Consider the following 104171-nt stretch of genomic DNA (forward strand, 5'->3'; position numbering starts at 1 on the left):
GGGCGAGCCGCGGGAACATGAGGGCCATGGAAGTCTCCTGGTTGGCGGGGATGAAACACGGAAGTACGCCAAGGCGTGCCTCCGAGGGTGGGTCAAGCCGCTACCGCTTCCGGCGTCCAAATCTTGGCCGGATACGGATAGGCGGTGAGCGCGTCGCTGCGGATCAGGGAGCCGAGCGCCAGGGTCAGCGCCGGCACGTCGATGGCGAGCCGATGGCCTTCCAGCGGCCCGAGGGCGAACGGAAGGCGGGCCAGCATCTCGCGGGTTTGCAGCAGTTCCAGCACGGTCTCGCGCCAGTGATCGAGCAGCGGCAACGGGCAGGTGTCCCGCACCAGCATCCACAGGCGGTCAAGCCTGTGGGCGCTGTCGCGTGGCAGCAGTGCCAATGCGCTGGCGTTGGCCTTGTCGGGCTTGACGCAGCGCCGGTCGAACAGCCACACGTTGGACAGCGAGCCGAACAGCGTCCGCCGGTACGCGCGCGTGATGCGCTTTTCCAGGCGATCGACGTTGCCGATGAATACCGGGACGCTGCCGCCCTGGTCGGTGATGACGTGGAACTGGTCCAGTCCCTGCTCGTCGCGCCCGAGGGTCAGGCGAGCGAGGAACTGCTGGACGGCGGTGTCCCGCGCCCAGATGGACAGGAAGATCAGGTTGCCCTGGTCATCGCCGACGCAGGCGTCGGCCATCACGTCCGGGCATTCGTCGATGCGGTACAGCGTGGAAGAAGTGTTTGCGGGCATGGTGGTGTCCTCGGATGAACGGGAACAGCACCGCCCGCTGGGGCAAGTACTGCCCCAGGGGGTGGAAGAAAACCGCTCAGTCCGGCTCGAACTGCCGGGTGTGCGGGTTGAAGTGAAGCGGCTCGTCCGCCGAAGTGATCGGCGTGAAGCCTTCCAGGTAGATGTTGTTGAGGTACTGGTCGCGGTAGGTCAGTGCCTGCCGTGCCTGGTCCTCGGTGAGGCCGTTGTCGATGAAGTACGCCAGCATTTCCTCGTCGGAGGACACTTCGTCGTTGGACAAACTCCCTTCAACGAGTGCCAGCAACGAGGGCGGAAGCGTTGCCAGGATCGGGTCCATGTCGGTTCCTCCTGGCTCAGGCCATCGACGCCGCGGCGGATGCCGCGGATGCCGTGGGTGTGCGCCGCCGGGCGTGGTAGGCGCGAACGCCTGCACGCCAGTCGGCGGACTGCTCCGGTGCGAGGTCCAGATAGGACAGCGGGCACGTGTAGTAGTACGGGTGCATGGACTCGTCCAAGGACTTGTAGCCCCACTGGCCGCCGCTTCGTTCAAGCAGATCGCAGCGGATGTAGCGCAGGGACTGGCCCGGTGCGAGATCACGATGCACGCCTTCGACCTTGGCGGTCACTTCGGCGACGGACCACAGCACGTTGCCGCGCAGGGTGTGAGCGATGACCTTGACGCTGGCGCGCTCGGTCTCTTGCGGTGCGATCAGTTCCGCGATCAGTTCGGACCGCGATTGGTTTGAGAAATACCAGCCCATGAGAGGCCTCCTCGAAAAGTTGAGCTGAAGGCCTCCCCGTGGGGAAGAACCCCCAGCGGGTGATGGAATGCCGCATCTGCGGCGAAGGAACCTATGCGTCGCCCTCAATCCCAGTCGTCATCGTCTCGATCACAACCGGCCGGGCAGTAGCCGAACTCGATCCCGTGCGAGCAATAGCCATGCTCCGCATTCCAGTCCTGGGTTTCCTGCCGTTCGGCAGGTGTTGCGTAGTCCCATTCCTGGGCCGCGATTTCGAGAGCCTGAGCACGTTGCTCATCCGGCAAACGATTGGCCTGTGCGTCGATCGCCGAACTGAAGAGCGTCACGTAGTGGTCGTAGGACAAGCCGCAACCGCGCTGGGCGTGTGCGGCGGCCGCTTTGCAAAGGTCCCGCCACGCGGGTTCATCCAGCGTTGAACGCGGGGTATCGCAAGCGATGGTGGACATGATGGAGACCTCCAGAAAATGGCCAGGGCCTCCCCCGCATGGGAAAGGAACCCCGGCGGGTGGATGAAGAACACCGCGCATGCGGCGTCTGCGATCACGCAGGTTTTGGTTCGGCCTGGCGGCTCCACTCCTGCGTCTTGAAGTCCAGCGCGTAGCCCAGCTCGCCCAGGCGGGCGATCTGCGCGCGCAGGGTGCGGCGGTCGATGGTCGAATCCAGTTTCACGGACTCGCCCAGCGGCCACAGCAGGCCGAAGAGCGCGGCGTCACCGTCTTCGGTGCTGCCGGGGGCAGCGGCCGTAGCAGGCGGTGGCGCATCCACGCCGAAGGGCGTGGTATCGACCAGCGGGTCCGCGGACGCCTGCACGGGTGCGGGCTTGGCGGGCCTGGACGCTTTGGTGGGCTTGGCCGGCGTTGCCGCAGGCTGCGCCCCTTGCTCTTCATCGAGCGGATCGACGTCCTGGGTGGCGAAGCTGCGGGCTTCGTCGCGGCTGAGTTTGTCGATGCCGTTGAGCGTCATGCCGTCGAGGCTGGCACGGATCTCGAACCGCATGCCGCCGCCGACCGGATAGGACTTCGGGAAGATGTACCTGATGATGAATTCCCCGTCGTACTTGCCTTCGGGGTACTGCTCCAGCTCCGGGTCTTTGACCTCGAAAGTACCGAGGTGCGTCGCGAGGCGGCCAACCGTGAACGGGCCGTTCTTGCCGCGGATGGTACGCAGCGTGAGCTGGCCGGGGACGACGATGGGCGCAACAGATTTCTCGGAAGCCGATGGGGTTGCCATGATGGTTCTCCTGATGATGAATGACGGGCCGCCGACGGCACCCGGTGGATGAGAGGAAATGGCCTCGCCCGAGGTGGGCGAGGTCCGCGTGGCATCACGCCTTGAGCTGGCGCATGCCTTCGGCCAGCAGCCACAACGCCCGGTTCAGGCGCAGGTTCTGGTCGATGCCTTGCACCGGACGGGTGCGCTGATTGCGGCCGTTGGCCGTGCGTCCGTTCAGGCCCCCTTTGACTAGGTTCTCCTGGACGCGGTTGAAGACGGCCCACAGGTCGTTCTTGCGGTCGTCCCATCGCCGAGGGGCCAGCAGTTGGCTCTCGGTGACAGGCGTGGACTTGGCCGGATCGTCGTACTTGAGTGCGAGCGCAGAGTTCGCAAAGACCTCCGCTTCGCCCTCATCGAGGGTGATGGTGCGCATCGCATCGCGCGCGTTCTGCACGCGCTCGAAACCTTCGAGGACTCCGTAGGCACCTTCGATCACCTGGCTGGCCACGTCGCCCTTGTGGGGAACGCGGATGTCTGCGGTGGTGTCACCGCAAACCAGGCCGTTGTGGCAGACGAACCGGAACATGCCGGCGAGCATCTGATAGCTGCTCGTGCCGTCATGGCTGTTGAGCAGGATGATCTCGTTCGCCTCGTCGCCGTTGATCTGGCTTGCATGGCGAAGTCGGATGAGGTGCTTCGTGTACTCGCGCCGGTCTTCGTTGCGCACGCGCGTCTGACACACCATGAAGGGCTCGAAGCCCTCCTGGCGCAGCTTGGTCAGCACGGTCGAGGTCGGTATGTAGGCATACCGATCGGACCGGCTCCCATGTGGAGCGTCGGCGAAGATCGACGGAACGACGGCACGAATGCGGTCGTCCGAGAGTGGGCGATCAGAGCGCAGGATCGGGGATTGCGGAGCAAAGCGGGATACCAGAGACATGGCTGATCTCCTTTGAGAAATTCGACAACCGCGTGGCCGTGAGACCACGCGGAACTCGGGGGATGAAATGCGCAAGCACGCGTCCTGGGGACGCGGCGTACGTGGGGAGGAAAAGCGACAAGGCCCCGTGAGAGGCCGTGCCGGATCAGAACGAAGCAGCCAATGCCGGCTCCTGCTCCTGGACTTGCGCCTCGGGCTCGCGCTCGGCGGGCTCGGTGGCCGTGTCGATGGCATCGTCGGCTTCGGACGCGGATGCGTCTTCGGCCGGCGGCGCCTCGGCTTGCGCCTGGCTCGTCGGATAGACCTGGGTGCCGTCGATCTTGATGAGACCGATGTGGACCAGCGTCGATTCCAGGCTGGCGGCCGGTTCCCCGGCGTGCTCACCCTTGGTGCGGATGTACGGATCGATCTTCATGTCGTTCAGACGGAAGGCGATCAGCACCTTGCGGTCACCCTCGACGGCCTGAACGCACCGGCGAACCAGGTGCTCGGCTTCCGGGGTGGCGACGATGGTGTCGAAGTACCGATACTCCGGTTCATCGACAGGCCCGGCCAGTGCCGCGACGGTGCAAGAGAGGAACGAGTCGCCAGCTTTTGGGGTGACGTCCTTCACACGATTGAGATAGCCGATGCCGCGGGTGATCAACTCGTGCTGCTCGATCGAAGCCAGTTCGGCCCGGTCGATCAGTTCGGCCTTGAGCAGTCGCGCCTTGAGGGACGCGGCGGCCTGACCCTTCTGCTCACCCTTGTCGCGGATGTACACATCGCCCCACAGGTCACCGAGGCGAAAGCGCACCAGCGGGCGCTGCTTGGGATCGTCAACGCCGATGTAGCGCTGAACGAGCTTCTTGGCCTCGGCACCCGAGACCTTGACGTCGAAGTAGCGGTAGCTGGGGTCCCGGGCGGGGCCGACCAGCGCGGCGATGGTGCATGCCAGGAAAGGCTGCGCACGGCGGCCGCCCCGGACGGGCACTTCACGGACACGCTGGATGTAGCCGATGCCCGAGGTGTGGAGGTCGAAATACGATTTCTCGTTGGACGTGGTGTTCATGGTGAATCTCCATTGGGATGAAGCGGAGACACACCGGCCCACGCATGCGGGGAAGGTGCGTGACCCCGCGGTGGGTTGATAAGGCGAAAGCATCCGCCACCAGAGGCTGGTGGCCGCTCGCGGAAGGATGCGGTGCGAGCTGGCTCGGTCACGCAGTGGGAACTGCGCCGCAACCTCGAAGACCGATGGTTGCCTGGCATGTCGCTGACGACGTCAGCAGGCATGGGGCCAGCATGGCGGGGCCTCGCGCGCGCGGCAGCAATCAATCGGCACCCGGGCGCTTCCCTTTGTCCGCGCCACCCGGCGCCTGTCACAGGCACTTGGCGCCGCGCAGGTGCTCGGGGGTATCGGCGCGCGGACGGCCGGGACGGCTCCAGGCGCCGCCACCGCGCGCGCCGATCAGCCGCCAGCCGGCGGCGCGCAGGCTGGCGCCACCTTCGTCGGGCATGGTGTAGGTGAGCAGGCGTATGTAGCCCAGCGCCCTTGCCGCCTGCCAGGCCGCGCCGTAGAGCTTGCTGCAGGCGCTGGGTGTGCCGTCGGTGCACAGCCGCGTGACTTCCAGCGTCCAGGTGCCGCGCGACCGGGCGGCCGACAATGGCCACGCCGTGGATCAGGTCGCTGTCGCTCAGCGTGACGGCCAGGGCGAACTTCGCGCCCTGGACCGGGCGGTGGTGGCGATGGTGCGACAGAACGAATGCATTGGCCGTGCGCAGCGACACCGGTAGGAGGTGCAGCCTCGGCGAGGTCGATGGCGTGTTCATGCGGTTGTCTCCGGTGGCATGCCGGCGTTGTGGCCGGCGGGGCGTGCCTCGGCGGCTGGAGACAAACGCGCACGCGCGGCGATGGCGGCGGTGCGAACAAAAGAAGGCCCCCGATGCGGGGGCTGCGAGGCGGTTGCCGCGTCAGGCGGGAGGCACCACTGCTAAGGACAGGTGCGTGGCGGTGGCGGAAAGCACGAGATCGTCCGCCGAGTGCTGGAGGCGCGTGAACAGGCCGTCCTTCGGGTCGAAATACTCCGCGAAGTCATCGCCGCCCAGCTCGCGGCCGGCGAGGTGCCACCAGTCATCGAACGGGTCGGTGTCCGGGTTGCATCCGACGGCGTAGGCGAGCAGTGCCTGGCGCCCATCCGGGCGACGCTCCCCACGCTCGGCGAGGAAGTACACGCCCTGATCCTTGACCAGGACAATGCGGCACTGATTGGGGACGTCTCAGAAAACGGAAAAAATCGTACGCTAAGCCGGTTGCAGCGGTCGTAGCGGCCTGAACTTGCCCGCGCCGATCTTGGCGCTGCTGCGCCAGAGGTAATCGCCGGTCAGGTTGATGTGCTCCCAGCCCAGCGGCGACAGGTACTGCAACAGGGCGTCATCGACAGTCTGGCCGTGACCGCGTAAGGCGTTTGAGGCCCGTTCCAGATAGACCGTGTTCCACAACACTATGGCCGCCGTCACCAGGTTGAGGCCGCTGGCCCGGTAGCGCTGCTGCTCGAAACTGCGGTCGCGGATTTCGCCCAGCCGGTTGAAGAACACGGCGCGGGCTAGCGCGTTGCGGGCTTCGCCCTTGTTCAGTCCGGCATGCACGCGGCGGCGCAGCTCGACGCTTTGCAGCCAGTCCAGGATGAACAGCGTTCGCTCGATGCGGCCCAGCTCGCGCAGCGCCACGGCCAGGCCGTTCTGGCGCGGGTAGCTGCCGAGTTTCCTGAGCATCAGCGAGGCCGTCACCGTGCCCTGCTTGATCGAGGTGGCCAGCCGCACCTTGGCGTTGATCGCCTTGCCGGACGCCTGGAACTGCTGCTGATGCTTGTGCTTGGCAGCGTTGAACAGCTTGCCCAGGATGCGGTCGTGCAGGTCGATGATTTCGTCGGTGACGGTGGCCATGCCCTCGATGGCGAGCGCACCAGGGTCGCGTAGCGGCGCTGTGCCTCGAACTTGGCCAGATCGGCGGGCGTCATCTGGCCGCCTTCGCGGGCGATCTTGAGCAGGCGGTTCTGGTGCACCGACCGCTCGATGCCGGAAGGCAGGTCGAGCGCCTGCCAGGCTTTGAGGCGCTCGATGTGTTCGAGTATGTGGCGCGAGTTCGGCTTGACGGGCGACTGGCGCAGCCAGGCCAGCCAGGTCGTCTTGCCGTTGTCGTGGCGCTTGAGCAGATCGTCGAGGCGGTGCCGGTGGGTGGCCGACAGGGGATCGGACAAGGCCGCGTAGATGCGGCGGTTGGCGCGGCTGTAGGCGTTCATCGAACACCTCCCTTTTCCTCATCCGGCGCAACAGGACAGTTGCTTCACGTCCTTGTTGAAGGTCTGCGCCGCGAGCTTCAGTCCCTCGACCATGGTCAGGTAGGGGAACAACTGGTCGGCCAGCTCCTGCACGGTCATCCGGTGGCGGATCGCCAGCGCGGCCGTCTGGATCAGTTCGCCCGCTTCCGGCGCGACCGCCTGTACGCCGATCAGCCGCCCTGAGCCAGCTTCCGCCACCAGCTTGATGAAGCCGCGCGTGTCGAAGTTGGCGAGCGCCCTCGGCACGTTGTCGAGCGTCAGCAGCCGGCTGTCGGTCTCGATGCCGTCGTGGTGCGCTTCCGCCTCGCTGTAGCCCACGGTCGCCACCTGCGGATCGGTGAACACCACCGCCGGCATCGCCGTCAGGTCCAGCGCCGCGTCGCCGCCGGTCATGTTGATCGCGGCGCGCGTGCCGGCCGCCGCCGCCACATAGACGAACTGCGGCTGGTCGGTGCAGTCGCCGGCAGCAAAGATGTGCGGTGCGCTCGTGCGCATGGCGCGGTCGATGACGATGGCTCCCTGCGCATTGACTTCGACGCCTGCCGCTTCAAGGTTCAGGCTGCGCGTGTTCGGCGCGCGACCGGTGGCGACCAGCAGCTTGTCGGCGCGCACTTCCCCCTGCCCGGTGGTGAGCACGAATTCCCCGCCCGCATAGGCAACGTGGCTCGCCTGGGTGTGGTCCAGCACCTCGATGCCCTCGGCGCGGAAGGCGTCTGTTACGGCTTCCCCGATGGCTGGGTCTTCTCGGAAGAACAGCGTGCTGCGCGCCAGGATCGTGACCTGGCTGCCCAGCCGGGCGAAGGCTTGCGCCAACTCGACCGCCACCACGGAGGAACCAATCACGGCCAGCCGCTCGGGGAGCGAGCTGCTTTCCAGCGCCTCGGTGGAGGTCCAGTGGGGTGTGTCCGCAAGGCCCGGGATTGGCGGAAGCGCCGGGCTCGCGCCGGTGGCAATCAGGCAGCGGTCGAAGTTCACCTCGTGCGTGCCGCCGTCAGCGGTCGCCACGGTCAGCGTGCGCGTGTCCCTGAACCGGGCCTCGCCGCGCAGCACGGTGATGGCCGGAGTGCTTGCCAGGATGCCTTCGTACTTGGCATGGCGCAGCTCCTCGACGCGGCCTTGTTGCTGGGCCAGCAGCCGCTCGCGCAGTACAGCGGGCGCTGCGGCCGGCAGGCCAGCATCGAACGGGCTTTCGCGGCGCAGGTGGACGATGTGCGCGGCGCGGATCATGATCTTGGACGGCACGCAGCCGACATTGACGCAGGTGCCGCCGATGGTGCCGCGCTCGATCAGCGTGACGCGGGCGCCTTGCTCCACGGCCTTCAAGGCAGCCGCCATCGCCGCGCCGCCGCTGCCTATCACAGCCACGTGCAGCGCTTGTTCACCGCCAACATGCTTCGTTTCGCCACCGAGCCAGCCCAGCGCCTTGTCTAGCAGGCCGGCAGGCTTGTTCGGCGTGTCGGTAAGCCGTGCGCGATAGCCGAGCGTGGCCACTGCGGCAACCAGCGGGGCCACGCTCACGCCTGCATCCGCCTCGATTTCGGCCTGCCGCTGCGGATAGGACACCGAGGCCGCGCGCACGCCGGGCACGTTCGTCAAAGCCTGCTGGACGTGCTCGGCGCACGACGTGCAGGTCATGCCTTCGATGTGGAGGGTGATCGCCTCGGCCATGATTACGCCCTCACTGCTTGACGCTGGACGGGTAACCCGCGTTTGCGGTGGCCTTGGTCAAGGCGTCGGCATTGGTCTTGGCCTCGTCGAAGGTGACGACGGCCTCCCGCTTCTCGAAGCTGACTTCGGCCTTCTCGACGCCGGCGACCTTGGACAGAGCCGTCTTGACCGTGATCGGGCACGCGGCGCAGGTCATGCCGGGCACCGACAGGGTGACGGTCTTGGTGGCAGCCCAGGCGGGCGCGCTTAGAGCGGCGGCCAGGGCGATGAGGGTGGTGAGGGTGGTGAGTTTCTTCATGGTGATCTCCTTTCAGTAGAACAGCGGCAGGACGTAGGGAAACGCGAGGGCAACCAGAACCAGGGCGGCCACGATCCAGAAGATCACCTTGTAGGCAGTCCGCACTTGGGGCACGGCGCAAACGTCGCCGGGCTTGCAGGCATGGGCTGGTCGGAAGATGCTGCGCCAGGCGAAGAACAGCGCGATGAGCGCTGCGCCGATGAAGATCGGCCGATACGGCTCCAGCACGGTCAGGTTGCCGATCCACGCGCCAGAGAAGCCGAGCGCGACCAGGACAAGGGGGCCGAGGCAGCAGGCCGAGGCGAGGACGGCCGCGACGCCGCCGGTCGCCAGTGCGCCGCAGCCGTTCTTGGGTTCCGACATAAGGTTCTCCTTCCGGGACTTCGCTTGATGCTGTAACGTTACTTCCGTAGTCAACTACGGAGTCAAGCGCCATGGAGAACGCTCAAGAGAATCTGACCATCGGGGCCTTCGCCAAGGCAGCCCGGGTCAACGTGGAGACGATCCGCTTCTATCAGCTCAAGGGCTTGCTACCCCAGCCGGAGCGGCCCTACGGTCGCATCCGCCGCTACGGGCAGGCGGACGTGGCGCGGGTGAAGTTCGTGAAGTCAGCCCAGCGCCTGGGATTCAGCCTGGATGAAGTCGGCCAGCTCCTGAAACTGGAGGACGGCACCCATTGCAGCGAGGCGGCCGAACTGGCTGCTCACCGGCTGGCCGATGTGCGCGCACGCATGGCGGACCTCACGCGGATGGAAGAGGCCCTGTCGACGTTAGTGAGAGAGTGCAACGCGCACCATGGCAATGTTTCCTGCCCGTTGATCGCAGCTTTGCATTGCTGCTAAAGGGCCCACTTCGGCTCTTAGCGTACGATTTTTTTCCGTTTTCTGAGACGACCCCTGATTGGCGATGGCTTCGGTCAGCACGGGGCGCAGGTCAGCGCCTTTGAATCGCAGTGACATGGATGAAATCTCCTGTGTGGAAGAATGAGAAAGGCCTCCATCCGATGGGATGAAGGGCCTGTAGTGCACGCGGCCGGAACGGCTGGAACGCCGTGGCGGATGCCTCGGGTCAGCCGCAGGACCGCCCGGTTTCGCTGCGGGGCGTCATGCCGGGACGGCCTGGCGCTTGCGGGCCGCTTTCGCGTCGAGGATGCTCACGTCGATCTGGCGCCAGCGCCCGTCGTCGATGAGCCTCTCCAGCACTTCGCCGAGCATGTCGAAATACACCTCGTCGTGCCGATCGACCAGTTCGACCGATTCACCGTTCTGACGGTGCAGTTCCACCACGTAGGTGTCTCCGCCGCGGTCGTAGAGGATCGTCACCCGGCCCTCGAACTTCGCGGTCGAGACCGTGAAGCTGATCGCCGGCGGGGTCTCGATGATCTTGGAGGGCGTGGGATCGACCCAGGTGAAGTCGCGGGCACCGGCATCCACCAGCATGTGGGTGATGCGCCGGAAGCGATCGGGGGCCGGCATCTCCTCCAACTGCTCGATGAGCTGGCCCAACTCCATGCACTGCGGCGTGGGAATGGGCAGCTTGGCCGGCGCCGAGCCGAGGATGTGCCTCGTGATGGTGTACGGCGTGCCGTCCGAAGTCTCCTCGGTGATGACCTCCGGCGTGTCCGCGCGCAGTCCGTCGAAGCGACGACGGGCATAGGGTTGGACATGCACCTTGGCGCCTTCGGCAGGAACCGTGGTCACCAGGCTGGGATCGAGCACCGCGAACTCGGAAGGCTTGAGCTTGACGACGATGGCATCGTCGGTCGCGGCGACCACCTTGCCGTCGAAGGGTTGGGGGTCGATGGCGAAGCCCAGCGTTGAGGACAGCGGCTGATCATCGAACACGCGGTACTTGAACGACCGCACGTTGCGGGGCACATGGCCTGCGACCAGCGAAGGCATCATGGATTTGATGAGGGAACGATCCATGGGGAAACTCCTTGAGGAAAAACAAGGGATTCCCCGCCCGCAAGGGAGAGGTCCCTTGTGGGTGGCGTGGATGGACGCGGTAGGTCCGTAGGAAGAAACGACCAGCACGGTTTCCCGCGCTTGCAGCCTCGAAGGTCTCGACTGCCTGGGCATGTGCCGGCAACGCCGACGAACATGGGGCAAGCATGGCCCTGGGGCGGTCTGCCTGCCCGCAGGAAACGGCACCGCACCACAACCGTTTTCCTGTGCTGCGGGCAAGAAAAAGCCCCTCGAAAGGGGCTGGAGGAATCAGGCTTGGTACACGAAGTAGTGCTCGCGCTGACGCGGAAAGAACACGTGTTTCCACGTGTCGCCGCTTGTGTTGCCACCGTCGAAGACGACCATTTCGTAGTCGTCCACGTCGGTGTCCACCAGGTCGGCGCTGGCGATATGGCGCATGTGCAGCGTGCCGCTCATGCGCTCGAATACCAGGATCTGGCCGATGGCATCTTCCTGGCTCATGGCGTTGACGCAGGCTCCGAGTTGGTGCTCGAAGTCGGATGCGGGTGTGATGAGGTCGGGGAACATGGGATCGCTCCTGTGAAAGTGCGCCGGCCCGGCTCTCTGGCGGGAGACCGGGCCGGCATGCGGTGAGGACAAGGAAGGCCGGGGATGTGTGTGGCAGCTATTCGCCGGCCAGCGATAGGCCCGGCAACACGGGTGCGTCGGCATCGAGGATGAGGATGCGCACGTCGGCCTGGCCGGCCAGTTCAAGGATCTGTGCCAGCTCGTCCGGCATGCCCTTGCTGCGGTGCTCCTGCCGAAGCTGCTCGGCGGCGATCCCCTCGACGTCCTGCAGGTGCTGGTCCGTCCAGGGCGTGGAGATCAGCTTGACGCCGATCGCCGGGCTGTAGGGAATCCGGAACGCGATGAACAAAAAGGCCTCCGGCGTCGCGAGGTCAGCCAGGTTGGCCAGGTACTGGCCGGTTTCGCGGCTGATGTGCGCGCTGCTGATTTCCCAGCACCGGCTGTAGTAGCCGGTCTCGAAGCTCAACCGCTGCACGACTTCCCGTGCGGCCTCGGCCGAATAGGTGTCGCCAATGTGGACGGGGCGGCCGTCGAAGTCGTCGCCGTGGATCGCGTACACCACGGCACCCACCATGCCTTCGCCGCTGCCCCCTTCAGCCGCGTCGCATTCGGCGATCAGTGCGGCGCCGACAGGTTCGGTGCCAGTCCTGACCACCGCGAAGTCGCTGGTGATGATGCAAGGAGAAGAAACCAGCGCCGCGTCGCAGAGGTGCTGCTGGCTCGGGTGGATGTTTCGCCAAACATGCGGGCTTCCGTCCTCGTAGCTGATGGACAGCGTGCGGACGATTTTCAGATTCCAGTAGCCGCGTAGAAAGGGATTGGGATTCTGGGACATGGGATTTCTCCAACAGAATAATGATGGAGCAAATCCCCGCCACCGGGAATTGACCCCGGTGGGTGGAAAGAAAGGAAACAGCGTCAGGTGACGCTGATCGTTGGCGTTTGGGCCAATCGCTCGGCGACGCGCCGGCGCAAATTCATGCGGAATGGCTCGTCGCTGACGCCCGCCAGCAGATTGATGGTCTCCAGCGCGATCAGGGCCGAAGCCTCTTCGATGTCGGCGGCCACAATGGTCTTGCGCAATTGGTCGCCGAGCTGGAGGGCCTGGGAGGAGGAGCTGATGAAGCGGACCTCGCGGCTCAGGTAGCAGCCGTTGCCGCCGAACTCGAACAGCCGCGGCTTGCTGCAGTACCAGCAGCCCTCGAACTGGATGGCGGTCAGGTGGTGCCCGTCATCGAACCGGGTGGCGATCAGAAACAATGCGTCGAGATCGGCGGTGTCCTCGAACGAATGACGGTCGATCAAGTTCCCCAGCTCTTCGTCCTCATCGGCACGGAAGTGCACGGCGAGCAGTTCGAGCAGCGGCGGGATCGACAGCCCTTCGTCGTCCGGCATCGGAATACCGAGTTGCGTGGCCAGGTCTTCCAGGCCATCGAGCACGTCCGGCCATTGCGGATTGGTGGTCTCGGCGATCTGGGCGATGTAGGCCTGCCCGTTGCCGGGGTGGCTCTCGTCCAGCGCGAAGGCGCCGAACAGCGCCTGGATGACGGGCGTCACACGGTCGAGCACGAGAACGCCGGTGGCTTCGTAGTAGTTGTTGGCCATGAAGGCTCCTTTCGATGAATGAACGGAGCCAGCCCTTGCGGACGATGGCATCCGCAGGGGAAACCGCCTGATGCCGGATGGCGCTGGGCGGGGAGAAAACGCGAGGGACATGGCCTCGAACGAGGCGCATGTCCCTCATGGGGTCCCGTGAACGCAGTGATGAAGGTGTGCCAGGGACCGGCTCACCAACCGCTGTAGTTCAGCAGCAGGTCGGCGATCACCTGGCGACGTTGCAGATCGAGACCATCGAAGTCCGACAGTCCTTGGAAGTGGCAGCGCTTGAGCATGGCACCGCCCTCGCGCGCGTTGTAGAAGCTGAACATGGCGGACAGGAACATGCGTTCCCCGCTGCTCAGGACGCCGAGTGCGTCGTTGGCACGCAGCATGTCGGGACGCAGATCCCACTTGCTCTTTGCCTGGTTCAGGCCTTCGCGCGTGCCGTCGCCAAACCATTGCGGGCCTGCGATCTCGACGCCGCGCTTCCAGACCTCGAAGAAGGCTTGGGGCGCGGCGGCGAAATGCTGCTCTTCCCGCATGATCTGATCGACGACTTCCTGGGGCAAAAGCTGGTTCATGACGTGGTTCCTCCAGTTGGATCAGGGTGTGGCGAGCTGGGACCAGCCGCCTCTTTCGAGGGCACGTTGAGCCGCGGCATAGCTGCGGAAGTACTGGCAGGATTCCCGCGAAACGGGACCTTCTGTATCGCGCGTGCCGATGTAGTGGCCGGCGGCGCTATGCAGGATTTCGAGCGGCAGGAACTTGCCGCAATGGATCAAGGCCAACTGGCCGAAAGAGGCTTGCTGGGACATGGACGGGCTCCTTGGAAAAAGCGGGGCCTCGTCCCTCACGGGATGGCAGCTCCCGCACGCGGTTGAGAAAAAAGCATCGGCGTCACGGGTGACGCGCGTCCGCAGACTCGATGCGATGGCGGACTGGCGGGTAGCGCGGAAAGAATCCGCGGCAGCCTGGAAACTCTGGCTGCTGGCATGGTGCTGACGAATCAGCGACACATGCGGGCAGCTTCATGCGCGAGGCGAGCCGCGTCAGCCGGAAATCGGCATTTGCAACAGCCCCGATTGGCGAACGCGGAAAAAAGAAAGCCCCGCAATAAGTGCGGGGCTGTCAGGAGGATGAGGCGAAACTGGGTCAGCGAGGCCTGTCGCCCAGTACATGCTGCTTCCACAGGGCGAATGCCTCATCCGGTCCCAGCTCTGCGAGGATGACGATGGGCTGGCCCCGACGGGCACGCAGCGATGCGAAATACGCTGGCCGGTCGGCGATGGCGTTGAGCTTGATGCCCTTTAGGAACAGCAACTGGCGGGGGCGAACTTTGGTGGTAACGCAGGCATGATTGCGCTTGTTTGGGGCAAAAGGGCCAGCGAAGCGGGCGGACACGGCCAGAAAACCGCGACGAACTACTTGTACTTGCCAGGCGAGGCGAACGGGTGACATCAGCATATCGCTATGCGGTAAAGAAGACCGTCCTAAAGCTTGCAGGATCCCGGCATAGCTTCATCATCACCTCTCCGTGACGGCTCATTGGAACGAAAAAGGCCAGCATCGCCGTGATGGACTTTCATAATTGCCAGGTCAACTGGCTTGCGTGCTGTTTATTCACAGCAAGGCATTGCGACGTCGTTGCAGCAATCGCCGCCATCGCAACAGGGCGTTGCAGCAAAAGCGGCGGTGGGCGCTAGCATGAGGGCCAAGCCGCGGCCGCTCATGCTGGGGGCCGTTCTCTTCAGATTGGTGTCCTGCACCGTGTGCATTGCGAATTTCCGGATCGTCCCAATGTCACTGGGACTCCTTTGTGGCGGCCGGGTTCTCCACGCTCATGAACGACTGGGCCACCAGCGCGATCGCCCCGCCCACGATGGCCATGTCAGCGATGTTGAAGGCGGGCCAGTGCCAGCCGTGCAGGTGAAAGTCGATGTAGTCGATAACGTGCCCGCGCGTGGCGCGGTCGAACGCGTTGCCCAATGCGCCGCCCAGAATGAGGCTGTACGAAAGGCCTTCCGTTTTGCGCAGCGGCCGGGAGAGCAGCCATGCGAGCCATGCCGATATTGCGAACGCGATCGCCAGAAAAAACCACCGCTGCCAGCCGCCCGCGCCAGCAAGGAAGCTGAACGCCGCGCCGGGATTGAGAGCGTGAACTAGGTTGAAGAATGACGCCACCTCGTGCGACCAACCCAAGGGAGTTGTCGCGTCAATGTAGCTCTTAGCTGCCTGATCGCCGGCGAATATAACGATCGCGAGTGAGTACCACTGCGTCTTGCGAAGAGATGGTTCATCCATTGTTCATGCCGCCTTGAACTTCAGGAGGCGCAGCCCATTGACGACAACCAAAAGACTTGCCCCCATGTCAGCGAACACAGCCATCCACATGGTGGCATGCCCTGTGAACGTCAACGCAAGGAACACCGCCTTGATGCCAAGGGCCAGAACGATGTTCTGCGTGAGGATCGCCGCAGTGCTACGCGACAGCCGGATGAAGGCGGGGATCTTGCGCAGGTCGTCGTCCATCAGGGCGACGTCGGCTGTTTCGATCGCGGTGTCGGTGCCGGCCGCGCCCATGGCGAAGCCGATGTCGGCACGGGCGAGCGCGGGCGAATCGTTGATGCCGTCGCCCACCATGCCCACCTGGCCCTCGCCGCCGACCAGGCTTTCGATGGTCTTGAGCTTGTCTTCGGGCAGTTGGTCACCACGGGCTTCAGAGATTCCGACCTGGGCAGCGATGGCCGCGGCCGTGTGCTGGTTGTCCCCCGTCAGCATCAGCGTGCGCACACCCAGCGCCTGCAGGTCGGCCACCGCCTCACGGCTGGTTTCCTTCACGGTGTCGGCCACTGCAAAAATGCCGAGCACGGTCGCATCGTCCATCAGCAGGATCGCTGTCTTGCCTTGGCGCTCCAGGGTCTCCAGCCGAGCCTGGAGCGTCGCTTCGCTCAGGCCCAGCTCCTGGGCGAGCCTGTGGTTGCCCATGTGCAACATGCGCCCGGCGACGCGGCCGCGCACGCCGCGGCCAGGCAGCGCCGCGAAGTCGTCGACCTCGTGCAGCGCGATGCCGTCACGGTTCGCCTTGCGGGCGATGGCCTGAGACACAGGATGGTCCGAGCGTGCCGCGAGGCTTGCGGCCCAGGCGGCAACTTCCTGCGCCTCGCCGATCAGCGGCACGAAGTCGGTCTGCTCGGGCTTGCCATGTGTGAGTGTGCCGGTCTTGTCCAGGGCCAACGCCTTGAGCTTGCGCCCGCCCTCCAGGTAGACGCCACCCTTGATCAGGATGCCGCGTCGGGCGGCAGCGGCCAAGCCGCTGACGATGGTGACCGGCGTGGAGATGACCAGAGCGCAGGGGCAGGCGATCACCAGCAGTACCAGGGCCTTGTAGACCCAGTCAAACCATGCGCCGCCGAAGGCGAGCGGCGGCACGACGGCAACCAGCACGGACACCGCGAACACCGCCGGCGTGTAGACGCGGGCGAACTGGTCGACGAAGCGCTGCGTGGGCGCACGGCTGCCCTGCGCGGACTCCACGGCATGGATGATGCGCGCGAGCGTCGAGTCGCTGGCGCCTGCGGTCACCTTGTATTCGAAAGAGCCGGTCTCATTGATGGTTCCGGCGAAGACCTGGTCACCTTCGGCCTTCTCGACGGGCAGGCTCTCGCCGGTGATGGGCGCCTGGTTGATGGCCGATCGACCCGAGGTGATCAGGCCGTCCAGTGCGATGCGCTCGCCAGGACGCACGCGGACCACCGCGCCCTTTGCGACCTCCTTGGCCGGCAGCTCTGTCCATGAGCCATCGGCCTGCCGCACGGTCGCGGTCTCGGGCGCCAAGTCCATCAGCCCCCGAATGGCGTTGCGGGCGCGGTCCAGCGACTTCGCCTCGATCACTTCCGCCAACGCGAACAGGAACATGACCATGGCGGCCTCCGGCCAGTGGCCGATCGCCATGCCGCCGGTGACCGCGATGGCCATCAGGGCGTTCATGTTCAGGTTGAGGTTCTTCAGCGCGATCCAGCCCTTCTTGTAGGTGCTGAGGCCGCCGGTGAAGATCGAAACCAGTGCCAGCACGATCACGGCCCAATGATTGCCGTCGTTGACCCAGTACACGCCTTCGGCGGCCACCGCCGCAACGCCCGAAACCGCCATCGGCCACCAATTGGTCTTGTGCGCGGCCACCGGGGCATCGCGCGGCTCATCAGTCCTCTGGACCTCGGCTTCCATGCCCAGCGATTCGATGGCTTCGACTGCCGGCTTGATCGCGTCGGGTGTGTGCCGAACCGTGAGCGTGCGCTGCATCAGGTTGAAATCCATTCCCTGCACGCCCGGCATGCCTTGCAGCTTGCCGCGGATCAGACTTTCCTCGGTCGGACAGTCCATCTTCGCGATGCGAAGTACCGTGGTGGCTGTCTGCATGTCCTGCCGCGCAGCCTGCATTCCAATGGAAGCAAGCGCCTTCTCGATCGGCGCTGAGGTCGCCAGCGTGTGCTGGACTCCCAGCACACGCTGCATCAGATTGAAGTCGAGCGCGGTCACACCCGGCAGCTTGCCCAGCCGGTCGCGGATCAGCGCTTCTTCCGTCGGGCAATCCATGTTCTCGATCCGGTACGTCACCCGCTCGCCGATCGGCGGCGCGGAAACGGCAGCGGTTGGTTGCTGCTGCAGGGCCGAGGATGGGATCACAGCCGCGGCTTCGATCGGCCCCGTGTGGCCGAAGGTCTGCTCCTTGGCGCGCATGCCGATCGAGGCCAGGACCTGCTCCATCTGCGCGCGTGCCTGAGCGAGGTGTTTCACCGACAGGGTGCGCTCAGCGAGGTCGAAGTCGAGGTCCTGAATTCCCTCGACTGCCCCGAGGTGCGAGCGGATGAGTTTCTCCTCGCTCGGGCAGTCCATGTTCTCGATGCGGTAGGTGGTCGACACGGCGGCGTCTCGGACAGCCTGAGCCTTCATGCCCACCGAATTCAGCGCTTGCTCCAAGGCATCGGCCGAGACTTCGCGGTGCGAAATGGTCAACAAACGCTGCGGAAGATCGAACAGGAGCCGCTCGACACCGGGCATGCCCTCCAGCGTTCGCCGCACCAGTGCTTCCTCATTGCGGCAATCCATGTTGCTCACGTGGAAAACGGTGGTTTCAGTGCTGGCCTGCTCACTGGCGCACGCCGTCTGTTGGCCATTGCCGCCGGAGCAGGCGCATGGGCTGGAAGGTTCTTTGTTCATAGATCGCTCTTCATTGACAAGGTTTTCCCCGGATGCCATCATTAGAAAACCTCTAGTAGATATAGAGTCAAGTTTTTTATAGGAAGCAACCATGATGCGGATCGGTGAACTGGGCAAGAAGGCAGATTGCTTGGTGCAGACCGTGCGCTTTTACGAGTCAGAAGGCTTGCTGCCCGAGCCTGCACGTAGCGAGGGCAACTTCAGGCTCTATGACGAAGTCCATTTGCAGCGCTTGCTGTTCATCCGCCGCTGCCGGGCGAAGGACATGACGCTGGATGAGATCCGTCAACTGCTGAACTTACGGGATCGGCCAGAGTTGGGCTGCGGCGAGGTGAACGCGCTGGTCGACGCTCATATCGCGCAAGTGCGGACCAAGATGAAGGAATTGCGCGCCTTGGAGCGCGAGTTAATGGATCTGCGACGCTCCTGCGATAGCGCCCGAACCTCGCGCGAGTGCGGCATTCTCAACAGCTTGGCCGAGCCCGCCTGAAGCTCGAGCGTGTCATCGGTGCTGGAAGTGATCGGGTCCAGTTCTGAGAGCCACGTGCCGCGCTCCATCATGCGAAAGCGCGCGATTCTGACGTTTTGAGACGGCGTGCGACCGAGGGCGTGGCCCACAGGAGCCAGCGCGAGCCGGACGACCTGCGCGCCGCAATCTCCGCCACCTTACGGGTTCTCCAGGCCAGACCGAGCATCGCGGCGTGGCTGCGCAGGTGCAGGTGCAGGCCAAGGTAGCAGTGCGCCACGACGCGGCCCGACTCATGGGCACGCCACGCAACTCGCGATCGCTTCGCAAGAAGCCGCAAGGCCCGACTCGCGCAAGAATGCGACGTGGGCAAGATCGTATAGCCAGCAGCGCAAGCGTTTGCCGCTGCTGGCCGGCTCCGGAAGGGATAGACAAGCTGCGGGCCGTAGTCCATTGGAAAGTCCATCTTTCTTGAGTGTCACTCTTTGGCGCCCAGCGTGTGCTTTTGCGACCGGAAAGCGCTGAACAAGTGGCCCCCGGGCATCCAGAAATCGCCGTAGTTGACTTGGGCGTCTTCGTGCTCACGCTTGTGATGCCAGCGATGGGCTTCAGCCACCCCGATCAACAATCCCAACGGCCCGACCCGGTATCCCAGATTGGAGTGCTGGAAGGCCAGATGCACGACCAAGAAGCCGAGCCATGCGCCGACGGCCAACCACAGCTTGGAACGCCGCTACTGGCTCAACGGGGAGTGGAAAGGCCGCCCGCCCTCTAGCAAGGCGGCACAAGCGAGCGCGACGATCACTGTGAGTAGCTCCGTCGGAAAAGACGGCCGGCCGGTCGCGAGCTCGCCGAAGAGCACAACCGCAGTGGCGCCACGGATCAGTGGATAGCAGCCATACCGGATGACAGTCGCAATGAAGGGGGCGCATTGGTGCTCATCTGTTCTGTCCTAAAGCTCTGACTGGATTGGAAAACCTTCTAGCTACGGTAGAGTCAAGGGCGTCCGGGAAGACCCTGTGGCAAGTTCGTTGCATCTGCGCCTTGACTCTCCAGCCGCTACAGGCTTCAGCATCCATCGATTTGGAAGGAACAATGCATGGCTGAAAACCACAGAAATCACGAAAACGACGAGTTGGGCCGCCTAGATGCGAGCGATGCGAAGGACCGAAAGATTCTTCTGACTGTGTTGCTGATCAACCTGACGCAGTCCGCCGCCGGCATTGCCCTTGGCATCTGGGCTGGCTCTACGGCGCTGATGGGCGCCGGGTTGGACAACCTCGCCGATGCGTCGGTCTATGCGGTTAGCCTGTATGCCGTCGGTCGTGCGGCAACGGTCAAGGTGGGCGCGGCCCGCTTGTCGGGTTTCTTGCTAATCGGCCTGGCCGCGCTGCTGCTGTTGGAAGTCCTACGCCGCTTCGCTGGAGGGGAAGAGCCTGTCGGCCCAGCCATGATGGCCATGGCCGCGCTGAACGCGGCTTTGAACCTAGTGTGCCTCAGACTACTGCGCCGCCATCGCGGGGAAGATGTGAACTTCAAGGCGTCAGCGATCTTTACCAGCAACGACTCCATCGTCAATGGTGCGATTGTGCTGTCCGGGGTGCTGGTGATGGGGTTCGGGTCGAACATCCCGGATCTGGTGCTGGGCGTCATCGTGGCCGCAATCGCAGCGAATGGGGGGCGGGAAATCCTGCGCGAAGCATCGGAAACAGCTCGCCGTAAGGCGGGCACATAAGGCATGTTTTCGCCCAGTTCATCCCGAGGTTTACCTCTGCAAAAGAGGTAGTCCAGCCTTTGGGCTACGGCCTCGGCTGCAGCCGAGCGTACCATTGGCGATGGCCGCGCGATAGGCGGGCATGCCGTTCTCGACCTCCGTCTGCCGTACAGCAGCGGTGCGCAAGGTTGAGGGTGCATGTCGTCTCTCCTGTTCGTGTGGCCCAGGCCAATGGCCGGGCCGGGACGTTGATGGGCAGGAGAATGGCGCCGAAGGCCCAACGGCCTTCGGCTCGGGAGAAAAGAGGAACCACCCGTGGGCTGATTGGCAGGCCCGGTCGTCGCTAGAACCGTCTGCTCATCAAGCAATCACACCCGGCCCATGTCGTGGCTGGGGCCGGCATCGTCTGGCGCACATCCGCGCACAAAGGGAGCCCGTTTTTGCACCGGCGGGCACCGGCACCGATTACCGCTGACCACGAAGGGTCTCCCGGTGGCTCGTGCAGCCTGGCAAGCCACCGGGAGACCCTTCGCAGAGGGCGGAAGAAACGCAGATCAACAGAACGCGCGTGGTGCGGCTCGCAGAGAAGCTACCTTCAGGTCCCGCGGCCGGGGACGGCTGGGCGGGACGCGCACACGGATCAAGAAGGCGTTGCGCGCTGGGCGTCCCGCAGGGCATGCGGCGGAGTGCGGGACAGGGGCCACGCCGCCGAAGGCGGGCACGGCTCACGGGGAACGGGGGCGGTCAGGAGCCTTTGCGGCCGCTACGGCGCGGGCGCGAGGCGCCGCGCTTGGAGCTGCCGGATTCGACTGGCAGCGTGCCTTTGCAGTCCGGGTAGCGGCTGCACGACCAGAACGGGCCGCTCTTGCCGCTGCGCTGGCGCGTGGGTGCGCCGCACTGCGGGCATGCCGGCCCTTGGGGAACCTTGATGGACAGGGAGGCGCTGCCGTACTGCGCAATCAACTGCGAAATCCACGCGGCCTGCTTGCCGATGAACACGTCCAGGGTGAGCTGTCCGGCCTCGATCATGTCGAGCGCCTGTTCCCAGACGGCGGTGGTGCCAGGGTCGGCAATCGCCGCAGGCACGGCATCGATCAAAGTGAAAGCCGCATCCGAGGCGCGGATGGCGCGCCCCTTCTTCACGAGGTAGCCGCGAGCGATCAGGCCGCCGATGATGTTGGCCCGCGTCGCTTCGGTGCCGATGCCAACCGTATCCTTGAGCTTCTGCTTCAGGCGGGGATCGGACACCAGCTTGGCGACGCCTTTCATGGACTTGACCAACTCGCCTTGCGTGTACGGTTTGGGCGGCAGCGTCTTGAGTGCCTTGAGATCGACGTCGGCCACCTGGCATGCCAGGCCCTCATACAGTTTCGGCAGCGCGGGCAGCACCTGGGCGCGGACCGCAGTATCGCCCTCGCCATCACCGTCTTCGGCCTGCGGCTCGGCGAGCACCTGGCGCCAACCCGGGATGACAACCTGCTTGCCCGTGGCCGCCAGGTTCTGCCCCCCGCACGAAAACTTGGCCACAGTGCGGTCGAACTCGTGGTGAGGGAGGAACTGCGCCAGGTAATGCGACCGGATGAGCCTGTACACGGCCAGTTCCTTCTCGCTCATGGCGGAGAGCTTCGCCGGTTCGAGCGTCGGGATGATGCCGTGGTGCGCCGTGACCTTGCCATCGTTCCAGGCGCGCGAGCGCTGCGAGCGGTCGAGCTGGCCCATGATCGAGCGCAGCGAGGGATCGGTCTTGAGCAGGCTGTCGAGAACGGTGGGCACTTCGGCAAACATGCTCTCGGGCAGGTAGCCGGAGTCCGAGCGGGGGTACGTCGTGGCCTTGTGCGTCTCGTACAGGGCTTGGGCAATCTCCAAGGTTTCCTGCACGTCCAGCCCAAGCTGCTTGGAACACACTTCCTGCAAGGTGCCCAGGTCGAACGGCAGCGGCGGGCCTTCGCGGACACGCTCAGTCTCCACCGACACGACGTGGGCACTGCCCGCAGCGCGGATCTGCTGCATGGTCTGCTGTGCGACCGGCTGCCGCAGGCAGCGGCCTGCGTCGTCGGTGCACGCATCGGGTGGAACCCATTGCGCGGCGAAAGTCGAACCGCCTGCGAACAGGGACACGGCGATGGCCCAGTATGGTACGGACACGAAGCGCGCGATCTCGCGGTCGCGGTCCACAACGAGCTTGAGCGTCGGGGTCTGTACGCGGCCGACCGACAGCACGCCGTCGTAACCCGCCTGTCGCCCCAGCACCGTGAACAGCCGGCTCAGGTTCATGCCCACGAGCCAATCCGCACGGGAGCGCGCCAGCGCCGAGTGGTACATCGAAAGCGTCTCGGCCGAAGGCCGCAGCTTGCCCAGTGCCGCCCGAATGGACGCATCGTTGAGCGCCGACAGCCACAGGCGTTCGATGGGGCCGCGGTAGCCGCAAAGCTCCACGATCTCGCGGGCGATCAATTCGCCCTCGCGGTCGGCATCGGTGGCGATAACCAGGTGAGTCGCCTTCGCCAAGAGCGCCTTGACGACCTTGAATTGCGTGGCGGTCTTCGGTTTGACCTCGACCCGCCAGTGCTGGGGAATGATGGGCAACTGCTCAACGGACCATCGTTTGAGCTGCTCGTCGTAGGCCTCGGGCGGCGCCGCCTCCACGAGATGGCCGATGCACCAGGTGACCGTGACGCCGGAACCGTTGAGGCAGCCTTCACCGCGCTGCGTGGCGCCGAGAATCCGGCCAATGTCTTTGCCCTGGGAGGGCTTCTCGCACAAGAACAGCCGCATATCCGTCCATCCCGATTCCTGTTGTTCATGGAGTTGCTGGGATCGAGGATGCCGAGCGCAGCCCCTGGCAGCAGCAAACAAGCCGCATGCGGCAGCGACCGCTTTCACGCCGATGAAATGGCGAGTGCGGGGAAGGTGCGTGGCCGGAAGTGTGCGGGCCGAGAGCCGCGATTTCCGGGAGCGCGCGTGGAACTCGGTGGACGTTGGTGGAGCTATCCCCTGGGGATAATTCGCAGCGCATGGAGGGCGGCGAAGCACTGCGGCAGCCGCCCTCCATGCCCGATCACTTCCTGCGCTTGGTCTCTTTCGGCGCCGTCGATTCCTGGGTGGCCTGGGGCTTCGGCTCTGCCTCCTGTGGCTTCGGGCTGAGGGCCACAGACTCGATGCGGTACGGCAGGATGCCGACACTGCGCGCGTTGACCTGCCAAGTCTCACGCGGCTGATCTTCGTTGTCCGTCCAGGGGTCGCGCTCCATGCGGCCGACGACCAGCACCCGCATGCCCTTCTGGTAGAGCTGCTGCCAGCGGTCGGCGTCGTGGTGCCAGAGTTCCACCGGCGCCCAGAAGCCGCCGCGGTCCTCGAACTCGCCGCCCTTGGTGGGGACGGGGTTGTCGAAGTACACGTTCAGCCGGAGCAACCGGCGAGGATCGTCGTTGCCATTGGGGAATTCGCGGTACTCGGGAGGCGATCCGATGTTGCCCTCGCCGATGAATTGTGTGCTCATGTTGGAATCTCCGTGGTGGTTGAAATACCCGTGCCTCGTTGGGCTCGGGCGCGTGCTCGGATGGCAGGCGCAATCACCGATCGCGCACTGCGGCAGGAACGGACGCGAGCCGGCGCAGGTAGGTGTTGTCCGCCTGCGCGGCCTTGCTGGCGCATTCCTGTGCTTGCCTGCCCAGGGTGTGCAGCAGGCTGATCTGCATGTTCAGCATGACGCGCTGCAGTTCGATCTCGTGCAGGTCGTGCAGCAGGTTGACCGGCGTGCTGGGGCTCGCCATCAGCTCCTGCCACAACGCCACGCCCATGGCCGATCGATCGTGCTTGCGCCAGCGAAGAAAGGTCGTGCCTGCGCCAGTGGTCTGCTGGGCCAGCTCGACGGGAAGCAGGTGGAAGGGATGCCCGCACGCCTGTGGCAGCACCTGTCGCTGCGCCAGGGCAATCAACTCGTCGCGCATGGCGAAGCACTGGCTGGCCCAGGCCTCGAAGTCCCCTTTACCTTTAAAAGGCTTTAAAAGGCCTTTTAGAGAGGCCGCGTGTTCCAGCCGCATGAAGGCTGGCTGTTCCAGACGACGGAAGTAGCGCGGTTCGCGGTTCGGGTCGCTCATGCCGGTTCGTCCTCGCCGGCGGCTGTGGACTTGGCCTCGGCCGAATCGGCGGCAGCGCCTTCGTCGGTGGGAGATGCGGCTGCGGCAGCGCTATCACCACGCTGTTGCAGACCACGGCGCACGACGGGCGGCGCAAACTTCGAGCGGCGCATGCCTTCGAGCACGTCCTGCGGCAGTTCGCCGAACTTCTCCAATGCTGCCCGAGCTGCGGCGTTCTTGGCCGCGAAGTCGTCGCGGGTGCAGCCCGAGTAGCGGTATTGCTGGGCCAGGCTGAACAGGCTGCGCAGCGCGTGGGCACCTTCGTTGAGCCAGCGCTCCAACGTCGAGCGATCGATCAGCGCGGTGTGGTGGGCGAGGATCAGCTTGCGGGCGATGTCGTCGTAGTCGGCCAGCAGATAGACGGCGGCAAAGCCGAGCTGCGCGTTCACGAACAAGGGGAGCTTCACCGGCTGCACGTTGAGGTTCTCACCCAGGCTCAACGCCGCAGGCACGCCGGCCAGTGCCTGGTCAACCTGCTCGCGCAGCGATTGCAACGTGGTCCTGGTCTGGTCGAGCTTTTCCTCGATGCGCAACATCCACCAGTCGCTGTACGGGTCGTCCTGCTCCGAGCCGCGCTTCATCTTGTTCATCACGGCGATGTAGCCGTTCAGGCCGACGATGCCGGGTCGCCCCTCGGCGGCGGCGCGGCCATGCCAGATGCGCGAGGCGTGGTGGGTGTGAAGCGTCAGCGACATCGCGCTGCGCAAAGAGCCGAGATTGAGTTGCAGAGGTTCGTTGGTTGCCATGGCGTCCGCTCGCTTGGGAAAAGGAGCGGTCAGGATCGGCACGCAACGGAAGGCAGTCAGTCAACAAACCGAAATGAACCGGGACCCGGTTGTCGTGGCAGCGGTGGCCTGTGACACGAGCTATCCCCAGGGGATAGCTCCATCGAAAGCCATGGAGCGCTGCTCGCGCAAATGGTGCGTGCGCTCATGCAACCGACGCCATTACGGCCCCCCTGGACCGAAGTGCCATGCCGTGCCTGTCGGCGTTACAGCTTGTAGTACATCTATCCCCTGGGGATAGCTCTACTGACGGCCATCGACGTCTGCTTCACGCCCTTGTCGCTCGTCGCGCTCAGCTACTGCGCAGAAGGTCGCGCAGCCGGTCAATGTGCTGCCGGGCCACCTCGGGTGGAACCACATTGCGCGGTGGTTCAGGCGGTGCATCTCGTGCAGGGGCAGGTGGCGGTGCTGACCCGGCTTGCTTGGCCCAGGCGTTGAACTCGCCACGGATGGCGCGCTGGATGATGCCGAACAGGTAGCCTGCCGGGTTGCGGATGGTGCTGCCGCGACAGCGATCCGCCCATTCGTCCAGCACGGCCTGGCGTAGCGGAGCATCGACCTGCTGCAATGCCACGATGGCGGCGGCCTGCTGCTCTTCCTTCAAGCCGAGAAAGCGATCAGGCAGGCGAACTCCTGGCATCGCACGCGCCTGCCCACGCTCACGCGCGGTAGTACGTACTTCATTCATACGACTACTACGTACAGTACGGTCCTGCTTCGGATTCCGAAGAGCGCCGTCTGACGCGGGTTTCGGCCCTGCTTCGGAATCCGAAGAGGGGTCATCAGAATTCCGAAGAAGGCTCGGCGCCCCTTCTTCGGAATCGTGAACCCTATCCTTCTGTGGATAACTCTCCTGCGACCCAATGCCCTGGCTCGCGAGGCGTTCGGCAAGGACCTGCAGCCGCGAGGGCAACGTGCGGCCAGACAACAACGGGTCTTCGGCGATTTCCTTGAGGGTGTGCAAGCCCACGACCTGGACGGCCTTGGCCGAATGGCCCAGGGCTTGGCTGACGAGCTCCAAGTAGTCCGGGTCGAGCTGCATCGCCTCGAAAGGCGTCAGGGGCTCATCGTGCAGGACGTAGAGGTTGCCGAGGATGCGCCCGGTCTTGGGGTCACGCCTGCGGCGCACGAGACTCAACCAGCGAGTCAGGCGCAACAGCGTCAGCGCCCGTGCCACGGTCTCGTGAGAGGCCTGTCCGGCGCAGGGCATTGACGCGAGCCACGGGCGAAGTTGCTCATACGTCGGAAACGCCGTGACCCCATCCTCGTTGAGCATCATCCGAAAGACTTGCCAGGCATTGCGTTCCAGCGGCGTCAGGCGTCGGTCCAGGAACAGCCGTCGCGGCACGCTCTCGTGCCGATTGCCGCTGAACAGAAAACCGTCGCCGGTTGCGGAGACAGGAGATGTTGCGGATGCGGGAGCTGGCGCGGACGCGGGCGGGCGAGGTTTCGGTGCAAGGTCTTTCAGCGCGCTGTCGAACAGATCAGCGAGGGCGACCGGGCCTTGGCGTGGTGCTCGTGGTGCAGCGTCGTCCACGGCCATGACTCAACCCAATCCCTGATCGATCCAGTTCTTGATCGCAGCCCAGACCACCGACAGCGGCAGTTCCATGCCTTCGGCGAGGTCCATTGCCGCATCAAGAACCGAGGTCTCATCCTCCAGCTCGACATTCCTGCTGCTGGTCACGGCCTTCCAGCGTCGCCACAGCTCGGTGTCCTGCTCCTCGTCCAGAACCGGATGGCGCCCCTTGCGTTTGGGCAGGCCGAGAACTTCACGCCGTAGCGCGACTTCCTGGTGCGTCAGCCCATAAAAACGGCTCGCCATTTCCGTACTGGCCCCCAGGCGCAACATGCGATCGACGGTGGCGATCTCCTTCTCCACGTCCTGCGCCTGTTTGAGCAATCGCCGGAGCACTTCCCGGTTCACCGAGACAGAGCACCACGAGACGCTGGCATTGGCCAGTACGCTGATCAGCGCCGGATGCTTGAGCGCATCCAATTCTTCCTCACCGAATCCCATCGCCTTGCAGCGGCGCAGTTGCCCGTTGCGCAGATCGTAGAGCGCCTGCGCGATGACGGCCTGGTTGAGTGGGTTAGGTGCGGACATGCGGGCCTCCCTCGCTCAGGTCCCAGGACCGAGAGCGCCGGCTTCCAGATCCAGCAGGCGCCGGGCCAGCCGCAGCAGACGAAACAGCTTGACCAGCGCGGTGTCGCTCAATCGCCGGGCCCCGTCGGCATGACGTTGGCCTTGGCCGTGCAACAGCGCTGGCAGGTCGGTGACGAAGTGCCCGCCGTCCAAGCCCACGTCGGCCGACTGCTGACCGGCCAGGGAAACCAGCAGCGCGAGCACGGCACGTGCGAGCGGCGACGAAACCTGGGTCGGGGCACGACACGCGAACCCGATGCCATCTGAACGATCCTCGACACACGCGTCCAGGTCGACCTCGCCCGCGATCTCGCGCGCGAACTGCGCGATGTGGACGCGCAGGCGGCCGGGTGCGTCGAGACCTGGGTCGATATGCCAGATGTCCGAGATGGGATAGAGGCCACCGGCCTGCACGGGAATCGACTGCAGCACGTTGGCCGAGAAGTCGGGCGGAAGCGCATCGCCCAACTGGTCGGCGACCATGCGCTGGATGGACTGGAGCCGCTGCGTCGTGGGTGCCGGAGAGACGATGTGCTCGTCAAGTAGATCGCCAGCCGCTGCCGCAGGGGTGGCTGCGGATGCCTCACGCGGGGCCGCATCGTCCTGGGGCCTTGTCGGCGCGGCGGCAGAGTGGCCTGCAGAATGTGCTGCTGTGGCGGGGGACGGTGCCGGTTCAATCGGCGGCCGTGCGATGGCCCCAGGCTCAGGCAATGCCGGCGGCGCCGATGGCGGGGTTGGGTCGCTGACCAGGGCGCGGTGGCGGCTCTCGGATTCGGTCAGGTCCAGGGCAAGCACGTCGTAGTCGATGCCCAGCAGCTCGGACATCTGACCGATCAACTCGTCCTGCACACGCTGCGGCGAGAACTCGTCGGCCTGGGTATCGAACTGCGACAGCACTTCTTGGAAGAAACTGTCGAAGTCGAGCGGCAGGGAGCGGCCCTTGGCATAGTGCTCCCACGTGCGCTCACTGGCCTTGCGCATGACCGACAGCCGCTCGACCTGGTGGCGACCGAGGCCACCATACAGCACGGTCGGGATCGCAGGCAGCAGGTAGCGCACCGCATCGGCCATGCGGCTGATGTGTGACTGCTGCACGGGGAAGCCGTCGGCGCCCAAGCGACGGGCCAGCTCGGACTGGCTCAAGGTCGTGCTGCTTTCCGCTTCATAGAACTCGCGCGCCTTCTCGACGCCGAGGGCGCGCTCGATGAACGTCAAGCCGCCACGCAGTTCGTTCTCGGCGAGGTGCCCGGTCAGCGCGACGATCTCCCCGCGCGCAGGCCACGGCCGGAACAGGCACGATATGCGGAAGAAGCGCTCGTCCTTCGTTTCTGTCCAGAGTTCGCGCAGGATCGCCAGCCTGGTGTTGCCGCCGTTGCGGATGATGTAGTGCGCCTCGCCAGGACGGCGTGTGATGGCTGGCGCCGCATCCAGGCCGCGCTCGCGGATGGAGGCCTTGATTTCATCGTAGGCCGAGTTGCGCTTTTTGCGGGGATCGTGGTCGTAGGGCCGCAACTGGTCCAGCGTCACGACCATCGGCGTGTCGGCGATGGGGTCACTCAAAGCCGTGGCCGATGGCCCACTGCGCTCGAACCCGGCGGCAAGCAGCTTGCCGGCCATGTCCTGGGAGGTCATCTCAGCCATGGCCGCATCCCTCGGCGTTGGCGGGCCGGGCCATGCGGGCCTCGCGCTCGGCTCGGCGGATCTGCGCACGGGCATTGAGGTCTGCCCGGTAATCGCTCGCTGTCGAGCTGGTGTAGATGGCGGCGCAGCCGGTCTTGGTGAATTTGAGGTGTCCACCCCGAGTACGTTTGACGTGCCAGCCTTCGCTCACCGCAAACTCGATCAGGGCGCGCAGTCGCTTGTGGCCACGGGACAGTTCATGTGCGCTCGCCACGGGACCTCCCGGTTTCAATAGAACGTGGAGGACGGCCGGACACGCGGGCGAATCTGTCTTGCCACTGCGGGAACAGTTCGCCGGCGAGCGTGCGCATGGTGTCGAGCGCAGCGGGCGCAACTCTGCCTGGTGGCTGTCGATACTCGACGCGATGCACCGGCATGCCGCGGGTTGCAGCGCGCGGATAGGCTTCGATGGCCGGCACGTCGGTGCCCAGCACGCGGATGCCCGTGTGATCCTGAAATAGGTCGTGCAGCGCCTGCTGGATCATGCGTGCGTTGGCGGACACGGGGTGGACACGATTGATGAGTAGGTGCAGCGGTGGCGGTTCGATGCCAAGGTGCCGATACGGCGCGATGTCCTCCAGCAACTGCATGGTGCCGCGCCGCAGTTCGCGGGCCGCAAGGATTTCCGGGGTCACGGGTGACAGCGCCAGGCCGGAGGCGAGCACCGCCATCTCCAACAGCACCGAGCGCGCGCCTTGGGTGTCGATTAGCACCAGGTCATAGAGCGGCGCCAGCGCCGGCAGCAGGTGGCGCAACCGCAGGCGCCCGTCTGGCGCGTGCAGCAGCAAGGTGTTCAGTTCACCCCGGTGGTCGTTCGAGAGCACCAGGTCCAGGCCCGCGATGATGGTGCGGGACACGAGCTGGTCGAGACCGCGCTCGTTGAACGCCAGCAGCTCATAGATGCCGCCGGGCGCGCGGTGAGCCAGATCGTAGTAGGAGGACAAGGTGGGCTGCACGTCGAGATCGAGCAGCAGCACGCGCAGCCCCGCGTCCGCGGCGAGCCCGCCGAGGTTGGCGGCCGTGGTCGTCTTGCCGACGCCACCTTTCGTTGAAATGATGGATACGACCTGCATGGCGCTCTCCGTTTGGCGATGGGAAGTCCGAGGGGGAGCGAGTCAGGTGCGGTTGTTAAGGCGTTCGGCGATCCACTGATCGATCTCGACCGAATCCCAGCCCACCGCGCGCACGCCAAGGCGCAACGCCTGTGGAAACTGGCGCTTCTTCATCAGGTTGTAGATGTGGGCGCGTTTGAAGCCGGACTTCGCTTCAACTTCATCGAGCCGCAGGATGCGGCGCTCGTGCGGTGGCAGTACAGGTACTTGCGACATGGCGGTCACTCCTGAACGCTCAGTGGCGTTTGTTGGCGTGACCTCTATTCAATAGACATGGCTGCAAAAAGACATTGCAAATGCAATCTCCGAGACTGCACATACAAGATGGAAGAATTCACGCGGCTGCGCTACGCACATTCTTCCTGGCGTTGGCGAACTTGCCGTTCAAGGTTCGCTCCGTGATGCCCATGGTGCCGCCATAGTGGGCGAGCAATGCGGTGACGATTGCCTCCTGCGTCTTGAAGCTGGAGTACGGCACACCCGATGGGGATTGACCCAGCATCAGCGTCAGCATGCCACCGATGATGTTCAGGTACGTGGTCTCCGCTCGATCACTGATCGCGCACTGCTTGGATGCCAACAGCACCGCGGACTGCTTGAGCAAGGCTTCGTGTTGCGCTTGAAGTTTGCGCATCTCACGCCGGCTATGGTCCAGCGCGGCCTGCAGAGCCTGCCGTTCCAGCAGGATTGCCTGTCCTGTTTCCAGGGTGATGGAGGGATGCGCCATGCGCTCGCTGCGGCTGAACAGGAATCCGGGTCGATGCTCAGGATAGTGAGTGCGCATCCAGCGTTTCAGATCGACGTGGCGGATGGTCAGATCGGGTGAACTCACCAACTCTGGGTCATTGAGCGTGATCCCGTTCTTGCCAAAGGGCAGTTCCGAGTTGAGGATGCCGTCGTAGATGCGTTCCGAGTACAGCCGACACTCGTTCCATCGCGGGCAGTCCAATGTCTGCGGCAGGCACCGCGGTGATGCGATCGAGGCGAGGATCGACGCCTTGTACCGCAACAACCCAGCCCACCGTATGGCAGCTTCGATGGGACGATAGAACACCTTTGATAATGGTGGCTCCTTGTGCATGTTTTCGTCTCCTTTCGGAAGCGCTACATCACCGGCTCCTTTCTCGCCCTGCCAAGGGCTGTTGTGTCGTTATGCCTGTGGCGGATGCCAGGGACGAATGCCCCGGAACGTGGGCGGACGAGATCATGGCATCCGCCACAGGTGGCCCTCTCTTGCTCAATGTGCAAGAATCGACCAGTTGCCGGCCCGTCGAGTAACAAGGAAGAAGCACGCTCGACAATGGCGCTCACGGTGCCAGCGTCATGGGGTGCGTCAGGCGTATCAAGACCGATTCGCTATGGTCTGATATCCCTACGGTTTCACAAGTCGCGCTGGGGCGCAGTCGTTGCTCAACGTCCAGAGGGACGCAGAGAAAACCGCGCGTGTGATGCTTGTTCTGGCATCCTGATATATCGACATAGCATCCAGCGATCCTGGGCTGTGGCCAGTTTGAGGCTGTTGCGCGCCGCTCCCACACGGTCGCCAGCTGACCAGGTGATGTGAACATGCGCCCCATCTTTCCTTGCTCGCCGCTTGGCCTTCATCACGAACAGCCTTGGGCTGTGGTGCGCACGGCATCAAACCAAGCGCGGTCTCAACGTTCGATGCTGATGCCATTCCTGACGCAAGGAGACCTGAGTGTCGAGCGGCGTTGCAGGGGCGGGCCTCTGGTAGCCGTGTATTCTGCGTCGGTTGTCAGGGGATGAAATGGCAGTCCTTGGACGCTGATGGAAGTTGTTGGATGAGTTTTGTTGCCGAGGGCGAAGAACAAGGCTATAATTCAGGCCTTCGCTGCTCACGGCGGCGAAGAATGTGATTGGGAAACAAGGATTTAGCGCCCTAGTGCCTGTCTCGTTTCCCGCTCCAGATTCAAGAAGAACGCTCCCGGAAGGGAGCGTTTTTCGTTTGTGTGCAGGGCACTTCATCCCTGCTTCACCGCCACCCCATCGCCTCACCACGCGTGCTCGCGAAGCTGTATCTCCGTTCCAGCCCGGCGATGCCGCGATGCCTCATCAATCCTCTGCTTACGACCACGATGTGGTCATCGTCGGCGCCGGTTTCGCCGGTGCCGCCTGCGCATTGGCCGCTGTCCAGTACGGGCTGCGCGTCTGCGTGCTGGAACGCAAGGCCGACCCCGGTGAGCGCCTGCACACCACCGGCATCGTGGTGAAGGAAGCGATGGAGCAGACCTGGCTGGGGCGCATGCCCGAGCATCTGGTGCAGCGGGTCGCAAACGTGCGCCTGTATGCGCCGAACCTTCGCAGCGTGTTGCTGGCCGCACCGGGCTATTACTTCCTCACCACCGATACGCCGAACCTGATGCGCTGGCTGGCCCGTGAGCTGCGCGCGAATGGCGTCGACCTTCGCCTGCAACAGTCCTTCACCGACGCCCATCGCAGTGGTGACGGCTGGCAGGTAGAAGGGGCAGGGCGCTGCGCCTATCTGGTCGGTGCCGATGGTGCACGCTCGCGCGTGGCACAACGCACCGGGCTTGGCCAGGTGCGTGACAACCTCTACGGCGTCGAGCGTGAGTTCGCCGGCCTGCAGGTGTCGCAGGGCGATGCACTGCATTGCTTCGTCAGCAAGCGCTACGCACCGGGCTACATCGGCTGGGTCGCGCAGAATCCGACCGGGCTGCAGGTGGGATTGGCGCTGCGTCATGACCCGCAACAGGTACGGCCGCCGGATATCGATGGCTTCCTCGACCACGTGCGCAATGTGGTCGGCATTCCGCCTTCGGCGCGTCCCTCGGCCACCCGCGCCGGCTTGGTCCCGTGCGGCCGGCCGGATGGGCCCTTCACCGGCCAACGCGTGATCCTGACCGGCGACGCGGCAGGCATCGTCTCGCCGCTGTCCGCCGGCGGCATCCACTCCTCGTGGCGGCACGGCTGGGCGGTCGGCGAGGCGATTTCCCGCCATCTGCGTGGGCAAGGGCCGGAAGCGGAACGGGTGGCGCGGCAGGTGGCGCCGGCATTCCATGGCAAGCGCCTGCTGCGCTGGGCGATGGACCATCTGCAGGCCGACTGGCCGCTCAACGCACTGCTGCACACGGGGGCCACGCGGCGCATCGCCGAGCAGGTCTACTTCCACCGCCGTGGCCTGCGCACGTAAAGCGAGCAGGCAGGGGCGCCTGAACGCCGTCCTTCGGTTCACGTGAAAATTCCTGTTGACGCCGTGCAGCAATATCGACACAATAGCGCTCCTTCGACGCAGGTCGAACGGAATCTGCGGGAATAGCTCAGTTGGTAGAGCGCAACCTTGCCAAGGTTGAGGTCGCGAGTTCGAGTCTCGTTTCCCGCTCCAGAATCAGAAAAACGCTCCCGCAAGGGGGCGTTTTTCGTTTGTCATGACGTTGGCCAGGCGGGTCGCTACAGGCGGGCCACGACATTTTCATGGTGGGCGTGGTAAGTCTGCAGCTGGGGGCGATTCCGACATTGGTGTCGCAATCGTCATGACGGGGGGCGCAGCGATCGTGGGGACGATCGGAAGCACCTGGCACGAGGGGCTGCAACAGACGCAATGACCTGGAATCCGCACCAGTGTTCCGCCTGCTGCAGGCACTGAAAGGCTGGCGAAAGGCCTGCGCCGGCGTTGCCTGAACCGCACGCGTGCTGTGACCTTTTTCGGACCATTTCTCCATGTTCGCTCCACAATCGCACGGTAGCCTTCATGCTCCTTCTACACGTTGGCGGGCTGGTGGTCAGGCGTATCACTTCAGTGGCAGTGCCCAGGACGGGGCGCGGACTCTCCCTGCAGGCAGTGCTGCGACCCGGCGCGCTGCTCGCAAGTCTCGCATTGGCGGGCTGCATGTCGGTGCCGGTTCCGGATCTGCCTGATCGCACGCCCTGCACCTGGACCCAGGTGCCGCAGGGCCAGGGCGTGGCGGTGGACGCCAAGCAGTGGTGGAAAGTGTTGTCCGACCCAGCGCTGGATGGATTGGTCGATCAGGCCATCGCCGGCAACCTCGACCTGCAGCAGGCCACGCTGCGCCTGCAGGCCGTGCGGATTGTCGCCGGCACGTCCGATTCGCGCTTCCTGCCGGAAATCACGGCCAGCGCCAAGCAGGTGCAGGATGCCGCTGCGGTCGACACCTACTTCCACGCGGGTATCGAAGCGATCTGGGACCTGGGCCTGTTCGGCGCCGCCGAGAGCGCGCAGTTGAGTGCACAGGCGTCGGCCGGCAATGCCGAGGCGCTGCGTGGTGCCGCGCAGGTCGCGGTGATCGCCGACGTGGTGCGCAGCTATCTGGATCTGACCGTGGCGCAGGCCCAGCAGGACCTGTTGGCCCGCCAGCAGGCGGTGGACGATCGCGGCGAACAGTTGGCTCTGGTACGCCAGCGCCTGCGCCTTGATGAGCCCGGCGAACTTGATCGCCTGCGTGTACGTCAGGCCGCCACCCGCGCGGCCACGGCGCAGGCACGGGAAAACGCGGACAACGCGGCCCGTGCGTTGGCTTTGCTGCTGGGACGCGATGGCCCGGACCTGGCCTGGCGTGCCTATCGCACGCCGCCGACGCTGGGTGCCTTCTCGCTGCAGCAGGTCCCGGCCGATCTGCTGCGCCATCGGCCGCAGATCCTGCTGGCCGAATCGGAGGTGATGCAGGCTGCTGCCAGCAAGGGTTCGGCACGCGCCGCGATGTATCCGCGTGTCAGCCTCGGTGGCTCCATCCTGTACGCCTACAACCTCACCCAGAACGCCCGCTCCAATTCCGATTCGAGCCCGTCGATCGGCCCGTACATCGATATTCCGCTGTGGGACTGGGGCCAGCGCCGCGCACGCTTCCATGCCGATGAAAAGCAGCTGGATGCCGCCTTGCTGGGTTACCGCAAGGCGGTGCTGGAAGGCGTGAGCGAAGTGGAAGGCGCGCTCGGCAGCCTGGCGCGCCAGGACAGCAGCATCCAGTCGCTGCGCGCGGCCGATGATGCCGCCGGGCAACAGGTCAAGCGGCAGGCGCGGCAGGTGCAGCTGGGCCTGTCCAGCGAATTCGACGGGCTTGATGGGCAGCGTGCGGCACTCGCCGCGCAGGCCGACCTGATCGGTGCACAGGGTGCGCGCGTGCTGGCCTTTGCGTCGCTCTACCGCGCCCTCGGTGGAGCTCCGTTGCCTGTCGAGGGTGAGGGCGAATCGCAATGATCGCGCTGGCCCGCAAGACCCTGGCCTATGAGTGGCGCCGGTTCCTGCCGGTGGTGCTGGCGATGTGCTTCGCCGGTGTGCTGTTGATCGTGCAGGCGGCACTGGTGCTGGGCATCTTCGGTACCGCTGCGATCTACGTGAAAGCGTCCTCGGCCGACATCTGGGCCGGTTTCCCCGGCACCCAGAGCGTCAATTACGGCCATGCGATCGGCGCGGACGTCGAAAGCCACCTGCGCATGGACCCGGATGTCACCCGCGTCGAGCCCTACGAGTGGGTCGATGGCGAATGGCGCTCGGGTGCGCAGGGTACCGGCAACGTGTCGGTGTACCTGTCCGGCATCTCCACCGGCGATGACGCAATGATGTTCGCGCGCATCCTGCCTGCCGGCCTGCGCGCGCAGCTGCGCGAGCCGGGGGCGGTGATCGTCGACAGCGCCGACCTGGATACGCTGGGCGTGGACCTGCAGAACAACCGTGCATGGATCAACGGCAAGGCGGTGCGCGTGGTCGCCGCGCAACCCGGCCTGCGTGGCCTCGGTGGCGTCAACGTGCTGGCCTCGCTGGATACCGCGCGTGCCATCGCCAGTACCGATCCGCACGAGGGTAGTACCTATTTCGTGGCGGGCCTGCGCTCGCCGGACCTGGCCGACCGCGTGCGCGACCGCCTCGCTGCGTCGATGGGCCAAGCCACGCCGGTCGAGTTCTGGACCGCGCCGGCGTTCGCCAGCCGTTCGCAGCAGTACTGGTTGTTTGACACCGGCGCCGGCATCGCGGTGCTGTTCATGGCCGTCATCGTCTGCTTCGTCGGCGCGGTGATCACCAACCAGTCGTTCGCCTCGGTGGTGGCTGGTTCGGTGCGCGAGTACGCCACGCTCAACGCGCTCGGCGCAGGTCGCTACGCGCTGGCACGGGTGGTATTCGAGCAGGCATTGCTGATCGGTGGCGTGGGCATGTTGCTGGCGGCGGCGTTCAGTACCGTCGTGCTGTTGATCGCACAGTCCCAGCGCGTGCCGGTGCAGCTGACGCCGATGGTCATCATCGGCTGCGTGGCGCTGGTCGCGGTGATGGCCATGCTGTCAAGCATCATGGCGGTACGCAGTGTGGTCCGCTCCGATCCATCGTTGCTGCTGCGTTGAGGACCGGCCGATGACCTCCAAACATGCCGTCGCCCCCACGTTGCAGGCCGACGCACTGGAAAAAGGCTTCATGTCCGGCGATATGCAGGTGCCGGTGCTGCGCGGCCTGTCGCTGGACATCTATCCGGGCGAGTTGACCCTGGTCTCGGGCCCTTCGGGGTGCGGCAAGAGCACGCTGCTGTCGCTGCTGTCCGGCCTGTCCGCGCCGGATGGCGGTCGCGTGCACGCGCTGGGCCAGGACGTGGGCCACATGACCCGCGGCGAGGTGGAGCGCTTCCGCCTGCACCATGTCGGCTTCGTGTTCCAGGGCTTCAACCTGTTCCCGGCACTGACTGCGCTGGAGCAGGTGCAGCTGCCGCTGGGCTACCGCGGCATGCGCAATCGCGAAAGCGAGCCGCTGGCGCGCAAGGCGCTGGAAGAAGTGGGCCTCAGCCACCGCAGCCACATGCGCCCGGCGCAGCTGTCCGGCGGTGAGAAGCAGCGTGTGGCCGTCGCCCGTGCCTTCGCCAAGTCGCCGACGCTGATCTTCGCCGACGAACCCACCAGCGCGCTGGACGCCGAGAACGGCCAGCGCGTGATCGACATCCTGCACCGCTACGCACGTGCGCATGGCGCCACCGTGCTGTGCGTGAGCCACGATCCGCGCCTGATCCGGCATGCCGATCGGGTGATCGCCATGGAAGACGGCATGGTCCGTGATGACCGCCGCCAGAACGAAACCGTAGAGTCCGCCCCATGACCAAGACGTCGCACCTGCTTCCCCTCAGCCTGGCCCTGTCCGCGGCACTGCTGCTCGGCGCCTGTTCCAGGGACGCGCCCGCCCAGGCACCTGCAGGTAAAGCCAGCACTGCCACCGCCGGCAAGGTTGCGGTGGCGCGCGGCATCATCGATGTCGAGGGTGGCCTGATCGCGCTGGCGCCGCCGGTGGATGGTTCGATCACCGCCGCGTTGGTGAAGGAGGGCGCCACGGTGAAGAAGGGGCAGCTTCTGCTGTCGCTGGACGGTGCGCTGCTGCAGCAGGAAGTGGCGATGGCCACCGCTGATCTCGCACTGGCCAATGACCGCCTGAAGGGCAGCCAGGCGCAGCTGCGCGAACTGGAGCGCAATGCCACCCGCCTGTCCACGGGTGCGAGCGAAGGCGTGTCGTCCAACCAGCAGGCCGATGCGGCCAAGCAGCAGCTGGCTGGCGTACGCGCCGATGTCGACGTGGCCGGTGCGCAGGTCGACATGGCCCAGCACAAGCTGGAACACGCCAGGCTGAAACTGCAGCAGATGTCGCTGAGCGCGCCGGAAGCCGGCACCGTGGTCGGCCAGGTGCCGGGCCTGGGTGCCTTCGTGCAGGCCGGCAAGCCGGCGATCTCGCTGCTGCCGGCACGCCCGCTGCAGGTGCGTGCCGAACTCAGTGCCGCCTATGCCGATGCGGTGCAGGTAGGCATGAAGGCGACGGTGGTACCGGACAGCGATGGTGCCGAGAACACCGGCACGCTGCCGACCGCACGCGTGGTACGCATCAGCCCGGTGTTCGCGCAGGCTCGCCTGCCTGAAGACGCGGGGCGTGGCGTGGCCAAGGTGGTGGAGTGCGTGCTGGAGTTCGATGGCGAGGCCAAGGCGCGCTTCGGCCAGCATGTGCGGGTGGAGTTCCGGAAGTAGGCCTAGTGCTGCAACGGGGGCGCATCCGCGCGCCCTCGACGCCTGAACGCCCGCCACGCGCTCACCGCCGACACCATGCACAGCGCCAGCAGCAGGCCCACGTCCAACAGCAGCAGCCACAGCAGATGCATGCCTTGTACCGGCGGCTGATGCATCGCCGACAGCATCCACGGCACGGACCACAGCAGCAGAAGGGCGAAGGCGATCAGCAGGCGCAGCCACAGGCGTTTCAGTCTCCACGGCCGCACGATCAAGGCGGCTACCACCAGTTCGACGGTGCCCAGCAACGCGAAGACGATGACGGTGCTGGTCGGGTAGGGCAGTTCGGCGCCTTCCAGGTGGTGCAGCAGCCAGTAGTCCGGAGTGAAGCCGGCATTGACCAGTGCGGCGATCAGCGCCAGCCAGGTCAGCGCGACCAGCAGCCAGAACAGGCGGATGTAACGTCTAGGCATCGGTGGTGTCCGTGGTGTAGCGGGAGGTTGCCCGCGACGAATAGCGCAGGCTTGCGGCGATTGCGGCCAGTGCCAGCAGGCCAGGTCCAACGGTGAAGTACACCAGGCGCAGCGGATGGTCGTGCATCAGCGTCCAGCTGGCGAACGCCAGCGGCGCCGCCAGCACCAGCAGCTTGGCGAACAATGGCCGCAACACTGCGATCAGCAGTTGGGCGCCAATGAACATCCAGAACAGATGGAACTGGGCGATGCCCAGGCCGATGTCACGATGTGAAGCAAAACCGAAATGGTCGCGATACCAGTTCATTCCCATCGGCATCAGCGCCCAGTACAGCAGGGCCACCAGCAGATGCAGCAGCAGGGCGATCAACAGAGGCGTGCCGCGAAGGAGCATGGGCGCATGGGGCCGGGCGGGGCAGCGTACCCCACTGCGGACGCCCGTGACCGCATGATGTGAAGACTGTTGACGGCGTGAAGGAATTTGGACACAATAGCGCTCCTTCGACGCAGGTCGAACGGAATCTGCGGGAATAGCTCAGTTGGTAGAGCGCAACCTTGCCAAGGTTGAGGTCGCGAGTTCGAGTCTCGTTTCCCGCTCCAGATTCTACAGGGCCCCGGTAGGGGCCTTGTTTTTCTCCCGCCACGGCAAGGCGGGGCACGTTGAGCCGCAAGGCTTTGCGCGCAGTCAGAAAGGTGAAATCGCTGGTGTGTTTTCCGGATTTCCGGTAGCATGTCGGCTTACGCGGGAATAGCTCAGTTGGTAGAGCGCAACCTTGCCAAGGTTGAGGTCGCGAGTTCGAGTCTCGTTTCCCGCTCCATGTTCCGACAGGCCCCATCATGGGGTTTTGTCTTGTCAGGGTTCCGTTCCTGGCGCGCAGTACGTTGGCCTCATGGCAGAGTGGCTATGCACCGGATTGCAAATCCGTTTACAGCGGTTCGATTCCGCTTGAGGCCTCCAATTGAAAAGCCCTGACTCCGGTCAGGGCTTTTTTGTTGGCTACGATTGCTTTCCCGCTTGCGCGATCGTTGCGCGGCCTGGCGGCCAGTCATGGCGGATCCGGTGGCGCTACACTGGTCTGATGAACCAGATTGATCACTTCCGCGGCGCCTTGCTCGGCCTCGCGTGCGGCGATGCCGTCGGTACCACGCTGGAGTTCAAGCCTCGTGGCAGCTTCACCCCGATCACCGACATGGTGGGTGGTGGGCCGTTCCAACTGCAGCCGGGGCAATGGACCGACGATACCTCCATGGCGATGTGCCTGGCCGAGAGCCTGGTGCGTTGTGACACCTTCGATGTGCACGATCAGATGAACCGCTACGCCAACTGGTACCGGCATGGGTACTGGAGTGCGACCGGCGAGTGCTTCGATATCGGTATGGCAACGCGGGCTGCGATCGACCGGTTCCTGCAGGATGGCCATCCGCTGGCGGGTAGTGACGACCCACGCAGCGCTGGCAATGGCTCGATCATGCGTTTGGCGCCGGTGGCATTGCGCTACGCCGGGACCCCCGACCTGCAGGCAATGGCCGAGCTGAGTTCGCGAACGACGCACGCTGCGCAGGAGTGCCTGGAGGCGTGCCGCTTGCTGGCGGTCGCGCTGGAGCGGGCGTTGGCAGGTGGCACCCGTGACGCGGTGCTGGATCTCAGCAATGTCCCCGTCGAGAGCGCGCGGCTGCAGCAGATCGCGGCGGGCGGCTACCGCGGTGCCGCGCGTGAGCAGATCCGTGGCAATGGCTATGTTGTCGACAGTGTCGAAGCTGCACTCTGGTGCTTTGATCGCCACGACACCTTTGAAGCCGTCGTACTCGAGGCGGCCAATCTTGGCGAGGACGCCGACACCACGGCCGCCATCGCGGGGCAGCTGGCGGGCGCATTCCATGGTGCGCGCGGAATCCCCGGGCGGTGGTTGCAGCGGCTGGCCCTGCGTGCCGAAATCCAGGCGCTGGCCGATGCGCTGCACGCCTTGAACCAGGGCAGCGACCGCGCTGCGTGAGTCGGGTTCCCTGCCTGTGAACTGCGCCTGCAGGACGCTCCCTGCCGTCGCCATTTCCGACGCCGCGAGGGAAACCGTGCGGCAGCTCGCATGCCGCGGCCGCCAGTCTCAGCCGGCCACGACATGGAAAGGCGCTATGGTCAGGTTCCACGTCTCAGGGAGCCGCAATGGCGAGCAAGGACATCACGCGTCGCTTCAGCCACGGAGCGAAACGGAAATGAGCAAAGTCATGGCAGATGTGCGTTGGCTGACCTTTCGCTTGAAGAACGGGCAATCCATCGGGCCGGAGCGGCTGAAGGACGGATGGGTGATTGCCTCGGAAACCGCCCGCTGCGAGGTCCGCCGCGAGCATATCGAGGGATCGGGCCTGGTGTATGCGCTGTATGCGCCGGCCAGCCTGGCCTCACCGCGGCGCGCGGAAATGCGCATGCGCGAATTCCTGATGAGCTCGGGCTACACCTTCACAATGGGCACGCTGGGCGGCTGACTGGGCCCGTCATGGTTGCGCTCGCACGGTCAGCGCCTGGCCCTGCATGCCGATCGGGCGGCGTCCATCGTGCAGCACCATGCCGGTCAGGCCGAGGCCTTGGCGGCTGAACGACACACGCCACCCGAGCAGCCCCTTCCGGCACGGTGGTGATGCGTTGCGGCACGCGGTGGACTCAGCGTTGCACTGCTTTCAAGGCGTCGACCACCTGTGCCCCAGAAAAACCACAATGTCCTTCGCCCACTGGCGGCAACACGCGTGGCAGCGGGCGTGCGCCAGCCCGTGCGGCCAATTGCGGATACGCCGTCTGCATGTGCGGCACGATGGTCGGGTCGTTGTGGTTGAACTGGATCACCAGCGGTCGCTTCAGTGCGCCGGTGATTGCCAGCGAGTTGCGGACATGCGCCTGTGCCGCAGGCACGGGATCGATGCGCTGAACACCGGCATTGAATGCGGCGTCGTCACCGAATCCGCTGTACACCACCCCCAGGTTGCCGACCGGCATGCCGCCGCTGCGCGTGGCCAGTTCGTGCAGCACCAGCGCGTGCAGGCTGATGGTGCCGGCCAGTGCATCAGGGGACACCTGCAGCCGCCGCGCCAGCACTGCGGCGTGCGACGGATCACGTTGCAGGGCATTGGCGATGCCCTGGTACAACTCGCCCTGTGGCAGCGCGGCGGCTTCGCGCGATACCAGGCCGGCGGGCGGCAGCCCATCGGCCTTGGGGAAGAAGTAATCGAATGCGACCAGCGTGGTCAGCAGATCGGTCGCGATCTGTTCGCCACCGAGATTGGCGCCGCACAGCGACACGCCACCGGCGTAGTGCTGCGGGAAGCGCTCGAGGCTGCCGATGGTCACGGCGCCGCCCATCGAGAATCCCAGCATCCAGGTGTGGCGGACATGCTTGAGTTCACCCACTGCCTGCTGGCGCAGGCGTTCCATGTCGGTGATCGCATCGGCCACCGCCCAGCCCTGGCTGGCATAGGCGCTCTGCGCGACGGCGTAACCTGCTGCCAGCAGTGGCGCGGTGCTGTCATTGGCCGCCATGGGTGCGGTGCGTGGCATGCCGACCGGTTCGTAGCCATGGGCCAGCATCACCAAGTCGCCGTTCCAGCTGGCCGGAACATCCAGCCGCCACGGTGCGCCCTGCAGCTCGCCGCTGAGCGTGCGCGGTGCCGGCGGTGGTGCAGCCAGCGATGCCATCCAAGGCAGCAGGCAGAGGGCAAGCGCACATCGAAACAAGGTTCGCATCGGGGTCATTCCATGCGGGAATGGCGCCGAGCATAGATCCCCGCACAACCTTGCGCGCGCTGCAGTGCCGCAGGGCATTGCCGGTCGGCGGTGCTGCGCTCTACGCTGGCGGCATGGCTCTGCACAGCATCGCGTCGATTATCCGCATTCCCCACGGGAAGGCGGGGTAGCGCGCGGTCATCACGGCCAAGCAACCTGCCCGGGAAGGCGGGTCGCATGCAGCGCTCTCCCGGGTAATGAATCCACCAAGGAGAATGCAGATGCACGACCTTTCATCGAACGACCCTGCACCTGGTGTGCGGCAAGATCGGTGCCGGCAAATCCACCCTGTCGCAGCAGCTGGCGTTGAAGCCGCGCCACGTATTGATCAGCGAAGACACTTGGCTGGCGGCGCTGTATCCGGGCGAAATCCATTCCATTGCCGACTATCTGCAGCGTGCAGCCACGTTGCGCAATGTGCTGGCCGATCATCTGCGCACATTGCTGCGCATGGGCGTCTCGGTGGTGCTCGATTTCCCTTTCAACACGCCGGCCGCGCGGGCATGGGCGCGCGAGCTGTTCGAGCCGGAGGGAGCCGCGCACCAGCTGCATTTCCTGGATGTTGCCGACGAGCTCTGCAAGGCGCGGCTGCGTGCGCGCAATGCGCGCGGTGAGCATCCGTTCCAGGCCAGCGATGAGGAGTTCGCACAGATCACCCGCCACTTCGTTGCACCGGCCGCGGAAGAGGGCTTTGCGGTGATGCGCTACACCGAGGCAGGCTCGGCATAGCGCGGTCAGTTCAGTCGACGAAGGCCGGCTTGCCCTCGGTTGCGGTCTGCACCAGCGTCCTGCGGAAGGTCTCGACCAGCGGGCGCAGGTTGATGCGGTGCCAGGCCGCCCACAGCGGTGTGCGGTAGCTGAACCACGGCAGCTCGCGCAGTACCACGCCCTGCGGTGCCTGGTGGTCCAGGCTGCGCTGCAGGGTGGTCAGGCCCAGCCCAGCAGCGACCAGACCGAGTGCGGCCAGCGGCTCGGTCGCCTCCATGGCGATGGTCGGGGTGAAGCCGGCCTTCGCGCAGGCGGCGATGAAGGTGTCATGGCGCAGCGCGCTTTCCTTGTGCATCACGCCGATCCATTGCTGGCTGGCCAGATCCTCTGGCGTGATGGTCTCTGCGCTGGCCAATGGGTGGCCGGCCGGCAGCGCCAGCAGCATTGGATCGTTCAGCACCTGCGTGGCCTCCAGGTCCGGATCGTCGAACGCGGGGGGTTCGCAGACCAGGGCGATGTCCAGGCTGCGTTGCCGCAGGCCTTCCAGCTGCGTGTCCGACTGCTGGTTGTACAGCGCGATGTGTACGGCAGGACGGTCGCCACGCAGTTCGCGCAGGGCGGCGGGCAATACGCCGGAGTGCATCGCGTACTCCAGGTAGCCGATGCACAGGCCGCCCTCGTCGCCGCGGCCGAGCCGGCGTGCCAGCGATTCCAGCCGGTTGGCGTGGGTCAACAGGGCGCGTGCCTCGGCCAGGAAGGTGCGGCCATCGGCGGTCAGCCGGATGCGCTGCTGCGAGCGTTCGAACAGCTGCAGTTCCAGCCGTTCCTCCAGCTGCGCGATCTGCCGGCTGAGCGGGGATTGGGAGATGTGAAGGCGCTCGGCAGCGCGGCCGACGTGTTCATCCTCGGCGACGGCCACGAAATAGCGCAGTTGGCGGAGATCGAGCATAAGACCGTCCGGGACTCAAGATGGACAAATTATGTCTTGGACAGTCTTATTGGGCAAGCCTAGCCTATGCCTCAACCTCAACAACGTCCCCAAGGGGAACCCCATGAGCATCAACACTCTGCTGGCTGGCAAGGCCCTCGGCTTCGGTACCGCGCCGCTGGGCAACATGTTCCGTGACATCCCGGAAGCCGAGGCCCAGGCCACCGTGGACGCGGCCTGGGAACAGGGCACCCGCTACTTCGATACCGCCCCGTTCTACGGCGCCGGCCTGGCCGAGATCCGGCTCGGCGACGCGCTGGCCAAGCGCAACCGCGACGACTTCGTGCTCAGCACCAAGGTCGGCCGCCTGATCCTGGACGAAGTGGAAGACACCAGCGCCCGCGATCTTGGCGAGAAGGGCGGCCTGTTCGTCGCCGGCCGCCCCAACAAGCTGGTCAATGACTACTCGGCCGATGCCACCCTGCGTTCGATCGATGACAGCCTCACGCGCCTGAAGACCGACCGTCTCGATATCGTCTGGGTGCACGACATCGCCCAGGATTTCTACGGCGATGAGTGGCTGTCGTACTTCGAGACCGCACGCCGCGGCGCCTTCAAGGTGCTGACCCGCCTGCGCGAGGAGGGCGTGATCAAGGCCTGGGGCCTGGGCGTCAACCGTGTCGAGCCGATCGAGCTGACCCTGGATCTGGACGAAGCCCGTCCGGACGGCTTCCTGCTGGCCGGCCGCTACTCGCTGCTCGACCACGAGCGTGCGCTGCAGCGGGTGATGCCGAAGGCGGCCGAACGCAACACCGGCATCGTGGTCGGCGGTCCGTACAGCTCCGGCGTGCTGGCCGGTGGCAGCCACTTCGAGTACCAGAAGGCGTCGCCTGAGATCCTTGCCAGGGTCGAGCGCATCAAGGCCGTCGCGGCCGAGTACGGCATCAGCATCAAGGCGGCCGCCCTGCAGTTCTCGCTGGCCAACCCGGCAGTGGCAGCGGTGATTCCGGGCGCCAGCCGTCCCGAGCGCATCGCCGAAGACGACGCCGCACTGAAGGAAATCACCCCGGCCGGGTTCTGGCAGGAACTGCGCGCCCAGGGCCTGGTTGCGGCCAACGCCCCGCTGCCGATCGACAACATCTGAGTCACGAAGGAGACCTTCCCATGGCAACTGCTTCTGTATCCATCACCGTGCCGACCCCGGCCGACCAGGTCTGGGACCTCATCGGCGGCTTCGATTCGCTGCCCGACTGGCTTCCGTACATTCCCCAGAGCACGCTCAGCGATGGCGGTCGCGTGCGCCACCTGGCCAATCCCGACGGCGATGCCATCGTCGAGCGCCTGGAAGCCTTCGACCAGGCCGATCGCAGCTACACCTACTCGATCCTGCAGGCGCCGTTCCCGGTTACCGGCTATCGCTCCACGCTGCGTGTGGTCGAGCAGGGCGGCGGTTCGCGGATCGACTGGTCCGGTGAGTTCACTCCGATGGGCGTCAGCAACGAAGAAGCGTCCGCGCTGTTCGAGGGTATCTACCGCGATGGCCTGAAGGCGCTGGAAACCACGCTGGCCGGGTGAATGTCCGTGTGGTGTTGACCGTATGCAGGCGCCCCGGCCAGTCCGGGGCGCTTGTATTTCAGTGGGTGGGTGATGGTCCACCGCAGGCAACGCGATGCATCGGGAAGTCCAGGGCCTGTTTCGGGTTGTCCTGCGCGACCTCGATGCGCGCATGCGCGCGCTGTTCATCGAGGCGTCGATAGCGGATGCGCTGCGGGAAGTCGTTGGCCGGGTTCTCGAATACTGCCTCGTTGGCATCGACGCGGGTGGCGTTGAAGTCCGTGGCGTTCTGGCCGGAGGGCAGGGAGGTCAGCACCAGGCGGCCGTCGTCATGCTGGCGCAGCTGCATGAACTCGAAACCCACGGTGCGGCCGTCACGCAGGCTGCGGCTGCTGCCCAACAGGGTGTTTCCAGCCAGGGTGGACCACTGCTCGCCGGCGCCGGCCGGCTGGCCATCAAGCTGCCAGCAACCGGCCAGCCACGCCAGGTGGTCGATCTTCGAGGACGGAGCGGCCAGGGCGTGCGGGGCCACGAGCAGCAGTGGCAACAGGGCCAGGGCGATGCGGATCGACATCAGTGCCTCCATGCGCGGGGATGTGCGGCCTGTATAGCGTTCGACGGATCACTCAGCCAGTGCCGCCCCCTCAACCGCCGAATCCGATACGATCTGTCGCATTGAGTTCGTCTCGCTTGATCCGGAGTCCCGTCATGGTCGACCGTCTCGCCATTCTGCTGGAACGTTTTTCGGTCACCGCCTCGGTGTTCCATGCCGGCGCGCTGTGCGGCATCAACACGCTGGACGGCGAGGATGAAGCCGGGCAGTTGCACCTGGTGCGACGTGGCCCGCTGCAGGTCAGCCACGGCCAGCAGACCGTGCAGGTCGAGGTGCCGAGCCTGCTGCTGTACCCGCGGCCGATGCCGCATCGGTTCAGCACCGATCCGCAGCACGGCGCCGACATGGCCTGCGCCAACCTGCATTTCGAGGGTGGACGGCTCAACCCGATCAGCGCCGCATTGCCCGATTTCATCTGCCTGCCGCTGGCCGATCTGTACGGCGGCAACGCAGCGCTGGAACTGCTGTTCGAGGAAGCCTTCGAGCAGCGCTGCGGGCGTGCGGCGATGGTCAACCGGCTGTTCGAGGTGGTGATGATCCAGGTGCTGCGGCAGCTGATGGAAGGGGGCGAGATGCGTGGCGGCCTGTTTGCCGGGCTGGGGCATCCGCGGCTGCGGCTGGCGCTGGTGGCGATGCATGAGGCGCCCGCACAGTCCTGGACCCTGGAAGACCTGGCCGAGGTCGCCGGCATGTCACGCAGCGTGTTTGCTGCCAGTTTCCGTGAGGCGATGGGCACCACGCCCGGTCAATACCTGCAGGGCTGGCGGGTGGGCCTGGCGCAGCAGGCACTGCGCCAGGGCAGACCGCTCAAGCGGATTGCCGACGATGTGGGGTACGGCAGCGAAGCCGCGCTGTCGCGCGCATTCAAGGCGCACACCGGGCAGTCGCCGCGCGAGTGGCGTGGGCAGGCCCGCGCCGGCGCCGCCTGAGCCTCAGCCCAGCACCAGCCGGGCCAGTTTCATGCCACCGAACAGGCCGACCAGGCCCAGTGCCACCGAACCGCCGGCGTACAACGCTGCCAGGCCGTGCTGGCCGCGCTGCAGCAGCACGCCGATTTCCAGCGCATAGGTGGAGAACGTGGTGTAGCCGCCGAGAACGCCGGTGGCCAGCAGCAGGCGCAGCTGCGGCGAGGCGCCATTGCGCAGGGCGAAGGCTTCGACCAGCACGCCCATCAGCAGCGCGCCGCTGATGTTGATCAGGAAGGTCGACCATGGCCACGGGCTGCCGACTGCCACCCGCGCACCGATCAGGTTGCAGGCATGGCGAAGGCAGGCGCCGAGCCCTCCGCCGATGAAGACCAGCAAGTAGTTGTTCAATGCGTGCATCACGTGCCTCGGGTACGGGTTCGCTGATTCGATGGCGAACGCCGAGGGCAGGCACGGCCTGCCATCGACGAACGCCGGTTCGTCCTGGCAGGAGCCATCAGCCCTTTCAGGCGGTTATCGGGGGAGCCCCATCCCCATCGGCGACCATGCTACCAGCGGTAGCGCATTCACGTCATCGAGGTCGTCAGCACCCGGATGACCTTGCTGCGGCTGAAGCCGTCCATCAGCAGTTCGAAGGCCAGCAGGTCCAGGGCCGCGTGGCGGCGATGGTCGATCTCCAGGCCCTTCTCTTCCACCAGATGGCTGACCAGTTCGTAGGCGTCCTGCCAGACATCCAAATGGGCCTGGCTGGGGATATAGGTATTGCCCCGCTCACCGACGCCAAGCCCGCTCACGCCATACAGCAGTTCACGCGCGTCCAGCTTGGCCGCATCGGCGATGCGGAACAGCTGTTCGGCCTTCACATGGGCGGGGCTGACGTGGTCGTTGAGCCAGTTGCTGATGGTTGCCGTCGTCGAATCGGCGGCGCGGGCCAGATCGGCCGGGCGAGGGTGCCCGGCTTTCTTCATGGCAATGGCGAGTCGTTGGCCGAGAGTATTCATCTATGCAAGCCAGCTTAACGCGTGGATCGCAAAGATCCCTTGTTCCAAGAATAAGTCTGGTTAACAGAAGGACCGACCGTGACCGAATTCTGGAGCAAGGGGCAGGTGCGCACCCGGCTGGGTTTCCGCACCGATGCCGAACTGGCGCGCTTCTTTGGCATAAGCCGATCTGCAGTGTCGCAATGGCCCAAGGATTTCCCGATTCCTGCGTTACGCCAATACATCCTGCATCAGCGCTATCCCAACCTGTTCCCGGCAACTGAAGCCACGCAGGGCGAATAAGCCTCAACTGCGCCGCCTTTTGTCGCATATAGCACTCTAAGTGCCATTTGCTAAGTATGCTTAGCAACATAGGAAACTTCGATGGAACGGGGTCGGGCTATCGATGAGGCCTACCAGGGCAGAGGCTGGAGGAATCGGGTAGGTTGTCGGCTCCGGCCCATCCGGGAAGCCTGTCATCCCGTATGTGGTTTCGTGAACGATTAATAATTTCGATCACGAAAGTCGCTGCATGTAATTGACCTGTCGTGAAATCTATGACTAATTGGCATCAACCGGGCGTGAAGCCCGGGAGTCTTTCAGTAGCTCGCAAGTGAGTCGGTAGACCGTCAACGATGCAGAACAAGTCCAACGGAGGTCGTATGGAATACGGCATGCATGGCTTGGCTGAACGGGTACGCCGCGAACTGGAAGCCAGTTATCACAAACACGGATGCGGTCCGGCGTTCTGGGATACCTACCAGCAGGTGCTGGACCGCCTGGTCCCGCAGGGGACCGAGCGTACCGAAGTCACCAATGAAATGGCGCTGATCATCGAACAGCTCGGCATCGTCCGACGTGCGCAGCTGGTGCCGCCGCACGCCAATGGGCCGCGTTGACCCGTTGATTCAAAGCAGGCGCCAGGCGCCACAGGCCAACAGCGCCAGCAGCATCGACAGCAGTGCCAGGGTCCGCGGTCGCCACCATTGCCGCGGTTGCCCGGCCATGGCCTGCGGACTGCAGTAGCGCACCAGCCCCGGGCCGAAACCGGCCTGGTGCTGCTGCCGCGAGCAGGCGTCCAGGCAGGCGCCGCAGGCCAGGCAATCGGCCTGCGGTCCCTGGCGGATGTCCAGCTGCATCGGGCAGGCGCTGACACACGCGGCGCAGTCGGTGCAGTCGCCCAGGCGATCGGCGCTGAAGGTGGGCATCGGTCCGGCCAGCAGCGGATGTGCGGCGCGGAACACGTAGTCCTGTGCGGTGGTCGGGTCGAGCAGGCCGCGTCCGCGTCCGAGCACGCCCCCCATGCCCGGAGGGCGCATGCCGCGCGGTTCGCCGCGGCGCGCGTCGTACAGCATGCGTGGCGTATGTGGATCGATCAGCAGTGGTTGCATGCGCGCGAACGGGCACAGCGAACGGCACACCTGCTCGCGCAGGAAGCCGGCATTGCCCCAGGTGGCGGCGGCATAGAACAGCACCCAGAATGTTTCCCAGCCGCTCCAGCCGGCATGCGGCGCGGCGGCCAGCAGTCCGGCGATCGGGCTGAACAGGCCGACGAAGGTGATGCCAGTCCACAGCGACAGCAGCCCCCACGCGGCCTGGGTGGCCGGGCGCACGGCTGGCACTGGCAAGACCTTGGCCATGCCGTGCGCGATCCAGTCGAAGGCACGACGCCACAGCGTCTGCGGGCAGGCATGACCGCACCAGATGCGGCCGGCGAGGTGGGTGAGCAGCGCAAGGCCCACCGCCAGCACCGCCAGCAACCCGATCAGCACGCCGACATCGCCGGGCCACAACCTCCAGCCGAACAGGTCGAAGCGCCGTGCGTTGATGTCCAGCAGCAGGGCCTGGTGTCCATTCCAGCGCAGCCATGGCAGGGCATAGAACAGGACCAGCAAGAGCGCGCTGAGCGCGCCGCGCCAACGCCAGGGGCGTGGGGTTCCGGTTCCGGTACAGGGCGTACTCATCCCAGCGGCAGCTCGTCGTCGTCATCGCTCGGCAGGGGCCGCTGCAGGTACCAGGTGACTGCGCTGGAAAGTGCGGTCACCGACCAGAACATGAAGAATCCTGCCGTATAGCCCAGTTCACGGCTGATCGCCGTGCCCGGGAAGCTGATCGCCTGCAACCGCAGCGGGTCGACGAAGGCGAAGAACACCACGCTGGCCAGGCCGGCAGCGATGAAGCTGGGCCAGAGGATGGCGCCCCAGTGCTGGATCAGCTGCTGGCGGCGGCTGGGAGAGGGTCTGTTCATGCTGTCCCGGATCGGAATGAGGGCGGCGCGTATACTCCGCCGAGGCCGGCGCAGCGTCCGCAGGGCATGCTTCCTGCAATCGTGGCAGCCTAGGTGCAGCGGACTGCGCCGACATTGATCTGGATCAACGGCGGTGCCGGCCGGCTGCGGCACACTGCCGGCACGCTTTGGGTACCCCCGATGAACGCAATACCGCCACCTGTCCTGCCCGTCGCCTCGCCCGGGCTGTGCACCGAGCAGGAAGTGTCCCGCCTGGTCCACGACTTCTATGCGCGCGTGCGCGAGGAAGAGCGGTTGGGGCCGGTGTTCCAGGCGCATGTCCACGACTGGCCGGAACATCTGGCGCAGCTGGTCGATTTCTGGTCGGCGATGCTGCGCGGCACGCGCCGCTTCAAGGGCTCGCCGATGTCCAAGCACATGGCCATCGAGCTGGACAAGGACTTGTTCGATCGCTGGCTGGTGCTGTTCCGGATCACCACCGCCGAGTGCGGCAACCCGCCGATGCAGGAGCTGGCCAACGACGTCGCCGCGCGCATCGGTGACACCTTCTGGAAGCGCTACCAGATGCTGCGCTGGCCGCAGGTGGGTCTGCCGGTGCTGGGAATCCCCACCCGCGATTGATCTGGGTCAAGGCGGTCATGGCCGTCCGGCGCGATGCTGGCGGCATGGACACGTTCTCTCCCGCCGCCGGTGGCCTGGCCTGGACCTTCGACCCCGACCTGCTGCGCCGGCATGACCGGCCGGGGCCGCGCTACACCTCGTATCCGACCGCGCCGCACTTCCACGATGGCTTCGACGCGCCGGCGCTGCGCCAGGCGATCGCCGACAGCAACCAGCTGGCGCGCGCGCTGTCGCTGTACGTGCATGTGCCGTTCTGCTCCAGCCCCTGCTTCTACTGCGGCTGCAACCGGGTGATCACCCGCGACCGCGGTCGGGGCCACAGCTACGTCGCGCGCGTGCTGGCCGAGGCCGACCTGCTGGCGCCGCAGTTCGAGGACGGCCGTGAGGTCATCCAGCTGCATCTGGGCGGTGGTACGCCGAACTTCCTCGAGGCCGAGGCGATGACCACGCTGGTGGAGGGGCTGCGCCGGCGCTTCGATTTCAGCGATTCGCCGCAGCGCGATTTCTCGATCGAACTCGATCCGCGCTTCATCGATACCCGCGATGTCGCCATGCTGGCGCGGCTGGGCTTCAACCGGGCCAGCCTGGGCGTGCAGGATTTCGATCCGCATGTGCAGGAATCGATCAACCGCATACAGGGCGTGCAGCAGACGCTGGACATCCTGCATGCCTGCCGCGACAGCGGCATGCGCTCTGTCAACGTCGACCTGATCTATGGGCTGCCTGGACAGAGCCTGCAGGGATTCGGCCGCACCCTGGAACGAGTGCTGGCATTGCGACCGGATCGCCTGGCGGTGTATGGCTACGCACACCTGCCACACCTGTTCCGCGCGCAGAAGCAGATCGACGAGCGCCGGTTGCCTTCACCGGAAGACAAGCTGGCGCTGCTGGGCCTGGCGGTGGAGAAGCTTTCTGCTGCGGGTTACCAGTACATCGGCATGGACCATTTCGCACTGCCGGAAGAAGACCTGTCACGCGCGCAGCGTGCCGGCCAGCTGCATCGCAACTTCATGGGCTATACCACCCACGCCGATACCGACCTGCTCGGCCTGGGTGTGAGTGCGATCAGTCATATCGGTGCCACCTACAGCCAGAATCCGCGTGACCTGCCGTCGTGGGAGGACGCGGTGGACCAGGGCCAGCTGCCGGTCTGGCGCGGCGTGGCACTGAGCGCCGACGACCAGCTGCGCGCTGAACTCATCCAGCAGCTGATGTGCCAGGGCGAGGTGGACGGTGCCGTGCTGGGCCAGCGCCATGGCGTCGATTTCGAGCAGTACTTCGCCGAGGACCTGCGTTCGGTGCAGCGGTTGCAGGAAGACGGCCTGGCCGAATACCGCGACGGTGTGGTGCGCGCCAGCGAGCCGGGTCGGCCGCTGCTGCGGCTGCTGGCGATGTGTTTCGACCCCTACCTGCGCGCGGCGCATGAGCAGCCGCGTTACTCGCGTGCAATCTAAGGTGTACTCGCGCAGCGCGGTTGGTGCCCGGAGCCGGAATCGAACCGGCATGGGGTTGCCCCCGGCGGATTTTAAGTCACAGTGGCTATCGTAAGCTGTTGATTGAAATAGGCATCTGCATAGCTCAAATATCGCCTTCTGCCATTGCTGCTGCACAGGTTCTGCACAGCGATAAGTAGCGAATCTGGAAGCCAAATAGCAAGTTGGCGCGGCTTAGGAATCTTATCCTTTCTTATCGAGATCGCATAAGTTCACGCCATCCTTCGAATCGCCTCTGACAGGTGTTCCGGCGACAGGTGAGCATAGCGCCGGGTCATCGCTATAGAGCTGTGCCCAAGCACCTCGGACACCGTGTGCAGCGGCACCCCAGCCTGGACAAGCCAGGAGGCACAGGTGTGCCTCAAATCGTGCCAGCGGACGTGCTGCAGGCCACACGCCTCACGCGCCTTGGCCCACGAATCCCGGACCTGATCGTCTGACGCGCCAAGCGGAAGCCTCGCCGCAATTGCCTCCACCTTCGGGTGCAGAGGCACTAGCTGAAGCGTCCGCGTCTTGCTGGTTCGGTCAAGGTGGATGAGCCCGCCGCGTACATCATGGGCGGTCAGGCGCAACAGGTGCCCGCGACGGATGCCGGTATATGCCGCCAGCAGCACGTAGTCACCAGCCGCAACATTTGGGCAAGCCCGTGCCAGTGCCTCCACCTGCTCGGTGGTCAGGAACGTCTCTCGCGGCTTCTCAGGCAGCAAGCCAATTGCCGCTGGGCGCTCCAGCCAACCCCACTCACGCCACGCCATCCGGCTGATTTGGCGCAGAATGCGTCCCTTGTGATTGACCGTTGCAGGGGCCTTCCCAATCTCGGCCGCTTTGATCTCGGCCCATACCTGGGCAACCTCCTTCATCTTCCTGCCGGACAAGTAAGGCATCAGCGCTCGGACATGGGCCATCGTTTTGTTCTTGGACCGCAGGCGAGGGACGTGGTCCGTTAGGAACTTCTCCACGCCCTCCGATATCAATCTTTCTGGCTCCCGACCAGCCGCAGCGTCCTTGAGCGCGGCGAGGTATTTCCGTTCGTACTCTTTCGCGTCTTTGAACGACCAGAGTCGAGAAGTCTTGCGATGCGTTCTTCCACCGTGTCCGACTGTAACTTGATAGTGGCCGTTGGCACGCTTAGTGACTGGCATTGGGTCTTTACCTTGCACTTGCCCAGCCATACGGCCAGGTCTACGGGATGGATGCGGTCAGACTTTGGCCCTTGGCCTAGCCGACAGGCGGCTAGCTCGCCCATGTCGATGGCTCGCCGAAGTGTCCGAGGGTGACAGGCACATTGTTCTGCGGCCTGAGCGATGGTCATCAGCTTCTCAGCGGCGCTCATTTCATTGCCTCCAGAACATGATCTTCCCAAGTCATGGATGGCCGACTATTGAAATACGACTTCAGGTGGGTTGCTCCAACGCAAGGCCTATCAAATCGCTTGCACTTCGGAACGCTGCCCTCCTCATAGAGCGACCTTGCAGCATCCCCGCAAGCCGACTGGAAGTCATAAATTCCACATGAACAACGGCCACATGGCATGTGATAGTCGTTACCGTGTGCCATGTGATCCCCCTGACCAACCGTCTACCTTAAGGGGGACGGTTGACCGTTTCTCTCCAAGCCTCGGCATCGCCGCCTTGGAGGCGGCAATACGCGCGGGGTCGGTGTCAGCCTCTCGCATGCTTTCGGTTGAGTTACCCCCCATAAGGTAGGCAACTGGCTCATAGTCTCCATTCTCAGCATTGCGGTATCCGTATGCCCACTTAGGGTTGCCATTCGGCCTGCCAAGTGGCGCGAAGAAGTCTGGTTCTCCCGGGTACGGATTTCCCAATCCCATCTCCCATAGCGGGCAATGCTGATACCAGCGGTCTACGCCAAATTCTTTGCAGCGTACTGCGACTCCCCAGAACTCTGGTCGGTCTTCCTCGTCCACGGCATCTGGCGACGGGCACCAATAGCAGAGAAGAGGGATAAGCGTCGGTGCCTGATCGGCAGGCAGCCACGGGATCTCTCTGTCATTCATCTCAGTGCGTCTCCTCTGTGGCGTTGCCGCCCAGCTTCTTCTGCATTGCGACAAGCTGGCGATACAGCGCCTTGTTCTCATTGAACAAGCCGTCTCGCTGCGCCTCCAGGTTGGCGATCCGGTCATCCTCGGGGCGTTCGTTCCACATACTGACTGCCGTAGCTATGTCTGAAGCTGGCCAAGTGGAAGATTCAACGTGGCAGCCAAAGAACCTATCTCCGCACCCGGCGAAGAACTCGCCGTTACCGGTAGGGAAGATGTTGGCTTCGCGTCCACAGAACGGACACGGCTTCAGGTCTGGCTGGGATTCGTCCATTTCCTTCTTCCAGTCCTCAAGAGCTTTGAAGTAAGCGTCATTTGTCACAGTTTCACCTCAGGGGAAGCAGCCAGCATGGCTGCATATCGTTCACGGAAGTCAGCTAGACGAACCCCTGTCCGAAGTAGGGCGTGCGGCAGCTTCATACTCTCTACTGCGTCCTGCATTGCGCTAGTTGGTTCCTTCGGGATAAGAACGAACCCCTCTGGCGGCGTCAGAGCTGCTGCAACGTGTCCGAACCAATCTGTATCGTCGTAGTCTCCGTCCAGTACGTCCTGGCGGTACTCTGGATTTGAAGTGCGGCTTGCAATGAAATCCCGCGCCCTCTGTTCAACGTCCATCGTCAATCTCCTTCGGCGGATCCGGCAGGGGGATCCAGTGGGTCGGGGTGTGCTCATACCCACCATCGCCCCAGTTGCCATTCCAGTAGCTAGGTGCACCTGCCCAATAGATGCTAACTTCAAACATCCCACTCACAGCGTCATAGGTCAGGACATACGTCCCACCCCTCGGCGCGCTGCTGATCGGCTTCCAGGTCATGCGGTCCTCCAATACTCGCTGAGGGCGTGCCGAAGCATTTCCTGTGTCCCGATCAGATTGGAAACCGCTCCGTGGACATTGACCCCGTCCTGGCTCGCCGCGTCCATCAGCGAAAGGGCGTCGAGATGGGCCTGAACTGCATTCGCGAGTGAATCTGATGCAGAAATCATGCGGTCCTCCATTGCAGCGGTGAGCAGCTGGTCAGCCATGGGCGGGCTCCTTCTGCTGGAAGTGGTGCACGACGATGACCGCGCCGGGCAGGCCGCTGTCGACCAAGGCGCGGCGGTTTGCCTCGCCATATGCGATCAGGCAGATAGGGCCTCCGCTATTGCCACGTGCGCGGGTGCCGTCTGGCCGGTGGAAATGAGGCCGGTTTGCCAGCATCAGCACGGCACTGGCGCGACGCCACACGTAGCGCTGGAACATCGCCGTCTCGGTGCGAGCGAAGGCCAGTGCGATCCCGTTCCCGTGATCGGCCATGCGCGCCAGCCATGCCTCGGTGTGACGCCCGAACGGCGGGTTGCACCACACACGGCCATGCCATTCCGCAGACAGCCCGTCTTCCGGCAGCTCGATGTGCCGGGTGGCGGTCGGCCACGGACGCGGCGACGGAGCGGCGCAAGGGTCAAGGTCGAAGGAACCGAGGGCCGCGATGATCTCTGGAGGAGTCAGCCACGTGTGAGTGCCTGCCTCCGGTCGAGCAGCATATGGATGCGCGGGGCTCATTTGCCCACCGCCTTGCTGTCGATCAGGGCCAGTAGCTGCTGACTGCACGACCTTGCGGTCATCGGGCTTGGGGCCAAGTCGGCCTTGTCTGCCCAGCGCTGCGCCAAGTCGCGGAACTGCCCCAGGTCCACGGCCTGCGCGGGCGGGGCGTCGTACAGGAGCGTCCCAATCCCGGGCGGCAAGTCCCCATTGAGCCAGTTGACTGAAATCTCTCCAGTCTCGTTATCCCAAAACACCTCACCCAAAGGCTCCCCCACCGGCTGGCGGGCCACAACGGTGCAGGTTCGGTCTTGCCCATCACGGAAACCTTGCTGATAGGCGTCGGTTTCCGATACCGGCTGGCTGGCGGCGAGGGCGGTGCGCGCGTAGTCACGCATCTGCTTGGAGGTGAAGTAGTAATCGCAGGGCTCAGCGAACCCTTTTTCACCGCGAATCATGCAGCGAACCGAGTCAACCTCTTCGGGAAGAGGTGGCAGTTCTAGTACGTCCGGGTTGTCCGGCATCGGCCCCCACTCGCCGGACTGCACGCGTTGATCGAACGCAGCCCGCTCAGCTTCGGCTTTCCCACGGAGAGCGGCTGCCATCTTTGCCATAGGCGAGTCATCCCGCTGACCACCCGGGGAGGGCTGGGCGGCGGCAATGATGCTGTCGGTGGCCGCTTCCATGTCCACGTCGGAGGTGTCGAACCACTGTTCACACTCGCCCATTACACGGTCACGGACGTTACCCAGCCTCACCCTCCCACCGGGCTGCACGTCCGCCAGGGTCTTGTCAGTGCTCATGCTGCTTCTCCTTTTACGCGGGCGAGGGCAGTAGAAAAACGTTCCCGCGCGGAGCGGAGTTTTCGATTGAGGGATGCCTGAACATCCATGGGGACGAGGACAGGTAGGTACTCGTCCTTTGCAGCTTCAATCTCATCGGAAGCAGTCTGTATTGCCTTCCCCGCCTCGATCAGCTCGGCCACTACGGAGCGGGCTTCTTCCAGTTCCGGGGATCGAGATCCCTTGCGGAGAAGTACGTAGCAGGCGCCATCCATCACCGCCAGCACATCCACAGCCAGGGTCTTGTTGTCGGTGGTCATGCTGATGCTCCCTTCTTCGTGCGGCTGTCGTGGCCACCCTCGACCACCTGGCGGCGGCTGATGGTGGATCGGTCGATGGGGCTGTTGCCGAGGATCTGGACCTTGCCGCCCGAGCGCAGGAACTGCGCCACGTCGTCGGCGATCTCGGCCCGCTGGCGGTTCTTCTCGGCCTGCGTGGCCAGGTCGAAGGTCGGCTGTACGTGGATGCTGGTCATGCGGTCTTCTCCAAGGTTTCTAGTAGCGAGTCCGCGACGCGGACAGACTCCTCACCGATCCAGCCCATCGGTCCATTCCATGCCTTGCCGCTTGCGAGAAGCCCCTGCATCGCCATCGCGGCGAACAGCTCGCGCTTGGTCAGTCCACTCGGTGCATTCATCCGGCCTTCGGAGGGGTAGGCTGGCTTGGTTCGATTCATCATGCGTGGCTCCTGAAAGGCTCGCGCCGAACTGGGCCGAACCAGAGATTGACGTGATTGTTCAGATGGACCTGCAGCGGATCGCGGCGCAGGGGGCGCAGCGGGTCGTGCAGGCGGCGCTCGGTGTTCCGGCACGGCGCGCACGCGGCGGTAGCCTTGCCGTTGATCAAGGGGAAGAACCGCAGCGGCAGCCGGGCCGCGCACTTCGTGCAGGTCTTCATGGCAGGCGAGCCTTCATCAGGTTGGCCCAGGTGAGCGGGTAGGGGCCGCGCTTAATTCGGTCGTAGGCCGTGCTGCGCGAGACGTCCAGAATCTCGGCCACCTGCCGGGTGGTGTAGCGCTTGCCCTCGATCACCTGCGCGAACAGCTGGGCGCGGGCGAGGCCGGCACGGCGCAGGCATTTGGCGTGGCTGGGGTAGATCGTCACGTCCATCAGGCAGCCTCCTGGTGATCGCCAGCACGCAGACTGTGCTCAAACCCGGCCACCATCTGCCGGAACGGTTCCAGGTCCGCGCGCAGCTTGGCGATGAACGCCTCGTCGCGGTCGAAGCGGCGCCACCACAGCTGCTTGCCCACGGCGGCCAGCGCCGGGCAGTACAGGCCGATGTGCCACCACTGCCGGCCGGTCAGCCACATGCAGCCCTGGGCCTGCTCGAACACCTCGCTCGCATCGTTGTCGATGTGGAACGCGCGCAGCTTCTCGGGGTTGATGAAGCACTTGTATTCGCTGCCGCCGTCCTCGCCGATGAAGCCGTCAGCCGAGCAGCCGTAGTCGCCGCAGTCGCTCAACACGAACCCAGCGCGTTTCACCAGCAGGCCGGACTGCACCTCATGCTCGGCGCGAGCTTCCGGTTCCAGCTCATGGCCGCGGCGCATGGCGAACGTCTCGAAGCCTTCGCCCAGCGGCTCGCCGCTGATTCGCTCGATAGCCAGCCGGAAGGCGTAGTTCTTCGACGCCTCGCTGAAATCGCCGATGGGCTCGCCGGCGATGGCCTTCTCGATGATTGCCGAGCGCGGCACGGCCTTGTATCCGGCGCGCTCCATTGCGGTCTTCTCGGCCAGGCCGGACAGCACCGCGTCCACGTAGGTGCGCTGCTGGCCGGTCAGCTCGCCCACGCGCGAGCGCGCGGTGGCGAACATGCTGGCCGTGATGATGCCGGCGCGGGCGCGGTGCCACGCCTCGCTGCCCTGGTCGCACCCGATGACGATCACAGCGGCACCTCTTCATCGGCTGCAGGCTGCTGGTCGCCTTCTTCGACTACGGTGGCGCTTGCGCGTTCGGCGATGCCCTTCAGCGTTTCATGGCCCGCGCTGCCGATCAGCTGTCGCTGCTCCTTGGTCAGGCGGCCCCAGGCGCCCTCGTATTCCTCCATTCCGCAGTCGGCGAAATCCTTCAGGCTGGCGTACAGCGCTTGGCGCTCCGGGGTGTCTTGCGGCTCGGCCTGCTGCTGGCGGGTGATGGCGCCAGCGGTGGAGGGGCGGCGATCAGCGCGCACCGTCTCGCCGTCAATGATTTCCTTGCCTTCCATTTCCTCGGCGGTGGGCTGGGAGCCGACCGCTTCCGGGAACGCCTTGCGCAACGCCTGGGCCTCTGCACACTTCGCCAGCTGGCCGAAGGCGCGCTTTTCCCACATGGCGTTCGGGCTGCCATCGCTCTTGGAAGCGTAGTTCTCCAGCCAGTATTCCTTGGCGGAGAACTCCACCACCTGGTTGCCGAGCAGCTTGCGGACCGTTACGCGACACCATTCTGGGTAGAGCAGCTGAATAGCTTTCTGCGTCTTCTGCCTGCGCCCATTGGGACCATCCGACCACACGTCGCGCACCGACTCCATGGTGCAGGTTGGTCCGAACTCGGGTTCACTGCAGCCGGCGTACTGACCCGTGCGGGAGGCGTTGATGCGGTACAGGCCGATGCCGGGCATAACCACGTCGCGCATGCCGTTGACGGGGGTGCCGTCGGGGTTCTCGCCGATCTTCACCTTCATGGGCACGATGTGCACCGGCTTGGTCATCGGGTCGAGCCCGGCCGCCTGGCAGTAGCTCAGCACCATGTCGATGGACGCATCACTGGCGCCCGGGTACAGGCTCGACTTCAACGCGCCGCGGATAGCTTCGGCCTGCTCGCTGGTCATCAGGGCGCCGACAGCGGCGCGGGTGGTCATCTGGTTCATGGGTGCCTCAGTAGCGGATGGCCACGGCCGGGACCTTGCCCTGCACGATGGCGGTGATAACGGTGGCGGCATCGTCTTCGCTGATGCCCTGGGCGATCAGCGCGGCCATGGCGGCGCGGTTGATCGAACGGCGGTGTTCGACGTCGGCGGCGCGTGCTTCGTCCGCCTTGCGCTGGGCATCGGCCTGGGCCTGCCGCTCACGCTCGGCGCGCTCAGCTTCTTCCTGCGCGCGGCGCTCAGCGGCGGCGACGGCTTCAGCCTTTTCGCGCTCGGCCTTCTCGGCGGCATCCTTGGCACGCTGTTCGGCTTCGGCTGCCTCACGGGCTGCGCGCTCGGTGGCTTCGCGCGCCTCACGTTCGGCACGCTCCACGGCAGCAGCTGCCTCGCGCTTCGCGTTCTCTGCGGCCTCAGCCTGCAGGCGGGCCTCGCGCTCGACGCGCTCACGCTCGGCCTGCTCAGCTGCAACGCGCTGGCGCTCTGCCTCTTCAGCGGCGCGCACGGCTTCCTCGCGGGCGCGGATCTCTTCTTCCTTCCGGGCGATCTCGGCCAGGCGGGCCGCTTCGGCCTCAGAACGGGCGCGTTCCTCGGCCTCGGCGCGCTCGCGCTCAATGCGGGCCTGCTCTTCTTCCCAGTCGGTCAGCGGCTTGCGCACTTCGTCGCGCAGCGCGTCAAGGGTGTCGCGGGCCTTCTTGCGGGCCGAGTCGATGTCGCCGGTCTGCTTCTTCAGGTCGGCCACCAGCGCCTTGCCGGCGTCATCGATGGCGATCTTCGAGCGCGACACCTTGTAGGCGATCGAGGCGATTTCCTTGCGGCCGGCAACCGTCTTGACGTTCGGCACCAGGGTGACGGCCTCAGCGCGAATGCGGGCCAGGAGGTCGTCCAGTCCGCCGCCGGTGAAGGCCTCGACGGCATTGACGGATTCGAGTGGAATCAGGGCTTCGGACATGGCAGTTCCTTTGTCGGGTGGGAATAGATGCCGGCGTCGTGGAATCCCGGCCGGCGCGGGGCCCGTGAGGGCGGGGGAATTCAGCCGCGCACGCTGCTGGTTGCAGCCCATCGGGCTTTCGCAGCGTCACGGTCGGTGTGGGCCTGGTGGATCTCGGCGATGCGCAGCGGCACGACGACGGCGGCGAACAGCGCGACGGCGGCCCAGGCGATGCGTAGGCGGCTACTCATGGTCGTTTTCCTCCACGCACAGGCCGTCCACGGCCTCGCGGTTCCGTTGTTCTCGGGCTTCCGCCAGCGACATCGGCGGGGCGATTGGCGGCAGGCAGAACTGGTCGGCGAAGGCCGCGTCCAGCCGGTCAAACGGGTTCATGTCGCGTCTCCGGTTCGCACGCGGCCAGAGCGGCGTGCAGGCGGTCGTCGGCGGCCATTTGTTCTGCCAGGTCGCGGGCCGCGAGGGATGCGCGGGCGGCGGCCAGAACCTCAGCGAACAGCGACCGCGCGTAGTCGATTCCGGCCAGGAAGTGGTCCGTGCTGGTGGTGATGCCAGACGTCGACGCCAGGAAGTCGCTGTGTGCGACGCGCTCCGCATCCGTGAGGCGCCGACTCACGACAGCACCGCCTGGACCATGACGGCGAACGCGACGCCCATGCAGAAGGCCAGCAGGTAGCCCGAAGCCAGCTTCAGCGCCTGGAAGTGCAGGGCTCGGTCGGTGGCGGTCATGCGGCCACCTGCTGCAGTGCGCGGGTCGTGTCGTTGGCGCACATCTGCGCCCGGGCCAGCATGTCGACCGCAGCCAGCCCGCTGCAGGGGCGAACGGCGCGCATCCGGTACAGGTTGTAGGAGTGCCGACGGTCAGCTGCCCGGTGCTCGCTCATGGCCCAGCCGAACCGGCCCTTGCGGTACTTCGCCACCAGCAGCAGCGGGTCGATCAGGCCGTCGGCAATCTCGCCTTCGCCGCCGCAGCGGCCGCAGGCCACGCCGTACTCGCACTGCGGATCGCCGCTGGCGCTGTCGTTGCGGACGTGTTCGCCGGTGCCGTCACAGTCCGGGCAGGCGATGAAGGCATTGGCCGGGTGCAGCGGCAGGCCGCGCTCTTCCCGGGCAAGCTCGCTGGAACGCTTGTGGTCGCGGACCGACGCATAGCCGGTCCGGGTGGTCGAGCGGGGCAGTCCAAATGCGATGGCGGCCATCTTCGTCTCCTAGCCCCTGTCCCGGTAGTGGGTGTGGTGGGGCGTTGGAGAGGACTATGCGCTATGCGTAGATCGCAGTCAATGCGTAGCGCGTAGTGAAGTGCTCACTATGCATAGTTATTTAAGTAGCGTTCAGTTTTGGGTTGCGACCAAAGAAAACCCCGCCGGGGCGGGGTCGTCTTTTCAATGCCCGTAGCTTGATCGTCTCTGGCTGCCGCCGTAGTTCTGGGGATAGCTGCGCTGACGAGGCTGGTTATAGGGGGATCCGTATGGGTTTCGCTGGGTCTGCCTGTACGGGTCGACAGTGCCAGGCTGGCCTGTGTACGGGTTCACATTCCCCCGCGTCGAGTAGTTGTCCAGCTTAGTGCTGTTTGCGCTCGTGCGGTAATGGCCGTTCACATATGTGCCGTCAGCTCGATAGTGACCGTCAACATAGTCCTGAGCTGAAGCAGCTCCCACAATTGAGGCCAGTGAGAGGCCTATTGCGGCGATGAGTGCCTTTTTCATGAGTTCGATCCTTGAGTAGGGGCGAAATCTCTTGGCCTGCTGCCCCGGGTCAGGCCAAGTAATTAGGCTTCAGCGTTCCGATCCAGCCGTGCAAGTCGATCCTGTAGATCGTCGGACTGTATGGCGTGGCGCCGCTCAATCTCACCAATCCAGTCTTTTGCGGAGTTCAACTCCCTTCGGAGCTTCGTGCACTCAGCAAGGGCGGCGTTTGCTACCCATAGAGCAAATAGAGCAACAGCCGCGACCGCAGCAATAATCCAGCCCATAGAAGTAATAGCTGCGAACATGCTTCACCCTGCCTTCATGGCTTTGATAGTTGCCAGGACGGCCTGCTGCTGAACCTCACTAAGGCCAGCCAGCTCACGAACGATCGAAGCGGGCAAGGGGCCCTCGGCCACCTCGACCTCATCTCCGGTCAGGCTGTTTAGGTCCGTCTGCAGGACCTCGCATAGCGCTTTTAGGTGCTCCATCTTCCTTACCCCCCTGCTCCCGTTGAACCAGCCGTAGACGGTCGATTCGGCGACAGACACCCCACGCAGCGTTAGTGCTGCATGTATCTGGGGGATGTTCAGCCCGAGTGTTTCTCTACGGGCTGTGAGATTGACGGATAGCGTACTCATAGGCTGAGACACAGCCTAAAGAAAGTGCTTGCACAGCAGCTATGCGCTATGCATACTCTGACACTACGCGTAACGCATAGGCTAGACATGACACCTCGCACCTACTGGAACAAGTACGTAAAGCGACAGGGCGGCGCCGCTCGTACAGCGGCCGCTTTGGACATCCCGTACTCGACCATCGCAGGCATCTGCAATGGAAGCCGAGGCATTGGCCGAGTTCTCGCCAAGCGCATGGCTGCTGCGGACAAGAGCCTGGATGAAAGCGTTTTGATCTGGGTTCAGTCCATGCCCGTGAAAGCCAATGTCCTGCCGAAGGAAGACCCGGCCCCCAAGAAGCGGGGCACGCCCCGGAAGGTGGCTTGAGCAATGTCCGACCGTATCGAAGCAATGGCCGCTATGTATAAGGGCGGCCGAACTCTCCAGCAGATCGGCGATCTGTTTGGTATCACCCGGGAGCGCGTCCGCCAGCTGATCAAGAAGAAGGGCATGACGGGCAAAGATGGCGGAGCACGGATCTCGTCCGCAGCAGGAAGAGCTGAGCGCATGGCGAGGCTGCTTGCTCGACGGGAAGAAAAGGCCAAGCGGATATACGGCGTAAGCCACCAAGAGGCTCTCGCACTCAACGGGGGAATGAGCCTCCGCGATCCAGAGTCCCTTGCAACTAAGTACCGGCAGAAGAAAGCCAACGCACTTCGAAAAGCCCATGACTGGGATCTGACGTTCAGGGGCTATGTCAGTGCCATTCAGGAGTCCGGACTTGATCTCGGGTGCCACCAATTTTGAGGCGCACTCGTTCTTCGTGATCCCACAGCGGGCTTCCGAGACGGCAACGTGCTCGTCGTTCCTTTTGGGTGGTACGTCCAACAAATGCGGTTCGCAGAGAAGCGCGCCGGTCGAAAGTTCGGACGCCCTAAGAAGAGCGCGACTGCTTAGTCCAAAGCGGAAATTCAAAAATCTATCCATCACTGACAAGGCTCCATCTATGTACGCAGACCCCACACACCTCCGCGACAACCCGATCAAGGTCCGTTTCAACGACTCGGAAAAGGCAGTGATCGAGGCTCTCGCCAACTTCAACGGTCGTCAGCCCGCAGTGTTCGTGCGGGAGCTGGTCCTGGCTGGGATTGCTTCTCTGGAACAGCGTAGTTCCGACCGCGATGCCGCCTGAAGGTCCATACAAGTCCCCGGGGAGGGCCTATGGAAATACAGCTGTCGCGCGATGAGCGCCGAAGGCTTGAGGAATACGCGGAGGCCCAAGGGCTTCCACTGCACGAAGCACTGATCCACGCCGCCCGCGCTGAGCTCGACAGGCGCTACCGGCTCCCAGCCCAACACGGCTCCGTTGTTCCTTTTCAGGCCCTGAAACGTGACGACCCAGACACCTAAGAAGAAGCCGCTTCACCCCTGGCGCTAGTTCTCTCCCGGATGGCTCCAACGCGAATCAGACCGGCAACGCGCCGAACGAGTCATCCCAGTACATGCCCGCCCAATCAAGGGCTGAGGAATCCACATGAACCATCCAGCTCGCTACACCGATCCCAGCAGCAGCCACGAAGCCGCAGCGCACATGGTGTCGTCTGGCGCTCAGGCTCAGCAGCACTCGCAGGCCGCTTCGGCGGTCCGCAAGTATCCGGGCCTGACCAGCCTGGAACTGGCCCGCGCTACCGGGCTGGATCGTTTCATGTTGGCCCGTCGTCTGCCCGAGCTGGAAAAGCAGGGCCTCATTCGGCGCGGGATGGTCCGCAAGTGTTCGGCCAGCAATGGCCGCAGCGGCTGCACGTGGTTTCCGATCAGCAGTGATGAAGGTCCGAAGGCCGCCTGAGCCATGAACTATTTTGAGCATCACATCGGTGACTACGCAGCAGCGACGGCGCACCTGTCGCTGATCGAGGACGCCATCTACAGCCGCCTCCTGCGCCGTTACTACCTGCAGGAAGAGGCGCTGCCCGCAGATGTGAAGCAGGTTGCCCGTCTGGCTGGCGCTCGCTCTCAGGAAGAGCTGGAAGCGGTCCAGGCGGTTCTGGCCGAGTTCTTCACCCTGACTGACACCGGCTGGCACAACAAGCGCGCGGACGAAGAGATTGCGCGCTACCAGGCAAAGATCGAAGCCGCGCGTGAGAACGGCCGTCGTGGTGGGCGCCCCCCGAAGAACCCGCAGGTTCAAGAGAAAGAACCAAAAGAAACCCAACCCTTTCCGGTGGGTTCTTTTTCAGAAACCCAACAGAAAGCTCTCCATACACCAGACACCAATCTCCAAGAAGAAGAGCAAGAGCAACAGCATGTGCAGCCGCTGGCCGCACGCTGCCGCTTCGCTGACTTCTGGGCTGCTTACCCGAACAAGAAGGGCAAGCAAGAGGCCGAGAAGACCTGGCGCCGCCGGAAGCTGGACGACCGCTGCGACGAACTGATCGCCCACGTCCGCCTGATGCAGGCGGAGGACGACGGATGGATCCGTGGCTACGTGCCGATGGGGTCGACCTACCTCAACCAAGCCCGCTGGCAGGACGTTCCGCGTGAGCCGGCGAGAGCAGGGCCCGCGAGCAATCAGCCGATGCAGCCCAGCAAGACCCTTACCGCAATTCAAACCTTGCAAGGGATGAAATCACATGCAAACCTGGATCCACGACGAGATTCTGGACGGGCTGAGCAAGCTGCTCTGCTTGGGCCTGGACCGGACCCCGGCATCGGACCTGATCGCAGGGACGGCCGCCATGTGGGCTGAGGCGCTGACCAACGACCGCGTCTGGGAGCAGGAGCCGGACGCGCCGCGCTTCCGCCGCGCCTTCGTCAAGTTGAGTCAGACCCGGCGCCAGTGGCCGGCCCCGGCTGACTTCCTCGAAGCGTTGCCGCCTCGTGAACAGCTGGCTCTGACCAAGCAGCCGATCCCTGCTGATCCCGAGTCGCCGGCGATGAAGAAGCGATTCGAGCAGATCGGCAAGATGCTGGCCGCGCCGCCAAGGAAGAAGGCCGACAACGGCCACGGGCATGTGCATCCCCGCGCTGACGGCCAGCGTGCCCGCTGTGGCGGTCCCGGCATCTGCGACCAGTGCAGCCGCGAGCAGGCTCTGGCCAATGCGCAGGTGGTGCGCGCATGAGCCGTATGAACCTATCCGACGCAGACGTGTTCCGTCTGTACTGCGAGGGCTGCAACGCCCATGAAATCGCTGCGGCGATGCAGATCCCTGAGCCGGCCGCCGTCGTGCTTATCGCACGCAGTCGGCTGCTGCACGCAGCTGCTCAGGAAGACCGCCGGCCAGGACAAATGCACCTCTCCGCAAGGGAGGCTGCGTGATCGCTCAGTACGAACTGGAACGCGCCCGCCAGACCGGCCGGTGGATGCGCGACGCACACAAGGACCGGAATTCGGTCCCGCTCTACGCCATGGGCGAGGACGGGCTGGCGCTGCGCCGGGCTTGGCTGGACGGCTGGGACGAACGAGACGAGCAGATCAGGAGGAAGGGATGATGAACAGTGATGGATCGACACACAGGGTCTACTTCCATAGTGGTGGCTGGATGAACTGCCACTGCGTCGCGGCAGGTGACCACTGGGAAGTCGAGAGTTCAGTGGAGCGTCGCGCGCGCGAGTTGCTTGAAGAGCACTGCCCTTCGGGAGATTACGAGCGAAGCGACGTGCTGGATGCAATCCGTGCTGCCGCTAGCCCTCAGTGGGAGCCAATCGATTCGGCACCGAAGGATGGGACTCCTGTTCTCCTGGACCACCGGCATTGGCATACGAGAGTGCTCCGTGGCGGCTGGGACGCGCACGAGCAGGCATGGCGAGTTCATGGATTCGGATGCCCGGCCACGCAGCCCACCCACTGGCAGCCGCTGCCCGCTCCGCCGGAGGAAAGGCCATGAGCGAGAAAGAGAACTTCGCGGCCATGGGTGAGATCTCGCAAGAGAAATTCAGCGAAATGTTCCCGGAGCTCGTTGAATGCCCCAAGTGTCACGGACATGGTGGCGACCGTTGGCACAACCCTGACGGCAGTGAATGGGGAGAGCGCTGCGACCGCTGTGATGGGTTCGGCTACATCGGGAAGAAGGAGAGCCGAGCATGAAGCGCACCTTCCTGATCGACCCGAAGGGCAATCGCAACTGGGCCCAGGTGGTCTCCAATGTCATGCGCGCCATCAACGAATGGCTCAAGGGCGGCCCGGTGCAGATCACCCTGGACGAGCCGAAGCGGACGCTGGACCAGAACGCGGCGATGTGGCCGGCGCTGAGCGACATCGCCAAGCAGGTGCCGCTGGTGATCACCCGCCGCGACGGCAGCAGCAGGCAGGCCACGCCCTACGACTGGAAGGACGTGCTGACCGCCGCGTTCGAGGAGGAGACCGAGTGGGCTCCCGGCCTGCGCGGTGGCGTGGTGATGCTCGGCGCCCGGACCAGCAAGTACAGCCGCCGAAAGATGGGCGACTTCCTCACCTTCATCCACGCCGAGTTCTCGGACCGGGTGCGCTGGTCGGACAGCGCTGTGGAACGACTGGCGCAGTTCGCGCCGCCAAGCAGGAGGGTTGCGTGAGGACGAAGAACGCCAAATCCTTCACCTCAGCCGAGCGCGCGCACATGCAGGCGGTCAAGGAGCTGCCCTGCAGCGTGTGCGATGCACCGGCGCCATCAGACGCCCACCACATCAACCAAGGGCAGCACTACACCACCGTTGCGCTGTGCAAGGACTGCCACCAGGGCAGCTTCAACGGGATCCACGGGCAGAAGCGCATGTGGACCATCATGAAGATGGACGAGCTGGCCGCCCTGAACGTGACCCTGCAGCGGCTGGGGCAGAGGAGCGCGGCATGAGGATCCTCGCCATCGACCCCGGCACCGAGGAAAGCGGGTGGTGCGTCCTTGAGGACGGTCAGGTCCGCCATAGCGGGGTCTCGCGGAACGGTGACCTGCTCGGGAACATGGTCACGATCTTCAGGACTTGCGACGTTCTCGCAATCGAGATGATCGCGAGTTACGGGATGGCTGTTGGCCGAGAAGTATTCGAGACCTGTGTGTGGGTCGGCCGATTCCAGCAGCAATGGCACAGGCCTACCGAAGTCTGCATGGTGTATCGCCGAGACGTGAAGCTGCACCTCTGCGGTAACGCCAAGGCCAAGGACGCCAACATCCGGCAGGCGCTGCTGGACCTGCTCGGGCCGCAGGGGACCAAGAAGGCACCGGGGCCGACCTACGGTGTCAAGTCGCACGCGTGGGCTGCGCTCGGCGTGGCCGTGACTGTGGCTGGTATCACCCCGGAGAACAGCCGGAGGGCCGCATGAGCCGCGCACAGCAGATCCGGCAGTGGCTGGCAGAGAACCCTGGGTGGCACTTCATGGGCGACATTGTGGACGGGATTGGCGTGGACCAAGCCGAGCGCCTGCACTTCGCCCAGAGCGTTTCCCGGATGGCGAAGGTCGGCCATGTGATCGAAACCGGAAACCGTGGGACCAAGCGATACACCTTCGGGCGTCAGGCCCGTCTATACACAAGACTGGAGGCATCCAATGACTGACGTTCGCGAACTGCCCGCACGGCTTAACCAGCAAACCGTCAGGCTGGACACCGGCCGGGGCGGCATCCCGGAGCTGACCAATCAGGACATCGCCGCTGCATTGGCCTTCGTTCCGGCTGGGCTTGGCAGGGAGGTCTTCATCGCCTGCCACTGGCCGGATGGGGCGGCGCTGAGCCGGCGCAGGCTGGATGCACTGTTCAACCACCTTGCGGTCACCGAGTGGCGTAAGCGGATCAACCGAGCCATCGACGCCAAGGTGACCTACGGTCTTGCCGTGGCGCTGCGGCAATGGCAGCGGGCCGAGACGGCGGAGCAGCGCGCAGAGGTCTATCGCGCGCAGGCGGCACTGGACAAGGCCAAGGATGAGCAGTGGCCGGAGAGCCTGCCGGAGATGCTGCCCGGACTGCTGCGGGTCATCGTGGAGGAGATCGCGTGTCCAAGGAACTGCGGAGCGTGCCAGGGGCGCGGAACCGTGCTGGCCGGGGAACTGGTAAAGGCCTGCAGCGACTGCGACGGCACCGGGCACACCAAGAACACTGACGGCTGGCGGGCCAAGAAGCTGGGCAAGGATCCTTCCAATTTCCGGCGCGACTGGAAGGCCTGCTATCAGTGGCTGTTCGAGCGAATCCGGGATGCTGAGGCCGAGGCAGCGCACCAAATGGCTGACGCTGTGAGGCGCGAGGCGGCATGAGGTCGTGACCTGACCTCGTTTTAGGTGCCATCCTACGCGCGACCAAAGTAGCCCCTGCAGAAATGTGGGGGCTTTCTTTTTGCCTGGAGGATCCCGTGTCTGCCCTTGCCTATGCTGTTTCCCTCGTGAAGAAGTGGGAAGGCTGCAGGCTGGAGGCATACCCGGACCCCGGCACTGGCGGGGACCCTTGGACGATTGGGTACGGTGCCACAGGCCCGGGCATCGCCAAGGGCGTGAAGTGGACGCAAGCGCAGGCAGATGAGCGGCTGGCTCAGGACGTGACCCGGTTCCTCAAGGGCGTGCAGTCGGTGGTGAAGAAGCCAGCCACTGACGCCCAGATCGGGGCTATGACCAGCTTGGCGTACAACATCGGCGCCAAGGCGTTCGCCAATTCGACCCTGCTGCGGAAGTTCAACGCCGGGGACGTGGCTGGCGCAGCTGCTGAGTTCACCCGCTGGAATCGGGCTGGGGGGCGGGTCATGAAGGGCCTGACCAACCGGCGCCTGGACGAGCAAAAGGTGTTCCGCGAATGAGCGAAACCATGGACATCCTGGTCCGCATCCTCGCCATTGTCGTCCCCTGCCTGATGCTGGGCGTAGGGGCGCTGACGGGCTGGATCTGGATGCTCTGGCAGGACCACAACAAGCACAAGCTCTATGTGGCCGAGAACATGCTTAAGCAGGGTGCGCTGCAGGAAGTGAAGGAAGAGATCCACAGCCTTCGGGACGTGATCTACCGAATCGCCACCAAGATGGATGTCCCTGTGTTCTCGGAGCCCTACAGGAAATGAGCGCCAACGATGAGCTGGCGCGGGATTTCCGTGCGGGGCTGGAGCGTCTTGATTCTGCGCTTGGCCGTTTGAATGGGTCATCCGCCAACGGGAACGTGGTCCGCCTTGAGGGCGCGGGTTCCGTGTGGAACGGGATCGCCATTGGCGTGGCGTTGGCAGGGGTGGTGATGGGTTCGGCCTGGATCGCCCACACGGCATCCAGTGCCGAGGTGGCTGTGCGCCAGGCTGAGGCCTACCGCGCTGCTGTCTACATGGTGGCTCCCAAGGCCGCTGAAGAGATCGAGAAAGAACTCCAGCGCAAGAAGGAGCGCGACAAGCAATGAGCAGCCCAACCCCAATCATCACCCCGCCGAAGCGTCCGGCGAAGGCCAGTTTCCTGCCGCAGGGCATTGCCCCGGTCAAGGACACCCTGAAGCACTGGACCACCTGGCTGTGGGGCGCACTGCTCGCCAGCCCGGATGGCCTTTACGCCGGTGCGGCCGCCCTTGGCATGTTGGCTGATGAGGCCATGCCATCGGCCATCACCACGTTCATCCGCATCTTTGCTGGCGTCGGCTTTGTCGCCAAGTTCATCAGCCAGCGGAAGCCGAACTGAGAAATCAATCATGATGAATTCAATCCCTACCAGTCTCGCCCCAAACCCCGAATCCCGCGTGGACTCGCTGCTTCGTACCCAGCGGAATCTGCTCGATGAGTTGTCCACGACAGTAATCGGCACCCGCGAAGCGTTCTACAAGGTGCTTGGGCCGGAACGGTTGACGGGAGAAGCCTGTAAGCAGGTTGAGCCGCAGGCATCTCAGGCTCCGCTGGTCGAAGCTATCGAAGCCCACAACGCTCTGCTGCTAAGCATCCTCAGCGACCTTCAGAACATCAACAGCCGCAGCGTCCTCTGAGATGAGCATCCTGTCCCGTGTCCTGCTTGGAGCAGTATTGCTCCTGGTAGGCGTTGCCGTGTGGCAGCGAGGGACAGTGGCTCAGGCAGAGCGCGCACGGGACAGCGCCCAGACGGCCAAGGCAGTCGCAGAGCAGGAGCGCGACAACGCCATCGCCGTGATCGCGGTCGAGCGCCAGCGGGTCAAGCGTGCCGAGGCAGTAGCAACCCAGTACGAGCAGGAGAAGGCAGATGCTGAATCGAAAGGCGCGGCTGTCGCTGATGGCCTGCGTGCTGGCAACCTCCGCCTGCGGCAGCGCTGGGCAGGCTGTGAGGCCCGAGTGTCCGACCTTGCCGCCAGCCCCGGCCAGCCTGATGGTGCCGCCGACGACCGAGCAGACAGTGCGGGGCGAATTGTTCGTGCCGCTGCCGCCTGTGACGCTCAAGTCCGCGGGCTCCAAGCCTTGGTGAGGGCTGACCGTGAGTGACATGGGCCGCGCCACCCGCAACATCGTGAGTGGCTACAACCGTGATCGCGTGTTCCAGGCTCGCATCTATGCGCCGGAACGCCGTGCACTGGTCACCGACTTCAACGGCGCGCTGCCCGCTGGCGTGAAGATCACCAAGGCCACATGGAACACCTGGGACAACTACCCAGCCGTGATGGCGGACCCGTCTATCGATGCCAGTGGCCGTGCCTGCCAGGTCATGGTCACCGCTCAGGTAGACGGCATCTCCTGCATCCGCCTGGCAGTGGATCTGGACAATGGAGAGCGCTTCATCGCCCACCACGTCATTCAGGTCCTGCCAGCCCGCTACATGCAGCCGGACAACTGGATCAATGGCCCGACCCAGCTGGTCGCCTATCCGGTTGCGCCGCCGCTGCCTTAACTACAGTGGATTGGATTAGATATGGGCGCGCCAAAAGGTCGAGTGAAGGCCGGAGGCCGGAAAAAGGGCACCCCGAACAAGCAGACGGCCGAGTTCCGCGAGACGGTCCGCAAGCTGCTGGAGGACAACAGCGCCAACGTGGGGCGCTGGCTTACGACGGTCGCTGAGGGTGATGGCACGGATAGCGGCAAGCCGGACCCGGCCAAGGCGTTGGACCTCCTGTGCAAGCTGGCCGAGTACGCAGCACCCAAGCTCAACCGCACCGAGCATGTGGGCGAGGACGGCGGCCCGGTGAAGACAGTCACCACGTTCAAGCTGGCCGATCTGGAATGACGGAGCTGACCATCCGGCTGCCGCGCAAGCTGCGCCCGGTGTTCCTTGGACGTGCGGACGTTCGTGGAGCTTACGGTGGTCGCGGCTCAGGCAAGACACGCTCCTTCGCCAAGATGGCAGCAGTCCAGGGCATGCGCTTCGGGCAGGCAGGCATCAAGGGCCAGATCCTGTGCGCTCGCCAGTTCATGAACTCGCTGGACGATTCCTCGCTGGAAGAGGTCAAGCGGGCCATTGAGGATGAACCGGCGCTGGCGGCCTACTGGCAGGTTGGCGAGAAGTACGTGAAGAGCCACGACGGAAACGTCTGGTTCTCGTTCGCTGGCCTTGACCGAAACATCGGTTCGGTGAAGTCGAAGGGCCGAATTCTGCTGTGCTGGGTCGATGAGGCGGAGCCGGTCACGGAGCATGCATGGAACACCCTGATTCCGACGTTGCGTGAAGAGGGTGAGCAGTGGAATGCAGAGCTGTGGATTACCTGGAACCCAGCACGCAAGACGGCGCCGGTTGAACGGTTCCGCAGGTCAGAGGACCCGCTAGTCAAGGTTGTCGAGCTGAACTGGCAGGACAACCCGCGATTCCCCGCCAAGCTTGAACGTGACCGGCAGCGCGATCTGCAGGAACGCCCGGAGCAGTACGACCACATCTGGAATGGCGGGTATGTCGTCGCTGTGTCCGGCGCCTATTTTGCTAAGTCCATCGCGGTGGCCCAGGAAGAGGGCCGCATTGGCCGTGTAGCCGTCGATCCGCTGATGACTCTTCGGGCCTATTGGGACATCGGCGGCACGGGCGCCAAGGCTGACGCCTGCGCGATCTGGATCGTCCAGTTCATCGGGCGCGAGGTTCGCGTTCTGCGGTACTACGAGGCCATTGGGCAGCCGCTGGCGACCCACGTGGACTGGCTGCGACGGAGTGGCTATGAATGCGCCATGTGCGTTCTGCCTCATGACGGCGCGGCGCACGACAAGGTGTTCTCTGTTAGCTACGAGAGCGAGTTGCGCAAGGCCGGGTTTGAGGTCAAGGTGATTCCGAACATGGGCCAGGGCGCGGCCATGACCCGCATCGAGGCTGTGCGTCGGCTGTTCCCGAGCATCTGGTTCCATGCAGACGGTACGGAGCCAGGGCGCGATGCGCTCGGCTGGTATCACGAGAAGCGCGATGAGGCGCGGAACATCGGCTTCGGCCCGAATCACGACTGGGCCAGCCATGGCGCAGATGCCTTCGGCCTGATGGCCGTTGACTACCTCAGCACTGACCACAGCGAGCCGGACATGTCGGCCCTGGACAACTACACGACGGATTACTGATGGCCGAGAAGAAGCGGGACGATGCGCTGGCTGAAATGCTCAAGCGCAGGGATCTTGCGTCCGAAGCCTGCGTGGAGCTGTACGACAAGGCCCGCGACGACGTTCGTTTTGTGACGGTTCCGGGCGCGCAGTGGGACGAGAAGCTCAAGGCGCGGCGCGGTGATCGGCCGACGTACGAGTTCCCGAAGCTGGCCTCGCATGTGCGCCAGGTCGTCAACGAGATGCGCCAGAACCGGCCGCAGGGCAAGGTTCGCGGCACGGAAGAGGGTGATGCTGGGCTGGCCGAGATCATGCAGGGTCTGTGCCGGAACATCGAGTCGGTCAGCAATGCCGATCAGGCCTACGACATCGGCTATGACTTCGCAGTTAAGGGAGGGTTTGGCGCCTGGCGCATCTGCACCGACTACCTGAACGACGAGGACTTCGAACAGGACATCTTCATCGAGCCGATTCGAAATCCATTTGCGGTGAAGTTCGACCCAGCCGCCATTGAGATCGATCGCTCCGATGCCGGCTTCGCCTTCGTGGAGGAGCTGGTTTCCAAGGATGATTTCGAGCGCCGCTGGCCCAATGCCAGCCTGCAGGACTGGGAGGACAACAATGACTGCGTGACCTGGCGCGAGAAGAACCAGGTTCTGATCGCAGAGTACTGGTACAAGGACCCGATCAAGGTCGAAATGTGGGCGCTCTCCAATGGCGCCGTAGTCTCGGTCGAGGAGCTGGAGAAGCGTGCCAAGGATCAGGGGCAGCCGACCGACGCGATGACCTTGGAGGCGCTGCTTGCCAATGAGGGCATCTCGGTGGTCAAGCGCCGCGAGGCCGATTCGCATGTTGTGAAGATGCGGATGACCAACGGCAACGAGTGGCTGACCGAGCCATACGAGTTCCCGTCAAAATACATCCCGATTGTCCCGTGCTGGGGCAACATCACCAACATCGATGGCGAAGACTACTGGTTCGGCATGGTCCGCCCGAGCAAGGATCAGCAGCGCCTGCACAATGTCCACCGGACGGCGGCTATTGAGGCGGTAGCGAAGGCTCCGAAGGCGCCGTTCATCGTCAAGCAGAGCTGGATCAAGGGTCTTGAGCGATTCTGGCGGAATGCCAACGCTGAGGACTATCCGTATCTGCCGGTGGCAGATAGCGCCGACATGATGCCGCAGCGCGCTGCCCAGGCAGAAATCCCCGCAGCCCTCCTGCAGCTGTCGGCCCTCGACAACGAGGACATCAAGGCCAACACCGGCATTTACGACGCCAGTCTGGGCGCGAGGTCGAACGAAACCAGCGGACGAGGAATCCTGGCGCGGCAGCAGCAGGGCGCGACGGCCACGTTCAACTACATCGACAACCTGGCATACGCAATCCGCTACACCTACAAGATCCTCGTGGACATGATCCCGCGCGTCTACGACACACCGCGAGTGGTCCGCGTCTTGGGTCCGGATGGTGGTGAGAAGTGGAAGCAGCTGTATCAGAGCGTGGTTGACCCGCAGACAGGCCAGACGATCACCCTGAACGATCTGAGCAAGGGCAAGTATGACGTGACGATCACTGTCGGCCCGAGCTTTGCCACTCAGCGCATGGAGGCCGTTGACGCCTTCACCACTCTGCTTGGCCAGATGGGTCCGGGTCTGCCGCCTCCGATTGCCTCCCTCATGGCCTACTCGGCGATCAAGAACATGGACCTGCCTGGCATGGATGACGTGGACAGTGCGTTCCGCCAGATCCTGGTCAGCGGCGGTGTCCTGAAGCCCAAGGACGGGGAGCAGGCGCCGGAGCCACAGCAGCCCGACCCGAAGATGATGGCCGACGCCAAGAAGGCCGACGCGGACGCAACAAAGTCCCAGGCGCAGGCCCAGCTATACGGCGAACAGGCCATCGGCCAGGCCATCGAGAACGCAGCCGGTATGGCGCTTCTCGGTCCTCCGCCACAGCCGCAACCCATGCAGATGAATCAACCGCCTCCGGGCGGTTTTTTTGTGCCCGAACAAACAGGCGGCTTCCCCGCCTGACCGCATCGACCCGGACTGGTCGAATCCCGAGAGGAAGACATGAGCGACGAGAACAACGCCCTGGAACAGGGTGGCGGCGAAGCACTGCCCGCAACTCAGCCGAAGAACGACGCGGAAGCCGCCCAGCAGGAACAGGCTGCAACCCAAGAGGCTGACAAGGCCAAAGAGGCCGAAGCCAAGAAGGCTGAAGAAGAGGCAGCCAAGCGCAAAAACCGCACCAGCCAGTACATCGACCGGCTGAAGAGCGAAGCCCGAGAGGCTGCTGCCCGTGAGCAGGCAGTACTCAAGCGGCTGGAAGCTATCGAATCCCGCTTCCCGAAGCAGGAAGCCAAGCCGCCCACGATGGAGAGCGCCGGTTTCGACCCCGAGGAGTTGGCCCGTCAGACGGCCCGCTATGAGGTTGAGCAGGCTCGAAAGCAGTGGGAAGAGCAGCAGAAATCCGAGTCTGCAGCCCGCTCGGAGCAGGAGAAGTTCCAGGCGTACGCCAATCGTGCGCAGGCCTTTGCATCGCAGAACCCGGACTTTGAAGAGGTTGTCTCGGGCATTCCGCAGCAGCTCCTGCCTGTCGAGCTGCAGAAAGCCATCATGGCCCACGAACGTGGCCCGGAAATGGCCTACAAGCTCGCCTTGAACGAGGACGAGCTGTTCCAGCTGGCCTCAACCCGGCCGGAACTGATGGAGCTGGCAGTCGCCCGCTACGCATCGCGCCTGGACGCAGCGCCGCCGACTCAGGAAGCCGAACCGGCTCCTGCGGCATTCGCGCCAACCCCAACCAACAAGCCCATTTCGCAGGCGCCAGCGCCGGCACCGCGCGTCAGTGGTCGATCTCCGACGGAAACCCCGCCTGAGAAGCTGACCGACGACGAGTGGTATCGCCGCGACCGCGAGCTGCGCCGAAAGCGATAACCAATCGAGGAATACGCAATGGCAAACGTCAATCAGGCGCTGACCCATCAGATGATCGCCCGCGAGGCGGCCAAGATCCTGTGGGAAGAGAACAGCGTTGTTCGCAACATCAACCTGGACCGCGAAGTCGAGTTCAGCGAGGAAGTGAACGGCTACAAGAAGGGCGATTCGGTGCGGGTCATGATCCCGCCGACCCCGGTCACCTACAGCGGCTCCAACTTCGCTGGCGGCGGTGCCGCTCCGGCCGTCAACGAAACCTCGGTCAACCTGACCGTCGACCAGCAGCTGCACGTCCCGCTGACCTTCACCGCGAAGGAGAAGAAGCTGGAGCTGAGCCGCTTCAAGGAGCGCTTCCTGCGTCCGGCGATGTCGTCGCTGAACAGCAAGATCAACCAGGTACTTCTGGCTTCGATGGTTTCGCAGACCTCCAACGTGGTCGGCACCTGGGGCACCGTCCCGGCCACCCGCACCCCGTGGCGGAATGCGTCCTCGATGCTGGACCGCTTCCTGGCGCCGGGAGATGAGCGTTACGCACACTTCTCGGTGGATGCCAACGACGCCCTGGCCGAGGCCAATGCGCCGCTGTTCCACACTGCCGATGAGCTGCGTGGCGAGTTCAGCGAGAACGCCGTGGGCAAGTTCGCTGGCCTGGAGTTCCACAAGCAGCTGTCGCTGCCGGTACAGACCAACGGCGCGGGCGCTGGCTACACCGTCAACGCTGCGGGCCAGACCGGCAACACGCTGGCCGTCACTGCCGGTACGGGCGCCATCACCGCTGGCTCGATCATCAGTATCGCGGGCGTGAATGCCGTCCACCCGATCACCGGCGCCGACATGGGCGTGCCGCGCTACTTCCGCGTGACGGCCAACTACGCGGGCGGCGCGGGCAACCTGCAGATCTTCCCGGCCATCATCCCGACCAGCGCCAGCCAGATCGGCACCGTGACGGCTTCTCCGGCTGCGTCTGCTGTCATCACGATCTTCGGCACCGCGTCCTCGGGCCGGGTGCAGAACCTGGTGTTCCACCGCGATGCGTTTGCCTCGGCTTTCGTGCCGCTGCCGGTGCTGGCTTCGTGTGAGGGCTACACCTCCAAGATCGGCAACGTGTCCTGCCGCGTGATGAGCTTCGGTAACGGCCTCACCGACCAGGAAAACACCCGAATCGACGTGCTGTTCGCCCTGCCGGCAGCCGTCCGTCCGGATCACGCCTGCCGCGTCACCCAGTAACGCCCAACGGGGGCGGCCGTCTTGGTCGCCCCCTTCTTTTTGGAGGGCTCATGGAATTCCCCAAGATGATCTATCTCGGCGGCGATCTCGCTGCTGAGTGGCGGATCGTGGCCGATGAGTCGGAGCAGCATGCGGCGGCCAAGGATGGGTTCTATCCGCACGGCGAAGTCAAGAAGGTCGCTGCTGATCCTGTGGCCAACGAACAGCCCAAGCGCCGTGGACGGCCGCCCAAGGCTGCCCAATGAGCAAGGTCAGCGAAGTCATCCGCGATTCTCTGATGCTTCTCCGCGTCTTGGACGCCGATGAAGCTCCAGAGGCCCGGGATGCCGAGGACGCAATCCGCGCCCTGAACCTGATGATGACCACATGGGAAGCTGAAGGCCTGAGCCTTGGCTGGTCGCTGGTATCGGTTCCGGACGATGAGATGCCTGTTCTGCCTGAGGCGGAGGAGGCGATCACGTACAACCTCGCCACGCGCCTGCGCGCCAAATACGGCGTCGCCATGGATCCTGACGTGTTCCAGATGGCGCAGGACCTGTTGGGCAACCTCCGCGCTCAGGTCGCCTCGGCTGACTACTCGCGTATCTCCTACCCGGATCTTCCGGTCGGCCAAGGCCAGCCGTGGGGCGCTTGGTACGAGGGGTATTACCGCTAATGCGCGCGAATCCCGTTGACCTGATCGGCGGCTTATACACCAGCGACAGCCTGCCCTGGTCGTGCCAGGACACAGTGAACTGGCTGCCGGTGATGGCAGAGGTGGCAGGTACGCGCACGGTCTCGATGTTCGCGACCCCGCCGGGGCTGAAGCCCTATCAGCAGATCGGAACCGGTCCGATTCGGGGGATGCACGACTGTGAAGGTCTGCGCCTTATCGTTTCCGGTCGATACCTGTACCGCATCAGCAACACCGGGGTAGGCATTCCAATTGGCCTGATTCCTGGCGTTGGCCGGGTGCAGATGACGCACAACCAGTTCAAGACCGGCTACCAAGTGCTGATCGAGAACGGGCAGGGTGGTGGTGGGTATGTCTACACGACCTCCACTGACACTTTCGCGAAGATCACCGACGAGGGCTATCCGGGGTCGATCTCGTCGGACTACCTCGATTCCTACATTCTTGGCGTCGAGCCGCAGGGGCGGTACTGGTTCCATTCGAACCTGGCAGATGCCACGGACTACAACACGCTTGACCGGTATGAGGCTGAGGCTGCGCCCGACCGGATCGTGGGTCTGGCAGTCAGCCAGTTTGAAGTGGTTGTGTTCGGTCAGCGCACCATCGAGTTCTTCTTCAATGCTGGCGGCCAAACCGGCACGTTCCAGAACCGGCGCCAGTCAATCACCCGTGGCTGTGCCTCGCGGCACACTATCCAGAAGCTGGACAACACCTTGTTCTGGCTTGGCGATGACGGCGTGGTCTATCGCATGGAGGGCTATGCGGCTCGTCCAATCTCGACCCGAGCTCTCGAAAAGGCCATCACTGGCTTTAACTGGTCAGAGGCCATCGCCTTTACCTGGGAGGACCGTGGCCACAAGGTCTACTACCTGACCTTCCCGGACGGCCAGACCTTCGGCTACGACGTGGTGAGCGGCCTCTGGCATCGCCGCGAGTCCTTCGGCATCAACCGCTGGCGCCTGAGCCATACGCAGAAGTGGGGGCGGGAATGGTTCGGCGGTGACTTCCAGGATGGACGGCTCTGGGAACTGGATTGGGACTACTTCCTGGAGGGCGATCAGCCGATCATCAGCGAGCGCACGTCCGGCGTGGTGGCTGATAATCAAAGCGCGCTGCTTCTTCCGAACGCCGAGCTGGTGCTTGATACCGGCAAAGGGCCCGGAACCACGGCACTGCCATTCCCTGTGCAACCGCCGATGCCTCTGCTTAGCGGGAACGCTCCGGATGGCTTCATTGGTGGTTCCTACAGCTTTGCGTATACCCGCACTAGTGGCACTGCACCCTTCACATTCTCAGTTTCTTCGGGCGCACTTCCTGCTGGGATCTCCCTGAATGCGACAAGCGGCGTTCTTAGTGGGAACCCCTATATAGTCGGCTCGTCGGCCTTCACAGTCAGAGTCACCGATGCCAACGGCTTGTGGGCAGAGGTTCCGGACACTGTAGCTATTGGTGCCGCCTTCTGGCTGCTCCGCGCAAACGTGCCTGATGAGCGAGTCTGGGCCAGCTTCGACGCTATCACGTGGCAGGGTCCATACAATCGATCGCCGATTGTTACGACCCCCGGCAGTGCAAGCCGCCAGCTTGGGCCTGGCGGCGCAGTCATGGTGCTCGGGTCAACAACCATCGCAGAACGAACTACCGATTTTGATGTTAGTGGCGGCATATCAAACGCCTCAGTGACAGTCCCGGCGGGTATCGGTCGGATTCGTACTTTCGGCGGCGTGACGTTGGCCTTTGCTCAGAACGGCACATCAGCTGAGTCAACTGTCTATTGGGAGGTGAGTGCTGATGGCACAAGCTGGACATCGCGCGCCCTTCCAAGTGGCCTACACATTATGGACGTAGCGCGATTGTCTACCGGGCGTTGGTACTCCTATCAATACAATGGCCCCTCCTACGGGATGTATTACTCCGATGAGGAAGTTCCTACTGCGTGGATTGCTACCGGCTATGGAGTTCCGCAGACAGGTGAGAGATGCATGCTCACAAATGGATCTGTGATCCTATCGTTTGGAACGCTGAACCAAGTTATGCGATTCAAGAACGGGGCATGGCAGACGCTTAGCCCTGGGGGTGTAGCTTTCCCCGACGTAAGGTGCGGGCTATACATGGATGGTCGATGGTTCATGGCCGGACAGGCTGTCTCAGGCACGAACAATCTCATCTACTCAGATGATGATGGGGAGACGTGGACGCGCATCTCAGTGCCTGGAATAGATGGCATCTACGAAATGTATGCTGCCAATGGCCGGATCGTCGTCAGTGGCGTGGCACCTACATCTGGGACGCTTGCGGGCGTTGCATCGTCCTCTGATCGTGGCGCGACCTGGACCCCTTCCACAATGCCATACCCGGTTGGGTCTGGAGCGCAGTCGATTGCCTTCCCGGTGGTGACCAATGGCTGACACCGATCACTTCGTAGAGATGTGCTACAGCATTGACGGCGGCCATACATGGAGCAACTGGAAGCGTCGCAGCATCGGTGAAGTTGGGCAGTACGCCAAGCGCGTGCGCTTCATGCGCCTTGGCAAGTCCCGCCAGCGCGTGTTCCGCATTCGTGTCTCTTCGCCCCGCAAGCATGACCTGCTCGGCGCCGTGCTGACTCCGGAACTGACGGACGACTGATGAAGATCTCGACAGATCCATGCTTCCTGCAGGAAGTCATGGATCACCCCGACGTGCGCCCGTGGATCGGACCGGATGGCGTGGAGGGGTCGTGGCCGCTAGCTGCGATCTTCGATCAGGGCATTGGCATTGAGTTCGATGGCGGCGGATTCTTCTTCCACCGGCTTGGTGATGGTGTTGTTGAGGTCCACACCATGTTCCTGCCTGGATCGAAGGGAGTGGCCCAGTTCTGTGCTCAGGCGGCGGAATACCTGTTCTGCGGGACCGAAGTGACCAAGATCGTGACGAAGGTGCCGGTAGACAACGTGCCAGCCATGCGCCTGACCGAGCGCGTCGGGTTCCGCCTCGACTACGTGCGACCTGCCGCCTTCCTGCGCGATGGTGTGGCCCACGACGTGAAGCACTACAGCTGGGACATAGACCTCTGGCTGCGCGGCACTGACGGTCCGCAATGGGCCTATGAGCGCTGCTGCGCAATGGACAACAAGAACAAGGGCCTGCGCCTGCGATACCGCTGGGCAGTGATGAACGACGACTATTCGGTATTGGAGAGCTGATATGCCAGCTGTAGGTGCAATTGTTGGAGCTGCCGGCAGTCTTGTTGGCGGGAAGATGCAGGCCGACGCTGCCGGTCGTGCAGGTGATGCGGCCACGGGGGCCTCGCGCGACGCGATCAACGCTCAGGTGGCGATGTACAACCAAAGCCGTGCGGACACGCTGCCGTATCAGGTGACTGGCACTGGCGCGCTCAATCTTTTGGCACAGATGTATGGCCTGCCGACCTATTCGGCGCCGCTCTCGAGCGGCATTCAGATCACCCAGCCTGAACCAGCCAAGAAGAAGAAGCGCAGCTTCTTTGACAAGGTGACAGATCCGGCCAACCTCGCTGGTCAGTTCGGTGGCACCAGCTACGACCCGATGGGCTTCTTCAGCAGTGGCAGCACTGGTGCCGGTGGGAGCCTTCAGTTCTCCACGGGCGGTGGAACTGGCAATGCTCTGGCGGGAGGCGGGACCCTGAATCAGGGCACTGGCACCCCTGACTTCAGCATGTTCTATCAGACGCCCGACTACCTCGTGGCGCGAGATGAGGGCATCAACGCTCTCGACCGTGGCGCGGCTGCCCGTGGCGGCCTTTACTCCGGTGGCGCTGATGCTGACCGGATGACCTTCGCGTCGAATCTTGGTTCCAAGGCTTTCGGCAACTTCCAGAACTCGCTGTTCCGCCTTGCAGGCCTCGGCGGCTCGGCGAATAGCGAGCTGAATAGTTTGGGCCAGAACACCGCAGGTCAGATCGGCAACCAGCTTGCCAACGCAGGCAACGCTCGTGCCTCGTCCTACCTCAACCAGGGGCAGGCCTGGAACAACGCGCTTGCCGGTGTCGGCGGTGCAATCGGTGACTACTGGTCTACTCGGAGGACCTGATGGCAAATTTCTACGAGGCCTTCGCGCAGGGTCAGGCAAACGGTCTGGAGCGGCAGAAGGCGATCACGCAGCGCAATCAGCTCGCTGAGCTACAGGCCATCGCGCCCCAGGTCATGGCCGGTGATTTGGATGCAACGAGCCGCGCCTATGCCTTGAATCCTCAGACGGCTCAGGCTTATCAGACTGAGGCGAATCGGCAGAACCAGCAGCTGGTCGGCCTGGCCAAGACCCTCAAACAGTATGCCGACAACCCGCAGATGCAGGCGGGCGTATACCGCTCGGCGCTGCCATATCTCAAGAGGAATTTTGGCGCCGAGATCCCCGATCAGTTCGATGCAGCCACGGTGATGCCCATCGTTGATCAGGTCCTGTCGGTTGCGAACAACACCCCGAATTTCAACGGGCAGACGCCTACCGATGTCCGCTCCTTCCAGATGATGACTCAGGGTCTGAGCCCTGAAGATGTAGAGCGCGCACGCCGCATCAATCTCGGCCTGGCTGGTCGGGAGTCCTCGGCAGCTATCGGCTATCAGAAGGTCAAGGGGCCCGACGGTGTTGAACGCCTGGTGGCCGTTGACCCGCGTCAGATTGGTGCGCAGGTCGTGGGTGACGGCACGGGATACGGCTCGTTCTCGCAGCCTGCGCCGATGGCTGGCGGCGGCAACCACTTCGCAGCCTTCAGCCAGCTGGCGACTGAGTTCCCGTCTGTGACGATGACCAGCGGTGTGCGCTCTGCCGAACGCAATGCCCAGGTTGGAGGGCAGCCCAACAGCCAGCATCTCAGCGGAACTGCCGCAGACTATGCAGTCCCGGCCAACCAGAAGCCTGCATTCATCTCCCGTGCGCGCCAGCTGGGCTATCAGGCCCTCGATGAAGGCGATCACATCCACCTGCAGGTGCCTCGCGGTGCTGGCGGTGGTTCCAACCCGTTTGCTGGCCGACGCCCTGAGGATGAGGCGGCGGCTGTCGAGGCTGCCAAGCTGGGCACGCAGCAGCAGTTCCTTCCGCAGGAGCTGGCAATGCGGACCCAGGCGGCTATTCAGCAGGCTGGCGGCTCGGCGCAGGCCAAGGGTGAGGCAGAGGCACGGCTCGAGGCTGTCCAGAACCTCCCCCGGGTGATGCAGGAATCCAACAACGCCATCAACCTGATCGACAAGGCGCTCAGCCATCCCGGCCTTGCCACTGCTGTCGGTGCCTCTGGCCGTACCGATCCCCGGAACTACATCCCGGGGACGGACGCAACTGACTTTCGTGTCTTGCTGGATCAGATCAAGGGCGGCACGTTCCTGCAGGCCTTCCAGAGCCTCAAGGGCGGTGGTGCCATCACTGAGGTTGAAGGCACCAAGGCAGAACAGGCGATTGCCCGACTCAATCGTGATCAGAGTGAAACAGCGTTCCGTCAATCGCTTCAGGACCTGCGAGACGTAGCCCAGGCGGCGATCACTCGTGCGCAGACCAAGGCGCAGGCAGCTGGCGGCGCTCCAGTTCAGATGCAGCCGCAGGGTGCCCCGCGTCAGATCCAGTCCGCAGCCGAATACAACGCGCTCCCGAGCGGCGCCCTGTTCATTGCCCCTGACGGCACCCAGCGGAGGAAGCGCTAATGGCAAACCCCTGGGACAACGATCCCATCGTTGCTGACGGTCAGCAGGCGGTTGTACCGCCCCAGTCGATGCAGGAAGGCGGCAACCCTTGGGATGCTGACCCCATCGTGCCTGATGACGGCCAGGGCTTTGACCAAGCGCCGCTCAACCTCGAGATCGTTGGCGGGAAGCGTGCACCTGATGGCTGGGAGTATGGCACGGTGCGTGACCTGGCCTATGGCGCCCGTTCTGTGCTGCAGGGTGCTGGTGGCTTGCTTGGCGCGGTAGGTGGCGATGCGTTCAACAACTACATCGTCAACCCAGTTGCCCGGGCCGTGGGCATGCAGGAGGCTCGTCCGTATCGGGAAGAGGCAATGGCCTTGGCCGACCGTCTTGGGCTGCCGCAGGCTCAGACCTCCGGTGATCGCGTGCTGGGTGACGTTGGCGAGGCGCTGACCGGCACCGGCCTTACGCTGGGAATTGGAGGCGGCATCAACGCCCTTGCAAACGCTGGGCGCGGCGCGGCTGTCCCTGCAACTAACCAGCTGGCAAACTTCCTGACTGCTCAACCGGCCATGCAGGCGGCTTCGGCTGCTGGCGGTGCTGGAGCGTCGTCTCTGGCCCGCGAGTCTGGAGCTTCGCAGGGCAACCAGCTGCTGGCCGGTCTGGCTGGCGGCTTGGGGCCGAGCGCGCTGGCGACAGGTGCTGGCGCCGCATTGCGTGGCGCAGTGCGCGGTAGCTCTGGCGAGCAGATGCGCAATACTCTGGCCGACTTCGAGCGGCTTGGCGCCACCCCGTCTGTCGGGCAGGCATCTGGCAATCGCATGGTCCAGGGTGTAGAGAACCTGCTGGCTGGCGGCCCGACCAGTGCAGGCGTGATGAACCGATTCGCCACCCGTCAGGGCGAGGATATTGGCGAAGGCCTTGGCCGACTCGCGAATGATCTGACCCCGCGTGCCAGTGCTGAGCGAGCAGGGCGTGCCATCGAGAAGGGCGCTGAGACCTTTGCCAAGAACGTCAACGCTCAGAAGCGCGCGCTCTACTGGCAGGCCGACAGGTTCATCCCTGAATCGACCCCGGTGGGCTTGAGCAACACCATGCAAACGGTGCAGAAGCTGACCACTCCGATGCCTGGCGCGGTGGAAACTACCGGCTCGCTCATCAACCCGCGCATCGCAGCCCTGCAGCAGAACCTTGCTGCCGACCTGCAGGCGGGTGGCGGCCAGATCCCGTATTCGGCACTCAAGCGCATCCGCACAGACATTGGCGAGCAGATCAGCGACTTCTCTCTGTCGCCGGAGACCCCGACGCGCGAGCTGAAGCAGCTCTATGCCGCCCTGTCGCGCGATATGGAGGCTGCCGCGCAGTCCCAGGGGCCGCAGGCAGTGGCGGCAGCAAAGCGCGCTAACAACTACACCCGGGCTGCAGCTGACCGCCTGGAGCAGGTTCAGCGGGTCATCGACAAGAACGGCGGCGGCGAGGCGATCTACAACGCTGCTTTGTCTGGAACCCGGGACGGCGGCACCACGCTGCGCGCTGTGATGCAGTCGCTCCCGCAGGACGGACAGAAGGCGGTGACCAGCGCAGTAATCAAGCGCATGGGGCTGGCGAATCCTGGCGCCCAGGACGCAACCGGCGAGGCATTCAGCGCAGCTACGTTCCTGACCAACTGGAACCGGGTCAGTCCGGAGGCTAAGCGCGCGCTGTTCGACCGGCATGGGCCGAGTTTCAGCCGCAGCATGGATCGTATCGCCAGCGTGGCGGACAACATCAAGAGTGGGTCTCAGGTATTTGCCAATCCGTCAGGAACTGCGAATCGTGGCGCTGCAATGAGCTACGCCATCGGTCTTCCGCTATCGATTGCGCAGGCTCCAGTCACTGGTCATTACTGGCCGGTGATTGCCACCATCGGTGGTGGCATAGGGGCAAATGTGGCGGCGCGGGCAATGACCAGCCCGCTGGTGGTCAATTGGCTTGCGAATTCAACGAAGCTTCCGCTCGGCTCCATCAATGCGTCGATTCAGCAGCTTGCCCGTGCGGCAGAGAAAAGTGGCGATGAGGCTGCAATTGAGTATGCGGCAGCTCTAGCCAGCCAGCAGCCTGAAACCGCCCCAGATCAGGGCGGCAATGGTCAGCAGCGCCAGCGCGCCAGCACCCCATAGGAGAAGAATTCCCTTAGCTCCAAGGCCAGGTGCAAGGCTCTTCTCATGTTCCTTCTGCATCCAATCCTTCGGCTGACCGCCAACGTTGGAGAGGTCGAACTTTTCCTTACTCATGGCCCGGGCCTGTGGATATCTGGCTCGAATCCTACCACCCAAATGTCAAGCGCGCTGCGCTGAGATATCCACAGCTTTGGTGCTCACTGGAAGGAAGCCGGTGCCGCTAGCATTTACCTGTCGGTGAGCGTGATTAAGCGTACCGACCCCAAAACGGCGAAGGGCCACCAGTTGCGAGCTGGTGACCCTTCATTGATCCACACGTGTCTGCACCACGGAGGACTATGAGCAATCGTACACCCAAAACCCATGTTGGAGTTAAAGGAAACATGACGGCGAAAGGCGCTGATCGTGTGGGCCTCGTCCTGGCCTTCACGGCAATGCTAGCCGTGGCCCTTTCTGGGGCTGCCCTGATCGTGTGGGCAGCCTCCTAGCCAGCGGCTAACAACCCGAACACCCGAAGCCCCGCCTTGAGCGGGTTTTTTTATGCCCGAAGCCCGCCAATCGCGGGCTTTTTCTTTGGGAGATCCCATGAGCGGCCGCTTTTACGACCCGAACCCGGTCTATTTCGACACCCTGAGCAATCAGCCAGTAGCCGGTGGCTTCCTGCAGTTCTACGATCAAGGCACAACCAATCCCCGCATGACCTGGTCGGATCAGGCGCTGACGATCCCGAACACCAACCCGGTGCCGCTGGACAGCTCGGGCCGGGCCAACGTGAACATTTGGCTGTCCGGGTCCTACACCGTACGGCTGACCGATAGCCTGGGTGCGGTGATCTGGACCCGGGATGTCAATGACGGCTCGGTCGGGAACAACGTCTTCCCAACTCTGGAGGCGGGCAAGTTCCTGACCAATGACGGTTCGGTAGTTCTGTGGGCAGACATCATCCAGCTTCCGGATCCCACTGGCTCGGATGGCAAGATGGTTGTCGCCAGTGGCGGTGGCTATGTCCTCCAGGCCCAGCCGACAGCGCCTGTCTCGCCAATCGTGGTCACGGACACCTCGGTCAAGTACGTCGGGACGAGCTCGGTCATCCTTGAACAGTGGGGGGCCGGAAGCATCCCCGCCAGTGGCACCAAGTTGGCATCCTCAGTCATCACGTTCCCAACCGCATATGTCACACCGCCGACCGCGTCGGTGGGCATTGCACGCGGTTCCGGTGTTGTCGCAGCAGGGTTCATTGGCTGCCTGGGTTGGACCACCAGTACCACCCAGCTGACCGTCTATTGGGATCTGAACATTCCTCAGCTGGGAAGCGAGTACAACCTGACATCGCCGATTCCCGTCACGTGGCGCGCCATTGGGAAGGTCGCCAGCTGATGGCCGACCGCTTCCCAGGCGAGCAGCCTCGCTTTGACCAGCCGGTAGTCGACCAGTCTGGCCGGGTGACGCAGGCGTGGGCTAACTACTTCCTGCGGCTGGCCTCCGTCCAATCCAGCGATGACCTGCGCGCGCTGTATGAAGCGCTTGCGGCCCGAGTAGCGGCATTGGAAGAAGGCGAGGGCGCCAGCTTCCAGATCCTCGGGCAGCAGTCCATTTCGGTAAATGGTGTACCGCAGCCCGGACATGTAGTCATCATCACGCTGCAGGGTGATGCCGACAGTCCGGGCAATACCACCTACTACGGCACCGGCCCGACTGGCGCTAAGGGGTGGTTCCCGGTTTCGGGCGCCATCACGGTAAGCACTGGCGAGCTGACGAAGACTGTAGGGACGGACGGCGTAACCACGTTCGGACTCGCCAATGTATCCGACTCTGGTGAAGGCGCATTGCTGGCTATCACCCGTGATGGGAAGGGCAGAGTCACTGGCACCAAGGCCGCGACGATCACCGGCACCGCTCAGCAGATCGACGTGGCCAACGGGAACGCGGCGGCCGGTATGCCCACGCTGGAGCTGGCTTCGGAAGTCCTGGCATCACTCGGAAAGGCCGACAGCGCCGTGCAGGAGGTCCGCCCAGGGGCGAACGTGACCGTGGACAACACCGACCCGCGTCGGCCGATTGTCTCAGCAATGGGCACCCCCGATGGCTATATCGATGGCTTCAAACTTTCATATTCCGGGGCTGGGCAAGTATCAGTTTCCAGCGGGAATGCGTATGTACCCAGTGTCGGGGGGATCGTTTCCGCCCTGCCATCCGCGCCTTCGGTGTCTGTAGGCACGAACGCTTTTGGCCATGTCTATCTCCGTGCCGATGGAAGTACGGAGGTAGATTCGACATCTCCATCTGCTGCATATAGCGGCACGGCTAGGACGAAAACCGGGGACAGCAGCTGTCGTTATCTAGGAACTGTTCTAACTGATTCACTTGGCGATGTTTACATGTTCATGCATGTAGGTGCGCAAATCACATACATGGTTACGCTGGAGAATGCACCTTTCCGTGTCCTTGCAAATGGCCAGCAAACAACGGCTGCAACTGTTTCCGTAGCTTCTATTGTGCCGACAACCAGTAGTATCGCTAATTTCGGCATAACCAATATCGACGCCGCAGTGGCAGCGCTGATAAATAGCGATGCATTCGCATACACCTCGAACCCCAATAGCTTCGCTGCTATCCCAGTTCCACTCGATGCATCAAACTCCTTCAATTACAACTACATTGTGACACCTACTGGCGGCCTATACGTGGACTGCCTTGGATACTACTTTGAGAGATAGCTATGTACGCCATAAAAGGAGGTAGTTACAGGACGATCTCTTCCTTTGACGAGCTGGAGGCCGGCGAAGAATTCGCAATGGCTATCCCGCCACCTTTGGAAGAGGCGCTGGAGACGGGAAAGATACGCCGCCGCCGTGACATGGCATTGCGCGGCACCGACTGGACCCAGATGCCCGACGCGCCACTGACCGCGCTGGAGAGGGCGGCGTATCAGACCTACCGGCAGGCGCTCCGTGATCTGCCTTCGGTTCCTGGCTTCCCGGACGTGCCTTGGCCGACGCTTCCGACGATCAAGGAAGGTGCCGCAGGTACTGGCGAAGGCGCCGTCTACACCTGATCGCAACCCCTGAGACGGGGAGGCGTATCCTCTCCGGCATGGAACTACCCCCAGACTTCACGTGGCGGAAAACGTCCAAGTACGCCCCAGCCCCTGACACGATCTGCCTGGGGCTGGTGTGCGTTGCCCGGATCCAGCAGCGGGTGGACAACCTGCAGTGGCAGGCATGGCTGGACTACCACAAGGACTACCGGCAGTACATCATCCGGCCCTGCCAGAACCAGTGGACGGGTAGGGATGGGATGGTTCTGTGGGTGATCCGGCATCAGGACAGGCTGCGACATGAAGTCGCAGCTATCGTGGCGGAGATGGAGGCGGGCAAGATCAAGAACGCCGAGTGACTACTGCACAAAAACTGCACAGCCGTGTTTGGGGAGGGGTGGCGTAATAGGCCCGAAAGCCTTGGTGCCCGGAGCCGGAATCGAACCGGCATGGGGTTGCCCCCGGCGGATTTTAAGTCCGATGCGTCTACCAGTTTCGCCATCCGGGCCTGCAGCGCGGCGCCGATTGTAGCCCAGCTGCAGAATCGCAGCCGGATTGCCGTGGGGCGGCAGCGTGTTTAACTGTCGCTCCCATTCATGTCATAGTCCCAACCATCGTTCCCAGGGGGGGAGCCGCACGATGTCGCTGCACGCGATTGCCTATGCCAGTGAGGCCCGCGCCGATCTGCAGACAACCGATCTTGACCGCCTGCTGGCCGATGCCACGGCATTCAACCGTGTAGCCGGTGTCACCGGTGTGCTGATGTTCGATGGCAGCCGTTTCCTGCAGTACCTGGAAGGCCCGGAGGACGGTATCGATTCGGTGTACCAGCGCATCGTCAATGCGCGCAGCCACGGCCAGCTGAAGGTGCTGTGCCGCGCGCCGGTGGCGCAGCGGGCGTTTCCGCGCTGGTCGATGGGAACCCGGCGCATTGATGCGGAGCTGCTGGCACAGATCGTTGAATCGGCGTGGCCGGGCTTCCTGCTTGGCAGCGGTGGCTTCGAGCGCCTGCGGCAGGCCTGGACCGGCGCCGATGGCGAACTGGAACCGGCCGCGGTCGCACTGGGCTCCTGATCCCATCTTGGCGGGCAGGCGCCCGGGCCGTTACGCTGTCGCCTTTCTGGCGTGGAATTACACGGAGTGGTGCAGCGAATGAGCAGGTCGGCCGAATCCATGGCGGCATGCATGCCGTTGCGCGGGACATGCCAGTGAGCGCGTCCCTTGCGGCAGCGGAGACCCCGCGTTTTGCGGTGATCGGCCTGGGCTACGTCGGCCTGCCGTTGGCGGTGGCCTTCGGTCGGCACTGGCCGACGCTGGGCTTCGACATCGATGCCGATCGCATCGCCGAGCTGCGCGATGGCCAGGACCATACGCTGGAGGTGGAGGCCGACGAGCTGGCCAGTGCTCGGCAGCTGCAGTACGGCAGCGATCCGGCCTTGCTTGATGCATGCAACGTCTACATCGTCACCGTGCCGACGCCGATCGATGCCTATGAGCAGCCCGATCTGGAGCCGTTGCGTTCGGCGACGCGGCTGATCGCCAGCCACCTGCGCGCGGGTGACCTGGTGATCTACGAATCCACGGTGTACCCCGGCACCACTGAAGAAGTCTGCGTGCCGCTGCTGGAAGAAGGCTCGGGCCTGCGCTTCAACGAAGACTTCTACTGCGGCTACAGCCCGGAGCGGGTCAGTCCCGGTGACCGCCAGCGGCGCCTGGCCGACATCCGCAAGATCACCTCGGGGTCGACAGCGGAAGTGGCTGCGGTGATCGATGGCCTGTACCAGCGCATCATTGCCGCCGGCACGTTCCCCGCGCCATCGATGCGCGTGGCCGAGGCGGCCAAGGTGGTCGAGAACATCCAGCGCGATGTGAACATCGCGCTGGTCAATGAGTTGGCGCTGATCTTCGACAGGCTGGGCATCGATACCCAGGATGTGCTCGATGCCGCCGGCAGCAAGTGGAACTTCCTGCCATTCCGGCCGGGCCTGGTCGGCGGCCATTGCATCGGCGTGGACCCGTATTACCTGCTGCACAAGTCCGAGAGCGTGGGCTACCACCCGGACCTGATCCACACGGCGCGGCAGGTCAACAACCGCGTCGGTGAGCATGTGGCGTCGCGGGTGCTGGCGATGCTGGCCGAACGCGGCCGCGAACCAGTGCAGTCGCGCATCCTGGTGCTCGGTGTGACCTTCAAGGAGGATTGCCCGGACCTGCGCAACAGCCGCGCGCTGGAGCTGGCGCAGCGCCTGCGTGATGCCGGCGCTCAGGTCGAGGTCAGTGATCCCTGGGTCGGCCCGGCGGCATTGGCCGATGAGGGCGTGCAGTGGCTGGCCGAACCCGTGGCAGGGACCTATGACGCGGTGGTGCTGGCGGTCGCCCATGCCCGCTTCAAGGCGATGGACGAGGCGGGTATCCGGTCGCTGCTGGCGCCGGGCGGCCTGGTCTACGACGTCAAATCGGCCTGGCCACGCAACGTGGTTGACGATCGCCTGTAAACCCGGGCGGCGGGCAGCACGGTAGACTCGCAGGCAGTTGCAACCAAGGAACGCCATGCACCGGTATATCGTCTACCTGCTCGCCATCCTGATGTTCCCCATCTGCCTGTGGTTGGCCACGATCTGGCCGGCCTGGTACTGGGGCGTCGGCCTGACCGCCGCGATGGTGGCACTGGGGACCTGGGACCTGCTGCAGAAGCGCAGCACGCTGCGCCGCAACTATCCGGTGATGGCGCACTTCCGCTACGGCCTGGAATCGATCGGTCCGGAAATCCGCCAGTACTTCGTGCAGAGCGACCTGGAGGACGTGCCGTTCTCGCGCCAGCAGCGTGCACTGATCTACCAGCGGGCCAAGAACGAGATGGACACGGTGCCGTTCGGCACCCTGCGCAGCACCTACGCGGTGGATTACGAGTGGATCAACCACTCGCTGGCGCCGACCGCCATCGCCAAGCACGATTTCCGCGTGCTGATCGGCGCCAGTTGTGCCAAGCCATATTCGGCGAGCGTGTTCAATATTTCGGCGATGAGCTTTGGCTCGCTGTCGGCCAACGCGATCCGCGCACTGAACGAAGGCGCGCGGCGTGGTGGCTTCTACCACGACACCGGTGAAGGTTCGATTTCGCCATACCACCGCGAGATGGGCGGCGATCTGGTGTGGGAGATCGGCTCGGGCTACTTCGGTTGCCGTGACGAAAAGGGCGGTTTCAGTGAAGAGCGCTTCGTCGCCAACGCCACCCATGATCAGGTCAAGATGATCGAGATCAAGCTGTCGCAGGGCGCCAAGCCCGGTCATGGCGGCGTGCTGCCGGCGCCAAAGGTGACCGCCGAGATCTCGGTCACCCGTGGCGTGCCGATGGGCGTGGACTGCGTATCGCCGTCGCGTCACTCGGCGTTCTCGACGCCGGTCGAACTGCTGCAGTTCGTCGCCCGTCTGCGCGAACTGTCCGGCGGCAAGCCGGTCGGTTTCAAGCTGGCCATCGGCCACCCGTGGGAGTGGTTCGGCATTGCCAAGGCGATGCAGGAAACCGGCCTGCTGCCGGACTTCATCGTGGTCGACGGTGCCGAAGGCGGTACTGGCGCAGCACCGGCGGAGTTCGTCGACCATGTCGGCGTGCCGATGCACGAAGCACTGCTGCTGGTGCACAACACGCTGGTCGGCCTGGACCTTCGCGAGCGGATCCGCATCGGCGCGGCGGGCAAGATCACCAGCGCCTTCGACATCGCGCGCACCATCGCGCTGGGTGCCGACTGGTGCAATGCCGGCCGTGGCTTCATGTTCGCGCTGGGCTGCATCCAGTCGTTGAGCTGCCATACCGACAAGTGCCCGACCGGCATCGCCACCCAGGACCGGGCGCGCTGGAAGCACCTGGATGCACCGGACAAGGCCACCCGCGTGTACAGCTACCACGAGCACACGCTGCACGCCCTGAAGGAGCTGTTGTGTGCGGCCGGCCTGAACGATCCGGCCGAACTGGGGCCGGAGCACATCCTGCGTCGTGTTTCGCCTGTCGAGATCCGCTCGCTGGCGTCGCTGTACCGCTACCTGGAACCGGGCGAGCTGCTGCACAAGGTGCCGGATCATGCGGTGTTCCATGCATTCTGGGCCGATGCACGCAGCGATTCGTTCCAGCCGCCGCCGAAGATCCAGGCGCTGCGCGCCAGCAAGTCGCGATAATGTGTTGCTGTAGAGCCGAGCCCATGCTCGGCTGCTTCTCTCATCGCAATATTGGAACGAAGAACAGCCGAGCCGAGCATGGGCTTGGCCCTACAGGGGGATGTCATGCGGTTCAGGACCGGCACCATCGACGATGTCGCCATGCTGTGGGCACTGCGCACGCGTTGCGTTCGCGAGACGTGCAGCAGCCATTATCCGGCGGAGGTGATCGATCCGTGGTCTGCTTCGCCGCCGCCGTCGCAGTACGCACGGCTGCTGGGGCAGGGAGGCTGCGTGGTGGCCGAGGACGGGCAGGGTGTCCTGCTCGGGTTCGGCGTGTTTGATACCGACGCCAATGAAGTCGATGCGCTGTTCGTCGATCCGGATCGTGGCGGCACGGGCATCGGCCAGGCGCTGATGCAGCGTCTGCTGGCGATGGCCGATCGTGAGCGCGAGGTGGTGCTGTCAGCCTCGCTAAACGCCGTGCCGTTCTACCAACGGCAGGGATTCATTGCCGTGCGGGAGGAAGCCTACCCGCATCCCAGCGGCGTGGCGCTGGCTTCGGTGAGCATGCGCAGGCCGTGGTGAGCGCCCGGGGATTGGAGAGTCGAGCCATGCTCGACTGCTTCATCGTCTGAATCAAAGGCAGTCGAGGATGGCTAGACTCCACAATGCGGGCGTCACCGCCCAGCCAGCCACCCGATCACGCCCTCGGCGGCGCGCAGGCCACTGGCATAGCACGCCGTCAGCAGGTAGCCCCCCGTGGGGGCCTCCCAGTCCAGCATCTCGCCGGCACAGAACGCGCCGGGTACTGCCCGCAGCATCAGGCCATCATCCAGCGCATCCAGGCGCACGCCGCCGGCAGTGCTGATCACCTCGGCCATCGGCCGTGGACGCAGAAGGCGCAACGGCAGGCGCTTGAGCGTGGTAGCCACGGCAGGCAGGTCGTGGCCCGCATCCTTGCCAAGGATCTCGAACACCAGGGTGGCCTTCACCGCATCCAGTCCGGCCTGGCGGCGCAGATGCTCACCAAAACTGCGACCCTTGCGCGGCCGCGAAAGATCGGCCAGCAGGCGTGCTTCATCGCGTCCCGGCACCAGGTCCAGCCACAGCATGGCATGGCCATCACGGTTGATGGTCTCGCGCAGGTCTGCGGCCAGCGCGTAGATCAGGCTGCCTTCGATGCCGTACTCGCTGGCTACGCATTCGCCCTGCAGCGACTGCGGTTGTCCGGCCAGGTCGAGCCAGTGCGCGACCACCGGCTTCAACGGTGCGCCTGCATTGCGCTGGGCGAAGAACGGCGTCCAGTCGATGTCGAAGCCGCAGTTGGCCGATTGCAGCGGCGCAATGTCCACGCCTCGTGCCTGCAAGGGGGCGACCCAGGCGCCATCACTGCCCAGCTGCGGCCAGCTGCCGCCACCCATCGCCAACACGCTGGCATCGGCGTGGACATCGATCTCGCCGGCTTCGGTGGCGAAGCGCAGCGCGCCGTCGTTGCCCCAGCCGATCCAGCGGTGGTTGGCATGCAGGCGCACGCCCTGTTCCTTCAGTCGGCGCACCCAGCCGCGCAGCAGCGGCGCAGCCTTGCGGTCGACCGGGAACACGCGGCCGGAGCTGCCGACATAGGTCTCCACGCCAAAGCCGGCAGCCCAGTCGCGCAGCGCCTGCGCGTCGAAGCCATCCAGCCAGCGACCCACGGCCGTGGATTGCTCGCGGTAGCGGCTGTCGAACAGCGGCCGCGGATCGGAATGGGTGAGGTTGAGACCGCCCTTGCCGGCGATCAGGAACTTGCGGCCGGGTGAGCCCTTGGCCTCGTACAGGTCCACGTCCAGCCCCGCGGCGCGCAGGCGCTCGGCGGCGAACAGGCCGGCCGGGCCACCGCCGATGACGGCGACCCGATGGGGCAATGCGGTATTACGGCTTGACATCGAGCAGCTCGACATCGAACACCAGCGACGAACCGGCCGGAATCGGCCCGACCCGGCGGTCGCCGTAGCCGTAATCCGGCGGGATCATCAGCGTGCGCTTGCCGCCGACCTTCATGCCGGCCACGCCCTCATCCCAGCCGCGGATGACCTGGCCGGCGCCGAGCGCGAAGGTGAACGGCTGGCCGTGCTTGAAGGAGCTGTCGAAGGTCTTGCCGTGCTTGGTTTCGGTGCGGTTGTCGTAGATCCAGCCGGTGTAGTGCACGGTGACCTTGCTGCCGGGAACGGCTTCGGTGCCGGTGCCAGCGACGGTATCGATGCGCTCGAAGGTGGTCAGGGTGCCGCCCGGCGGCGGACCGGAGGGCTCGCTCGAGCAGCCAGCGGCGGCGAGGGACAGCAGCAGGGGAAGCAGCAGGCGGCGCATCGGGCGTCTCCAGAAGGGCGCAGGGCGAGGGCGGCAAGGGTAGCGCATCGGCGCCGGGTATCATGGCGGCATGGCAAAACTCCTGCTCAATCTGCGCAATGTCGGCGACGACGAATATGCCGATGTCTGCACGCTGCTCGACCAGCACGGCATCGCCTGGTACCGCACCGAACCCAGCCCCTGGGGCATTTCCAACGGTGGCCTGTGGCTGCGCGAGGACGCCGATCATCCGCGCGCGAAGGCGCTGATGGCCGGGTATCAGGCGGCGCGCGGTGTGCGCGTGCGGGCCGAGCGTGAGCAGGCGTTGCGGGATGGCACGGCGGAGACCTTTGGCAGCCTGTTCCGGCGGCGGCCGGTGTTCGTGGTGCTGGTGCTGCTGGGCATGGCCGCTGCGGCGGCGCTGGTGCTGCTGCCGTTCATGCTGTTGCGGGGGTAAGGGGCTTCTGGCCGGGTTGCACCCGGCACCCGCGGTAGTGCCGGCCGCTGGCCGGCAACAGCAACAGCAACAGCAACAGCAACGGCAGGCAATCCGTGGCGGGCAGGGCGGTGTCGGCAGGCGGGACACGCCGTAAACCCATCCCTGGGGGCTCGATGGCGCCATCCATGGCGCCAACGGTCCCGCCTGCCCACACCGCCCCGCCTCTGACAGATTCCGGGTGTCTGCCGGGCTTGGGGTCGGAGCCCTCTGCTGCGCAGAGGGCTCTGACCCCTGAATCTGTCTGTGCGGGCGGGAGGCGCTAAAATGGCAGGATGATCGCCAACACCGCTGCCTACCATTTCGCCGTCATCGACGCCCCCCAGGCCCTGTGCGACCAGCTGCTGGCGCGTGCCCAGGCGGCCGGGTTGCGGGGCACGATCCTGGTGGCGGGCGAGGGACTGAACCTGTTCCTGGCCGGCGCGCCGGAGGCGGTCGAGGATTTCTACGCCGCGCTGCATGCCGATGCGCGTTTTGCCGGGATGCGGGTCAAGACCAGCCTGAGCGAGCACCAGCCGTTCGCGCGGCTGAAGGCCAAGGTGAAGGACGAGATCATCAGCTTCCGCCGCGATGACGGCCAGCCGCTGGACTATCCGCGTGCACCGGCGGTCGATCCGGCCACCGTGCAGCGCTGGCTGCGGCAGGGCCACGATGACGCCGGCAAGCCGGTGGTGATGCTCGATACCCGCAACCTGCAGGAAGTGGAGTACGGCACCTTCAAGGATGCGCTGGTGCTGCCCATCCACAAGTTCACCGACCTGCCCGAGGCGCTGGCGCCGCATCGCGAGGCGCTGAAGGACAGCACCGTGGTCAGTTTCTGCACCGGCGGCATCCGCTGCGAGAAGGCCGCACTGTGGATGGCCAACGATGGCATGGACAACGTGCTGCAGCTCGATGGCGGCATCCTCGGCTACTTCGAGGAGGTGGGCGGCGAAGGTTATGAAGGCCGCTGTTTCGTGTTCGACGAGCGCGTGGCGCTGGATGCCGAACTGAAGCCGATGGTCGACCAGCCGCTGCCGGAGCCGCGCCCCAGCGCGTTCTGACACGCTTCGGTAGAGCCGGCCGCTGGCCGGCTGCCAGGGCACTTTTCCTGCCGGCCAGCGGCCGGCACTACCAATCGCGCTTGGCGCCGCGGATCAGGGCACCCCGGATCGGCCGGGTCAGCGCTGAACCGGCTCCGCGGGAATCAGCATCCCGCCACCGTCACTGGCCGCTGCGCCTGGCCGACCCCATGCAGGGGAGATCCTGAGACGGAAAACCGCTGATGATCCCGTTGTCGATCCTTGACCTGGCCCCGGTCTGCGAGGGCAGTGACACCACCGCCGCCTTCGCCAACATGCTGGAACTGGCCCAGCACGCCGATGCGCTGGGCTACCGCCGCTACTGGCTGGCCGAACACCACAACATGCCCGGCATCGCCAGCGCGGCCACGGCCGTGCTGATCGGCCACGTCGCGGGCGGCACCCGGCGCATCCGCGTCGGTGCCGGCGGCATCATGCTGCCCAACCATGCCCCGCTGCAGGTGGCCGAGCAGTTCGGCACGCTGGCTTCGCTGTATCCGGACCGCATCGATCTCGGCCTCGGCCGTGCGCCGGGCACCGATCAGCCCACCGCGCGTGCACTGCGCCGCTACTTCGACAGCGCCGACCAGTTCCCGCAGGACGTGCGCGAACTGCTGCACTACTTCGAGCCGGTACAGCCCGGGCAGGCGGTGCAGGCGGTTCCGGGCGGTGGCCTGCGGGTGCCGACCTGGATCCTGGGGTCCAGCCTGTTCGGCGCGCGCATGGCCGCCGCGATGGGCCTGCCCTATGCGTTTGCCTCGCACTTTGCGCCCGACGCCATGGACGAGGCGCTGGCGGTGTACCGCCGCGAGTTCCGCCCCTCGGCCACGTTGAAGCAGCCGCACGCGATGCTGGCCCTGAATGTCGTCGCCAGTGACAGCGAGGCCGAATCGCGCCGCCTGTTCACCAGCCAGCAGCAGAGTTTCGTCAACCTGCGCCGCGGCCGGCCGGGCAAGATTCCGGCGCCGATCGACGACATCGAAGCCTTCTGGGAGCCGCACGAAAAGCTCGGCGTGGAGCGGGCCCTGGCCTGCACCGTGCTCGGTGATCCGCAGCAGGTGGCCGATGGCATCGCCGCGTTCGTTGAGCGTCACTCGCCGGACGAGCTGATGCTCACCGCCAACCTGCATGACCACCGTGCGCGCCTGCGTTCGTTCGAACTGGCGATGCAGGCCTGGCATGCCCGCCACGCGGGCTGAACAATGGCGTCACGGCCCGTTGCAGCCGCGACGGGTCTGATGGTGGCTCTTCCCATTGGAGCCTCCCATGGCGGATACCCGCGCTGAACACATCGCCCAGCTGGCAGAACTGATCAAGGACGTGGAGGTGGCGATGTTCACCACCACCGGCGTCGACGGACGACTCTACAGCCGGCCGCTGGCCACCCAGCAGGTCACCTTCGACGGTGACCTGTGGTTCGTCATCACCGCCGACAGCCCGAAGGTTGCCGAGATCGCGCTTGATCCGCACGTCAACGTGGCCTATGCCTCGCCGTCGAAGAACACCTACGTATCGGTGGCAGGGCGCGCGCGCATCGTTGACGACCGCGCGAAGATCGAGGAACTGTGGTCGCCGGCGATGAAACTGTTTTTCCCGGGCGGCAAGGACGACCCGAACCTGCGCCTGATCCACGTGCGGGCCGACTCGGCCGAGTATTGGGATGGTCCGGGTACGCTGCTGGGCAAGGCGTTGAATTTCGTGCTGTCGGCGGTGCAGGACGAGCCGGCGCAGTTGGCCGACAATGGCTTCATCGATCTTCGGTGAGGATCGATGTCCGGTATTGGTAGTGCCGGGCGCTGGCCGGCAGACCTGGAAACGTGGCAACCGGCCAGCGGCCGGCTATACCGGGTTCCGGCTCAGAACCAGCGCTGGAACAGGTCCACCGTGTAACCCACCAGCTGCCCCGAACTGAAGCCGAAGAACGCGATCGCCGCCAACGCGGCGATCCAGTTGAACAGCATCAGCGCGCCATCGCGTTCCAGCAGCGCCAGCGAGAACAGCAGCAGCTGGAAGCCGAACAGGAAATTGGTGAAGGGAATCGGCAACGACAGCAGCAGGCCCAGCAGCACCAGCAGCAGGCCGCTGAAGGCGTGGGCGGGGAGGGGCGTCAACAGCTGCGGCAGGCGTGGCCTCAGCATCCTGTCCAGGCGCCGCAGTGGGCGGTCGATGCGGTCCAGGAAACGGTGCATGGTGCCGCGCTTGGGTCCGCGGCGGGCAATGAAGCCGGGCAGCCACGGCCGGCGCAGGCAGAACAGCATCTGCAGGCCGATCAGGATCACCAGCGGGCCGCTGACCGCGCCACCCATGCCCGGGATCGGGATGAACGAGGGCAGGATCGCCACGAACAGGAACACGCCGAACGCGCTCTGCTGCAGGTTGCTCAGGATCTGGCCGAGCGGCATGTGCTCGGCCGGGTCGCCGGAAGCGAACATCTCCAGCAGGGTGCGGATGCCCTCGTTGCGGTAGGCCGGGCGCTCGGCGCCTGGACCCTGGCCGGCCTCAGGCGGTGAGTTCATCGGCCTGCTCGTCGGACAGCGTGCGCAGCAGCAGCTTGTCCACCCGCGCACCGTCCAGGTCGACCACTTCGAAGCGCCAGCCGGCCCAGTCGAAGTACTCGCCTGCGTGCGGGATGCGGCCGAAGTAGTGGATGCACATGCCGGCCAGGGTGTAGTAATCGCCGTCCTCGGCATCGGGCAGCTCGTTGCTGCCGATCAGTTCGCGCAGGTCTTCGATCGGCAGCGAGCCATCCACCAGCAGCGAACCGTCCTCGCGGGTCACCACCAGCGCGTCTTCATCGGCATTCTCCACCGCCTGCAGGCGGCCGACCACGGCGCCCATCAGGTCGCTGATGGTCACCAGGCCCTGGATCTCGCCGTACTCGTCCACCACCAGCGCCATCGACTGCTGTTCCTCGCGGAAGATCTCCAGCAGCTTCATCGCGTGGGTCGATTCGGACACGTAAAGCGGTTCGCGCAGGGTCTGGAACAGCGCGTTGTCGCCACGTGCCATGCGCGTGGCCAGCGATTTCAGTTCAAGTACGCCGACCACGTCCATGTCGTTGTCGCGGTACACCGGGTACCGCGAGAACTCGTGCTCGGCCATGATTTCCAGGTTGCGCTCCAGCCCGGCCTGGGTGTCCAGCCAGGCAATGCGGTTGCGCGGGGTCATCAGGCTGTCGGCGGTGCGGTCGCCCAGGCGCATGACGCGGTTCATCATGTCACGCTCGTGGGCGTCGATCACACCGGCTTCGTGGCTCTCGGCCACCAGCATGCGGATCTCTTCTTCAGTCACCGAGGCGACTTCGTCCTTGCCCAGGCCGAACAGGCGCAGCACCAGCTGGGTGGTCTTGGACAGCAGCCAGACGAAGGGCAGGGCCAGCTTGGCCAGCCAGCTCATCGGCATCGCGACCAGGCCGGCAATGGCCTCCGAGCGGGTCAGCGCCAGGCGCTTGGGCACCAGTTCGCCGAAGATCAGCGTGATGAAGGTGATCAGGCTGACGGCCAGCGCGGTACCGATGTTGCCCGCGTACGCAAACCCCGGCATCAGCCCCTGGATCCAGCCGGCGAAGGCCTCGCCCAGCGCCTCACCGCCGAGGTAGCCGGTCAGCACGCCGATCACGGTGATGCCGATCTGCACGGTGGACAGGAAGCTCTCCGGCTTCTCGGACAGCTCCAGCGCCTTGGCCGCGCGCTTGGAGGTGGCAGCCATCTGCTTCAGGCGGCTCTTGCGCGAGGTCATGACCGACATCTCGGACATGGCGAAGAAGCCGTTCAGCAGAACAAGCGCGAAGACAATCAGGATCATTTCAAACACGGGCGTCGTCCCCGGTTGGTGGCAGGGAGGGCGGGTGCTGGCGATGGCGGCAGGCGCTCAGGAACGGGGTCCGGCGCGGCGCAGGGGGATAAGGGTCGTCGTCCATAAGGTGCGCCCGAAGGCGCGCTGGCATCTTAGCAAAGGGGCATGGCAGGGTGGCAACCGCCTGTTCAGGTTGGGGGTTCCAAGGCCTCGAAAGGGGGCGGGGATACCCGTGATGGTCATCTAGCCGTCATAATTCCGTCTGGTGCCGTCCTTCCCGCGACGGCTGACAGGTTTCTCAATGTTCTCTCTGCAGACCATTTTCGGTTCCGGCAAACAGTTCTACACCCTGCTCGATGAGGCTGCCGTCGCGGCTTCCGACGCCGCCAAGGCGCTGCATTCCATGCTGCGCGAGGCCGACCGCCAGCCCGCGCTGGACGCCTTCAAGCTGGCCCGCCTGCGCGAACGCGCGGCCTCGGACAAGATCAGCCAGGCGCTGGTGGACAGCTTCATGACCCCGATCGAGCGCGAAGACATCGAAGCGCTGGGCTCGGCGCTGTACAAGATTCCCAAGCAGATCGAGAAGTTCGCCGATCGCTATTCGCTGGCCACGACGCACCTGGAGCACATCGACTTCGCGCCGCGCGCGGCGATGCTCGAACAGGCCGCCGGCGTGGTGGTGGAGATGGTGGCCGATCTGCGCCACATGAACCTGGACCGGATGACCGCGCTCAACGAGAAGCTGCGCTCGCTGGAGAACGAGGCCGACCGCCTGATGCTCGAGCTGTACCGCGACATCTATTCGGGCCGCCTGGACAACCTGCAGATGTTCCTGCTGAAGGAGTTCTTCGAGATCCTGGAAAAGGCCATCGACCGCTGCCGCGAGGCTGGCGTGGTGGCGTACCAGATCGTGTTGAAGAACAGCTGACGGACGCCGCCGCATGTTGACCCTTGTCCTGGTGGTGATCCTGGCCGCGCTCGTCTTCGAGTTCATCAACGGCTTCCACGACACTGCCAACTCCATTGCCACCGTGGTGGCGACCAAGGTGCTCTCGCCCGGCTGGGCGGTGATGCTGGCCGCCTTCATGAACCTCATCGGTGCACTGACCGGTACCGCGGTGGCGCTGACCATCGCCTCGGGCCTGCTCAACACCAACGTGGTCGAGGTCACCCCGCAGGTGATCCTGTGCGCCCTGCTGGGCGGCATCATCTGGAACCTGATCACCTGGTGGAAGGGCCTGCCGTCCTCGTCCTCGCACGCCCTGATCGGTGGCCTCTGCGGCGCCGGCCTGGCCGCTGCCCACAACAACTGGGACGCGCTGATCTGGTCCGAGCGCCTGGGCAGCTGGGCGCAGAACAAGGGCCTGCTGTGGAAGGTGTTCGTGCCGATGATCACCTCGCCGATCGCCGGTTTCCTGCTCGGCATCGTGGTGATGGTGCTGCTGTGGGCGCTGATCGCCGGCCTGGCCAAGATCGGTGGTGCCATCGGCCGCCTGGCCCGTCCGCGCATCGTCAACGCCTTCTTCGGCAAGGCGCAGATCGCCTCGGCGGCCTACATGGGCTTCGCCCACGGCCACAACGACGCGCAGAAGACCATGGGCATCATCGCCATGACCCTGATCGGTGCCGAAGCCACCGGCGCATTGAACGACCTGCCGTCCTGGCTGGCCTTCATGCACCCGGACGCGCATGCCGGTGACGGCATCGCGATGTGGATCGTGCTGACCTGCGCGGTGGTGATGGCGGCCGGTACCGCTTCGGGCGGCTGGAAGATCATCAAGACCCTGGGCCACAAGATGGTCAAGCTGCACCCGATCCACGGCTTCGCCGCGGAGACCAGCTCGGCCACCATCCTGACCCTGGCGGCCCACTTCGGCATGCCGGTCTCGACCACGCACAGCATCTCCACCGCGATCATGGGCGTCGGCTTCGCCAAGAACCCGCGCTCGCTGAAGTTCGGCGTGATCGAGCGCATCGTCTGGGCCTGGATCCTGACCATCCCGGCGGCAGGCGGCTGCGCGTACCTGATCCTGAAGCTGTTCGAGCTGTTCGGCTGGACCTGATCGCCACGCCAAGGTTGCAAACGAAAAAGCCCGCCGTATCAGGCGGGCTTTTTCATGGGCAAGAATTTTCCGCACCCACCGTGTCGACCAAGGTCGACACCTACCAGAGCAGAACCAGGGTCAGAGCCCGTTGCCAAGCAACGGGATCCGCCCCCGTGCCGACCAACGGTCGGCACCCACCAACAGCCCTCAGGAAGCCAGCTTTTGCAGTTGCCGTTGCCGTCGCTGTCAGCGGGTGCCGGGCCGCAGGCCCGGCCAAACCCCTTCAATTACGCTGGAACAACGCCTGTACATCCTTGCGGAACGCCGCCTGGCTGTCCGCCCGGCTGTAGAACATGTGCCCGCCCGGATAACTGCGCACCTGCACCCGGTCCGGATTGCTGCCCATCGTCGGCATCTGGTCCACGGTCAGGATCGAGCCCATGAACGGGCACGACAGGTCGTTCCAGCCATGCACGATCAGCACCTGCAGATGCGGGTCGATCGCCACCGCCTGGCGCAGCTGGGTCACCGCACCCTGGCGCAGTTCGCCATTGCGGTCCCACAGCCGGTTCACGTCGTAGTTCAGCGCCTGGTAGCGCGCATCTACTTTCCAGCCAACCACGCGCGTCACGAAGTCGACCATCGCCGTGGTGGTCGGCGCGATGATGCTGTCCAGCAGTGGATCGTTGGCGCGCTGCTCCGGATCATTCGGGAACGGATCGAACGCGGTCACGTTGGAGTCGTAGCGGCTGCCCAGCGTGCCCTTGTCGCGGAACACTTCACGCAGGTAGGCCTGGGTCTCCAGGCGCCCGCCAGCGCGGCGCACGAACTGCGGGTCCAGTCCGGTCAGCGCGGTGACCCGGCGCAGCATGGCTTCCGTAGCCTGCGGATCGCTGCGGCCCTTCATCAACGCGGTGGCGTAATCGCCACGGGTGTACTCCACCACCTCGCGCATCGCCGCATCGGTCAGCTTGCCCTGGCGCTCCAGGTGCGCCGCGGCGATCGACGGCAGCGTCTGCATCCACGCCATCGGCGAGACATCGGCGTTGTCTTCCAGGGTCGGGCTCAGGTAGGGCGAGACCAGCACCAGCCCGTTCATCGCCACGCCCAGCCGGGTCTGCAGGAAGTGGGTGATGCGCGGGCCGCGGTAGCCACCGTAGCTCTCGCCGGTC

Annotated in this window: 135 protein-coding genes, 5 tRNA genes, 2 pseudogenes and 1 riboswitch (2 of these 143 running past the window's edge); of the genes and pseudogenes, 69 read left to right on the forward strand and 73 right to left on the reverse strand. The window is 64.6% G+C overall.

Annotated elements, in window-relative coordinates:
- From AC5P98_RS03845 to merT, 15 genes and pseudogenes are all read right to left on the reverse strand, one after another.
- Positions 1-52 carry the 5' portion of a DUF6094 domain-containing protein gene (locus AC5P98_RS03845; RefSeq protein WP_223224654.1) on the reverse strand. 1082 nt of this gene lie to the left of the window's left edge, so only the first 52 of its 1134 coding nucleotides appear in the window; it begins with the start codon at positions 50-52; its stop codon lies off the left edge, out of view.
- A 40-nt stretch (positions 53-92) separates the two neighbouring features.
- Positions 93-740 carry a hypothetical protein gene (locus tag AC5P98_RS03850; RefSeq protein WP_003116820.1) on the reverse strand — a complete coding sequence of 216 codons (648 nt, stop codon included), beginning with the start codon at positions 738-740 and terminating at the stop codon, positions 93-95.
- Between the two features lie 76 nt (positions 741-816).
- Positions 817-1077, reverse strand: coding sequence for a hypothetical protein (locus AC5P98_RS03855; RefSeq protein ID WP_003090124.1), 261 nt, complete (start codon positions 1075-1077; stop codon positions 817-819).
- A gap of 16 nt (positions 1078-1093) precedes the next feature.
- Entirely contained in the window at positions 1094-1501 is a 408-nt protein-coding gene (locus tag AC5P98_RS03860) for a hypothetical protein (protein WP_003116821.1), read from the reverse strand.
- Between the two features lie 104 nt (positions 1502-1605).
- Positions 1606-1947 carry a hypothetical protein gene (locus AC5P98_RS03865; RefSeq protein ID WP_003116822.1) on the reverse strand — a complete coding sequence of 114 codons (342 nt, stop codon included), beginning with the start codon at positions 1945-1947 and terminating at the stop codon, positions 1606-1608.
- Between the two features lie 94 nt (positions 1948-2041).
- The gene (locus tag AC5P98_RS03870) at positions 2042-2731 is read right to left on the reverse strand and encodes a DUF3275 family protein (RefSeq protein WP_003116823.1); all 690 of its coding nucleotides are present in this window, start codon (positions 2729-2731) and stop codon (positions 2042-2044) included.
- A 94-nt stretch (positions 2732-2825) separates the two neighbouring features.
- On the reverse strand, positions 2826-3653 hold the full coding sequence (locus AC5P98_RS03875; RefSeq protein ID WP_013391792.1) for a DUF932 domain-containing protein: 828 nt from the start codon (positions 3651-3653) through the stop codon (positions 2826-2828).
- Between the two features lie 145 nt (positions 3654-3798).
- A complete protein-coding gene (locus AC5P98_RS03880; RefSeq protein WP_003116825.1) occupies positions 3799-4704 on the reverse strand; it encodes a DUF3577 domain-containing protein in 906 nt (301 codons plus the stop codon).
- Positions 4705-5014: 310 nt separating this feature from the next.
- A pseudogene (locus AC5P98_RS03885) lies at positions 5015-5465 on the reverse strand (XF1762 family protein).
- Between the two features lie 141 nt (positions 5466-5606).
- Positions 5607-5891, reverse strand: coding sequence for a DUF3085 domain-containing protein (locus AC5P98_RS03890; protein WP_031629745.1), 285 nt, complete (start codon positions 5889-5891; stop codon positions 5607-5609).
- Between the two features lie 45 nt (positions 5892-5936).
- Positions 5937-6455, reverse strand: a pseudogene (locus AC5P98_RS03895) (Tn3 family transposase); the annotation flags it as partial.
- Positions 6419-6934, reverse strand: a complete 516-nt coding sequence (locus AC5P98_RS03900; protein ID WP_003098931.1) for a Tn3 family transposase — start codon at positions 6932-6934, stop codon at positions 6419-6421. The gene AC5P98_RS03900 and the pseudogene AC5P98_RS03895, both read right to left, overlap by 37 nt.
- Positions 6935-6952: 18 nt before the next feature.
- A complete protein-coding gene (merA, locus tag AC5P98_RS03905; RefSeq protein WP_003098932.1) occupies positions 6953-8641 on the reverse strand; it encodes a mercury(II) reductase in 1689 nt (562 codons plus the stop codon).
- A 10-nt stretch (positions 8642-8651) separates the two neighbouring features.
- Positions 8652-8939, reverse strand: coding sequence for a mercury resistance system periplasmic binding protein MerP (gene merP, locus AC5P98_RS03910; RefSeq protein ID WP_003116826.1), 288 nt, complete (start codon positions 8937-8939; stop codon positions 8652-8654).
- Between the two features lie 12 nt (positions 8940-8951).
- Positions 8952-9302, reverse strand: coding sequence for a mercuric ion transporter MerT (gene merT, locus AC5P98_RS03915; RefSeq protein ID WP_003116827.1), 351 nt, complete (start codon positions 9300-9302; stop codon positions 8952-8954).
- A 71-nt stretch (positions 9303-9373) separates the two neighbouring features.
- On the opposite strand from merT, the gene merR reads away from it, so the two are divergent.
- Positions 9374-9781, forward strand: a complete 408-nt coding sequence (gene merR, locus AC5P98_RS03920; RefSeq protein WP_003098939.1) for a mercury resistance transcriptional regulator MerR — start codon at positions 9374-9376, stop codon at positions 9779-9781.
- Between the two features lie 261 nt (positions 9782-10042).
- On the opposite strand, the gene AC5P98_RS03925 is transcribed toward merR, so the two are convergent.
- The 9 genes from AC5P98_RS03925 to AC5P98_RS03965 form a co-directional block, all read right to left on the reverse strand.
- Positions 10043-10867 carry a hypothetical protein gene (locus AC5P98_RS03925; RefSeq protein WP_003098941.1) on the reverse strand — a complete coding sequence of 275 codons (825 nt, stop codon included), beginning with the start codon at positions 10865-10867 and terminating at the stop codon, positions 10043-10045.
- Positions 10868-11155: 288 nt separating this feature from the next.
- Positions 11156-11434: a hypothetical protein gene (locus AC5P98_RS03930; RefSeq protein WP_003116828.1), complete on the reverse strand. Its 279-nt coding sequence runs from the start codon at positions 11432-11434 to the stop codon at positions 11156-11158.
- A 97-nt stretch (positions 11435-11531) separates the two neighbouring features.
- A complete protein-coding gene (locus tag AC5P98_RS03935; protein WP_003116829.1) occupies positions 11532-12269 on the reverse strand; it encodes a DUF5983 family protein in 738 nt (245 codons plus the stop codon).
- A gap of 83 nt (positions 12270-12352) precedes the next feature.
- The gene (locus AC5P98_RS03940; protein WP_003116830.1) at positions 12353-13039 is read right to left on the reverse strand and encodes a hypothetical protein; all 687 of its coding nucleotides are present in this window, start codon (positions 13037-13039) and stop codon (positions 12353-12355) included.
- A gap of 182 nt (positions 13040-13221) precedes the next feature.
- Positions 13222-13614 (reverse strand): hypothetical protein, encoded by a 393-nt coding sequence (locus AC5P98_RS03945; RefSeq protein WP_003116832.1) that lies wholly within the window; start codon positions 13612-13614, stop codon positions 13222-13224.
- A 21-nt stretch (positions 13615-13635) separates the two neighbouring features.
- Positions 13636-13848 (reverse strand): hypothetical protein, encoded by a 213-nt coding sequence (locus AC5P98_RS03950; RefSeq protein WP_003116833.1) that lies wholly within the window; start codon positions 13846-13848, stop codon positions 13636-13638.
- A gap of 337 nt (positions 13849-14185) precedes the next feature.
- On the reverse strand, positions 14186-14497 hold the full coding sequence (locus AC5P98_RS03955; RefSeq protein ID WP_003108988.1) for a hypothetical protein: 312 nt from the start codon (positions 14495-14497) through the stop codon (positions 14186-14188).
- A 336-nt stretch (positions 14498-14833) separates the two neighbouring features.
- Entirely contained in the window at positions 14834-15334 is a 501-nt protein-coding gene (gene lspA / locus AC5P98_RS03960) for a signal peptidase II (protein ID WP_003098955.1), read from the reverse strand.
- 3 nt (positions 15335-15337) lie between these two features.
- Positions 15338-18250, reverse strand: coding sequence for a heavy metal translocating P-type ATPase (locus tag AC5P98_RS03965; protein WP_003098961.1), 2913 nt, complete (start codon positions 18248-18250; stop codon positions 15338-15340).
- 91 nt (positions 18251-18341) lie between these two features.
- Between AC5P98_RS03965 and cadR the strand changes: the two genes are divergently transcribed.
- Positions 18342-18740, forward strand: a complete 399-nt coding sequence (gene cadR, locus AC5P98_RS03970) for a Cd(II)/Pb(II)-responsive transcriptional regulator (protein WP_003098965.1) — start codon at positions 18342-18344, stop codon at positions 18738-18740.
- 67 nt (positions 18741-18807) lie between these two features.
- Here the strand turns inward: cadR and AC5P98_RS03975 are convergent, their stop codons facing one another.
- Both AC5P98_RS03975 and AC5P98_RS03980 read right to left on the reverse strand, forming a co-directional pair.
- Complete coding sequence (locus AC5P98_RS03975; protein WP_011516992.1) at positions 18808-19182, reverse strand: DUF3703 domain-containing protein; 375 nt, start codon at positions 19180-19182, stop codon at positions 18808-18810.
- A gap of 12 nt (positions 19183-19194) precedes the next feature.
- On the reverse strand, positions 19195-19404 hold the full coding sequence (locus AC5P98_RS03980) for a sterol desaturase family protein (protein ID WP_014747696.1): 210 nt from the start codon (positions 19402-19404) through the stop codon (positions 19195-19197).
- A 411-nt stretch (positions 19405-19815) separates the two neighbouring features.
- Between AC5P98_RS03980 and AC5P98_RS03985 the strand changes: the two genes are divergently transcribed.
- Entirely contained in the window at positions 19816-20451 is a 636-nt protein-coding gene (locus AC5P98_RS03985) for a cation efflux transmembrane domain-containing protein (protein ID WP_003098972.1), read from the forward strand.
- Positions 20452-21174: 723 nt separating this feature from the next.
- On the opposite strand, the gene AC5P98_RS03990 is transcribed toward AC5P98_RS03985, so the two are convergent.
- The 11 genes from AC5P98_RS03990 to AC5P98_RS04040 all read right to left on the reverse strand — a co-directional run bounded on the left by AC5P98_RS03990 (position 21175) and on the right by AC5P98_RS04040 (position 31373).
- On the reverse strand, positions 21175-23205 hold the full coding sequence (locus tag AC5P98_RS03990; RefSeq protein WP_003116834.1) for a DNA topoisomerase III: 2031 nt from the start codon (positions 23203-23205) through the stop codon (positions 21175-21177).
- A gap of 283 nt (positions 23206-23488) precedes the next feature.
- Entirely contained in the window at positions 23489-23929 is a 441-nt protein-coding gene (locus AC5P98_RS03995; protein WP_003098976.1) for a single-stranded DNA-binding protein, read from the reverse strand.
- A gap of 73 nt (positions 23930-24002) precedes the next feature.
- Positions 24003-24530, reverse strand: a complete 528-nt coding sequence (locus AC5P98_RS04000; RefSeq protein ID WP_003098978.1) for a DUF3158 family protein — start codon at positions 24528-24530, stop codon at positions 24003-24005.
- On the reverse strand, positions 24527-25315 hold the full coding sequence (locus AC5P98_RS04005; protein WP_012112316.1) for a PFL_4669 family integrating conjugative element protein: 789 nt from the start codon (positions 25313-25315) through the stop codon (positions 24527-24529). Before AC5P98_RS04005 ends, AC5P98_RS04000 begins: the two co-directional genes overlap by 4 nt.
- A gap of 331 nt (positions 25316-25646) precedes the next feature.
- The gene (locus AC5P98_RS04010) at positions 25647-26897 is read right to left on the reverse strand and encodes an STY4528 family pathogenicity island replication protein (RefSeq protein WP_012112315.1); all 1251 of its coding nucleotides are present in this window, start codon (positions 26895-26897) and stop codon (positions 25647-25649) included.
- 3 nt (positions 26898-26900) lie between these two features.
- The gene (locus tag AC5P98_RS04015) at positions 26901-27461 is read right to left on the reverse strand and encodes a DUF2857 domain-containing protein (RefSeq protein ID WP_012112314.1); all 561 of its coding nucleotides are present in this window, start codon (positions 27459-27461) and stop codon (positions 26901-26903) included.
- 15 nt (positions 27462-27476) lie between these two features.
- Positions 27477-29141 carry a ParB family protein gene (locus AC5P98_RS04020; protein WP_012112313.1) on the reverse strand — a complete coding sequence of 555 codons (1665 nt, stop codon included), beginning with the start codon at positions 29139-29141 and terminating at the stop codon, positions 27477-27479.
- Entirely contained in the window at positions 29134-29394 is a 261-nt protein-coding gene (locus tag AC5P98_RS04025) for a hypothetical protein (protein WP_012112312.1), read from the reverse strand. Before AC5P98_RS04025 ends, AC5P98_RS04020 begins: the two co-directional genes overlap by 8 nt.
- On the reverse strand, positions 29378-30253 hold the full coding sequence (locus AC5P98_RS04030) for a ParA family protein (RefSeq protein ID WP_012112311.1): 876 nt from the start codon (positions 30251-30253) through the stop codon (positions 29378-29380). The genes AC5P98_RS04025 and AC5P98_RS04030 overlap by 17 nt, the downstream gene beginning before the upstream one ends.
- 42 nt (positions 30254-30295) lie before the next feature.
- On the reverse strand, positions 30296-30508 hold the full coding sequence (locus AC5P98_RS04035) for an AlpA family transcriptional regulator (RefSeq protein WP_012112310.1): 213 nt from the start codon (positions 30506-30508) through the stop codon (positions 30296-30298).
- 118 nt (positions 30509-30626) lie between these two features.
- Positions 30627-31373, reverse strand: coding sequence for a hypothetical protein (locus AC5P98_RS04040; protein ID WP_012112309.1), 747 nt, complete (start codon positions 31371-31373; stop codon positions 30627-30629).
- A 984-nt stretch (positions 31374-32357) separates the two neighbouring features.
- Between AC5P98_RS04040 and AC5P98_RS04045 the strand changes: the two genes are divergently transcribed.
- The 6 genes from AC5P98_RS04045 to AC5P98_RS04070 all read left to right on the forward strand — a co-directional run bounded on the left by AC5P98_RS04045 (position 32358) and on the right by AC5P98_RS04070 (position 38272).
- Positions 32358-33464, forward strand: a complete 1107-nt coding sequence (locus tag AC5P98_RS04045; protein ID WP_032959319.1) for an NAD(P)/FAD-dependent oxidoreductase — start codon at positions 32358-32360, stop codon at positions 33462-33464.
- Between the two features lie 116 nt (positions 33465-33580).
- Positions 33581-33656, forward strand: a tRNA-Gly gene (locus AC5P98_RS04050).
- Positions 33657-34022: 366 nt separating this feature from the next.
- Positions 34023-35486 carry a TolC family protein gene (locus tag AC5P98_RS04055; RefSeq protein ID WP_049419512.1) on the forward strand — a complete coding sequence of 488 codons (1464 nt, stop codon included), beginning with the start codon at positions 34023-34025 and terminating at the stop codon, positions 35484-35486.
- Positions 35483-36622 (forward strand): ABC transporter permease, encoded by a 1140-nt coding sequence (locus AC5P98_RS04060; RefSeq protein ID WP_049404603.1) that lies wholly within the window; start codon positions 35483-35485, stop codon positions 36620-36622. Before AC5P98_RS04055 ends, AC5P98_RS04060 begins: the two co-directional genes overlap by 4 nt.
- Positions 36623-36632: 10 nt before the next feature.
- Positions 36633-37361 (forward strand): ABC transporter ATP-binding protein, encoded by a 729-nt coding sequence (locus AC5P98_RS04065; RefSeq protein ID WP_049404602.1) that lies wholly within the window; start codon positions 36633-36635, stop codon positions 37359-37361.
- Positions 37358-38272: an HlyD family secretion protein gene (locus AC5P98_RS04070; protein ID WP_049404600.1), complete on the forward strand. Its 915-nt coding sequence runs from the start codon at positions 37358-37360 to the stop codon at positions 38270-38272. The genes AC5P98_RS04065 and AC5P98_RS04070 overlap by 4 nt, the downstream gene beginning before the upstream one ends.
- A gap of 2 nt (positions 38273-38274) precedes the next feature.
- Here AC5P98_RS04070 and AC5P98_RS04075 read toward each other — a convergent pair whose 3' ends face one another.
- Both AC5P98_RS04075 and AC5P98_RS04080 read right to left on the reverse strand, forming a co-directional pair.
- A complete protein-coding gene (locus tag AC5P98_RS04075; RefSeq protein ID WP_014646638.1) occupies positions 38275-38724 on the reverse strand; it encodes a hypothetical protein in 450 nt (149 codons plus the stop codon).
- On the reverse strand, positions 38717-39118 hold the full coding sequence (locus tag AC5P98_RS04080; protein ID WP_049404598.1) for a hypothetical protein: 402 nt from the start codon (positions 39116-39118) through the stop codon (positions 38717-38719). Before AC5P98_RS04080 ends, AC5P98_RS04075 begins: the two co-directional genes overlap by 8 nt.
- Before the next feature lie 130 nt (positions 39119-39248).
- On the opposite strand from AC5P98_RS04080, the gene AC5P98_RS04085 reads away from it, so the two are divergent.
- The 5 genes from AC5P98_RS04085 (at position 39249) to AC5P98_RS04105 (ending at position 41205) form a co-directional block, all read left to right on the forward strand.
- A tRNA-Gly gene (locus AC5P98_RS04085) sits at positions 39249-39324 on the forward strand.
- Positions 39325-39466: 142 nt separating this feature from the next.
- Positions 39467-39542, forward strand: a tRNA-Gly gene (locus AC5P98_RS04090).
- A gap of 66 nt (positions 39543-39608) precedes the next feature.
- A tRNA-Cys gene (locus AC5P98_RS04095) sits at positions 39609-39682 on the forward strand.
- A gap of 121 nt (positions 39683-39803) precedes the next feature.
- Positions 39804-40718, forward strand: a complete 915-nt coding sequence (locus tag AC5P98_RS04100; RefSeq protein ID WP_014646667.1) for an ADP-ribosylglycohydrolase family protein — start codon at positions 39804-39806, stop codon at positions 40716-40718.
- Positions 40719-40935: 217 nt separating this feature from the next.
- On the forward strand, positions 40936-41205 hold the full coding sequence (locus AC5P98_RS04105; protein WP_032959304.1) for a hypothetical protein: 270 nt from the start codon (positions 40936-40938) through the stop codon (positions 41203-41205).
- Between the two features lie 175 nt (positions 41206-41380).
- Here the strand turns inward: AC5P98_RS04105 and AC5P98_RS04110 are convergent, their stop codons facing one another.
- Positions 41381-42454 carry an alpha/beta hydrolase family protein gene (locus AC5P98_RS04110; protein ID WP_049404310.1) on the reverse strand — a complete coding sequence of 358 codons (1074 nt, stop codon included), beginning with the start codon at positions 42452-42454 and terminating at the stop codon, positions 41381-41383.
- A gap of 294 nt (positions 42455-42748) precedes the next feature.
- Here AC5P98_RS04110 and AC5P98_RS04115 point away from each other — a divergent pair, with 294 nt between their 5' ends.
- Positions 42749-43222: a P-loop nucleotide/nucleoside kinase family protein gene (locus AC5P98_RS04115; RefSeq protein WP_234413140.1), complete on the forward strand. Its 474-nt coding sequence runs from the start codon at positions 42749-42751 to the stop codon at positions 43220-43222.
- A gap of 10 nt (positions 43223-43232) precedes the next feature.
- Here the strand turns inward: AC5P98_RS04115 and AC5P98_RS04120 are convergent, their stop codons facing one another.
- Positions 43233-44150: a LysR family transcriptional regulator gene (locus AC5P98_RS04120; protein WP_049404314.1), complete on the reverse strand. Its 918-nt coding sequence runs from the start codon at positions 44148-44150 to the stop codon at positions 43233-43235.
- A 103-nt stretch (positions 44151-44253) separates the two neighbouring features.
- Between AC5P98_RS04120 and AC5P98_RS04125 the strand changes: the two genes are divergently transcribed.
- Together AC5P98_RS04125 and AC5P98_RS04130 are read left to right on the forward strand one after the other, a co-directional pair.
- On the forward strand, positions 44254-45273 hold the full coding sequence (locus AC5P98_RS04125) for an aldo/keto reductase (protein WP_049404317.1): 1020 nt from the start codon (positions 44254-44256) through the stop codon (positions 45271-45273).
- Between the two features lie 20 nt (positions 45274-45293).
- The gene (locus AC5P98_RS04130) at positions 45294-45704 is read left to right on the forward strand and encodes an SRPBCC family protein (protein ID WP_032959298.1); all 411 of its coding nucleotides are present in this window, start codon (positions 45294-45296) and stop codon (positions 45702-45704) included.
- Positions 45705-45762: 58 nt separating this feature from the next.
- Here AC5P98_RS04130 and AC5P98_RS04135 read toward each other — a convergent pair whose 3' ends face one another.
- On the reverse strand, positions 45763-46257 hold the full coding sequence (locus AC5P98_RS04135; protein WP_049404319.1) for a DUF6265 family protein: 495 nt from the start codon (positions 46255-46257) through the stop codon (positions 45763-45765).
- Positions 46258-46391: 134 nt separating this feature from the next.
- Between AC5P98_RS04135 and AC5P98_RS04140 the strand changes: the two genes are divergently transcribed.
- Positions 46392-47225, forward strand: a complete 834-nt coding sequence (locus AC5P98_RS04140; protein WP_032959295.1) for an AraC family transcriptional regulator — start codon at positions 46392-46394, stop codon at positions 47223-47225.
- A 3-nt stretch (positions 47226-47228) separates the two neighbouring features.
- Here AC5P98_RS04140 and crcB read toward each other — a convergent pair whose 3' ends face one another.
- Both crcB and AC5P98_RS04150 read right to left on the reverse strand, forming a co-directional pair.
- Positions 47229-47621 carry a fluoride efflux transporter CrcB gene (gene crcB / locus AC5P98_RS04145; protein ID WP_049404321.1) on the reverse strand — a complete coding sequence of 131 codons (393 nt, stop codon included), beginning with the start codon at positions 47619-47621 and terminating at the stop codon, positions 47229-47231.
- Positions 47622-47702: 81 nt separating this feature from the next.
- Positions 47703-47766, reverse strand: a riboswitch (Fluoride riboswitch).
- A 22-nt stretch (positions 47767-47788) separates the two neighbouring features.
- Positions 47789-48190 (reverse strand): helix-turn-helix domain-containing protein, encoded by a 402-nt coding sequence (locus AC5P98_RS04150; RefSeq protein ID WP_005415999.1) that lies wholly within the window; start codon positions 48188-48190, stop codon positions 47789-47791.
- 111 nt (positions 48191-48301) lie between these two features.
- Between AC5P98_RS04150 and AC5P98_RS04155 the strand changes: the two genes are divergently transcribed.
- The gene (locus tag AC5P98_RS04155) at positions 48302-48505 is read left to right on the forward strand and encodes a helix-turn-helix domain-containing protein (RefSeq protein WP_014646673.1); all 204 of its coding nucleotides are present in this window, start codon (positions 48302-48304) and stop codon (positions 48503-48505) included.
- Positions 48506-48864: 359 nt separating this feature from the next.
- Positions 48865-49101, forward strand: a complete 237-nt coding sequence (locus AC5P98_RS04160; protein WP_005416001.1) for a hypothetical protein — start codon at positions 48865-48867, stop codon at positions 49099-49101.
- Positions 49102-49110: 9 nt separating this feature from the next.
- Here AC5P98_RS04160 and AC5P98_RS04165 read toward each other — a convergent pair whose 3' ends face one another.
- Both AC5P98_RS04165 and AC5P98_RS04170 read right to left on the reverse strand, forming a co-directional pair.
- Positions 49111-50166 (reverse strand): 4Fe-4S dicluster domain-containing protein, encoded by a 1056-nt coding sequence (locus AC5P98_RS04165; protein WP_049404324.1) that lies wholly within the window; start codon positions 50164-50166, stop codon positions 49111-49113.
- Positions 50163-50450: a hypothetical protein gene (locus AC5P98_RS04170; RefSeq protein WP_032959293.1), complete on the reverse strand. Its 288-nt coding sequence runs from the start codon at positions 50448-50450 to the stop codon at positions 50163-50165. The genes AC5P98_RS04165 and AC5P98_RS04170 overlap by 4 nt, the downstream gene beginning before the upstream one ends.
- Positions 50451-50630: 180 nt before the next feature.
- On the opposite strand from AC5P98_RS04170, the gene AC5P98_RS04175 reads away from it, so the two are divergent.
- Together AC5P98_RS04175 and hemN are read left to right on the forward strand one after the other, a co-directional pair.
- Complete coding sequence (locus AC5P98_RS04175; protein ID WP_049404330.1) at positions 50631-51071, forward strand: group III truncated hemoglobin; 441 nt, start codon at positions 50631-50633, stop codon at positions 51069-51071.
- Positions 51072-51115: 44 nt separating this feature from the next.
- The gene (gene hemN, locus AC5P98_RS04180) at positions 51116-52525 is read left to right on the forward strand and encodes an oxygen-independent coproporphyrinogen III oxidase (RefSeq protein ID WP_041864131.1); all 1410 of its coding nucleotides are present in this window, start codon (positions 51116-51118) and stop codon (positions 52523-52525) included.
- Between the two features lie 251 nt (positions 52526-52776).
- Here the strand turns inward: hemN and AC5P98_RS04185 are convergent, their stop codons facing one another.
- From AC5P98_RS04185 to AC5P98_RS04280, 20 genes are all read right to left on the reverse strand, one after another.
- The gene (locus AC5P98_RS04185; protein ID WP_495229855.1) at positions 52777-53724 is read right to left on the reverse strand and encodes a tyrosine-type recombinase/integrase; all 948 of its coding nucleotides are present in this window, start codon (positions 53722-53724) and stop codon (positions 52777-52779) included.
- 858 nt (positions 53725-54582) lie between these two features.
- The gene (locus AC5P98_RS04190; protein WP_495229856.1) at positions 54583-54897 is read right to left on the reverse strand and encodes a hypothetical protein; all 315 of its coding nucleotides are present in this window, start codon (positions 54895-54897) and stop codon (positions 54583-54585) included.
- 44 nt (positions 54898-54941) lie between these two features.
- Entirely contained in the window at positions 54942-55238 is a 297-nt protein-coding gene (locus tag AC5P98_RS04195; RefSeq protein WP_495229857.1) for a hypothetical protein, read from the reverse strand.
- Positions 55228-55437, reverse strand: a complete 210-nt coding sequence (locus AC5P98_RS04200; RefSeq protein ID WP_495229858.1) for a DUF551 domain-containing protein — start codon at positions 55435-55437, stop codon at positions 55228-55230. Before AC5P98_RS04200 ends, AC5P98_RS04195 begins: the two co-directional genes overlap by 11 nt.
- Positions 55434-55646 carry a hypothetical protein gene (locus tag AC5P98_RS04205; RefSeq protein WP_495229859.1) on the reverse strand — a complete coding sequence of 71 codons (213 nt, stop codon included), beginning with the start codon at positions 55644-55646 and terminating at the stop codon, positions 55434-55436. Before AC5P98_RS04205 ends, AC5P98_RS04200 begins: the two co-directional genes overlap by 4 nt.
- Entirely contained in the window at positions 55639-56163 is a 525-nt protein-coding gene (locus AC5P98_RS04210) for a methyltransferase domain-containing protein (RefSeq protein WP_099475729.1), read from the reverse strand. The genes AC5P98_RS04205 and AC5P98_RS04210 overlap by 8 nt, the downstream gene beginning before the upstream one ends.
- Positions 56160-56945: a hypothetical protein gene (locus tag AC5P98_RS04215; protein ID WP_495229860.1), complete on the reverse strand. Its 786-nt coding sequence runs from the start codon at positions 56943-56945 to the stop codon at positions 56160-56162. The genes AC5P98_RS04210 and AC5P98_RS04215 overlap by 4 nt, the downstream gene beginning before the upstream one ends.
- A complete protein-coding gene (locus tag AC5P98_RS04220; RefSeq protein ID WP_401733532.1) occupies positions 56942-57244 on the reverse strand; it encodes a hypothetical protein in 303 nt (100 codons plus the stop codon). Before AC5P98_RS04220 ends, AC5P98_RS04215 begins: the two co-directional genes overlap by 4 nt.
- Entirely contained in the window at positions 57241-57459 is a 219-nt protein-coding gene (locus tag AC5P98_RS04225) for a hypothetical protein (protein WP_262245915.1), read from the reverse strand. Before AC5P98_RS04225 ends, AC5P98_RS04220 begins: the two co-directional genes overlap by 4 nt.
- Complete coding sequence (locus tag AC5P98_RS04230; protein ID WP_495229861.1) at positions 57456-57662, reverse strand: hypothetical protein; 207 nt, start codon at positions 57660-57662, stop codon at positions 57456-57458. Before AC5P98_RS04230 ends, AC5P98_RS04225 begins: the two co-directional genes overlap by 4 nt.
- Positions 57659-57880 (reverse strand): hypothetical protein, encoded by a 222-nt coding sequence (locus AC5P98_RS04235; protein WP_414611804.1) that lies wholly within the window; start codon positions 57878-57880, stop codon positions 57659-57661. Before AC5P98_RS04235 ends, AC5P98_RS04230 begins: the two co-directional genes overlap by 4 nt.
- Positions 57877-58092, reverse strand: a complete 216-nt coding sequence (locus AC5P98_RS04240) for a helix-turn-helix domain-containing protein (RefSeq protein WP_087786640.1) — start codon at positions 58090-58092, stop codon at positions 57877-57879. Before AC5P98_RS04240 ends, AC5P98_RS04235 begins: the two co-directional genes overlap by 4 nt.
- On the reverse strand, positions 58092-58871 hold the full coding sequence (locus tag AC5P98_RS04245; protein WP_100449735.1) for a lambda exonuclease family protein: 780 nt from the start codon (positions 58869-58871) through the stop codon (positions 58092-58094). Before AC5P98_RS04245 ends, AC5P98_RS04240 begins: the two co-directional genes overlap by 1 nt.
- Positions 58868-59830: a phage recombination protein Bet gene (bet, locus tag AC5P98_RS04250; RefSeq protein WP_202909960.1), complete on the reverse strand. Its 963-nt coding sequence runs from the start codon at positions 59828-59830 to the stop codon at positions 58868-58870. The genes AC5P98_RS04245 and bet overlap by 4 nt, the downstream gene beginning before the upstream one ends.
- Before the next feature lie 7 nt (positions 59831-59837).
- Positions 59838-60776: a hypothetical protein gene (locus tag AC5P98_RS04255; RefSeq protein WP_100449736.1), complete on the reverse strand. Its 939-nt coding sequence runs from the start codon at positions 60774-60776 to the stop codon at positions 59838-59840.
- Between the two features lie 80 nt (positions 60777-60856).
- The gene (locus AC5P98_RS04260) at positions 60857-61006 is read right to left on the reverse strand and encodes a hypothetical protein (RefSeq protein WP_172412131.1); all 150 of its coding nucleotides are present in this window, start codon (positions 61004-61006) and stop codon (positions 60857-60859) included.
- Entirely contained in the window at positions 60999-61148 is a 150-nt protein-coding gene (locus AC5P98_RS04265) for a hypothetical protein (RefSeq protein ID WP_157806039.1), read from the reverse strand. Before AC5P98_RS04265 ends, AC5P98_RS04260 begins: the two co-directional genes overlap by 8 nt.
- A complete protein-coding gene (locus AC5P98_RS04270; RefSeq protein ID WP_100449737.1) occupies positions 61135-61386 on the reverse strand; it encodes a hypothetical protein in 252 nt (83 codons plus the stop codon). Before AC5P98_RS04270 ends, AC5P98_RS04265 begins: the two co-directional genes overlap by 14 nt.
- A gap of 109 nt (positions 61387-61495) precedes the next feature.
- Positions 61496-61969 (reverse strand): hypothetical protein, encoded by a 474-nt coding sequence (locus tag AC5P98_RS04275; RefSeq protein WP_495229862.1) that lies wholly within the window; start codon positions 61967-61969, stop codon positions 61496-61498.
- A 797-nt stretch (positions 61970-62766) separates the two neighbouring features.
- A complete protein-coding gene (locus AC5P98_RS04280; protein ID WP_495229863.1) occupies positions 62767-63096 on the reverse strand; it encodes a hypothetical protein in 330 nt (109 codons plus the stop codon).
- 87 nt (positions 63097-63183) lie between these two features.
- On the opposite strand from AC5P98_RS04280, the gene AC5P98_RS04285 reads away from it, so the two are divergent.
- From AC5P98_RS04285 to AC5P98_RS04375, 19 genes are all read left to right on the forward strand, one after another.
- Complete coding sequence (locus tag AC5P98_RS04285) at positions 63184-63459, forward strand: hypothetical protein (RefSeq protein WP_495229864.1); 276 nt, start codon at positions 63184-63186, stop codon at positions 63457-63459.
- A 3-nt stretch (positions 63460-63462) separates the two neighbouring features.
- Entirely contained in the window at positions 63463-63879 is a 417-nt protein-coding gene (locus tag AC5P98_RS04290) for a sigma factor-like helix-turn-helix DNA-binding protein (protein ID WP_495229865.1), read from the forward strand.
- A gap of 199 nt (positions 63880-64078) precedes the next feature.
- On the forward strand, positions 64079-64264 hold the full coding sequence (locus tag AC5P98_RS04295; protein ID WP_019658943.1) for a hypothetical protein: 186 nt from the start codon (positions 64079-64081) through the stop codon (positions 64262-64264).
- Between the two features lie 342 nt (positions 64265-64606).
- Positions 64607-64918 carry a winged helix-turn-helix transcriptional regulator gene (locus tag AC5P98_RS04300; RefSeq protein WP_019658941.1) on the forward strand — a complete coding sequence of 104 codons (312 nt, stop codon included), beginning with the start codon at positions 64607-64609 and terminating at the stop codon, positions 64916-64918.
- Between the two features lie 3 nt (positions 64919-64921).
- Positions 64922-65818: a YdaU family protein gene (locus tag AC5P98_RS04305; protein ID WP_495229866.1), complete on the forward strand. Its 897-nt coding sequence runs from the start codon at positions 64922-64924 to the stop codon at positions 65816-65818.
- Positions 65808-66191: a hypothetical protein gene (locus AC5P98_RS04310; protein ID WP_216654511.1), complete on the forward strand. Its 384-nt coding sequence runs from the start codon at positions 65808-65810 to the stop codon at positions 66189-66191. Before AC5P98_RS04305 ends, AC5P98_RS04310 begins: the two co-directional genes overlap by 11 nt.
- Complete coding sequence (locus tag AC5P98_RS04315; protein ID WP_495229867.1) at positions 66188-66388, forward strand: hypothetical protein; 201 nt, start codon at positions 66188-66190, stop codon at positions 66386-66388. Before AC5P98_RS04310 ends, AC5P98_RS04315 begins: the two co-directional genes overlap by 4 nt.
- Positions 66385-66561, forward strand: a complete 177-nt coding sequence (locus AC5P98_RS04320; protein WP_495229868.1) for a hypothetical protein — start codon at positions 66385-66387, stop codon at positions 66559-66561. Before AC5P98_RS04315 ends, AC5P98_RS04320 begins: the two co-directional genes overlap by 4 nt.
- Before the next feature lie 391 nt (positions 66562-66952).
- The gene (locus AC5P98_RS04325; RefSeq protein WP_495226961.1) at positions 66953-67156 is read left to right on the forward strand and encodes a hypothetical protein; all 204 of its coding nucleotides are present in this window, start codon (positions 66953-66955) and stop codon (positions 67154-67156) included.
- Positions 67153-67620, forward strand: a complete 468-nt coding sequence (locus tag AC5P98_RS04330; RefSeq protein ID WP_495229869.1) for a recombination protein NinB — start codon at positions 67153-67155, stop codon at positions 67618-67620. Before AC5P98_RS04325 ends, AC5P98_RS04330 begins: the two co-directional genes overlap by 4 nt.
- Positions 67617-67898, forward strand: coding sequence for a hypothetical protein (locus tag AC5P98_RS04335; protein WP_495229870.1), 282 nt, complete (start codon positions 67617-67619; stop codon positions 67896-67898). Before AC5P98_RS04330 ends, AC5P98_RS04335 begins: the two co-directional genes overlap by 4 nt.
- Positions 67895-68365, forward strand: coding sequence for a hypothetical protein (locus tag AC5P98_RS04340; RefSeq protein WP_495229871.1), 471 nt, complete (start codon positions 67895-67897; stop codon positions 68363-68365). Before AC5P98_RS04335 ends, AC5P98_RS04340 begins: the two co-directional genes overlap by 4 nt.
- A complete protein-coding gene (locus AC5P98_RS04345; RefSeq protein WP_495229872.1) occupies positions 68362-68598 on the forward strand; it encodes a hypothetical protein in 237 nt (78 codons plus the stop codon). Before AC5P98_RS04340 ends, AC5P98_RS04345 begins: the two co-directional genes overlap by 4 nt.
- A complete protein-coding gene (locus AC5P98_RS04350; protein ID WP_495229873.1) occupies positions 68591-69289 on the forward strand; it encodes a hypothetical protein in 699 nt (232 codons plus the stop codon). The genes AC5P98_RS04345 and AC5P98_RS04350 overlap by 8 nt, the downstream gene beginning before the upstream one ends.
- Positions 69290-69384: 95 nt before the next feature.
- Complete coding sequence (locus tag AC5P98_RS04355; RefSeq protein WP_495229874.1) at positions 69385-69822, forward strand: lysozyme; 438 nt, start codon at positions 69385-69387, stop codon at positions 69820-69822.
- 8 nt (positions 69823-69830) lie between these two features.
- The gene (locus AC5P98_RS04360; protein ID WP_401733461.1) at positions 69831-70079 is read left to right on the forward strand and encodes a hypothetical protein; all 249 of its coding nucleotides are present in this window, start codon (positions 69831-69833) and stop codon (positions 70077-70079) included.
- On the forward strand, positions 70076-70402 hold the full coding sequence (locus AC5P98_RS04365) for a hypothetical protein (protein ID WP_401733458.1): 327 nt from the start codon (positions 70076-70078) through the stop codon (positions 70400-70402). Before AC5P98_RS04360 ends, AC5P98_RS04365 begins: the two co-directional genes overlap by 4 nt.
- Entirely contained in the window at positions 70399-70674 is a 276-nt protein-coding gene (locus AC5P98_RS04370; RefSeq protein WP_495229875.1) for a hypothetical protein, read from the forward strand. The genes AC5P98_RS04365 and AC5P98_RS04370 overlap by 4 nt, the downstream gene beginning before the upstream one ends.
- A 58-nt stretch (positions 70675-70732) precedes the next feature.
- The gene (locus tag AC5P98_RS04375; protein WP_495229876.1) at positions 70733-70972 is read left to right on the forward strand and encodes a hypothetical protein; all 240 of its coding nucleotides are present in this window, start codon (positions 70733-70735) and stop codon (positions 70970-70972) included.
- Here the strand turns inward: AC5P98_RS04375 and AC5P98_RS04380 are convergent.
- Complete coding sequence (locus tag AC5P98_RS04380; protein WP_495229877.1) at positions 70950-71396, reverse strand: hypothetical protein; 447 nt, start codon at positions 71394-71396, stop codon at positions 70950-70952. The two genes, AC5P98_RS04375 and AC5P98_RS04380, sit on opposite strands and share 23 nt — an antisense overlap.
- Positions 71397-71439: 43 nt before the next feature.
- On the opposite strand from AC5P98_RS04380, the gene AC5P98_RS04385 reads away from it, so the two are divergent.
- The 18 genes from AC5P98_RS04385 to AC5P98_RS04470 all read left to right on the forward strand — a co-directional run bounded on the left by AC5P98_RS04385 (position 71440) and on the right by AC5P98_RS04470 (position 89481).
- The gene (locus tag AC5P98_RS04385) at positions 71440-71841 is read left to right on the forward strand and encodes a hypothetical protein (RefSeq protein WP_495229878.1); all 402 of its coding nucleotides are present in this window, start codon (positions 71440-71442) and stop codon (positions 71839-71841) included.
- Between the two features lie 21 nt (positions 71842-71862).
- A complete protein-coding gene (locus tag AC5P98_RS04390; RefSeq protein WP_154583112.1) occupies positions 71863-72174 on the forward strand; it encodes a hypothetical protein in 312 nt (103 codons plus the stop codon).
- Positions 72171-73478, forward strand: coding sequence for a phage terminase large subunit (locus AC5P98_RS04395; RefSeq protein WP_495229879.1), 1308 nt, complete (start codon positions 72171-72173; stop codon positions 73476-73478). Before AC5P98_RS04390 ends, AC5P98_RS04395 begins: the two co-directional genes overlap by 4 nt.
- Positions 73478-75490, forward strand: a complete 2013-nt coding sequence (locus tag AC5P98_RS04400) for a portal protein (RefSeq protein WP_495229880.1) — start codon at positions 73478-73480, stop codon at positions 75488-75490. Before AC5P98_RS04395 ends, AC5P98_RS04400 begins: the two co-directional genes overlap by 1 nt.
- Positions 75491-75529: 39 nt before the next feature.
- Positions 75530-76396, forward strand: a complete 867-nt coding sequence (locus AC5P98_RS04405; RefSeq protein WP_495229881.1) for a hypothetical protein — start codon at positions 75530-75532, stop codon at positions 76394-76396.
- Positions 76397-76414: 18 nt separating this feature from the next.
- Positions 76415-77623, forward strand: a complete 1209-nt coding sequence (locus AC5P98_RS04410) for a P22 phage major capsid protein family protein (protein ID WP_495229882.1) — start codon at positions 76415-76417, stop codon at positions 77621-77623.
- 50 nt (positions 77624-77673) lie between these two features.
- A complete protein-coding gene (locus AC5P98_RS04415; RefSeq protein WP_495229883.1) occupies positions 77674-77868 on the forward strand; it encodes a hypothetical protein in 195 nt (64 codons plus the stop codon).
- Complete coding sequence (locus tag AC5P98_RS04420; protein ID WP_495229884.1) at positions 77865-78278, forward strand: packaged DNA stabilization gp4 family protein; 414 nt, start codon at positions 77865-77867, stop codon at positions 78276-78278. Before AC5P98_RS04415 ends, AC5P98_RS04420 begins: the two co-directional genes overlap by 4 nt.
- Positions 78278-80701, forward strand: a complete 2424-nt coding sequence (locus AC5P98_RS04425) for a packaged DNA stabilization protein (protein ID WP_495229885.1) — start codon at positions 78278-78280, stop codon at positions 80699-80701. Before AC5P98_RS04420 ends, AC5P98_RS04425 begins: the two co-directional genes overlap by 1 nt.
- Positions 80694-80921 carry a hypothetical protein gene (locus tag AC5P98_RS04430; protein ID WP_495229886.1) on the forward strand — a complete coding sequence of 76 codons (228 nt, stop codon included), beginning with the start codon at positions 80694-80696 and terminating at the stop codon, positions 80919-80921. The genes AC5P98_RS04425 and AC5P98_RS04430 overlap by 8 nt, the downstream gene beginning before the upstream one ends.
- Positions 80921-81478, forward strand: coding sequence for a GNAT family N-acetyltransferase (locus tag AC5P98_RS04435; RefSeq protein WP_495229887.1), 558 nt, complete (start codon positions 80921-80923; stop codon positions 81476-81478). The genes AC5P98_RS04430 and AC5P98_RS04435 overlap by 1 nt, the downstream gene beginning before the upstream one ends.
- A gap of 55 nt (positions 81479-81533) precedes the next feature.
- Positions 81534-82343, forward strand: coding sequence for a hypothetical protein (locus AC5P98_RS04440; RefSeq protein ID WP_495229888.1), 810 nt, complete (start codon positions 81534-81536; stop codon positions 82341-82343).
- Positions 82343-83944 (forward strand): D-Ala-D-Ala carboxypeptidase family metallohydrolase, encoded by a 1602-nt coding sequence (locus AC5P98_RS04445; RefSeq protein WP_495229889.1) that lies wholly within the window; start codon positions 82343-82345, stop codon positions 83942-83944. Before AC5P98_RS04440 ends, AC5P98_RS04445 begins: the two co-directional genes overlap by 1 nt.
- Positions 83944-86085, forward strand: a complete 2142-nt coding sequence (locus tag AC5P98_RS04450) for a hypothetical protein (RefSeq protein WP_495229890.1) — start codon at positions 83944-83946, stop codon at positions 86083-86085. The genes AC5P98_RS04445 and AC5P98_RS04450 overlap by 1 nt, the downstream gene beginning before the upstream one ends.
- Positions 86086-86670: 585 nt before the next feature.
- Entirely contained in the window at positions 86671-87462 is a 792-nt protein-coding gene (locus tag AC5P98_RS04455) for a hypothetical protein (RefSeq protein WP_495229891.1), read from the forward strand.
- The gene (locus tag AC5P98_RS04460) at positions 87462-88802 is read left to right on the forward strand and encodes a hypothetical protein (protein ID WP_495229892.1); all 1341 of its coding nucleotides are present in this window, start codon (positions 87462-87464) and stop codon (positions 88800-88802) included. Before AC5P98_RS04455 ends, AC5P98_RS04460 begins: the two co-directional genes overlap by 1 nt.
- Before the next feature lie 2 nt (positions 88803-88804).
- Positions 88805-89140 carry a tail fiber assembly protein gene (locus tag AC5P98_RS04465; protein ID WP_495229893.1) on the forward strand — a complete coding sequence of 112 codons (336 nt, stop codon included), beginning with the start codon at positions 88805-88807 and terminating at the stop codon, positions 89138-89140.
- Positions 89141-89283: 143 nt separating this feature from the next.
- Entirely contained in the window at positions 89284-89481 is a 198-nt protein-coding gene (locus tag AC5P98_RS04470) for a hypothetical protein (protein ID WP_141098727.1), read from the forward strand.
- Between the two features lie 62 nt (positions 89482-89543).
- On the opposite strand, the gene AC5P98_RS04475 is transcribed toward AC5P98_RS04470, so the two are convergent.
- A tRNA-Leu gene (locus AC5P98_RS04475) sits at positions 89544-89630 on the reverse strand.
- Positions 89631-89761: 131 nt separating this feature from the next.
- On the opposite strand from AC5P98_RS04475, the gene AC5P98_RS04480 reads away from it, so the two are divergent.
- The 4 genes from AC5P98_RS04480 (at position 89762) to AC5P98_RS04495 (ending at position 93862) form a co-directional block, all read left to right on the forward strand.
- Positions 89762-90196 carry a BLUF domain-containing protein gene (locus AC5P98_RS04480; RefSeq protein ID WP_014646679.1) on the forward strand — a complete coding sequence of 145 codons (435 nt, stop codon included), beginning with the start codon at positions 89762-89764 and terminating at the stop codon, positions 90194-90196.
- Positions 90197-90330: 134 nt separating this feature from the next.
- Positions 90331-91617, forward strand: a complete 1287-nt coding sequence (locus tag AC5P98_RS04485; protein ID WP_080354471.1) for a nucleotide sugar dehydrogenase — start codon at positions 90331-90333, stop codon at positions 91615-91617.
- Between the two features lie 55 nt (positions 91618-91672).
- A complete protein-coding gene (locus AC5P98_RS04490) occupies positions 91673-93295 on the forward strand; it encodes an FMN-binding glutamate synthase family protein (RefSeq protein WP_049404326.1) in 1623 nt (540 codons plus the stop codon).
- 105 nt (positions 93296-93400) lie between these two features.
- Positions 93401-93862, forward strand: a complete 462-nt coding sequence (locus AC5P98_RS04495; RefSeq protein ID WP_032959291.1) for a GNAT family N-acetyltransferase — start codon at positions 93401-93403, stop codon at positions 93860-93862.
- Between the two features lie 92 nt (positions 93863-93954).
- Here AC5P98_RS04495 and AC5P98_RS04500 read toward each other — a convergent pair whose 3' ends face one another.
- On the reverse strand, positions 93955-95202 hold the full coding sequence (locus AC5P98_RS04500) for a TIGR03862 family flavoprotein (RefSeq protein WP_049404328.1): 1248 nt from the start codon (positions 95200-95202) through the stop codon (positions 93955-93957).
- The gene (locus AC5P98_RS04505; protein WP_014646684.1) at positions 95189-95623 is read right to left on the reverse strand and encodes an FKBP-type peptidyl-prolyl cis-trans isomerase; all 435 of its coding nucleotides are present in this window, start codon (positions 95621-95623) and stop codon (positions 95189-95191) included. Before AC5P98_RS04505 ends, AC5P98_RS04500 begins: the two co-directional genes overlap by 14 nt.
- A 70-nt stretch (positions 95624-95693) precedes the next feature.
- On the opposite strand from AC5P98_RS04505, the gene AC5P98_RS04510 reads away from it, so the two are divergent.
- The 4 genes from AC5P98_RS04510 (at position 95694) to AC5P98_RS04525 (ending at position 98923) form a co-directional block, all read left to right on the forward strand.
- A complete protein-coding gene (locus tag AC5P98_RS04510; protein WP_032959288.1) occupies positions 95694-96059 on the forward strand; it encodes a DUF6164 family protein in 366 nt (121 codons plus the stop codon).
- A gap of 314 nt (positions 96060-96373) precedes the next feature.
- Complete coding sequence (locus AC5P98_RS04515) at positions 96374-97141, forward strand: sulfurtransferase (protein ID WP_049405797.1); 768 nt, start codon at positions 96374-96376, stop codon at positions 97139-97141.
- A 221-nt stretch (positions 97142-97362) separates the two neighbouring features.
- Positions 97363-98358 (forward strand): LLM class flavin-dependent oxidoreductase, encoded by a 996-nt coding sequence (locus AC5P98_RS04520; RefSeq protein WP_014646687.1) that lies wholly within the window; start codon positions 97363-97365, stop codon positions 98356-98358.
- A 67-nt stretch (positions 98359-98425) separates the two neighbouring features.
- Positions 98426-98923: a pyridoxamine 5'-phosphate oxidase family protein gene (locus AC5P98_RS04525; protein WP_014646688.1), complete on the forward strand. Its 498-nt coding sequence runs from the start codon at positions 98426-98428 to the stop codon at positions 98921-98923.
- Between the two features lie 92 nt (positions 98924-99015).
- Here the strand turns inward: AC5P98_RS04525 and AC5P98_RS04530 are convergent, their stop codons facing one another.
- Positions 99016-99675 carry an exopolysaccharide biosynthesis protein gene (locus AC5P98_RS04530; RefSeq protein WP_049405800.1) on the reverse strand — a complete coding sequence of 220 codons (660 nt, stop codon included), beginning with the start codon at positions 99673-99675 and terminating at the stop codon, positions 99016-99018.
- A complete protein-coding gene (locus AC5P98_RS04535) occupies positions 99659-100963 on the reverse strand; it encodes a hemolysin family protein (protein ID WP_032959200.1) in 1305 nt (434 codons plus the stop codon). Before AC5P98_RS04535 ends, AC5P98_RS04530 begins: the two co-directional genes overlap by 17 nt.
- Before the next feature lie 292 nt (positions 100964-101255).
- Between AC5P98_RS04535 and AC5P98_RS04540 the strand changes: the two genes are divergently transcribed.
- Both AC5P98_RS04540 and AC5P98_RS04545 read left to right on the forward strand, forming a co-directional pair.
- Complete coding sequence (locus AC5P98_RS04540; protein ID WP_004152833.1) at positions 101256-101882, forward strand: DUF47 domain-containing protein; 627 nt, start codon at positions 101256-101258, stop codon at positions 101880-101882.
- 13 nt (positions 101883-101895) lie between these two features.
- Entirely contained in the window at positions 101896-103017 is a 1122-nt protein-coding gene (locus AC5P98_RS04545; RefSeq protein ID WP_014646691.1) for an inorganic phosphate transporter, read from the forward strand.
- A gap of 265 nt (positions 103018-103282) precedes the next feature.
- Here AC5P98_RS04545 and AC5P98_RS04550 read toward each other — a convergent pair whose 3' ends face one another.
- Positions 103283-104171 carry the 3' portion of a S10 family peptidase gene (locus AC5P98_RS04550; RefSeq protein ID WP_049405803.1) on the reverse strand. 608 nt of this gene lie beyond the right edge of the window, so 889 of the gene's 1497 nt are visible here — the last part of the coding sequence; the start codon falls outside the window, past its right edge; its stop codon occupies positions 103283-103285.

This window comes from Stenotrophomonas sp. YJH_SMC_135 (assembly GCF_059372355.1).

Excerpts from the sequence above, each read along its gene's own strand:
- AC5P98_RS03850 (WP_003116820.1), bottom strand. The coding sequence starts at position 740 with ATGCCCGCAAACACTTCTTCCACGCTGTACCGCATCGACGAATGCCCG.
- AC5P98_RS03855 (WP_003090124.1), bottom strand. The coding sequence starts at position 1,077 with ATGGACCCGATCCTGGCAACGCTTCCGCCCTCGTTGCTGGCACTCGTT.
- AC5P98_RS03860 (WP_003116821.1), bottom strand. The coding sequence starts at position 1,501 with ATGGGCTGGTATTTCTCAAACCAATCGCGGTCCGAACTGATCGCGGAA.
- AC5P98_RS03865 (WP_003116822.1), bottom strand. The coding sequence starts at position 1,947 with ATGTCCACCATCGCTTGCGATACCCCGCGTTCAACGCTGGATGAACCC.
- AC5P98_RS03870 (WP_003116823.1), bottom strand. The coding sequence starts at position 2,731 with ATGGCAACCCCATCGGCTTCCGAGAAATCTGTTGCGCCCATCGTCGTC.
- AC5P98_RS03875 (WP_013391792.1), bottom strand. The coding sequence starts at position 3,653 with ATGTCTCTGGTATCCCGCTTTGCTCCGCAATCCCCGATCCTGCGCTCT.
- AC5P98_RS03880 (WP_003116825.1), bottom strand. The coding sequence starts at position 4,704 with ATGAACACCACGTCCAACGAGAAATCGTATTTCGACCTCCACACCTCG.
- AC5P98_RS03900 (WP_003098931.1), bottom strand. The coding sequence starts at position 6,934 with ATGAACGCCTACAGCCGCGCCAACCGCCGCATCTACGCGGCCTTGTCC.
- merA (WP_003098932.1), bottom strand. The coding sequence starts at position 8,641 with ATGGCCGAGGCGATCACCCTCCACATCGAAGGCATGACCTGCACGTCG.
- merP (WP_003116826.1), bottom strand. The coding sequence starts at position 8,939 with ATGAAGAAACTCACCACCCTCACCACCCTCATCGCCCTGGCCGCCGCT.
- merT (WP_003116827.1), bottom strand. The coding sequence starts at position 9,302 with ATGTCGGAACCCAAGAACGGCTGCGGCGCACTGGCGACCGGCGGCGTC.
- merR (WP_003098939.1), top strand. The coding sequence starts at position 9,374 with ATGGAGAACGCTCAAGAGAATCTGACCATCGGGGCCTTCGCCAAGGCA.
- AC5P98_RS03925 (WP_003098941.1), bottom strand. The coding sequence starts at position 10,867 with ATGGATCGTTCCCTCATCAAATCCATGATGCCTTCGCTGGTCGCAGGC.
- AC5P98_RS03930 (WP_003116828.1), bottom strand. The coding sequence starts at position 11,434 with ATGTTCCCCGACCTCATCACACCCGCATCCGACTTCGAGCACCAACTC.
- AC5P98_RS03935 (WP_003116829.1), bottom strand. The coding sequence starts at position 12,269 with ATGTCCCAGAATCCCAATCCCTTTCTACGCGGCTACTGGAATCTGAAA.
- AC5P98_RS03940 (WP_003116830.1), bottom strand. The coding sequence starts at position 13,039 with ATGGCCAACAACTACTACGAAGCCACCGGCGTTCTCGTGCTCGACCGT.
- AC5P98_RS03945 (WP_003116832.1), bottom strand. The coding sequence starts at position 13,614 with ATGAACCAGCTTTTGCCCCAGGAAGTCGTCGATCAGATCATGCGGGAA.
- AC5P98_RS03950 (WP_003116833.1), bottom strand. The coding sequence starts at position 13,848 with ATGTCCCAGCAAGCCTCTTTCGGCCAGTTGGCCTTGATCCATTGCGGC.
- AC5P98_RS03955 (WP_003108988.1), bottom strand. The coding sequence starts at position 14,497 with ATGCTGATGTCACCCGTTCGCCTCGCCTGGCAAGTACAAGTAGTTCGT.
- lspA (WP_003098955.1), bottom strand. The coding sequence starts at position 15,334 with ATGGATGAACCATCTCTTCGCAAGACGCAGTGGTACTCACTCGCGATC.
- AC5P98_RS03965 (WP_003098961.1), bottom strand. The coding sequence starts at position 18,250 with ATGAACAAAGAACCTTCCAGCCCATGCGCCTGCTCCGGCGGCAATGGC.
- cadR (WP_003098965.1), top strand. The coding sequence starts at position 18,342 with ATGATGCGGATCGGTGAACTGGGCAAGAAGGCAGATTGCTTGGTGCAG.
- AC5P98_RS03975 (WP_011516992.1), bottom strand. The coding sequence starts at position 19,182 with ATGGACTTTCCAATGGACTACGGCCCGCAGCTTGTCTATCCCTTCCGG.
- AC5P98_RS03985 (WP_003098972.1), top strand. The coding sequence starts at position 19,816 with ATGGCTGAAAACCACAGAAATCACGAAAACGACGAGTTGGGCCGCCTA.
- AC5P98_RS03990 (WP_003116834.1), bottom strand. The coding sequence starts at position 23,205 with ATGCGGCTGTTCTTGTGCGAGAAGCCCTCCCAGGGCAAAGACATTGGC.
- AC5P98_RS03995 (WP_003098976.1), bottom strand. The coding sequence starts at position 23,929 with ATGAGCACACAATTCATCGGCGAGGGCAACATCGGATCGCCTCCCGAG.
- AC5P98_RS04000 (WP_003098978.1), bottom strand. The coding sequence starts at position 24,530 with ATGAGCGACCCGAACCGCGAACCGCGCTACTTCCGTCGTCTGGAACAG.
- AC5P98_RS04005 (WP_012112316.1), bottom strand. The coding sequence starts at position 25,315 with ATGGCAACCAACGAACCTCTGCAACTCAATCTCGGCTCTTTGCGCAGC.
- AC5P98_RS04010 (WP_012112315.1), bottom strand. The coding sequence starts at position 26,897 with ATGGCCGTGGACGACGCTGCACCACGAGCACCACGCCAAGGCCCGGTC.
- AC5P98_RS04015 (WP_012112314.1), bottom strand. The coding sequence starts at position 27,461 with ATGTCCGCACCTAACCCACTCAACCAGGCCGTCATCGCGCAGGCGCTC.
- AC5P98_RS04020 (WP_012112313.1), bottom strand. The coding sequence starts at position 29,141 with ATGGCTGAGATGACCTCCCAGGACATGGCCGGCAAGCTGCTTGCCGCC.
- AC5P98_RS04030 (WP_012112311.1), bottom strand. The coding sequence starts at position 30,253 with ATGCAGGTCGTATCCATCATTTCAACGAAAGGTGGCGTCGGCAAGACG.
- AC5P98_RS04035 (WP_012112310.1), bottom strand. The coding sequence starts at position 30,508 with ATGTCGCAAGTACCTGTACTGCCACCGCACGAGCGCCGCATCCTGCGG.
- AC5P98_RS04040 (WP_012112309.1), bottom strand. The coding sequence starts at position 31,373 with ATGCACAAGGAGCCACCATTATCAAAGGTGTTCTATCGTCCCATCGAA.
- AC5P98_RS04045 (WP_032959319.1), top strand. The coding sequence starts at position 32,358 with ATGCCTCATCAATCCTCTGCTTACGACCACGATGTGGTCATCGTCGGC.
- AC5P98_RS04055 (WP_049419512.1), top strand. The coding sequence starts at position 34,023 with ATGCTCCTTCTACACGTTGGCGGGCTGGTGGTCAGGCGTATCACTTCA.
- AC5P98_RS04060 (WP_049404603.1), top strand. The coding sequence starts at position 35,483 with ATGATCGCGCTGGCCCGCAAGACCCTGGCCTATGAGTGGCGCCGGTTC.
- AC5P98_RS04065 (WP_049404602.1), top strand. The coding sequence starts at position 36,633 with ATGACCTCCAAACATGCCGTCGCCCCCACGTTGCAGGCCGACGCACTG.
- AC5P98_RS04070 (WP_049404600.1), top strand. The coding sequence starts at position 37,358 with ATGACCAAGACGTCGCACCTGCTTCCCCTCAGCCTGGCCCTGTCCGCG.
- AC5P98_RS04075 (WP_014646638.1), bottom strand. The coding sequence starts at position 38,724 with ATGCCTAGACGTTACATCCGCCTGTTCTGGCTGCTGGTCGCGCTGACC.
- AC5P98_RS04080 (WP_049404598.1), bottom strand. The coding sequence starts at position 39,118 with ATGCTCCTTCGCGGCACGCCTCTGTTGATCGCCCTGCTGCTGCATCTG.
- AC5P98_RS04100 (WP_014646667.1), top strand. The coding sequence starts at position 39,804 with ATGAACCAGATTGATCACTTCCGCGGCGCCTTGCTCGGCCTCGCGTGC.
- AC5P98_RS04105 (WP_032959304.1), top strand. The coding sequence starts at position 40,936 with ATGAGCAAAGTCATGGCAGATGTGCGTTGGCTGACCTTTCGCTTGAAG.
- AC5P98_RS04110 (WP_049404310.1), bottom strand. The coding sequence starts at position 42,454 with ATGCGAACCTTGTTTCGATGTGCGCTTGCCCTCTGCCTGCTGCCTTGG.
- AC5P98_RS04120 (WP_049404314.1), bottom strand. The coding sequence starts at position 44,150 with ATGCTCGATCTCCGCCAACTGCGCTATTTCGTGGCCGTCGCCGAGGAT.
- AC5P98_RS04125 (WP_049404317.1), top strand. The coding sequence starts at position 44,254 with ATGAGCATCAACACTCTGCTGGCTGGCAAGGCCCTCGGCTTCGGTACC.
- AC5P98_RS04130 (WP_032959298.1), top strand. The coding sequence starts at position 45,294 with ATGGCAACTGCTTCTGTATCCATCACCGTGCCGACCCCGGCCGACCAG.
- AC5P98_RS04135 (WP_049404319.1), bottom strand. The coding sequence starts at position 46,257 with ATGTCGATCCGCATCGCCCTGGCCCTGTTGCCACTGCTGCTCGTGGCC.
- AC5P98_RS04140 (WP_032959295.1), top strand. The coding sequence starts at position 46,392 with ATGGTCGACCGTCTCGCCATTCTGCTGGAACGTTTTTCGGTCACCGCC.
- crcB (WP_049404321.1), bottom strand. The coding sequence starts at position 47,621 with ATGCACGCATTGAACAACTACTTGCTGGTCTTCATCGGCGGAGGGCTC.
- AC5P98_RS04150 (WP_005415999.1), bottom strand. The coding sequence starts at position 48,190 with ATGAAGAAAGCCGGGCACCCTCGCCCGGCCGATCTGGCCCGCGCCGCC.
- AC5P98_RS04160 (WP_005416001.1), top strand. The coding sequence starts at position 48,865 with ATGGAATACGGCATGCATGGCTTGGCTGAACGGGTACGCCGCGAACTG.
- AC5P98_RS04165 (WP_049404324.1), bottom strand. The coding sequence starts at position 50,166 with ATGAGTACGCCCTGTACCGGAACCGGAACCCCACGCCCCTGGCGTTGG.
- AC5P98_RS04170 (WP_032959293.1), bottom strand. The coding sequence starts at position 50,450 with ATGAACAGACCCTCTCCCAGCCGCCGCCAGCAGCTGATCCAGCACTGG.
- AC5P98_RS04175 (WP_049404330.1), top strand. The coding sequence starts at position 50,631 with ATGAACGCAATACCGCCACCTGTCCTGCCCGTCGCCTCGCCCGGGCTG.
- hemN (WP_041864131.1), top strand. The coding sequence starts at position 51,116 with ATGGACACGTTCTCTCCCGCCGCCGGTGGCCTGGCCTGGACCTTCGAC.
- AC5P98_RS04190 (WP_495229856.1), bottom strand. The coding sequence starts at position 54,897 with ATGGACGAATCCCAGCCAGACCTGAAGCCGTGTCCGTTCTGTGGACGC.
- AC5P98_RS04195 (WP_495229857.1), bottom strand. The coding sequence starts at position 55,238 with ATGGACGTTGAACAGAGGGCGCGGGATTTCATTGCAAGCCGCACTTCA.
- AC5P98_RS04200 (WP_495229858.1), bottom strand. The coding sequence starts at position 55,437 with ATGACCTGGAAGCCGATCAGCAGCGCGCCGAGGGGTGGGACGTATGTC.
- AC5P98_RS04205 (WP_495229859.1), bottom strand. The coding sequence starts at position 55,646 with ATGGCTGACCAGCTGCTCACCGCTGCAATGGAGGACCGCATGATTTCT.
- AC5P98_RS04210 (WP_099475729.1), bottom strand. The coding sequence starts at position 56,163 with ATGAGCCCCGCGCATCCATATGCTGCTCGACCGGAGGCAGGCACTCAC.
- AC5P98_RS04215 (WP_495229860.1), bottom strand. The coding sequence starts at position 56,945 with ATGAGCACTGACAAGACCCTGGCGGACGTGCAGCCCGGTGGGAGGGTG.
- AC5P98_RS04220 (WP_401733532.1), bottom strand. The coding sequence starts at position 57,244 with ATGACCACCGACAACAAGACCCTGGCTGTGGATGTGCTGGCGGTGATG.
- AC5P98_RS04225 (WP_262245915.1), bottom strand. The coding sequence starts at position 57,459 with ATGACCAGCATCCACGTACAGCCGACCTTCGACCTGGCCACGCAGGCC.
- AC5P98_RS04230 (WP_495229861.1), bottom strand. The coding sequence starts at position 57,662 with ATGATGAATCGAACCAAGCCAGCCTACCCCTCCGAAGGCCGGATGAAT.
- AC5P98_RS04235 (WP_414611804.1), bottom strand. The coding sequence starts at position 57,880 with ATGAAGACCTGCACGAAGTGCGCGGCCCGGCTGCCGCTGCGGTTCTTC.
- AC5P98_RS04240 (WP_087786640.1), bottom strand. The coding sequence starts at position 58,092 with ATGGACGTGACGATCTACCCCAGCCACGCCAAATGCCTGCGCCGTGCC.
- bet (WP_202909960.1), bottom strand. The coding sequence starts at position 59,830 with ATGAACCAGATGACCACCCGCGCCGCTGTCGGCGCCCTGATGACCAGC.
- AC5P98_RS04255 (WP_100449736.1), bottom strand. The coding sequence starts at position 60,776 with ATGTCCGAAGCCCTGATTCCACTCGAATCCGTCAATGCCGTCGAGGCC.
- AC5P98_RS04260 (WP_172412131.1), bottom strand. The coding sequence starts at position 61,006 with ATGAGTAGCCGCCTACGCATCGCCTGGGCCGCCGTCGCGCTGTTCGCC.
- AC5P98_RS04265 (WP_157806039.1), bottom strand. The coding sequence starts at position 61,148 with ATGAACCCGTTTGACCGGCTGGACGCGGCCTTCGCCGACCAGTTCTGC.
- AC5P98_RS04275 (WP_495229862.1), bottom strand. The coding sequence starts at position 61,969 with ATGGCCGCCATCGCATTTGGACTGCCCCGCTCGACCACCCGGACCGGC.
- AC5P98_RS04280 (WP_495229863.1), bottom strand. The coding sequence starts at position 63,096 with ATGAGTACGCTATCCGTCAATCTCACAGCCCGTAGAGAAACACTCGGG.
- AC5P98_RS04285 (WP_495229864.1), top strand. The coding sequence starts at position 63,184 with ATGACACCTCGCACCTACTGGAACAAGTACGTAAAGCGACAGGGCGGC.
- AC5P98_RS04290 (WP_495229865.1), top strand. The coding sequence starts at position 63,463 with ATGTCCGACCGTATCGAAGCAATGGCCGCTATGTATAAGGGCGGCCGA.
- AC5P98_RS04295 (WP_019658943.1), top strand. The coding sequence starts at position 64,079 with ATGTACGCAGACCCCACACACCTCCGCGACAACCCGATCAAGGTCCGT.
- AC5P98_RS04300 (WP_019658941.1), top strand. The coding sequence starts at position 64,607 with ATGAACCATCCAGCTCGCTACACCGATCCCAGCAGCAGCCACGAAGCC.
- AC5P98_RS04305 (WP_495229866.1), top strand. The coding sequence starts at position 64,922 with ATGAACTATTTTGAGCATCACATCGGTGACTACGCAGCAGCGACGGCG.
- AC5P98_RS04310 (WP_216654511.1), top strand. The coding sequence starts at position 65,808 with ATGTGGGCTGAGGCGCTGACCAACGACCGCGTCTGGGAGCAGGAGCCG.
- AC5P98_RS04315 (WP_495229867.1), top strand. The coding sequence starts at position 66,188 with ATGAGCCGTATGAACCTATCCGACGCAGACGTGTTCCGTCTGTACTGC.
- AC5P98_RS04325 (WP_495226961.1), top strand. The coding sequence starts at position 66,953 with ATGAGCGAGAAAGAGAACTTCGCGGCCATGGGTGAGATCTCGCAAGAG.
- AC5P98_RS04330 (WP_495229869.1), top strand. The coding sequence starts at position 67,153 with ATGAAGCGCACCTTCCTGATCGACCCGAAGGGCAATCGCAACTGGGCC.
- AC5P98_RS04340 (WP_495229871.1), top strand. The coding sequence starts at position 67,895 with ATGAGGATCCTCGCCATCGACCCCGGCACCGAGGAAAGCGGGTGGTGC.
- AC5P98_RS04345 (WP_495229872.1), top strand. The coding sequence starts at position 68,362 with ATGAGCCGCGCACAGCAGATCCGGCAGTGGCTGGCAGAGAACCCTGGG.
- AC5P98_RS04350 (WP_495229873.1), top strand. The coding sequence starts at position 68,591 with ATGACTGACGTTCGCGAACTGCCCGCACGGCTTAACCAGCAAACCGTC.
- AC5P98_RS04360 (WP_401733461.1), top strand. The coding sequence starts at position 69,831 with ATGGACATCCTGGTCCGCATCCTCGCCATTGTCGTCCCCTGCCTGATG.
- AC5P98_RS04365 (WP_401733458.1), top strand. The coding sequence starts at position 70,076 with ATGAGCGCCAACGATGAGCTGGCGCGGGATTTCCGTGCGGGGCTGGAG.
- AC5P98_RS04370 (WP_495229875.1), top strand. The coding sequence starts at position 70,399 with ATGAGCAGCCCAACCCCAATCATCACCCCGCCGAAGCGTCCGGCGAAG.
- AC5P98_RS04385 (WP_495229878.1), top strand. The coding sequence starts at position 71,440 with ATGGGCCGCGCCACCCGCAACATCGTGAGTGGCTACAACCGTGATCGC.
- AC5P98_RS04390 (WP_154583112.1), top strand. The coding sequence starts at position 71,863 with ATGGGCGCGCCAAAAGGTCGAGTGAAGGCCGGAGGCCGGAAAAAGGGC.
- AC5P98_RS04395 (WP_495229879.1), top strand. The coding sequence starts at position 72,171 with ATGACGGAGCTGACCATCCGGCTGCCGCGCAAGCTGCGCCCGGTGTTC.
- AC5P98_RS04400 (WP_495229880.1), top strand. The coding sequence starts at position 73,478 with ATGGCCGAGAAGAAGCGGGACGATGCGCTGGCTGAAATGCTCAAGCGC.
- AC5P98_RS04405 (WP_495229881.1), top strand. The coding sequence starts at position 75,530 with ATGAGCGACGAGAACAACGCCCTGGAACAGGGTGGCGGCGAAGCACTG.
- AC5P98_RS04410 (WP_495229882.1), top strand. The coding sequence starts at position 76,415 with ATGGCAAACGTCAATCAGGCGCTGACCCATCAGATGATCGCCCGCGAG.
- AC5P98_RS04415 (WP_495229883.1), top strand. The coding sequence starts at position 77,674 with ATGGAATTCCCCAAGATGATCTATCTCGGCGGCGATCTCGCTGCTGAG.
- AC5P98_RS04420 (WP_495229884.1), top strand. The coding sequence starts at position 77,865 with ATGAGCAAGGTCAGCGAAGTCATCCGCGATTCTCTGATGCTTCTCCGC.
- AC5P98_RS04425 (WP_495229885.1), top strand. The coding sequence starts at position 78,278 with ATGCGCGCGAATCCCGTTGACCTGATCGGCGGCTTATACACCAGCGAC.
- AC5P98_RS04430 (WP_495229886.1), top strand. The coding sequence starts at position 80,694 with ATGGCTGACACCGATCACTTCGTAGAGATGTGCTACAGCATTGACGGC.
- AC5P98_RS04435 (WP_495229887.1), top strand. The coding sequence starts at position 80,921 with ATGAAGATCTCGACAGATCCATGCTTCCTGCAGGAAGTCATGGATCAC.
- AC5P98_RS04440 (WP_495229888.1), top strand. The coding sequence starts at position 81,534 with ATGCAGGCCGACGCTGCCGGTCGTGCAGGTGATGCGGCCACGGGGGCC.
- AC5P98_RS04445 (WP_495229889.1), top strand. The coding sequence starts at position 82,343 with ATGGCAAATTTCTACGAGGCCTTCGCGCAGGGTCAGGCAAACGGTCTG.
- AC5P98_RS04450 (WP_495229890.1), top strand. The coding sequence starts at position 83,944 with ATGGCAAACCCCTGGGACAACGATCCCATCGTTGCTGACGGTCAGCAG.
- AC5P98_RS04455 (WP_495229891.1), top strand. The coding sequence starts at position 86,671 with ATGAGCGGCCGCTTTTACGACCCGAACCCGGTCTATTTCGACACCCTG.
- AC5P98_RS04460 (WP_495229892.1), top strand. The coding sequence starts at position 87,462 with ATGGCCGACCGCTTCCCAGGCGAGCAGCCTCGCTTTGACCAGCCGGTA.
- AC5P98_RS04465 (WP_495229893.1), top strand. The coding sequence starts at position 88,805 with ATGTACGCCATAAAAGGAGGTAGTTACAGGACGATCTCTTCCTTTGAC.
- AC5P98_RS04480 (WP_014646679.1), top strand. The coding sequence starts at position 89,762 with ATGTCGCTGCACGCGATTGCCTATGCCAGTGAGGCCCGCGCCGATCTG.
- AC5P98_RS04490 (WP_049404326.1), top strand. The coding sequence starts at position 91,673 with ATGCACCGGTATATCGTCTACCTGCTCGCCATCCTGATGTTCCCCATC.
- AC5P98_RS04495 (WP_032959291.1), top strand. The coding sequence starts at position 93,401 with ATGCGGTTCAGGACCGGCACCATCGACGATGTCGCCATGCTGTGGGCA.
- AC5P98_RS04500 (WP_049404328.1), bottom strand. The coding sequence starts at position 95,202 with ATGTCAAGCCGTAATACCGCATTGCCCCATCGGGTCGCCGTCATCGGC.
- AC5P98_RS04505 (WP_014646684.1), bottom strand. The coding sequence starts at position 95,623 with ATGCGCCGCCTGCTGCTTCCCCTGCTGCTGTCCCTCGCCGCCGCTGGC.
- AC5P98_RS04510 (WP_032959288.1), top strand. The coding sequence starts at position 95,694 with ATGGCAAAACTCCTGCTCAATCTGCGCAATGTCGGCGACGACGAATAT.
- AC5P98_RS04515 (WP_049405797.1), top strand. The coding sequence starts at position 96,374 with ATGATCGCCAACACCGCTGCCTACCATTTCGCCGTCATCGACGCCCCC.
- AC5P98_RS04520 (WP_014646687.1), top strand. The coding sequence starts at position 97,363 with ATGATCCCGTTGTCGATCCTTGACCTGGCCCCGGTCTGCGAGGGCAGT.
- AC5P98_RS04525 (WP_014646688.1), top strand. The coding sequence starts at position 98,426 with ATGGCGGATACCCGCGCTGAACACATCGCCCAGCTGGCAGAACTGATC.
- AC5P98_RS04530 (WP_049405800.1), bottom strand. The coding sequence starts at position 99,675 with ATGAACTCACCGCCTGAGGCCGGCCAGGGTCCAGGCGCCGAGCGCCCG.
- AC5P98_RS04535 (WP_032959200.1), bottom strand. The coding sequence starts at position 100,963 with ATGATCCTGATTGTCTTCGCGCTTGTTCTGCTGAACGGCTTCTTCGCC.
- AC5P98_RS04540 (WP_004152833.1), top strand. The coding sequence starts at position 101,256 with ATGTTCTCTCTGCAGACCATTTTCGGTTCCGGCAAACAGTTCTACACC.
- AC5P98_RS04545 (WP_014646691.1), top strand. The coding sequence starts at position 101,896 with ATGTTGACCCTTGTCCTGGTGGTGATCCTGGCCGCGCTCGTCTTCGAG.